Origin of the sequence: Pseudomonas sp. NPDC087029 (assembly GCF_044745345.1) — a bacterium.
GTDB classification, from domain to species: domain Bacteria; phylum Pseudomonadota; class Gammaproteobacteria; order Pseudomonadales; family Pseudomonadaceae; genus Aquipseudomonas; species Aquipseudomonas faucium.
In genome coordinates, this window is record NZ_JBIVAB010000010.1 from 56167 (window position 1) to 169262 (window position 113096).

The window sequence follows — 113096 nt, forward strand, 5'->3', positions numbered from 1 at the left end:
GTTTCGGCCTGGTGCATATCCCGGTCTCGCTCAACACGGCCGTGCGCACCGAGCGGGTCGATTTCGACTGGCTCGACAAGCGCAGCATGGAGCCGGTGGGCTACAAGCGCATCAACAAGGTCACCGGCAAGGACATCGACAAGGACAACGTGGTCAAGGGCGTCGAGTTCGAGAAGGGCCGCTACGTGGTCATCAGCGAAGACGAGATCCGCAAGGCGCGGCCCGAGGCCACGCAGACCATCGACATCTTCTCTTTCGTCGCCGCCAGCGAAATCCCGCTGCAGCATTTCGACACCCCGTACTACCTCAGCCCCGACCGGCGCGGCGGCAAGGTCTATGCGCTGCTGCGCGAAACCCTGGAAAGCACCGGCAAGGTGGCCCTGGCCACGGTGGTGCTGCACACCCGCCAGCACCTGGCGCTGCTGCGCCCGCTGGACGAGGCGCTGGTGATGATCACCCTGCGCTGGCCCGAGGAAGTGCGCGGCGTGGAGTCGCTGGAGCTGGACAAGAGCGTGACCGACACCAAGGTCGACAAGCGCGAGCTGGACATGGCCAAGCGCCTGGTCGAGGACATGAGTGGGCCGTGGGCGCCAGACCAGTACCACGACGCGTTCCGCCAGACCATCATGGACCTGGTCGAAGAGAAGGCCAGCAAGGGCAAGATCAGCGTGGTCGACAAAGGCGAGGGCGCGAGCGAGAAGAGCGCCGACATCATCGACCTCACCGAGCTGCTCAAGCGCAGCCTCGGCGGCAAGGGCACGAAGAAGGCGCCGGCAGAGAAAAAGCCGGCCAAGCGCCCGCGTAAAGCTTCGTGAATTACTGCAACGTAGCCTCCAGGCTCGCCAGGTAATCGCCGAACCCCTCCCGCGCGCGGCTATCACGGCGGCTGCTGGTCGCCACGCTGTGGCGCGCCGTCCACACGATCTGCGCGCCACTGGCCTCCAGGTCATGGACCAGTTGCACATCCTCGTGCGCGGCCAGCGGCCGAAACCCTCCCACACGCTCGTAGGCCCGTGCGCACACGCCCAGGTTGGCCCCATGGATATGCCGGTGCCCCTCGCACATCTGGTAACCGCTGAGGTAGCGCTTGCGCAGCGCCGCCCGTTGCCAGGGCTGCCAGCGGGCAACATGCACCGTGCCGCAGACCACCTCGGCGGTGCAGGCCAGCTGTGACAGCAACCAGTGCGGCGGCACCTGGCTGTCGGCATCGGTACAGGCCAGCCAGCTGGCCCCGCGCTCGAGCATCAGCGCCGCGCCGAGCCGGCGCGCCATGCCGACGCAGCCGGCTTCCACCGCCAGCGTGTGCACCCCGTGCTGGCGCGCGACGGCGGCGCTGCCATCGCTGCAGCGGTCCAGCACCACCAACACCTCGACCCGCTGGCCGGCCTGTTCGGCCACCGCCACGGCCGCTGCCATGGCCTTCAGGCAACGGCCCAGGCGCCGGGCTTCGTTGTGCGCCGGTATGACCACGGCAATCATGGGCAAGTCTCTTGCAAATCGACCACGCTGGGCTGGCACGACCAGTACTCCAGCAGAAAGTCCGCTTCTTCATGGCGCAACAGCGGATACAGCGGCAGGTGCCTGGCCAGCAGGCGATGCACCGCCCGGCCATCCTGCGGGCAGCCCTCGATGGGGTGGCGCCAGTGGCAGGCGAGGATGGCGCCGTCGGGGGTGAGGCTTGCCACCGATTGCTCGATCACCTGCAGCCAGTCGGTCGGGTTCAGGTAATAGCCGACTTCGCTGAGCACGATCAGGTCGAACTGCCCACCCGGCCAGTCGCCCGGCAGGCGCCCCTGGCTGACCGAGGCCTGGGGCAGCTCGGCCAGCCGCTGGCGGGCCAGGCGCACTGCGGTGGGGTCCAGGTCCTGGCACAGCAGCTCGGCGCAGCGCTCGGCGAGCACGGCGCTCTGCTCACCGTTGGCGCAGGCCGGCTCGAACACCCGTTGGTACTGCTGGCGCGGCAGGCACGCCAGCAGCAGGTCGCGCTTGCGCCGCTCGTACCAGCGCGTGCGAAAGGCCCAGGGGTCCTCGTTGTGGGCATAAAGGTCGGCAAAATAGTGCGCATCGAGGCTCATGACCTTTGTTCTCCTAGAGAAAGACCAGTTCGAACGGCTGCAGCAGGCACTCCAGCAGGTGGGCCGGCAGCACCGCAGGGCGCCCTTGGTCCGGTTCGAGCTGGCTGTGGTGCGCGGCCAGGGCCTGGCGCTTGCGCGCCAGGCGCGCTTCGTCGAGGGCGATGCGGTGCGCGCGAGGCCAGGGCAGGCGCGGGTCGTCGGGCTGCGCCCAGTGCCAGGCCCAGACCGGCACCTCGACCAGCTGCACCTTGCGCGCCTGGGCCGCCTGCGCTGCAGCGCGGCCAAGGGCTTCATGGTCACAATGGCCATCGCCGCGCCAGGTGGTCATCAGCAGGTCATCGGGGCGCAGCAGCTGGTTCAGGTGGTTGACCAGGAAGGCTTCGTCGCGCGGCAAGGCGCCGTCTTTGAGGTGCAGGCGCCGCCAGTCCAGCTGGTTGAGGTCAAGGTCCAGCTGCTGCAGGGCATGCCGGCTTTCCAGCGGCCGCTGGCGACGCAGGCGGTGTTCGGTCCAGGTGGGCGAATCGGGGTGGCTGCCTTCGCCGTCGGTGGCGGAAATCAGCAGCAAGTCCTGCTCGCGGCCCTGCAACCCGGCCAAGAGGCCGCCGGCCATGAGGATCTCGTCGTCCGGGTGCGGCGCCAGCAGCACCAGGCGCCGGCCCGGCGGGCACAGCTGATCGGGGTTGACCCAACTGGCCCGGGCCAGGTGCGCCGATTGCTGCCAGTCGGCCCAGGGCGTGCCGCTGCTCGCTTGAATCAGGTTCTCGCTCATAACTGCCAGGCTCCTGCCGGCACCTGGGCCAGCTGTTGTCCAAGGGCGGCCAGGTCACGTTCGGCGTGGCTCTGGCGCAGGTACACCGGCAAGTCGGCGCTCAACCGGGCGAAGTGGCTGCTGCGGCAGAACGGCGTGGCGCCCAGGGCGCGGCCCACGTGGCGAATCACCTGCTCGACCGCCTGTTCGACCTGGGCACGCACGCGGCGCACCGCGAAACTGGCATCGGCGCCGGGGTTGCGGTCGATCCACGCCGCGCACTCGCGCAGCGCTGCGCGGGCGCCGCACAACGCCGCGTCGACTGCGCCCAGGTGGGCCTGGGCATGCGGGTCGGGGCGCGGCTTGCGGCATTGCTCGCGCAGGTAATCGGCCAGGGCTTCGGCGGCGCCATACCAGCAGGCGGCAATGCCCGCGCCGCCATGCCAGAAGCCTGGGCGCGACAGGTATTGCCCGGGCTGGCCAACGGCGATGCCGGGCGCGTCGTCGAACGCGATCTCGACGCTGGTGGTGGTGGCCATGCCCACCGCCTGCCAGTGGTCCACCTGCAGGTGCTGGCGGGCATGGGCCAGCTCGATGGCGACCAGTTGCGGCTGGTCGTCATCGGCCCAGGCGGTGATCAGCGCCCGGTCGATCTGCAGGGCGCCGGAACACCAGGCCTTGCGCCCGGCCAGGCGCACCTGGTTGCCGTCGCGGGCGACGATGCGGGCGCGGGCATCGGGCGGCTCGGCGGCCCACACGCCCCACACGCCATCGCCCACCCGGTGCGCGGCGCCGCATTCGGCGAGGATCGCCAGGGCATCGGTGTGGCCTTCGTACAGTTTCGCCAGGGCCAGGTCGCAGCCGGCGATCCGCGCCAGGGTCTGCCAGCGCTGCAGGGTATGGCCCTGGCCCGGCAGCGGCAGCACGTCCAGGTGTTCGGCCAGCAGCGCCTGCATCAGCGCGGCCAGCTGGGTGTCGAGGTTCAGGGCCTGGGGGCGCTCGCTGAAGGTGCGCAACAGGCTGTCGAGGGTGTTCAAGTCGAAATCCTGAATGATGCTCATGCCATCCCCATCTGCTTGCGCATGCGCGCGGTGATCGATTGGCGGGTCTTGCCCAGGGCCGCCCAGGGGTCCTCCAGGTCGGCCAGGCGCTCGGCCAGGTTGCCGATGTGCCATTGGTTGGCGCCCTTGAGCTGGGCCAGCTCCTCGCGCCAGATCGGCACCGACACCGGCAGCCCCTCGCGGGCGCGCAACGAATAGGCACACGCGGTGGTGGCGCCCTGGCCGTTGCGCAGGTAGTCGATGAAGATCCGCCCGACCCGGTTTTTCGAGCCGGACACGGCGCTGAGGCGGTCGGGGAACAGCTTGGCCAGGTAGTCGACGATGGCGTGGCTGAAGTCCTTGACCGCGTCCCAGCTGTCGCGCCGGGTCAGCGGCACCACCAGGTGCATGCCCTTGCCGCCGCTGGTCTTGAGAAACACCTTCAGGCCCAGCTCGTCGAGCAGGGTCAGGGTCAGTTGGGTGGCTTCGAGCATGGCCTTCCAGGGCAGCGCCGGGTCCGGGTCGAGGTCGAGGACGAAGCGGTCGGGCTTGTCGAAGTCCTTGTCGGTGGCGTTCCAGGTGTGCAGTTCGAGCATGTTCATCTGCACGGCGCCGAGCAGGGTGTCGGCGCGGTTGATGACCATCGCCGCCTGGCCGGCTTCAGCCTTGTCGTAGGTGAGCACGTTGGGGATATGCAACTGGCCGGCGTTCTTCTGAAAGAACAGCTCGCCGGCCAGGCCCTCCGGCGCCCGCACCAGGGCCACCGGGCGGTGCTTGAGGTGCGGCAGGATCCACGGCGCTACCTGGGCGTAGTACTCGGCCACATCTCGCTTGGTGCTGCCGGAGGTGGCGTCGATCACCCGGTCGGGGTGGGTCAGGCGCAGCGTGCCCAGGGGCTCCTCGTGCGCTTGGCTTTTTTTGGCAACCTTGTTGCTGGGCATCGGGCGCTCCAGGTCGATGGCAGTGGCAGGCTTGTCGTCGCGCAGGCCATGGAACACCGCATGGCGCACCGAGCCATCGCGGGTCATCTGGGCATAGGCGACTTCGGCCAGCAGTGTCGGTTTCAGCCAGTGCACGCCCCGCGCCTCGGCGCCGGTCGGCGGGTTGGCCAGGGCCGGCTTGGCCGCCTGCAAGGGCTTGAGGCGGGCGTGGATGCTGTCCAGGGTCGCGGCGCTGAAGCCGCTGCCGACCTTGCCGGCGTAGCGCAATGTGCCGCTGTCCGGGTCATGCAGTGCCAGCAATAGCGCGCCGAAGCCGCTGCGGCTGCCCTTGGGGTCGGTGTAGCCGACGATCACGAACTCCTGGCGCTGCTTGCACTTGAGCTTGATCCAGTCGGCGCTGCGCTTGCCCAGGTACGGGCTGCCCAGGCGCTTGCCGATCAGGCCTTCGAGCTGCAGGCGGCAGGCGCTGTCGAGCAGCGATTCGACCGGCTGGTCGAAGTCGGCAGAAAACTGCAGTTCGTCGGCCGTGCTGGCTTCGAGCAGCTGGCGCAGGGTGTCGCGGCGGTCTTCCAGGGGCAGTGGGCGCAGGTCCTGGCCGCTCAGGTAGAGCAGGTCGAACAGGTAGTAGACGATCTGCTCGTCGTTGTCGGTGTCGAAGGCGTTCTGCAGGGCCTGGAAGTCGGAAACGCCGTGCTCGCCGTTGACCACCATTTCGCCATCGAGCCACGCAGAATCCAGGCCCAGCGTTCGCAAGGCGGCGACCTGGCGGGGCATCTTGGCGCTCCAGTCGTGGCCGTTGCGGGTGAACAGGCGCACATCGTCGCCGTCGATACGCGCCAGTATCCGGTAACCGTCGAACTTGACCTCGTATCGCCAGTCGCCACTGGGCGGTGAGTCGACCAGGGTGGCGAGCTCCGGCTGCAACGTGTCGGGCTGGGCGGCCCGTTTGCGCCTGGCAGGTGCCTTGGCGCTCTTGGCGGGGCGTTGCGACACCAGGGTGCGGTCACTGAGCACGCTGTCGGGTTGGGCCTCGACCACGCTGTACTCCTGCTCGCTGCGGGCCTCGCCATCGTTGGACTTGACCAGCATCCACTGCTCTTTCTTGCCGCCCAGGTGGGTGCGGAACAGGTTCCACACGCCATTGAGCTTCTCGCCCTGCAGGCGAAAGCGCAGCTTGCCCTTGGCGTAGGCGTCCCGGGCATTGCCCTCTGGCTCCCAGACGCCGCGGTCCCAGACGATCACATCGCCGGCGCCGTAATGGCCTTCGGGGATGTTGCCCTCGAAGCTTGCGTAGTCCAGCGGGTGGTCCTCCACGTGCACGGCCAGGCGCCGCACCTTGGGGTCCAGCGACGGGCCCTTGGGGAGGGCCCAGCTTTTCAGCGTGCCATCGAGTTCCAGGCGAAAGTCATAGTGCAGGTGGCTGGCGTCGTGCTTCTGGATGCAGAACTGCAAGGCATGGGCCTTGCCCCGCCCGCGCTTGCCACTGGGCTCGGGGGTGGCGTTGAAATCGCGCTTGCGCTGGTACTCCTGCAGGGGCTTGGCCATGGCGGGCTCCGGGACGGTACGCGGGTCTCTAGAAGTTGGGAGGCAGCAGGGCGCGGGCGAGTTCAAAATATCGCCGCTGGAAAAACTCTGAATCATTGCCCGCCGGGCGCAGTCGACCGCATGTAGCGAATGCACTTATCCACCTGATGGAGAACCGACATGGCCCGACCAGACGACCCCAAGCCTTACACCCCGCCCGAGATCGACGACACCGAGGACCGCATGGGCAGTGTCCACGAGCTGGACTTCGATGAGCGCAACGACGAACGCCAAGGCCGCGTAGGGGATGAGCGCCCGGCACGGGAGGTCGATGAGGAGTTTCCGCCGCGCCGGGTGGCCGAAAGCGGCATGACCGGTGGCGAGGCGCTGAGCGACAGCGCCCACGAGGACAACGTCACCTGGGACGACATGAGCCCGGACACCCTGATCGATGAAAGCGGCGCGCGCGACGCCGACGAGCCCGGGGGAGACGACGGCCCCGCCGACCAGATGCTGCGCCGGGTGGATGAGCGCGAGATCGGCGGCGGCATTGGCCTGGACGAAGCTGAACTGGCCCGCTCCGACCCCTTGGACGGCGAGCCATGGACCGATGATGTGGTGGACGACGACACGAGGAAATGACCATGAACGAGCAACGCTGCGCCTGTGAGCACTGTTCCTGCACGGTGGGCGAGAATGCCGTGATGCGCGAGGGTAAGGCCTATTGCTGCGAAGCCTGTGCTTCCGGGCACCGTGGCGGTGAGCCTTGCCGCATGGGGAATTGCACGTGTGCCAAGGCTGCACGGCCTGGCCAGAGCCAGTAGCGACCACTGCGGTGCATGGCCAGGGCTTCGCCCTGGTTCGCGGGGCAAGCCCGCTCCCACAACAAAAAGCACCGGCTGCGAGATTGTTGTGGGAGCGGGCTTGCCCCGCGAACCCCGGCAAAGCCGGTGCCAGGCTCAGTGCGTCTGCCAGATACCGTTATTGCGCTCGCAGTCGCTGCGCGCCTGCCCCAGGCTCGGGGTGTCGTAGTAATAGGTAATCACCCGCGCATCCTTGGACAACGCTGGCCGCGTCGACGGCTCGGCGCCGCCCACGGCTTTCGGATTGGCCAGCGCCTCCTGGGTCAACGGCGCGATGCAGCTGCCGACGCTGCCATCGGCGCAACGCGCCACCTTGTGCTTCTGGCTATTGAGCATCTCCTTGCTTTCATTGCTGCACGACCAGTTGATGGCCTCGGCCGGCATGTTGCTGAAGCTGTAGCAGGTATGCCCCTCCACAGGCTTGACGGCGTTGCTCGAAGAGCGGGTCGTCACGTCACAGGCCTCGGCCAGCACCTGGGTACTGACCAGGCTGCCCACCAGCACCACCCACACAAATGAACGCATGTGCCACCTCCCGGGCGTTTCGGCCCGTGTTCAGGTCTTGCGTAAAGTCGCTTTACTGCGTTGGCGCATGGTCCGTGCGCGTTTCTCCAGCACCAGGTACGTGACCACCGCCAGCAGCAGCGGGATCAGGTAGTACAGGGTGCGATAGCCCAGCAACGCCGCCACCAGGCTGCCCTGACCCAGCTGCCCATGCAGCAGCGCCAGGAACACCGCTTCGAGCACGCCCAGCCCGGCAGGAATGTGCGCAACCACCCCGGCCACGCAACTGATGAGCAAGATGCCGAGAATCGATGGGTAGAACAGCTCGCCCGGCAGCAGCCAGTGGATCAGCGCCGCCATCAAAGCCCAGTTGCTCGCGCCCAGCGCCACCTGGCACAGCGCCAGGCGCAGCGAGGGCAGGGTGATCTCGTGCTCGCGAACATGCCACGTACGTTTCTTGGCGAAGGCACAGGCCAGCAGGTAGCCCAGCGCGATCGCCAGCAAGGCGAAACCGATGATCTGCAGCCCGGTAACGCCCACCGCCCAGTTTTCCGGCAGCTTGACCAGGCGCAGGGCGAACACCGTGCCCGCCAGCAGCATGTAGCCCATCCAGTTGGTCAGCAGGCCCAGGGTGAGAATCCGGGTAATGGTCGCGTTATCCAGGCCCAGCCGGCCATACAGCCGGTAGCGCAAGGCCACGCCACCGACCCAGGTGGTGAAGTTCAAGTTGAAGGCATAGCAGACGAAGGCCACCGGCAGCACCTGCCGCGCAGGCAGCTGGTGCCCGGTGTAGGCGCGTGCCAGCAGGTCGTAGCTGGCGAAGGTCAGGTAGCTGCACAGCGCCAGGCCCAGCCCGATCAGCAAGGTGCTCGGCTTGTACGCCACCAGCGACTGGCGCACTTCGTGCCAGTCCAGGTTGCGCGCCAGGGTGTACAGCAGCACCGGAATCAGCACGATGAAGAGCACGGTCAGCAGGCGCTTGGCCCAGCGGTGCCAGCGTTTGTCAGCCATCAGGTATTGCCCTCGTGAAGGTCGCCCTGGGCCTGTACCTCAGGCTGCAGCGAGCGCAGCCGCTGGCGGTGCGCCGGGAACCAGCCGGCGATACGCGGGAAATGCCGGATGACGTGGAAGCACACGAAAATCAGCGGCGCCCGCCACCAGTAACCGCGCACCATGCGCTCCAGGGTCACGGCCTTGCACTGCTCGCTGGCCAGGGCGCTGAGGTGCTGGTGCAGGTGCTGGTTGAACGCCCGGTCACGGATCAGCAGGTTGGCCTCCAGGTTGAACGACAGGCTCAGCGGGTCGAGGTTGCTCGAACCCACGGTCGACCATTCATCGTCCACCAGCGCCACCTTGCCGTGCAGCGGCCGCTGGCAGTACTCGTGGATGTGCACGCCATCGCGCAGCAGGTAGTTGTACAACAGCCGCGACAGGGCGCGGACCCAGCGCATGTCTGGCTGGCCCTGCAAAATCAGCGTCACCTGCACCCCGCGGCGGGCGGCGTTGCGCAGTTCACGCAGCAGGCGGTAGCCGGGGAAGAAGTAGGCATTGGCGATGACGATGCGCTGGCGTGCAGCGCGCAGCGCCTGCAGGTAGCAGGCTTCGATGTCGGTGCGCCGGCGGGCGTTGTCGCGCTCCACCAGCACGGCACTGGCCGGCCCTGCGGCAGCCACTTGCGGGCGCACCTCGCTGGGTGGGTCGAGCACTGGCGCCATCAGCCTGCGGCTGGAGGCATGCACCTGGGCCACCACCGGCCCGCACACTTGCACCGCGTAGTCCTGCTTGGCCATCGGCCCGTAGTCGCCCAGGTGATCGGCGCTGTAGTTGATGCCGCCAATGAACGCCAGCTCGCCGTCGATGACCACGATCTTGCGGTGCAGGCGGCGGAACAGGTTGGTGCGCATGCCGGCCAGGCGCGGTTGCGGGTCGAAGGCGTGAAAGCGCACACCGGCTTCGGTCATGGCCGCGACGAAGGCGTCCGGCAAGTCCGCCGTGCCATAGCCATCGACCGCCATTTCCACCCGCACGCCACGCTGGGCCGCGTCGATCAGCACCTGCTTGAGCTGCTGGCCGACCTTGTCGTCGAAGATGATGAAGGTTTCCAGGAGGATTTCCTCGCGTGCCTGGGCCATGGCCTCGAACACACGGGGGTAGTAGTCCTCGCCATTGACCAGCAGCTCAACGCTGTTGCCTTGTGTCCAGGGTCTGTTCACAGGCTGATCTCCGCGGCCAGGGGGGCGTGGTCGGAAAGGTGCGACCAGGGGTATTTGGCCAGCACCTGGGCCTTGCTCGGCAGGGCATTGCGCAGGTAGATGCGGTCCAGGCGCAGCAGCGGCAGGCGCGCCGGGAAGCTGCGCGCGGGGCTGCCGTAACGCTCGCCGAAGGCTTCGACCAGGCGCTGGCCGAGCACGGCATCGGCTTTCAGGCGCCAGTCGTTGAAGTCGCCCGCGACGATCACCGGCGCCTTGGCCGGCAGGCTGTCGAGCAGGTCGAGCAGCAGCTGCACCTGGCGTTGCCGGTGCGCTTCGCGCAGCCCCAGATGCACGCACACCGCATGCACCTGGTCGTGGCCGGGCACCTCCAGGCGGCAATGCAACAGCCCGCGCTCCTCGTTGCCGTGGATCGAGACATCGAGGTTGCGGTGCTCGACGATGGGGAATTTCGACAGCAGCGCGTTGCCGTGGTCGCCATGGGGGTAGACCGCGTTGCGGCCATAGGCGAACTGCGGCCACATGCTGTCGGCGAGAAATTCGTACTGCGGCGTCTGCGGCCATTCGGGGTGGCGCTGGGCATGCTGCTGGTGGCTGCCATGCACCTCCTGCAGGAACACCAGGTCGGCGCCGCTGGCGCGCACCGCTTCGCGCAGCTCCGGCAGGATGAAGCGCCGGTTGAACGGGGTGAAACCCTTGTGCACGTTGATCGTCAGCACGTTCAGGCGGTGCACCGTGGTCAGCCGGTCGGCCAGGCTGTCGGGGGCGGGCAGGGTGTCGTTCACAGGGCCACCTCCGGCTCGACACCCGGTTCGGTCAGCAGCGGGCCGTCCAGCGACAGTTTGTCCAGCAGGCGCCTGGCGTCGTAGGGCGCATGCACCTTCTGGTCATTGTCGAAATAGCAGTAGATGTCACGCGATGCGCGGCGCCGTGGCGGGCGCGCCAGTACCAGCTGGGCATCGTCCGGCTGGCCGCCGTGGCTCCAGCGCTGGATGCGCTGCTGCCAGCGGCGCAGGGCACGGGCGGTGTAGCCGCTGCTGTAGAGCTCGACGTCGCCGTGCAGGCGCAGGTAGACGAAATCGGCGGTGAGGTCTTCGACATAGGGCCATTTGCCGGCGCTGTCCGCCACCACCAGCGCCACCTTGTGCTTGCGCAGCAGCTTGATGAAGGCCTCGCAGAGGAAGCTCTCGTTACGGATTTCCACGGCATGGCGCAGGCGCGCATTGCCGCGCCCCAGGTTGCTGATGTTGCCGCGCAGGCGCTCGGCACAGGCCCGGGCACAGGCGCGTGCTGCTTCATGGTCCTGGGGCAGGCGTTCGAGGAAGTGGCTGAAACGGGCTTCATCGAACTTCATGTTCGGTGGGAACTGCCAGAGGATCGGCCCCAGCTTCTTGCCCAGCTGCAACGGCCCCGAGGCGAAGAAGTTGGCCAGCGGCTCGTCGATGTCCTTGAGCCTGCGCACATGGGTGATGTAGCGCGGCGCCTTGACCGCGAAGACGAAGCCGTCCGGGGTGTCGTCACGCCAGTGCTGGTAGCGCTCTGGCGTCTGCAGGCTGTAGAACGAGCCATTGATCTCGATGCTGTTCACCGCCCGCGAGGCGAACGCCAGCTCGCTGTGCTGGGGCAGGCCTTTGGGGTAGAAATCGTTGCGCCAGGGGCCATAACGCCATCCGGAAATACCGATGCGGATCTCGCTCACACTGCCGTCCTCGCTGCCAGGTGTCCTTTGAACTGCGACCGGGTGGGCAAGGCCAGGGTTCAGCGCGGTTGACCAGTGGCGCAGCGGCGAGGGCAAGGGAACTTTGCCGCAGCGCGCCTCTCCACCGAAGGACGAACTGGTGAGGACCGGTGGCATGAAATTCGACCGTTTCGCCCAATGGCTGGCCAACTGGACAGGGCGCCCGCTGTCCTTCGCTGTCGCCTTGTTGCTGATCCTGGTGTGGGGCCTGAGCGGGCCGCTGTTCCACTTCAACGACACCTGGCAACTGGTGATCAATACCTCGACCACGATCATCACCTTCCTGATGGTGTTCCTCATCCAGAACACCCAGAACCGCGACAACGACGAGCTGCACATCAAGATTGACGAGCTGCTGCGCACCACCCGCCGCGCGCACAAGGCGCTGCTCGACCTCGAAGACATGGACCCGGCGCAGCTGCGTGCCCTGCGCAAGCAGTACCAGCTGATGGGCGAGCGCGGCGACGACGATGCGGGTGCGCAAGAACAGGACGACCCACGCGAGGCCAGGAAATGACCCGCCCAACCCGGAGGCAAGCATGGCCAGACACATCATTCACTTCACCGGCCCGATCAACTCATCCACCTGCGGCAACCTGATCAACACCTGCGCCAAGGCGTTGCAGCAGGGCGCCGAGCTGTTGCAGCTGAACATCGCCACCATGGGCGGGGAGTGCAGCTACGGCTTCACCCTGTACAACTTCCTGCGCACCCTGCCGGTGCCGCTGCACACCCATAACCTGGGCACTGTCGAGTCGATGGGCAACATCCTGTTCCTGGCCGGCGAGCACCGTACCGCCTGTGCCTACAGCAAGTTCCTGTTCCACCCGTTCCACTGGACCTTGCACGGCTCGGTGGACCATGCGCGCATGGCCGAATATGCCATGAGCCTGGACTATGACCTGCGCCTGTACGCGCAGATCGTCGCCGAGCGCACCCAGGGCAGCAGCGAGGTGCTGGACGTGGCCCGTTACCTGATGGCCTACCCGCGCATTCTCGGGCCGCAGGAGGCGCTGGCTAGCGGCATGATCCATGCCATCGACGAAATGCCCATCGAGGCCGAGATGGCCCAGTGGAGCGTGCATGCCTAAGGCGCAAAGCCTGCGCGCAAGCAATTGCCGAAGCGGCGTTTGGTGCCGCCGGTCAGTCGGCGCCAATCCGATTGAGCAGAGGGGGCGATGGGCGGCTCGCAAGTAGGGCATGGTCAAAGTTCATGCGTCCCACCCATCCAGCGCAAGGAGATACCCGATGGCTCGTGACCCACAGCGAACCGGACAACGTGGCGGTACCAAGGAAACCAACCCCGGCAACTTCGCCAATGACCGCGAACGGGCGGCGCGTGCCGGCCACAAGGGCGGCCAGGCGTCGGGCGGCAACTTCGCCAACGACCGCGAGCGGGCCGCCGAGGCAGGCCGCAAAGGTGGCCAGAACAGCCACGGTGGCGGGCGTCAGCCGCAATGACCGGCACCCAGGCGAGGCCCGCGGGCCTCGCCTGCTGATTTTGTTCGACAATTTTTTGAATCTTTCGCCACGGGCGTCACTCAATGAAGAGTCATCCATGGAGAACAGGAGGGCCCCGTGATGCCTAATCCCGCGCTGTACATCATCGACTACCAACTGCACGGCGAACCGCGCAGTTTCATCATTCGCCTGGACCGCCTCGACAATGCCGAGGCCTGGCATTGGGCGAGCTGTGATGCGGGGATCGGCATCATTCCCAAGTTCGGGCGGGAGAAGATCAAGAAGGTCAGCCGGCCCATGGCCGAGCGCTACGGCATCACGGCCGTGAGTTGGCGGGTCTCGGGGGAGAGGCCCGCTTCCAGCACTCAAGCCCCGGATTCGGGGTCGCTGGCCGGCACGCCAGGCTGATGCGGGTCGTCGTCGGCGACACTGGGGTCGGCATCCGGGTCGTCGGCGCGGTCGTTGCGTTTTTCCGGGTCCAGTTCGGGCCAGTCATCCTGGGCGTTGCCGCCGCCCATTCTGAATAAAGCGTTCATGGCTATCTCCCTTGGTGGTTGATGCTCGTTGGAGTGCGGGGGGGCCATGGACGATCGGTTTTTGTGGGGGCTTCACCGACCGATGGTAGTGGGCCTCAGGGGTTTGGCGGGCGAATTGCAGCGATCATGAGATCGAGCGCCGCCCGCGCGGCGCATCGCGGATAAATCCGCTCCTACATTTGTTGCAACGTGCCACGGTCTGTCAGGCCATGGTTGTCCGCCTTTGGTGCCCGCCGAGAAATCGTGTCGTGCCACCCAGGCTTACAACCATGGCCTGTAGGAGCGGATTTATCCGCGATGCGCCGCGCGGGCGGCGCTCGATCTCACACCCACCAAACCTCTCTCTACGGGCCCCTCACCCCTGACGCTTGAGCACCAAGGTCAGGATGTCATAACTGGCCACCAGCTCACCCAGCTGGTTGGTCACCTCCACATCCCAAGCCACCACCCCTTGCGGTTGCCCCAGCGGGCTGGTCTTGCCCTGGTCGATCTTGCGCTTGCAGGTCAGGCGCGCCTGAATGGTGTCGCCAATGCCCACCGGGTTGATGAAGCGCAAGGTGTCGAGCCCATAGTTGGCCAGCACCGGCCCCTCACCTGGCGACACGAACAACCCGGCGGCCGCCGACAGCACGAAGTAGCCGTGGGCGATGCGCTTGCCGAACTGCGACGCCTTGGCCGCGATTTCGTCGAAGTGCATGTAGAAGTGGTCGCCCGACAGGCAGCCGAAGTTGACCAGGTCGGCTTCGGTCACTGTGCGCCGGTGAGTCAGCAGCGACTCGCCGATGCGCAGCTCCTCGAAGTAGCGACGGAACGGGTGCACCTCGGTCTCGATTACCTCGGCGCCACGCACGTACTCGCCGGTAACGGCGCTGAGCATGCTCGGCGAGCCCTGCACGGCGGCGCGTTGCAGGTAATGCTTCACCGCGCGCAGGCCGCCCAGCTCTTCGCCACCGCCCGCACGGCCCGGGCCGCCATGCTTGAGCTGCGGCAGCGGCGAGCCGTGGCCGGTGGACTCCTTGGCCGCTTCGCTGTCCAGCACCAGCAGGCGGCCGTGCCAGGCCGCGGCCACCGGGATGGCCTTGGCGGCAACCGCGCGGTCGGCGGTGACCAGCGAGGCCACCAGGCTGCCTTTGCCGCGTGCGGCCAGGGCCAGGGCTTCATCGAGGTCGTCATAGGCCATCAGCGTGCTGACCGGGCCGAACGCTTCGATATCGTGGGCGCCGCCTTCGGCATGCGGGTCGCGGGCCTGCAGCAGGGTCGGGGCGAAGAACGCGCCTTCGGCCACGCCCTCGCCACGCGGGGCAAAGCCGTCGCTGGCGCCGAAAATCTGCTCGCAGCTCTGCAGCAGGCTGCGCACGCGCTCGCCAACGTCGCGCTGCTGGTCATGGGAGGCCAGCGCGCCCATGCGCACGCCTTCGACGGACGGGTCGCCCACCACCACCTTGCTCAAGCGCTCACGCAGGCGCGTGGCAACGGCATCCAGGTGCTTGGCCGGGACGATGGCGCGGCGGATGGCGGTGCATTTCTGCCCGGCCTTGGTGGTCATTTCGCGCACCACTTCCTTGATGTACAGCTCGAACTCTTCGCTGTCCGGGGTCACGTCCGGGCCGAGGATGGCGCAGTTCAGCGAGTCGGCTTCGGCGGTGAACGGTACCGAGTTGCGAATCAGGTTGGGCGTGACGCGCAGCTTGGCCGCAGTGTCGGCGGAACCGGTGAAGGTCACCACGTCCTGGCCCTGCAGGCGGTCGAGCAGGTCGCCGGTGCTGCCGATCACCAGCTGCAGGCTGCCCTCTGGCAGCAGGCCCGAGGCATTCATCAGGCGCACCACGGCTTCGGTCAGGTAGCTGGTCGAGGTCGCCGGCTTGACGATGCACGGCATGCCGGCCAGGAAGGTCGGGGCGAACTTCTCCAGCATGCCCCAGATCGGGAAGTTGAAGGCATTGATGTGCACGGCCACGCCGGCGCGCGGCACCAGGATGTGGCTGCCGGCGAAGTGGCCTTGCTTGCCCAGCGGCATTGCCGGGCCTTCGTGCACCAGGTTGCCCGAGGGCAGCTCGCGGCTGCCGATGCCCGCGTAGGAGAACAAGGTGGCGTTGCCGCCTTCGATGTCGATCCAGCTGTCGGCGCGGGTGGCGCCGCTGTGGTGCGACAGCGCGTAGAGCTGCTCCTTGCGCTCGGCCAGGTACAGGGCCAGGGCCTTGAGGCGCGCGGCACGCTGCTGGAAGTCCATTGCCATCAATGCCGCAAGGCCTTGCACGCGGGCGAACGCCACTGCTTCGGCGAAGTCTGGGCGCTCTTCGTGGCTGTAGGCCAGGACATCGCCATTCAAGGCGCTGCGCAGGGCCTGGGCGCCGTGCTGGCCGATCCAGCGGCCGGCGATGAAGCTCTGCAGGGTTGGGGCGTCAGACATGCTGTTCTCCAGTGCTGTTCTCAAAAGGGGTAGGGCGCTGTTACCACAGCGCCAGGGTGTAGCCGATGATCAGGCGGTTTTCGTCCACGGCATTGGTCAGGCCATTGCCGGAACGGAAGGTGACGTTGCGCCAGCGCAGGCTCACGTCCTTGAACGGGCCGCTCTGGATGACGTAGGTCAGGTCGGTGTCGCGTTCGCGCTCGCGGCCGTTGCTGACCGTGGCGGTTTCGGCGTGGCGCCCGTCGGTGTAGCGGGTCATGAAGCTCAGGCCAGGGATGCCCAGGGCCACGAAGTCGTAGTCGTAGCGCAGTTGCCAGGAGTCGAGCCCGGCGCGGGTGAAGGTGTTGTAGGTCACCAGGTTGACGGTGAACGGGTCGCCGCCATTGACGAACGGGAAGGCGCTGTCACCGGACATCTGCTGCCAGGTGGCGGTGAACTTGTGGGCCTTCACGCCGAGGGTGAACATGGCGTTGAAGTTGCGGTTGTCGATGTTGCCGGCGCGTTCGGCGCCGTCGTCGCGGCTGTCGAAGTAGCGCAGGTCGCTGCGCAGGCTCAGGCCTTCACCCAGGGGGCGGGTGTCGACCAGGCCGACGAACTGCTGGCGGTAGATGTCTTCGAGCTTGGCGTAGTAGTAGCTGACGCTGGTCTGCGGGGTGAGCGCGTAGCTGCCGCCGGCAAAGTCCAGGTGGTCGCTGCTGGCGGCGCCGTAGCCCATGTCGTCGCGCCCGGACGAATCGCGCAGGTTGACCTTGCTCAGGCGCCCGGCGTTGACCGTGAGGTTGCCCAGCTCCTGGCTGGTCAGCTGGCCGCCCTGGAAGGTCGAGGCCAACAGGCGCGTGTCGTTGTACATCACCACCGGCAGCATCGGCTGCAAGGTGCCCAGGCGCAGGGTGCTCTTGGACACCCGCAGCTTGCCGGTCAGGCCCAGTTCGCTGTAGTCGTCCACCGGCTCATGGCTGTTCGGGCCGAATGGCAGCAAGCCGGTGTTGCGCCGGTCGCGGCTGGAGTCGAGCTTGATGCCGAGCTGGCCCATGGCATCCAGGCCAACGCCCACCGGGCCTTCGGTGAAACCGGACTCGACACGGGCGGTAAAGCCCTGGGCCCATTCTTCGGCCTTGGCCTGGGGCGCGTTGCTCTGGCGGAAGTCGCGGTTGATGTAGTGGTTGCGCAGGTCCAGGCGTGCGTGGCTGTCGCCGATGAAGTCGGCCGACGCCGGCAGAGGCAGGGCCAAGGTCGCCATCCAGGCAGCGGATTTGAGCTGTATGCGGTTCATTGTTGTTATACCCGACATGGTCAATGTTCAGTGCTTGCTGGCGCCGGCAGCGCCGATCCCGGTCATGGAGCGGATGAACTGGGCCAGGTAGCGGCCGCGCTCCTGATGGGCGCGCTCGGAGCCGTCGGTGACCGAGAACACCCAGGCGCCGAGGAACGCCAGGCTCATGGAGAACAGGGCAGGGTTGCTGTAGGGGAACAGCGCCTGTTCGTGGTGCAGCACGTTGACCCACACCGCCGGGCCCAGCACCACCAGCACGATCGCCGAGGCAAGCCCAGCCATGCTGCCGCACACCGCGCCTCGGGTGGTCAGGCCCTTCCAGAACATCGAGAGCAGCAGCACCGGGAAGTTGACCGAGGCCGCCACCGCCAGCACCAGGCCGGAAAGGAAGGCGATGTTCTGCGACTCGAACACCAGGCCCAGCACCACCGCGAGCATGCCGATCACCAACGTGGCGATGCGCGACACGCGCATTTCTTCCTGCTCGCTGGCCTGGCCCTTGCGGATCACGCAGGCATACAGGTCGTGGGACACCGCCGAAGCGCCGGACAGCGCCAGGCCCGCGACCACGGCCAGGATGGTGGCGAACGCCACGGCGGAGATGAAGCCCAGGAACAGGTTGCCGCCCACGGCCTGCGCCAGGTGCACCGCAACCATGTTGCCGCCGCCGATGATCGCGCCGCTGGCGTCGCGGTAGGCAGGCTCGGTGCCGACCATGACGATGGCGCCGAAGCCGATCACGATCAGCAGCAGGTAGAAGTAGCCGATGAAGCCGGTGGCATAGAACACGCTCTTGCGCGCTTCCTTGGCATCGCTGACGGTGAAGAAGCGCATCAGGATATGCGGCAGGCCGGCAGTGCCGAACATCATGCCCAACCCCAGGGAAATCGCATCCACCGGGTTCGACAGCAGGCCGCCCGGGGCCATGATCGCCTGGCCCTTGGCGTGCACGGCCACGGCGTTGGCGAACATCGCCTCGGTGCTGAAGCCAAAGTGCTTGAGCACCATGAAGGCCATGAAGCTGGTGCCCGAGAGCAGCATCACGGCCTTGATGATCTGCACCCAGGTGGTGGCCAGCATGCCGCCGAAGGTCACGTAGGCGACCATCAGCACGCCCACCAGCATCACCGCGTACAGGTAGCTGATGCCGAACAGCAGTTCGATCAGCTTGCCGGCGCCGACCATCTGCGCCACCAGGTACATCAGCGCCACGGCCAGGGTGCCGAACGCCGAGCTCAGGCGCACCGGGGTTTGCGCCAGGCGGTAGGAGACCACGTCGGCGAAGGTGTACTTGCCCAGGTTGCGCAGCCGCTCGGCGATCAGAAACAGGATGATCGGCCAGCCGGCCAGCACGCCCAGGGCATACAGCAGGCCGTCGTAGCCGTTCATGAACATCATCGCGGAAATGCCCAAAAACGACGCCGCGCTGATCATGTCGCCGGCGATCGCCAGGCCGTTCTGCATGCCGGTCAGGCCGCCGCCTGCGGTGTAGAAGTCGCTGGCCGAGCGGGTGCGCAGGGCCGCCCAGCGGGTCACCAGCAAGGTGAAGCAGACGAACACCATGAACATCGAGATGGCAGTCCAGTTCATTGCGCGCACTCCTGCTTGACCTTGTCGTTGAGCGGGTCGAGCACATTGTTGGCGCGATGGACGTAGATGCCGGTGAGGGCGAACGACACCAGCACCATGAGCACCCCGACCAGCATGCCGACGGTGGTCACCCCGCCGCTCAGGGATTGGCCCAGGGTGCTGGGCGAGAAGGCCACCAGCAGGACGAAGCCGTAGTAGATCGCCAGCATGGCCAGGGTCAGGCCGCCGTTGAGGCGGCGTTTGCGCCGCACCAGGTGCTGGAAGTCGGGGTGATTGCTGATGCTTTCGATGTGTTCGGGGGTCATGGCAAGCGATCTCTGGTTTTGTAGTTGTTTTTTGAGGTCACGCGGATGTTGCGGTGTTGCTGATGGCCCTATCGCCGGCAAGCCGGCTCCCACAGGGGTTGGGGCTATCTGTGAGAGCCAGCTCCCACAGGGGTTGGGTCTATCTGTGGGAGCCGGCTTGCCGGCGATGCAGGCGACTCGGTTTCAGAGCTGGTCGAAATCGAGAACGACCTTGTCGCTCACCGGGTAGGTCTGGCACGACAGCACATACCCGGCCGCCACTTCGTAGTCTTCCAGTGCATGGTTGCTGTCCATCTCCACCTCGCCTTCGATCACCCGGCACTTGCAGGTCGAGCACACGCCGGCCTTGCACGAATAGGGCAGCTCGGCGCCGATGGCATTGCCGGCGTCCAGCACGTTCTGGGTATTGCGCGGCAAATCGAAGCTCAGCGCCCGGCCATCGCTGATCACGGTGACCTGGCTCAGCGCCGAGTCCACCTGGCGCGCTGCCTCGCGCGCCTCGCGGCGGGCTTCGCTGCCGGCGGCGGCGAACAGCTCGAAGTGGATGCGCGCCTTGTCCATGCCGTTGGCCTGCAGGCTGTCGCGCACGGTTTCGGTCATCGCCTGCGGGCCGCAGATGAACGCCGCGTCGAGGCTGGCCACGTCCATCCAGCGGGAGAACAGCTGGCCGCACTTGTCGGCATCGATGCGGCCGTTGTAGAGGTCGACGTCCTGCTGCTCGCGGCTGAACACGAAGATCAGGTTCAGGCGCTCGAGGTAGCGGTTTTTCAGGTCTTCGAGCGTGTCGCGGAACAACGCACCGGAGCTTGAGCGGTTGCCGTACAGCAAGGTGAAGCGGCTGTGCGGCTCGCTGGCCAAGGTGGTGGCGATGATCGACAGGATCGGCGTGATGCCGCTGCCGGCCGCCACGCCCAGGTAGTTGCCCTGGCGCGCCGGCTCCAGCGGCACGTTGAAGCTGCCGCTCGGTGGCATCACCTCCAGCTGCTGGCCGGCCTTGAGCACGTCGTTGGCGAACGCCGAGAAGCGCCCGCCGGGCACGCGCTTGACCGCCACGCGCAGCTCGCCGTCCTGCACGGCGCTGCAGATCGAGTAGGAGCGGCGCACCTCTTCATCGCCCAGCTGGGTGCGCATCACCAGGTGCTGGCCCTGGGTGAAGCGAAACGCCTGCTCCAGGTGCGCCGGCACCTCGAAGGCAATCGATACCGCGTCACGGGTTTCGGGACGCACTTGCTTGATGGTCAGGCTGTGAAACTGGCTCATGGTGTTCTCCACGGCTCAAATGCATTTGAAATAGTCGAACGGCTCCAGGCACTCGCGGCAGCGATACAGCGCCTTGCAGGCCGTGGAGCCGAACTGGCTGAGCAGTTCGGTGTTGGCGCTTGCGCACTGCGGGCAGCACACCTGCGGCGCCTCGCCGAGCAGGCTGCGCTTGCTGGCGCTGCCTTGCGGCGGGGCGATGCCATAGGCGCGCAGGCGCTCGCGGCCTAGCGCGCTGATCCAGTCGGTGCTCCAGGCCGGGGTCAGCCGGCGTTCCAGGTCTGGCGCGGCGAACCCGGCCTGCTCCAGCGCCTGGCGGATATCGCCCTCGATCACCTCGGTGGCGGGGCAACCGGAGTAGGTCGGGGTGACCACCAGGTGCAGGTGCCCGGCGCGCCAGTCGAGGTCGCGCACGATGCCCAGGTCGACCACGCTGACCACCGGCACTTCCGGGTCCATGACCTCGCCCAGCACCGCCCAGGCGCGGGCCAGGTCGTCGCCACGGGCCGCCCGGGCACCGCGGTCACCGGCAATCAGCTCACCAGGTTGCATCGGGGTAGGCCCTTGGCAGGAACTGCATTTCGGCCAGCAACAGGCCCAGGTGCTCGGTGTGCAGGCCTTGCCGACCACTGAGGTAGAAGTGGCTGGCAGCCTTGGGCAGCGGCAGCTCGACCGTGGCGAACAGGCTGCTCACCTGTTGCAGCCAGGCGGCGCCGACGGCGGCCGGGTCGGCGGCGATGCCGGCTTGGGCCAGGGCCACTTCGCTGTCGCTGCCCGCAGTCAGCTCCACGGTGAAGCGCCACAGGGCCGGGACCGCATCGAGCATGCGCCGGCGGCTTTCGTCGGTGCCGCCAGCCAGGCGCTGCACCCACTCGCCGGAGCGGCGCAGGTGGTAGGTGACTTCCTTGAGCGCCTTGGCGGCGATGCCGGCGATGCGTTCATCGCTGGAGCCGGCCAGGCGTTGCAGCACGGCATGGTGCCAGGCGTCGTAGAAGAACTGCTTGGCCATGGTCACGGCGAAATCGCCGTTGGGCTGCTCGACCAGCAACAGGTTGCGAAACGCCCGCTCGTCACGGCGAAACGCCAGGGCGTCGGCGTCGCGGCCGTCGTCGAGCAGTTCGGCGGCGTAGTCCAGCCAGTTGCGGGCCTGGCCGACCAGGTCCAGGCCGACGTTCATCAGGGCCAGTTCTTCTTCCAGGGCCGGTGCGTGGCCGCACCACTCGCACAGGCGCTGGCCCTGGATCAGGGCGCTGTCGCCGAGCAGCAGCAGGTAGGGGATGAGAGCTTGCTTGTGCATGGCCAACCTCACATGTGCCCGACTTCGTCGGGCAGTTCATAGAAGCTGGCGTGGCGGTAGACCTTGTCGTCCGAAGGGGCGAACAGCGGGTCTTTCTCGTCAGGCGAGGAGGCGGTGATCAGTGCCGAGGGCACCACCCACAGGCTCACGCCTTCGCTGCGCCGGGTGTACAGCTCGCGGGCGTTCTCGATGGCCATGGCGGCGTCGGCGGCATGCACGCTGCCGACATGCTTGTGGTTCAGGCCGTGCTTGCTGCGCACGAACACTTCGTAGAGGGTCCAGACAGACATCTTCAATCTCCGCATCAATCGCCGCTCAGGCGGCGTTCTTGTTCTGTTGCTTGCGTGCGTAGGCCACGGCCGCTTCACGCACCCAGGCGCCATCCTCGATGGCCTTGCGGCGGGTGGCGACGCGTTCCTGGTTGCACGGGCCATTGCCCTTGATCACTTCGTAGAACTCTTCCCACTGGATGTCGCCGAAGTCGTAGTGGCCGCGGGCTTCGTTCCATTTCAGGTGGGGGTCGGGGGCGGTGCAGCCGAGCAGTTCGAGTTGCGGCACGGTCTGGTCGATGAAGCGCTGGCGCAGTTCGTCGTTGGTCTGGCGCTTGATCTTCCAGGCCATGGACTGGGCGCTGTTGGGCGAATGCTCATCGCTTGGGCCGAACATCATCAGCGCCGGCCACCAGAGGCGGTCGATGGCGTCCTGGACCATGTCCTTCTGCGCCTGGGTGCCCTCGCGCATCATGGTCAGCAGCAGCTCGTAGCCCTGGCGCTGGTGGAAGCTCTCTTCCTTGCAGATGCGGATCATGGCGCGGGAGTAGGGGCCGTAGGAGGTGCGCTGGAGCACCACCTGGTTGACGATGGCGGCGCCATCGACCAGCCAGCCCACCGCGCCCATGTCGGCCCAGCTCAGGGTCGGGTAGTTGAAGATGCTCGAGTACTTGGCCTTGCCGCTGTGCAGCTTGGCGATCTCTTCGTCGCGGTCGGCGCCGAGGGTTTCCATGGCGCTGTACAGGTACAGGCCGTGGCCGGCTTCGTCCTGGATCTTGGCCATCAGCTGCAGCTTGCGCTTGAGGCTGGGGGCGCGGGTGACCCAGTTGCCTTCCGGGAGCATGCCGACGATTTCCGAGTGGGCGTGCTGGGAGATCTGCCGGATCAGGGTCTGGCGGTAGGCCTCGGGCATCCAGTTCTTGGCTTCGATCTTGATTTCGGCGTCGATCTTTTCCTGGAAGTGGCGCTCTTCGGGCGACATCTCTTCCAGCGACTTGACGCGCTTGACTCCGGTTTCCACTAGCTGTGCGTACATGTTCCGACTCCTGCTAAGGCATGAGTCATTTGTAAGCGATACAAAACATAACGTCAAACTGTTTTATGTGTATCGAATGTAATTTGTGTATCGCTTTGCTGGGCAGGGGCTGCTGTGCAGCCCAATCGCTGGCAAGCCAGCTCCTACACAGAGGGCGGCGCCTGGTCCTGTGGGAGTTGGCTTGCCAGCGATTGGGGCGCAAGGCGCCCCCGGCTTTTTCAGGTAAAAAAAAGCCCCGGACTAAGCCGGGGCCACAAAAGGCAGCTGATGAATCAGCTGGCCAACCGTTTGTCGAACACATGGCACGCCTTGCCCTCGGAGCGCTTGAGCGTCCCGCAGGGCTGCAGCCGCACCTGGGTGCTGATGCCGATGTAGGTCTTGATCTGCTTGGTCAATTCAGCGGCAATGAGCTTGCGCTGCGCCTCATCCAGGCTTTGGCATTCACCGCGCAACTCCACGTGCACCTCAACGCTGTCGAGGTTGCCATTGCGATACAGATGAATCTCATAAAGCTCGGAAAGCTGTTTTATTTTCAGCACCTGCTCTTCGATCTGCGTGGGGAACACGTTGACCCCGCGAATGATCAGCATGTCGTCGCTGCGCCCGGTGATCTTGCCGATGCGCCGCATCGGCCGCGCCGTGCCCGGCAACAGGCGGGTCAGGTCGCGAGTGCGGTAGCGCACCATCGGCAGCGCCTCCTTGCTCAGCGAGGTGAACACCAGCTCGCCGAGCTGGCCGTCGGGCAGCACCGCGCCGCTGACCGGGTCGATGATCTCGGGGTAGAAGTGGTCTTCCCAGATGGTCGGGCCGTCCTTGGTCTCGATGCACTCCATGGCCACGCCCGGGCCCATGATTTCCGACAGGCCGTAGATGTCCAGGGCGTTGATGCCCAGGCGCTGTTCGATGGAGCGGCGCAACTCGTCGGTCCACGGCTCGGCGCCGAAGATGCCCAGGCGCAGCTTGAGGTCATTGGGGTCGATGCCCTGGCGTTCGATCTCGTCGGCCAGGTTGAGCATGTACGAAGGGGTGACCATGATGATGTCGGGCTGGAAGTCGCGAATCAGCTGCACCTGCTTCTCGGTCTGGCCGCCCGACATGGGGATCACCGTGCAACCCAGGCGCTCGGCGCCGTAGTGGGCGCCCAGGCCGCCCGTGAACAGGCCGTAGCCGTAGGACACGTGCACCTTGTCGCCCTTGCGCCCGCCGGCGGCGCGGATCGAGCGGGCGACCACGTTGGCCCAGGTGTCGATGTCGTTCTGCGTGTAGCCGACCACGGTCGGCTTGCCGGTGGTGCCGCTGGAGGCGTGCAGGCGCACCACCTCCTGCTGGGGCACGGCGAACATGCCGTAGGGGTAGTTGTCGCGCAAATCGTTCTTGCCGGTGAAGGGGAACTTCGCCAGGTCGTCGAGGGTTTTCAGGTCATCGGGGTGGGCGCCGCATTCGTCGAAACGCTTGCGGTACAGCGGCACCTTGTCGTAAGCGTGCGCAAGGCTCCAGCGCAGGCGCTCCAGCTGGTGCTGGCGCAGCGCGTCGACGCTGGCGGTTTCCATCGGGTCCAGCAGGGCACGATCGGCTTCGTGGTACATGTTCATGGCATCACTCGAATTGTTCTTGTAGACCGGCGCCTGGCGTGCAAGCAGCAGGGCCGTGAGTGTCATGGACGCAGCATAACCGGCGGCGTCGCGTTCAGTAACAAGCCATTGGTCAGAGACGCTCGATGACCATGGCGATGCCTTGGCCCACGCCGATGCACATGGTGCACAGGGCGTAGCGTCCGGCAGTTTCTTCCAGCTCGTGCAGGGCGGTGGTGACCAGCCGCGCGCCGCTCATGCCCAGTGGGTGGCCGAGGGCGATGGCGCCGCCGTTGGGGTTGACCCGTGGGTCGTCGTCCTGCAGCCCCAGTTCGCGCAGCACCGCCAGGCCCTGGGCGGCAAAGGCCTCGTTGAGCTCGATCACATCCATGTCGGCCAGCGACAGGCCGGTCAGGGCCAGCACCTTGCGGGTCGCCGGCACCGGGCCGATGCCCATGATGCGCGGCTCGACCCCGGCCACCGCCATGCCGACGATCCGCCCACGCGGCTTGAGGCCATGGCGGCGCGCCGCTTCACTGCTGGCCAGCAGCAGGGCGCAGGCGCCGTCGTTGACGCCCGAGGCATTGCCGGCGGTGACGCTGCCGCCCTGGCGGAACGGCGTGCCGAGCTTGGCCAGTTGCTCAAGCGTAGTGTCGGCGCGCGGGTGTTCATCCTGCGCCACCTGCAAGGCCGGGCCTTTGCGCTGGGCAATGGTCACCGGCACGATTTCCCGCGCCAGGCGGCCACGCGCCTGGGCGGCGGCGGCCTTGTGCTGGCTGCGCAGGGCGAAGGCATCCTGGTCGGCGCGGGAAATGCCGAACTGGGCGGCGACGTTTTCTGCCGTTTCCGGCATCGAGTCGATGCCATGCCCGGCCTGCATCAAGGGGTTGACGAAACGCCAGCCGATGGTGGTGTCGAACAGCTCGGCGCTGCGCCCGAAAGCCTGTTCCGACTTGCCCATGACGAACGGCGCCCGCGACATCGACTCGACGCCGCCGGCCAGCATCAGGCCGGCCTCGCCACAGCGCAGGGCGCGGGCGGCATTGCCGATGGCGTCCATGCCCGAGCCGCACAGGCGGTTGAGCGTGGTGCCCGGCACGCTGATCGGCAGCCCGGCCAGCAGCGCGGCCATGCGCGCGACGTTGCGGTTGTCTTCGCCGGCCTGGTTGGCGCAGCCGAGGATCACATCGTCGATGGCTTGCCAGTCCAGCTCCGGGTGGCGCTCGAGCAATGCCTTGATCGGTACCGCGGCCAGGTCGTCGGCGCGCACCTGGCTCAGGGCGCCGCCGTAGCGGCCGATGGGCGTGCGCACGGCGTCGATGATCAGCGCCTCGGACAGGGTGTGTTCACTCATCTTGGGTCTCCTGCGCAAGCACCGTGCCGCGCACTTTGTAGGATTTGCCATGGAACAGGGCGACCAGTTCGCCGCGCTGGTTTTCGATGCGCACGTCATACAGCCCGGTACGCCCCTTGCGCGCCTGCTCGCTGGCCGTGGCCGTCAGCAGGTCGCCGCGCAGCGCCGGGGCGACGTAGTCGATGCTGCAGCCCAGGGCGACGGTGGCTTCGTCGTAGCTGTTGCAGGCAAACGCGAACGCCGAGTCGGCCAGGGCGAACAAAAAGCCGCCGTGGCAGGTGCCGTGGCCCTGGATCATGTCGGCGCGCACCGGCATCCGCAGGCACGCGCGGCCGGCGCCGGCATCGATGAGGCTGATGCCCAGCGCCTGGGAGGCCTGGTCGCGGGAGAACATGGCATCGGCGCAGGCCTGGGCCAGTTGGTCGGGGGTGCGGTGCAGGTCAGTCATGCAGGCGAGCTCCTTGGGCCGCTTGGCGGCGCAGCAGCAGGGAAGGGCGGTAGCGGCTTTCGCCGTAGCTGCGTTGCAGGTTGTCGAGCACGCGCAGGGTGTAGCCCAGGCCGATCTGCTCGGCCCAGGCCAGCGGGCCGCGCGGGTAATTGACCCCGGCGCGCATGGCCAGGTCGATGTCGGCGGCGCTGCCGACGCCTTGCAGCACGGCGTCGGCCGCTTCGTTGGCGAGCATGGCCACGGTGCGCAGCACCACCAGGCCAGGCAGGTCGGCCAGTGCCGATACCTGCAGGCCGGCGCGCTGCAGCAAGGCCACCGCCTGATCGCGGGCCTCCACGCAGGTATCGGCAGACCAGCTGATGGCGATGCGTGTGGCGCTGCGGTAATCCAGGGCCAGGTCGACCAGCACCAGGTTGCGCAGGCCGTCTTCACGGGCGCGCTGGCTGGCCAGGCGGCCATCGGACAGCGCCAGGGTCGCTTCGCCGACCTGGATCAGGCCATGGCCATCACGCTGGCTGACGCCAAGCCCGCTGTCGCGCAAGCGCTCGATGAGCGGCTGCATGACGCCCAGGTCGCCTTCGACCACGCAGTGCTCGACAGTCAGCGCGCTGTGCAGCACTGCCGGCTGCGGCCGTTGCGCGCCCTCGGCGTAGCGGTAGAAGCCCTGGCCACTTTTGCGCCCGAGGCGGCCAGCGTCGACCAGCTCTTTTTGCACCAGCGAGGGCTGGAAGCGGAAGTCGCCATAAAAGGCATCGAACACCGAGCAGGTAACGGCGTAGTTGACGTCATGGCCAATCAGGTCGGTCAGCTCGAACGCGCCCATGCGAAAACCGCCGGCGTCGCGCAGCAGCGCATCCAGGGTGGCGCAGTCCGCCGCGCCTTCCTGCAGCAGGCGCAGGCTTTCAGCGTAGAACGGGCGGGCCACGCGGTTGACGATGAAGCCGGGGGTGGAGCGGGTGTACACCGGCTGCTTGCCCCAGGCCTTGGCGGTTTCATACAGGGTGGCGGCAATCGCGGGCTCGGTGGCCAGGCCGCAGACCACTTCCACCAGGGCCATCAATGGCGCCGGGTTGAAGAAGTGCATGCCGATCACCTGCCCAGGCCGCTGCAGGCCAGCGGCGAGGCTGGTGATGGACAGCGACGAGGTGTTGCTGGCGAGGATGCAGTCCGGCGCGCACAGCGCTTCGAGCTGACGCAGTAGCCCTTGCTTGACCTGCAGGTTCTCGACGATGGCCTCGATCACCAGGCGCGCATCGGCCAGGGCCTCGATCGCCTCCACCGGCTGCAGGCGGGCCACGATGGCGTGGCGGGCCTCGGCCTGCAGCTTGCCTTTTTCCACCAGGCGCCCGAGTTGCTGGTCGATGCCGGCCACGGCCTGGGCCGCCGCGCCGGGGCGGTTGTCGTAGAGCTTGACCGGGTGCCCGGCCTGGGCCGCGACCTGGGCGATGCCGGCGCCCATGGCACCGGCGCCGATGACCGCCACCAGGGCGTCAGTGTGCAGTGCGTGCATGCTCAACGCCCCTTGAATGCCGGTGTGCGCTTGGTCATGAAGGCGCTCACGCCTTCACGGTAGTCCTCGCTGCGCCCGGCCAGGCGCTGCAGGTCGCGCTCCAGCTCCAGCTGCTGGTCGAAGCTGTTGTCGAAGCTGGCATTGAGGCTGCGCTTGATCAGCGCCAGGCCGTAGGTCGGCTGGCTGGCCAGGTGGCGCGCCAGGGTCATGGCCTCGTCGCGCAGGGCGGCATCGTCGACCACGCGGTGGATCAGCCCCCAACGCTCGGCCTGCTCGGCGCTCAGGCGCTCGCCGAGCATGGCCAGCGCCTTGGCCCGGGCCATGCCCACCAGGCGGGGCAGCAGCCAGGTGCCGCCAGAATCCGGCACCAGGCCGATCTTGCAGAACGCCTGGATGAAGCTGGCCGAACGTGCTGCCAGCACCAGGTCGCAGGCCAGCGGCAGGTTGGCCCCGGCGCCTGCGGCCACGCCGTTGACGGCGCAGATGACCGGCAGCGGCAGCTCGCGCAGGGTGCGCACCAGCGGGTTGTAGAAGCGCTCGATGGACTCGCCCAGGTCAGGCATTTCGGCCCCTGGCGCCACATTGCGGTCGGACAGGTCCTGGCCTGCACAGAAGCCGCGGCCTTCGCCGGTCAGCAGCAGCACCCGGGCCTGGCCGCTCTGGCGCACTTGCTTGAGGGCTTCGCGCACCTCCAGGTGCATCGCGGTGTTGAAGCTGTTCAGCTGCTCTGGCCGGTTCAGCGAGAGGAGGGCAACGCCATCCTCGATGGAAAACAGAATGTGCTGGAAAGTCATCTCGGACTCGCTCCGTCTGGCAAGGGAAAGGGCAGGTCAACGGCCTTCGAACTGGGCCGGGCGTTTTTCCTGGAAGGCGCGGATGCCCTCGTTGCGGTCGGCGGTGCCGGCCAGCAGGGTGAAGGCATGGCGCTCGAAGCGCAGGCCGCTGGCAAGGTCGGTGTCGCCGGCCTTGAGCAGCGCTTCCTTGGCCAGGCGTACCGCCAGCGGCGCCTTGGCGGCGATGCTGCGGGCCACTTGCATGGCGCGCTCCACGGTCAGTTCGGGCTGGGTGAGTTCGCTGACCAGGCCGGCCTGCAGGGCATGCCCGGCGGTAATGGCTTCGCCGGTCAGCACCATCTGCATGGCCAGCGGCTTGCCCACGGCGCGCAGCAGGCGCTGGGTGCCGCCGGCACCGGGGATGATGCCCAGGTTGATTTCCGGCTGGCCGAAACGGGCGTCGACGCCGGCGATGACGATGTCGGCGCACATCACCAGCTCGCAGCCACCGCCCAGGGCGTAGCCGTTGACGGCGGCGACCAGGGGTTTGCTGAAGCCTGCGATGCGTTGCCAGTGGCCGACGCGGGGGTCGTTGAGGATGCCGACCAGGTCGCGTTTGGCCATCTCGCCGATGTCGGCGCCGGCGGCAAAGGCCTTGCGGCTGCCGGTGATGACCACGGCGCGGGTCTGCTCGTCACGGTCGGCGGCCTCCAGCTCGCTGGCCAGTTCCGCCAGCAGTTCGGTGCACAAGGCATTGAGCGCTTCGGGCCGTTGCAGGGTGACCAGGCGCACGCCGTGTTCAGGCGCTTGCACGTGGAGATAACGCGGCATGTGGGGGTCCTCGGGCTGCTCGCACGGCGCATCGCGTGGCCGGCGTTTATTGGAATTGTCTGCAGGGGCGACGGCAGGCCGTGCCCAGGTGGAGCCAGTATAAGCACCATGTGATACATGAATGCAATAGCAACACATAGTTCGTGTATCTTATAATCGATTACCTGAAAGGCGCACCTTCTCTGAATACCCCGCATTTGGCAGGCTAGATAGGGTTTGACGAAAAACACATTTACGATACAAGATCAGCAAACGTTGCGAATCATTTCAGGATAAACGCCATGCCTTGCTACCGCCTCGATGGCCTGACCCCAGTGGTCGACCCCACTGCCTATGTCCACCCCAGCGCCGTGCTGATCGGCGACGTGATCGTCGGCCCGCACTGCTACGTGGGGCCGCTGGCCTCGCTGCGGGGTGATTTCGGCCGGATCGTGCTGGAAGAGGGCGCCAACCTGCAGGACACCTGCGTGATGCATGGCTTCCCCGGCGGCGACACGGTGATCGAGCGCAACGGCCATGTCGGCCATGGCGCAGTGCTGCACGGTTGCCGGGTAGGCGAGGACGCGCTGATCGGGATGAACGCCGTGGTAATGGACGGCGCCCATGTCGCGCCGCGCTGCATCGTCGCCGCCACGGCATTCGTCAAGGCCGGCTTCAGCTGCGCCGAACAGAGCCTGGTGATGGGCGCGCCGGCGCAGGTCAAGCGCCCGCTGAGCGACGAGGAATTGGCCTGGAAACAGCGCGGCACCGCCGAGTATCAGCGGCTGACCCAGCGCTGCATGGCCAGCCTGGTCGAGTGCCCGCCGCTGACCGAGGCCGAGGCGCAGCGCCCGCGCATGGGCGACGATGGTTTGCGCCCCAAAGGCGAGGCGGGCGCATGAACCTGCCCGCGCGCCATGGCCAGGCAGGCCGCCGCACAGGTATAGTCGGTGCTTTCTCCGCGCACAGTTCCTCCATGAGCAACCTCGCCCCGCTGAATACCTTGATCACCCGCTTCCAGGAGCAGACCCCGATTCGCGCCAGTTCGCTGATCATCACCCTCTACGGGGATGCCATCGAACCCCATGGCGGCACGGTCTGGCTGGGTAGCCTGATCAACCTGCTGGAGCCGATCGGCATCAATGAACGGCTGATCCGCACCTCGATCTTCCGCCTGACCAAGGAAGGCTGGCTGACCGCCGAAAAAGTCGGCCGGCGCAGCTACTACAGCCTCACCGGCACTGGCCGGCGGCGCTTCGAAAAAGCCTTCAAGCGGGTCTACAGCCCAAGCCAGCCGGCCTGGGATGGCGCCTGGACCCTGGTGCTGCTGTCGCAGCTCGAAGCCGGCAAGCGCAAGGCCGTGCGCGAAGAGCTGGAATGGCAGGGTTTCGGCGTGATGGCGCCCAACGTGCTGGGCTGCCCGCGGGCTGACCGCAGCGACCTGGCGGCAACCTTGCGCGAGCTGGAGGCGAGCGACGACAGCATCGTGTTCGAAACCCACACCCAGGAAGTGCTGGCCTCCAAGGCCCTGCGTGCGCAGGTGCGGGAGAGTTGGCGCATCGATGAACTGGGGCAGCAGTACAGCGAGTTCATCCAGCTGTTCCGGCCGCTGTGGCAGAGCCTGAAGGAGCAGCCCGAGCTCGATGCCCAGGACTGCTTCCTGGCGCGCACCTTGCTCATCCATGAATACCGCCGGTTGCTGCTGCGCGACCCGCAGTTGCCCGACGAGTTGTTGCCGGGCGACTGGGAAGGCAGGGCCGCACGCCAGCTGTGCCGCAACCTGTATCGGCTGATCTTCGCCAAGGCCGAAGACTGGCTGAACACCGCGCTGGAAACCGCGGACGGCCCGCTGCCGGATGTGAACGAGAGCTTCTACAAGCGCTTTGGCGGCCTGGCCTGAGCCACCCTCAAGCAACGCCCGCCTGGCTGAACGGCATCTGCAACGGGCGTTGCTCACCCAGCAACCAATCGCAATAGCGCGCAACGCCTTGCTCGACGGTCGCCATGCCAGCCGCGAAGCCCACGCTGCGCAGGCGCTGCAGGTCGGCGCAGGTGTAGCACTGGTACTTGCCGCGCAAGTGCTCGGGAAACGCCGAATATTCCAGCACGCCTTCGCGCAAGGCCGCCTGCAGCGTCAACGGCGGCAGGCCTTCTTGCCCGCGCAGGCGGTTGATGACCGCCAGGGCAACGTCATTGAAAGGCTGGGCGCGGCCGCTGCCGACGTTGAAGATGCCGCTGAGCTGCGGGTGGTCGAGGAAGAACAGGTTGACCTTGACCACATCGTCCACTGACACGAAGTCGCGCAGGTGGCCGCCGCTCGGGTAGTCGCCATACTGGCCGAACAGGCTGACCTTGCCATGGGCCTGGTACTGGTTGAAGCAGTGCAGCGCGACCGAGGCCATGGCGCCCTTGTGCTGCTCGCGTGGCCCGTAGACGTTGAAGTAGCGCAACCCGACGACCTGGCTGCGGGCTGCGGGCAGGTGCCGGCGCACATATTGATCGAAGAGGAACTTGGAGTAGCCGTAGACGTTCAGCGGCTGCTCATGTTCGCGCTGCTCGCGAAACACCTGGCCTGCGCCGTACACGGCTGCCGAGGAGGCGTACAGCATCGGCACCTGTTGAGCTTGGGCGGCGCTGAACAGGTCACAGCTGTAGCGGTAGTTGTTTTCCATCATGAAGCGGCCGTCGCCTTCGACGGTGCTGGAGCAGGCGCCCTGGTGCAGCACGGCGCGTACCTTGCCGAACTGGCCTTGGCGCAGGCGCTCGATGAAGTCGTGCTTGTCCAGGTAGTCGGCGATGTCGCAGTCGGCGAGGTTGCGAAATTTGTCGCCATCGGTGAGGTCATCGACGGCGATGATCCGGGTTTCGTGGCGCTGGTTGAGCGCCTTGACCAGATTGCTGCCGATGAAACCGGCGGCGCCGGTCACGATAATGGTCATGCCTAGTCCCCCAGTGAGGGTGCGAAGTGGTCAGTCTGGGGGAGGAGGGGTGCAGCGGTATTAATCTGGATCAATGTTCGCGCCGGGCGTGTCGTCATCCCACTGTCATGTATTGAAATTTATTATTTCAATTTCTTAACACTCGGTTTCTACCCACATGGCAGACCGCATGATGCTGGGCCCGGTCCATGGGCATTCGGAAGCGGATCTCTATGGACTGCTGTATGGTTTCGCCTTCTGCCCGGGTCAGGCCGCGCGGGAAATCGACTCGGCCGAGGCCTTGCAGCGCCTGCTGGAGCCGGCAGACAACGATGAGTTCATGTGGCTGCACCTGAACCTTGCCCATGCTGCGTGCGAGCGCTGGATGAGGAGCCACCTGGACCTGCCCGAGAGCTTTTTCGAGACCCTGCGCGAAGGTTCTCGCTCCACCCGCATCGAACATACCGACGGCGCCTTGCTGGCCGTGGTCAACGACATCGTCTTCAACTTCGGCCTGGTGTCGTCGGACGTCTCGACCTTATGGGCCTGCGCACGCCGCCGGCTGCTGGTCAGCGTGCGGCTGCAGCCGCTGCACTCGGTGGACAAGCTGCGGCTTTCGGTGAAGCAGGGCGAATGCTTCGGCTCCACGGTCGAGCTGCTTGCGCACCTGCTGGGTGACCAAGGTGACCTGCTGACCCAGGTGGTGCGGGAAACCACGATGAAAGTGGACGGCATCGAAGACCAGTTGCTGTCGCTGCGCCTGAGCGACAACCGCGCCGAATTGAGCAGCCTGCGCCGCGTGCTGGTGCGCCTGCAGCGGCTGCTGGCGTTGGAGCCGGGGTCCTTGCTGCGCTTGCTCAACCGCCCGCCGGACTGGTTGCGCGAACAGGACCTGCGGCAATTGCGAGCGGCCACTGAAGAGTTTGCGGTGATCATCAGCGACCTGACGTCGCTGGTGGAGCGTATAAAGCTGCTGCAGGAGGAGATCGCTGCCAAGCTCACCGAGCAGAACAACCGCACCTTGTTCACGCTTACGGTAGTGACGGTGCTGGCATTGCCGATCAACATCATCGCCGGCTTCTTTGGCATGAACGTGGGCGGCATTCCCTTGGCCGACGACCCGCATGGGTTTTGGGTGCTGGTGGCGTTGGTGGCGACCTTTACGGTGCTGGTTGGGCGTTGGGCGTTTCGCAAGCGGGATGATTATTGAAGCCAGGCGAGGGCAGGCGGAGGATAGCTGGGAAGGCGCTCATTATAACTACACTAAATGAATATTTAGTGTAGTTATAATTTTGGCTTATATATGAGTCAGGGGAGGCGGCGCGCCAGCCACACCGTCAGGCCGCCAGAATCCGGGTCTTCTGCGATGTGGTCCAGCACCTCGAACCCGTGCTCATGCAGCCTGGCCCGGTATTCCTGCGGGTCCAGGCTGGCGTGGTACAGCGTTTCTCCCTGGAACTCACCCAATGCCTCGCCATGTGACGGGCCGCTGGTGAACATCAGCAACGCACCTGGCGCCGCATGGCGCTGGAAAACCGCGAACATCTGGCGTTGGTCATCAGGCTTGAGGTGGAAAAAACTGTTCCAGGCCAGGATGCCGGCAAACTGGCGCGCCAGGTCCAGCGTGCGCATGTCGGCCTGTAGCCAGTGCTGGTTGGGAAATTGTGCGGTGCACAGCGCGATCATCTGCGTTGAGGAATCCACGCCAACGACCGACAGGCCAGATTCGATCAGAAAACGCGCCACGGGCTGGCCAGAGCCACAGCCTAGATCCAGGACGGTAGCCGTCGGCTGCAGCAACGCGTGGAAGCGTTCGATCCATTTGCGTTCGATGAGGCGATTGCCGCGCAGGTCATTCCAGGTGGACGCGTTGCGGTCGTAGAGATCGATGATCTGATCGGCGGATGGGTGATGCGGCATGCTGACGTCCTTGAATCGGGAAAAGCCATTCTAGAGGGGATCGTGTGTGCTGCAATGTAGCTTGGGTGTGGCCCGTGTGGAATATGTTAAGGTGCGCATAATGCATATTATGTTAAATGAAAGGCAATGTTATGGATGTTCATCAACCTCACTGATTAGATAAAACCGGATTCCAACGTCCACTCTCTCAACGGGCCATATCCTTCGCGTTCATGGCGCATCCTTGAATGAGATGGTTGCCGATGAAGCTGATTCAGTTGCGTGCGATCCGAGCGTTCAACACCTATGCGAAAAGCCGAGACCTAGATATCGATGAGGCCATCTTTGCCCGCCACTTTGAAGCGATTCTGGCTTTGTTGGAACGTTACGCCCTCTGGCTCCAAAGCGGCCGTCAAGCCCACAACCTGGTCGCCCCAATCGACACCGCTGCAACGGCACCGTTTCCGCTGCTCGATCCGCGTAGCCGCGACCAATACCTGCGACTGCTCAAGCTATACCTGTTCTAGTGTGTCATCCGTTACATCCCGCGTGCTCGTCAAACCTCACTGGCATTCGCCACACATTTGCCGACCGCTTTTTGGCCTATCTTGTAGAGCAGCGTGGACATGGCCTGGAACGGGTCACAGACGGACACCGACGAGTCCGCGGCTGGTCTGAGGCCTCGACGATGCCACGCCGTTATGCAAGTCGTTATCTAGCCGAGTCAGCCAACCGCCACAATACCCAGCGTGCCTCGGCAGCCTGGAGCCGACTTGAAAGTTAAGGAGTTTCGCCGTGACCTAGTCAGCCGATCAAGAACACGGTTCACCCTCCTCCTCTTTTCCGGCCTAAGTGTTCGAAGGCTCGCTCAGGTTGCGATTTGAACTCGCACTGATGACCAGTCTCGCTACGTCAATACTCGATCATGCGTCTAACCGTGGTATGACGGCGGCCTTGCAATGAAAATCTATTGGACTGCGCTTATATTTAGCTCAGAACTCATGGCAATTAGGGATTCTCCGATCAAATCAGCACAGGCCGCTCGACCTGTGCTGAAATAGCCCTCCGTTCAGCCGCCCCAATAAGCCTTACCCATGAGTCATATGAGCTTTTCCGATTTCGAGTACGCCGATAGTTTGTCCTGAGCCTCTACCTCACCTGGCTTTTCACAGTTAACGTCCTTCGTTAGTTCCTTTTGCGCGAACTGTCATGCGATCATTCATAGAACACGTAAAACGATGACGATTTCGACGCTCAGGAAGCACATTGCAGCCGCTAAGACAGCCAAAGCGTTTTAGTTACTAGAAAGCACTTGGCCTGCGAGATATTGAGCCCCCAGCCCCCAGAGGCCACCAACCGACATGAAATGTTTCCACGTGTCGTACTGCATCATTGAGATAATCTCCAGCCCGACACCAAACAAAAAAATCGTCGACAACCAGAATGGCCAAGCTTTCGCGCAGGTCTCAACAAGTATCATAAAGTCGGCACGTTCCAGGAACTCGTCAACACGACGCCGGTACTCACCACCGCGCAGAAAAGCGAGAGCAACCACGACCGCAACAATCGTGAGTGCTACACTAGGAGAGATAAAGGATTTGGCAGTACCGGCGAGCGTCATCGTAAAAGATCCGATAACGGCCAGCGTAGCCATGTACGCATTTGCCGTTTGATAGATTGATTTACCTAGGATGGGGTCGATTCGCTTGTCCATAGGACTCCTATAGCGAGAATGGGTGTACATCGATGATAATGCCCTGCGCAAGGAATGCACGCAATAAAACCCTCTCGGAATTCAGTCACACATCCCACTACTGCTCTACGCCTTTGACCTGGCGGCGTTCGCTCAAAGAGTCAATGAGGTTTCTCTTCCGGTCAGCGTGTACCGCTGCTCGTGCAGACTGGAACTGCGGTGCCGTTGCCCATGCTTGTCCCGTTCATGTACGTTCCACTCAAATTGCGATACCGCGCGTACAAAGCTGCTGAATGGTTGTACCCTCTAGCTCCAAAGCGGCCGTCAAGCCGACAACCTGATCGCCCGAATCGGCACCGTTGCAACGACACCTTTTCCAGTGCTTGATCCGCCTACCCATGACCAATACCTGTGATTGCTCAAGCTATGCCTGTCTTTGAGTGTTAACTATTACATCCTGAGTGCTCGTCAAACCTCAACCTCCGTGGCTAATATTGAAGACAAAATATAGGAACGGCTCCCACTTCGGACGAGCGATCTTTCCACAGATTCACAACGGAAGGTTAAATCGTCGAGGTCAAGCTAAGGCAGAAGCATTAATAGTTCGTCAGGTATTCGAGGCGAGCTAGGTACGCCCGTCACCCAAAACCCTTCATACTGTTTTCTAAGAGCGAGTAAAAGGTATCATGCGAGACTGGATTCAACGCAAATACAAAGAAACATCCGCACCTAACCTCTATTATGTTTTCTCCGTTACGATTTTTTTGCTGGGAATGGTGTTCTCTCGCCTGCTCGGCTCTATTGCAATGGACATTGCTATAATAATTGGATCGGCCGGGGTTATAGGCGGTTTCGTTTCGTGGTGTATGCCAGCGGTACACTGGATCAGTGCTGCATGGGAAAGTACGCTGGGAAAAATCGCCGTGGCCCTTCTTCACTTTGTAGTCTTTCTGGTCGCCACGGTGATGGCTCGATCGCTTGTTTCCGAATCGTTAGGTTTACCACCACAAAGCTTTGACGTAACAGTCGGTTTTCTCATCGTCGCACTCTACATCCCGGCATTGATGGCAGTTGCGTCGATAGCGCTCTTTTTCTTTGCGATCGTTATGAGCGTAGTCGGATTTATTCAGGTGATGGCTCTTAATTTTATACAGATGCTCACCCCCGTTCTGGAGATGGTTGGCCTAAAAAATCAAATCCCCAGACCCAGCACATCTGCAATGCTTCATTCGTTTGGTTCGATGATGATAGTGGTAGTGCTAGTGAGCGGCAGCTCATACATGTCGAGCGAGCATCGTTCATGGGTACATACAGCGGTAAAAGCACTAGCAGTTTTAAGTGATTTTCATCTGGCAGTTAATTATCCGGGAGGAGAAAACCGTACGCGAATTCATCCTTTAGAGAACGGATTTGTAGCCTTTGCCAAAGTTGAAGATGACCGCAGCATCTCTATTCACATTCGAACGCAGGAAGACGAAATCGGGTCGCATCAGATCGGCACCTCGATTCCTTCCATCAAACAGATGACTAGCCCTTTGATTGAGAGCTTACGTTGAGCAACGTCGATTTGACGTAGAACAGCATGGCCCGAAAGTCCGAGTGCGATAAAGATGGGTGGCCGTCATGCCATCAGAAGATCATTCCAGGTTCATTGATCTCAAGAGGTGGTTGCTCGAAAAAAATCACAGGCTGGGTGTAGACGACCATCCCTAGAAATCCACCTTCCCCCGCCCCGCCTTAACCGTACTCCGCCTGGCTTTCCCTTCAAGCCGCCGAGTCTTCGAACCAAGCGTCGGCTTGGTCGGCCGGCGTTTCTTCTCGGTCTTGCCAGCATTGATGATCAACTCAGCAAGTCGCGCCAACGCATCAGCACGGTTCTGCTCCTGAGTCCGATACTGCTGCCCCTTGATAATCAACACACCATCACTGGTGATGCGACTGTCACGCAACGCCAGCAGCCGCTCCTTGTAAAAATCGGGCAACGATGAAGCCGGAATGTCAAAGCGCAAATGCACAGCGCTGGACACCTTGTTGACGTTCTGCCCACCCGCGCCTTGGGCACGAATGTAGGTCAGTTCAATTTCAGCATCCGGCAGATGCACGTTGTTGGAGATGGTCAGCATGGCACGGCCCTTGTCATTGCCCCGATTATCACAGCCTCAGCCCACCCGTGCACCTGAATCTCGGAAACTTGCGGAAATACAGACAACGCAAGCCTCGGTACGCGCTGAGCTATCATGCCCGGCTATTTTTTGCTGGCTCCAAGGAACCGTGATGAACCGACTTATAGTGCCTGCTGCCATCTTCATCAGCGTCATGTTCGTAGGCAAGGTTTTCGAGCATCTGGGCGTCGAAGGCAACGTAAAATTCGGATTGCTTTGCTTGATAGCAATCGTTGTCCAGGTGGTGGTAACGCGTCACCTGAGGTCGCGAGCGACTTAACCGAAATAGCGCCCCTCCATCCGCTCAACCAGAAAGTCGATAAACACCCTCACCCGCTGCGGCAACTGCCGCCCGGGCCCGATAAACACCGCATGCAAAATATCCTCCTCGCCACTTTCATACCCCTCCAGCAACGGCACCAACCGCCCCGCCTCGATATCCGCCCCCACATGGAAATTGGCCAGGCGCGCCACCCCGGCGCCGCCCAGGGCCAACTGGCGCATGCTCTCCCCGTCCTGCAGCAGCAAATTGCCCTGGGGCTCCACCTCGATGCGCTCACCATCAGCCCCGCGATACACCCACGCCTGCGAGTGCCGGTGAAAACCAAAGGCCAATCGATTGTGCCCAAGCAGGTCCTGGGGCGTGCGCGGTGTGCCCTTGCGTGCCAGATACTCGGGTGAAGCCACCGTCAACAGCCGGCTGCGGCCCAGGTGCCGCTGCACCAGCCGCGAGGCTTTCAGCGGGCCGGAGCGGATGGCGACGTCGGCGCGCCGCTCGAGCAGGTCGACCACCGTGTCGGTCAGCTCGATGTTCAAGGTGATCTGCGGGTAGGCCTCGAGAAACGCCGGCACCAGGGGCACCAAGCAGTGCAGGCCGAACGGCAGGTTGCTGTTGATGTGGATGATGCCGCTGGGGCAAGCGGCATTGGCCACGTCGCGCTCGGCGTTGTCGATCTGCTCGAGAATGCGCAGGCTTTCGACATGGAAGCGCTCGCCCTCGGCGGTCAGTTCCAGGCGCCGGGTCGAGCGCAGCAGCAGGCGCGCGCCCAGGCGCTGTTCCAGGCGTGCGATCAGCTTGCTCACCGCCGACGGCGTCATGTCCAGGCGCCGCGCAGCCTCCGAGAAAGTGCCGCAAGCGACCACTTCGGCGAACACTTCCATCTCGCCAGAGCGGTTGATGTCTTTAGCGCGTGTTTGCATGACTTGAATTCACAGCTGGTTGGAATTGCACAAGTCTACATCACAAACCAAACGGCTCGTATCGTGTGCTGCATCATTCAACCTTGCGAGCATTCGTTCATGACTACCCCCTCCTCCACACGCATTCACCCCGGGGTGTACGTGCTGGCCCTGACCGCCTTCGCCATTGGCGTGGCCGAGTTCATCGTGGTCGGCATTCTTCCGGCCATCTCCAGCGACCTGGGCGTGACCCTGGCCACCGCGGGCGGCCTGGTCGGCCTGTACGCCCTGGCATTGGCAGTGTTCACCCCGTTCATCGTGCTGCTGCTCGGGCGCCTGCCGCGCAAGCCGGTGCTGGCGGGCCTGGTGGCGATCTTTCTCGCCGGTAACCTGCTCTCGGCGCTGTCCAGTGACTACACCACGCTGTTGATCGGCCGGCTGATCACCGCCGTCGCCCATGGCAGCTTCTTCGCCATCGGCGCAACGGTCGCGGCCAGCCTGGCGCCCAAGGGCCAGGCCAGCAAAGCGATCGCCATCATGTTCGCCGGGCTCACCCTGGCCATGGTCATCGGCGTGCCACTTGGCAGCTTCCTGGGCAACGCCATGGGCTGGCGCCTGCCGTTCTACGCGGTGGCGGCGCTCAGCGCGCTGGCCTTGCTGGCCACGCTCGCCTGGCTGCCGGCGCTGAAAACCGCCGAGGCCGGCAGCATCCGCACCCAGCTCGCGGCGCTCGGCCACCCGGCGATCTGGTCGATGATGCTGGTGACCATCCTGGGCTTTGGCGCAAGCTTTGCGGCGTTCACCTTCATCACGCCGATCCTCACCGATATCACCGGCTTCTCCTCGGCCACGGCCAGCAGCTTGCTGGTGGTGTTCGGCATCGCCACGCTGATCGGCAACCTCGCCGGTGGCCGCCTGGCCGACCGCCTTGGCTGGCAACGTGCGCTGCGGGTGCTGTTCGTGTTGCTGGCGGCGGTGCTGGTGTTGCTGGGCTTCTCGCTGTCGTCGCCGGTTGCGATGGTGGTGCTGCTGTTCGTCTGGGGCGTGTTGGCCTTTGGCATGACCCCAGGCTTCCAGGCCGGCATGCTCGACACCGCCGGGCGCTACACCCCCAAGGCGGTGGACTTTGCCTCGGGGCTGAACATCTCGGCCTTCAACCTGGGCATCACCTTGGGTGAATCCGCCGGCAGCTACCTGGTGACCCACGGCCAACTGGCCCTCACCCCGTGGGCGGGTGTGGTTGCGGCGGTGCTGGTGCACCTGCCGCTGGCCTGGTTGGCCTGGCGCGGCAAACGCGCTGCCAGCGGTGCTGACAATCAGGCAGGCGCCCAGGCATAAACGGGGCATCCGCAGGGCCTGGGCTTAGCGCCCCGGCCCTGGCGGGCTCAGGCTGGAGTGTGCGACTTGCGCTCCAGCCACTCGAGCATCAGCTCGCCCCAGGCGATATCCGCCTGCAGCGCCGCCTTGGCCTTGGCCGAATCACGCTTGCGCAAGGCCTCGAGCACTTCGAAATGCTTGTGCTTGGCGCTGGCCAGCTCCGCCTTGGGCACTTCGGAGTGGAAGGTGCTGAGCAACGGCCCCATCATCACCCACATGTTTTCCAGGGTCTTGAAGATCACCGGCATGCGCGCAGCGGCAATCAGGCCGAAATGAAACTCACGGTTAAGCAGCGAAGCCTGTTTGTAATCGACGCTGACTGCCGCCTGAAACGCCGCCTGCACCTGCTCCAGGTGCTCAAGCTCGGCAGTGGAAATACGCTCGGCGGCCATACCCGCCGCCTCGCCTTCGAGCAGGTGGCGGATCAGCTGGATCTCGCGCAATTGGCTGACGGTCAGCTCAGGCACATAGATCGACGTCGCCGCCTTCATGTCCAGGGCGTGGTCGCTGACCAGGCGGAAAATCGCCTCGCGCACCGGGGTGATCGACACCCCGAACTCCTCGGCCAAGGCACTGATGCGCAGGCGGTCACCCGGTTGGTACTGGCCGTCCATCAATGCCGTGCGGATGATGCTGTAGACCCGCTCGCTCAGGTTGCCTTTATCCAGGGGCTTGTGAACTGTCACGCTACTTCTCTCTTGTCTGCTGGAGGGGCCGCCGCCAGCTGCCGGTGCTGGCAGCGCTGGGCTAGGTTGCGAAAACGCATGATACATCATCGTTCAGCAGCTGCCAGCTCGCCAACTCCCTGTCGGCACCCGGCTCAGCGCCCCCAGGCGCGAGGCGAAAAACCCTACGAACGAAAACGTTGAATTCAAGGCACAACACTTTTGCTGAAGACGCCATGTAAAAACGATGATATATGATGCATTAATAACTGCCTGCACCCCTCCCTCACCGCATAAAAGGAAGCAGCCCATGCCCATCACCGGCACCACCCGAGTCGTGGTCCACCTGACCTACCCCGCCAAGCACTTGCGCACGCCGTCCTTGTTCAACCCGTTGCTCGAGCGCCTGGGCCATGACGGCGTGCTGGTGCCCTGGGAGGTGGCACCGGCCAACCTGGCCTGTGCCTGGCAAGGCCTGCGTGTGATCGAGAACCTGGCCGGGGTGATCGTCACCGTGCCGCACAAGCTCGAGGTCGCGCACCTGTGCGATGAACTGCAAGGCACGGCGCAGCTGCTCAACGTGTGCAACGTCGCCCGCCGCTTGCCCGATGGGCGTTTCAGCGGGCGCATGTTCGACGGCGAGGGGTTTGTCCGGGGCCTTGAGAACCAGGGCCATGGCCTGGCCGGCAAGCGCGTGTTGCTGCTCGGCGCCGGTGGCGCCGCCACAGGCATTGCCCATGCCCTGCTGGCCGAGCCGCTGGCGCAGTTGGTGATCAGCAATCGCTCCGCGGCCAAGGCCGAGGCACTGGCCAGCCAGCTGCGAAGCCTGGTGCCTGGGCGCCAGGTGGCGGCGGGCCCGGCTGACGGCCGTGGCTTCGATGTGGTGATCAACGCCACCGCCCTGGGGCTGAAGGCGGGTGACCCGTTGCCCCTGCCAGTGGAAACCCTCGCTCCGGGCACGCTGGTTGCCGAGGTGGTGATGAACCCCGATCTCACCGCACTGCTCGAGGCCGCGCAGGCGCGCGGCTGCCAGATTCACAAGGGCGTGCACATGCTGACCGGGCAAGTGCAATTGCTGGCAGATTTCCTGTTCGGCCACTGAAGCCTCTTGCCTGCACAACCCCACCTTCAACGACGGAGAAGCACATGAGCAAGATCGCAATCATCACCGGAGGCGGCTCAGGCATCGGCCTGGCCACTGCCCAGCGCCTGCTTGCCGACGGCTACCAGGTGCATACCCTGGGCCTGGGCGAGCCGGAGCAACGCATCGAAGGCATCCACTATCAAGACTTGGATGTGACCAACGACGCGGCGGTCAACGATTACTTCAGCCGCTTCGAACGCATCGATGCCTTGGTCAACGCCGCCGGCGTCATCGACCACAACCGTGAATGGCAACTGGAAGGTTTCACCCGCGTGCTCGACGTCAACCTCACCGCGGTCATGCGCATCAGCAATGCCGCCCTGCCCGCCCTCAAGCAGGCGCAGGGCGCGGTGGTCAACTTCGCCTCGATGTGGGGCATCTTCGGCTCGGCCAAGACCCCGGCCTATGCCGCGAGCAAGGCGGCCATCGCTGAACTGACCCGCTGCCAGGCCGTGGCCTGGGCCGCTGACGGCGTGCGCTCGAACGCCGTGGCGCCTGGCTGGATTCTGACCCAGCTATCGCGCCGCGCCTATGAAGACCCCAGCCGCTCGGCCAGCATCCTGTCTCGCATTCCGATGCAGGCCTGGGGCCAACCTGAGGACGTGGCCAACGCCATCGCCTTCCTGGTCTCGGCCAACGCCCGCTACATCACCGGCACCACCCTGGCGGTCGATGGCGGCTACTCGATCGCCTGATCCAGCATTGAACTGAGCCGTTTTGGCAGCGCAAGGCGCTTGACGGCCAAAACGCATGATATATGATGCATCACAAATGACGCAGACCCTCGAGGCCTCGCATAACAACAACAAGCAGTCATAAAGAGGTGCCGTATGAACCTGGTATTCGGATCGCCCGGGCGCTATGTGCAAGGCCCGGATGTACTCGATGAAGCTGGCCAGTACCTGGCCCATTGCGGGCGCAGCGCCGTCGTGGTCATCGACAGCTTCGTCATCGGCCTGGTCAAGGCGCGCCTGGACGCCACCTGCGCCTGCGCCGACGTGCAACTGCACTACATCACCTTCGATGGCGAGATCACCGCGCAGGGCATCGCCGCCCTGCGCCAGTCGGCCGCGCGCTATGCCTTCGACATGGTCCTGGCAGTCGGTGGCGGCAAGTCGATCGACGCCGGCAAGGCCCTGGCCCACGCCACCGGCGCAGCGCTGGTCAGCCTGCCCACCGTGGCCTCCAACGATGCACCCACTTCAAAGAACTTCGTCGTCTACGACGAGCACCACCAACTCAGCGAAGTCGGCCACCTGCTCTGCAGCCCACGCTACGTGCTGGTCGATACCCGCCTGATTGCCCAAGCCCCGCGCCCGTTTCTGCTGGCGGGCATCGCCGATGCCCTGACCAAGAAGTTCGAAGCCGAGCAATGCCTGAAGGCCGGCGGCGTCAACATGTTCGGCGCCCGCCCTTCGTTGGCCGGGGTGGCCCTGGCCCGTGAATGCTACGAGGTGCTGCGCACCCACGCTGAAGCCGGCCTGGCGCTGGCAGGGAGCGGCGAGGTCGACGACTCGTTCGAACGCCTGATCGAGGCGGTGCTGCTGATGAGTGGCCTGGGCTTCGAGAGTGGCGGGCTGTCGATCGCCCACGCGATGACCCGCGGCCTGTCGAAAGTCCCCGGTGCGCGAGACCAGGTGCACGGCTGGCAGGTCGCCTACGGCCTGCTGGTGCAACTGGTGCTCGAAGACCGCGAAGCGGCGTTCATGGCCGAGCTGCTGGCCTTCTACCGACGTATCGGCCTGCCCTGCAACCTGGCCGGGCTGGGCGTCGAGGTGTGCGACCAGGCCACCCTGCTCAAGGTCGCCGAACCCACCCTGCAAGCGCCCCATGCGCGCAACTTCGTACGCGCCAACGGCCAACCCCTTACCTGCGATGAACTGATCGAGGCCATGCGCGCGCTCGAATCGCTCACCCGCTGATTCCCCGGCAACACCCACCCTGCGATGCCTGCATTTGGAGGTAGAGATGGCTACACCCCGTAAAACCCTCGAGGCCTGGAAAGCCAGCGATTTCGTGCCCAGCGCCGAGACCGTCGCCCACCTGCGCGACCGGGCGAAATTCGTCCGCCTGGAAACCATCCGCCTGATCGAGATCGCCAAGACCGGCCACTACACCTCGGTGTTCTCCGCGGCCGAACTGTTCTCGGCGCTTTACTACGACGTGATGAACCTGCGCCCGCAAGAACCTGCCTGGGCCGGCCGCGACCGCTTCCTGATGGGCAAGGGCCACGCGGCGGTCGGCCAGTTCCCGATCCTTGCCGACCTGGGGATCTTCCCCAAGGCGTGGCTGGATGACTACACCCGCCTGGGCAGCCCACTGGGCGACCACCCGGACATGCGCAAGGTGCCCGGCATCGACTTCTCGTCCGGCTCCATCGGCCATGCCCTTTCCGGTGGCCTGGGCATGTGCCTGGCGCAGCGTTTCACCGGCCACGAATATGACGTCTTCGTCATGCTCGGCGACGGCGAAATGCAGGAAGGCCAGGTCTGGGAAGCGGCCATGAGCGCCGCCCACCACAAGGCCGGCCGGCTGATCGCGATCGTCGATCGCAACGGCTTCCAGCTCGACGGCAGCGTCGACGATGTCATTGGCGTCGAGCCGCTGGACGAGAAATGGCGCGCCTTCGGCTGGGAAGTGCACGTAATCGACGGCCATGACATTACCGAGGTGACCACCACCCTGCGCAAGGTCAAGGCCGACCAGAGCCGTGACAAACCGGTGTGCATCATCGCCAAGACCGTCAAGGGCAAAGGGGTTTCCTACATGGAAACCGAGCCGGGCTGGCACCTGGGTTACCTGGACCCTGAAGACGCCAAGCGCGCCATCGCCGAAATCGAAGCCAAGGAGATCTGAACCATGAGCGCCCCCCTGTCCCCCAACTCCTGGCAATACCGTGGCCTGAACGCCATGAACCCGGGGCTTTCCTACCTCTCCGATGCGCTGATCGAGCTGACCCGCGAGGGCTATCCGGTGATGGCCGGCTCCGCCGACCTGCAGTACTCAAACGGGCTGAACAAGTTCGCCACGGCCTTCCCGGACCGGTACATCCAGTTCGGTATCTCCGAGCAGAACATGGTCACCGCCGCCGCCGGCCTGGCCACCTGCGGGGTGATGCCGTTCGTGGCGACCTTCGCCTCGTTCCTGGGCCTGTTGTGCTGTGAACAGATCCGCATGGACGTGGCCTATTCGGCGCAACCGGTGCGCCTGATCGGCCACCACACCGGGATCTCGCTGGGCTTTTACGGCACCTCTCACCACGCCACCGAAGACATCGCCACCATGCGCTCGATTGCCGACCTGGCGGTGGTCTCGCCCTCCGACGGGCCACAGCTGGTGGCCGCGATCAAGGCCTCGGCCACCTATGACAAGCCGGTGTACTTCCGTATCGGCCGCGGTCGCGACCCGGTCATCTACGAGCACGGCGCCAGCTTCGAATTCGGCAAGGCCACCGAGCTCTTGCAAGGCGAGGAGCTGACCATCATTGCCTGTGGCATCACCGTGCACCCGGCCCTGGCCGCTGCGCGCAAGCTCAATGCCCAGGGCCGTTCGATCGGTGTGATCGACATGGCCTCGATCAAGCCGATCGACCGCGAGGCGATCCTCCAGGCCGCCGCGCGCAGCAGGCGAATGATGACGGTCGAGGAGCACAACGTGCTGGGCGGCCTGGGCGCTGCCGTGGCCGAGGTGCTGGCCGACGAAGGGGTCGGCATCAAGCTCAAGCGCCATGGCATCTATGACGAATACAGCCTGATCGCCCCCCCGACCCACCTTTACCAGCACTACAAGCTCGACGCCGCGGGTATCGAGGAGGTGGCGCTCGCGCACCTGGCAAGCTGACCTGTGCCGCTGCACGGGCAGCGCCAGCCCCGGCGCTGCCCGCCCCTTTCGCTCGGAGCCAATAATGAACAATATGACCGAGACCCTGCCCGGCAGCGTGGCCCAGGCCACCCCAGGCGCCGTCAACCTGCGCCGCAAATCGCTGCTCGCCACTGGCGTCGGCAACCTGCTGGAGTGGTTCGACTGGACCCTCTACACCGTCGCCTCGGTGTACATCGCCGCCGCCCTGTTCGACAAGAGCAACCCCACCTCGGCGCTGCTGGCCACCCTGGCCGTGTTCGCCGCAGGCTTTTTGCTGCGCCCCCTGGGCGGCATCGTCTTTGGCATCCTCGCCGACCGCCTCGGCCGGCGAGCCGTGCTGCTCAGCACCATGCTGCTGATGGCCGGCGCCAGCCTGCTGATCGCCTTCATCCCGTCCTATGAAGCCATCGGCAGCTGGGCCTCGGCCCTGCTGCTGGGCGCACGGCTGATACAGGGCTTCGCCCACGGTGGCGAGACCACCACGTCCTACGCCTACATCGCCGAAATCGCCCCGCCGAAACGCCGCGGGCTATGGTCGAGCACGGTGTTCTTCGCGGTCGGCAGCGGCTCGTTGCTGGCGACCTTCTACATGGCCCTGCTGACATCGATGCTCAGCGTCGAACAGATGCAGCAATGGGGCTGGCGTATCCCGTTCGCCACCGGCGGCGTGCTGGCCGTGGTCGCCCTGTGGCTGCGGCGCAACATGATGGAGAGCGAGCACAGCCCGAGCGCCAGCGACCACGCGCTGCAGGTACCTTGGAGCCGAGGCCAGGTGTTGCAACATGGCGTGCGCTTGTTCCTGTATGAAGCCGGCGCCACCTTGACCTACTACACCTGGGTGACCTCGGCGTCGATCTACGCCATGACCGTCAAGGGCATGGACCCGCACAGTGCGTTCATGATGAGTTGCATCGCCCAGGTCATCTACCTGGCCTTCCTGCCGCTGTGTGGCTGGCTGTCGGACCACTGGGGGCGCAAGCTCTGCGCGCTGATTTCGCTGCTGGGCATTGCCGCGACGCTGTTCCCGCTGTGGGGCATGATCTCCAGCGAGCCGTGGACCCTGATGGTGGCGCAGACCGCCGGGTTGATGCTGGTGGCCTTCATCACCGGCTGCAAGCCGGCGTCGATCTCCGAGCAGATTCCCACGCGCTACCGCACACGGATGTTCGGTGTGTGCATTTCGCTGGGCGTGGCGGTGTTTGGTGGCACAGCCTCGTACCTGACCACCTGGTTGTACTCCGAGCAGATCGGCTGGATGTTCAACGTCTACCTGATTGTGGTGGCCGTGGTTGCCAGTGGTGTGGTGCTGATGTGGAAGAACAACCACGGGGTGCCGATCGACCAGGTTTGAGCCAGCCTGCGCACTCGTGCCCTGGAGGCAAAAGTGATTGTCTCCAGGGCGGCTGTTTCCCTGCAGCGGCGCTGCCGAGAATGGCCCATCGCCCTTTACCGGAGAAGGACCTTTGCATGTCTAACACCTACCAAGCCTGGGGCTGGACCCCAGGCGCCGGCCTCGATGGCCTGCAACTGCTGCGCAAACCCCTGGCGCAACCCGGCCCCGGCGAAGTGCTGGTGGCCAACCGCGCCATCGCCCTCAACCCGGTGGACTGGAAGATCTGCGAATGGGGCCACCCCGACTGGCATGCAGGCACGGTGCCTGGCGTGGACGGTGTCGGCGTCGTCGCGGCGGTCGGCGCTGGGGTGCAGATCCCGCTGGGCACTCGCGTCGCTTACCACCAGTCGCTGTCGCGCGATGGCAGCTTCGCCGAGTACTGCCTGGTGGATGCCTACCTGCTGATGCAGTTGCCAGCCACGATCGACGAGGGCGTCGCGGCCGCCGTGCCCTGCCCGGCCATCACCGCCTGGCAGGCGCTGGCCAAGGTGCCCCAGGGGGCGTCGAGCGATGTGCTGGTGATTGGCGCCGGTGGCGCGGTGGGGTTTTACCTGGCGCAGCTGGCCGTGCAGCGCGGTTTGCGGGTCTGGGCCACCGCCGGCGCCCGGCACCGTGCCGGGCTCAAGGCGCTGGGCGTGATCGAGGTGTTCGACTACCACGACGCCCAGTGGCAAACCCAGTTGCAAGCTGCCTTGGGCGAGCGGCCCCTGCACGCCTTGTTCGACACGGTCAGCGGCGCCCATGCCGCCAGCCTTGCCCACCTGCTCGGCTACAACGGCCACCTGGTGTGCATCCAGGACCGCCAGGAAACAGCGCCATTGCCCGCTTTCAGCAGCGCGATTTCGCTGCATGAAGTCGCCCTGAACAGCATTCACGCCCATGGCCGCCCGCTCGATCACCGGGCATTGCGAGCCGAGGCGCAGCGGTTGCTGCAGCTGGTCGCCGATGGCCAGCTGCTGACCCCGGCGCGCCTGGAGTTTGCGTTCGAAGCGCTGCCACAGGCGTTGCGCCAACTGAAGGAAGCCAGCACGCCAGGCAAGTGGGTGACGCGGCTGGCCTAACCTGCCCCCATCGCCGGCCCCTGTAGGAGCCGGCTTGCCGGCGATAGGGCCCGCAAGCCAAACCATTCAACATTGGTAGTAGTACGAATGATAAAGCTTCTCTTTATAAATTGTTACAATTTATATAGGATCTGCCTCCCCATCCCGCCGTAGACGCTTCTCAATGCCTTGCGCCACCCCTTCCCGCTCGCTATTGACCTCTTGCCTGCTCACCACCTCGCTGGTCGCCACCGCCCAAGCTGCCGAGCCCGTATCCGCAGCCCCGGTGCTGGCACTGCCTTCCACGACCGTGGAAGCAGACCGCGAAGCGCAGTTGCAGACGCAGGAACTGCCCTCCTACAAGCTCACCGCACCGTTGATCGACACCCCCCGCTCGATCACCGTGATCCCGCAGGAAGTCATCAAGTCCAGCGGCGCGACGACCTTCACCGATGCCTTACGCACGGTACCGGGCATCACCTTCCTCGGCGGTGACGCTGCCGCCAACCCATCGGCCGATCGCCCGGTGATTCGCGGCTTCGAATCGCGCAACTCGATCTTCGTCGACGGCATGCGCGACACCGGTGTGCAGAACCGCGAAACCTTCGATGTCGAGCGCATCAGCATCATCAAGGGCCCCGACTCGGTGTATGCCGGCCGCGGCGCGGTCGGCGGCAGCGTCGACATCGAAACCAAGGCGCCCAAGGCGCAGGACTTCCTCGACGCCAGCGTCGGCATGGGCACCGACGCCTACAAACGCACCACGCTGGACGTCAACCGGGTGATCGACCAGAGCACCGCGTTCCGCCTCAACGTCATGGGGCACTACGCCGACCAGCCAGGCCGCACCGACGTGTTCAGCAAGCGCTGGGGCGTGGCGCCGTCGATCAGCTTCGGCCTGGGCGGCCCGACCACCGTCACTTTGGGCTACTACCACCTGTCCAGCCACGACATGCCGGACTTCAGCGTGCCGTTTCGCTCCACCGGCGGCACCCCTGCCTCGGAGTTCAAGCGCAAGGACTTCTACGGCCTGAACGACCGCGATTACCGCCGTGGGCAAACCGACAGCGGCCAGGTGCGCATCGAGCACGAACTCGATGACGACTGGAAGGTGCGCAACACCACCAGCTACGGGCGCTCGACCCTCGACTACATCGCCACCAACCCTCAGTTCCTCAAGGGTTCCAACGATGTCATCCAGCTGCAGGCGAAAAGCGGCAAGTACGCCACCAACACCCTGGCCAACCAGACCGAACTGACCGGCTCGCACACCTTGTTCGGCCTGGACAGCAAGCTCACCACCGGCATCGAGCTGAGCCACGAGAAGAGCCTGTACGAGGGTTACCTGGTCACCGACAGCACCGGCAGCAACATCCGCGGTGGCGGCTCGTGCGCCGTGGCTGGCAACTGCACCACCATCGGTGGCTGGGACCCGGACATGGACTGGACCGGCAGTGCCACGCTCAACGGCGACAGCTTCCCCGGCAAGCCGATCTACACCACCACCAACATGGCCTCGGCCTACGCCTTCGACAGCCTGGCGCTGTCGGAAAAGTGGCTGCTCAACACCGGTGTGCGCCTGGACTACTACAACACCCGGGTGGACCAGAGCGGCGCGCAGAACCTGCAGAACATCGCCAACCTGTTCAGCTACCAGGTGGGCCTGGTGTACAAGCCCATCGACAACCTGAGCCTGTACACCTCCTACGGCACCTCGGCCAACCCGCCGGGCGCCAACGGCGGTACGGGCGGCGGCAACGATCAGCTGACCGCGAACAACGACGACCTCTCGCCCGAGCGCAGCCGCAACATCGAAGTGGGCGCCAAGTGGGACGTGCTGGACGGGCGCCTGTCGCTGACCTCGGCAATCTTCCAGACCGACAAGACCAACGCCCGCGTCAGCGATGGCCTGGGCGGCATCGAGAACGCCGGCTCCCAGCGCGTGCGCGGGGTGGAGCTGGGCGTGGCGGGCGAGCTGACCCCGCAATGGCGCGTGTTCGGCGGCTACTCCTACCTCAACGCAGTGACCACCGATGCCGGCGATGCCAATGAATCGGCCTCGGGCCTGCCGATGGTCATGGTGCCCAAGCACAACCTGACCCTCTGGACCTACTACGACGTGACCCCGAAGTGGACGGTCGGCACCGGGGTGAAGGCCTCCAGCCTGATCTATGCCTCGGTCAGCGACACCACGCGCAAGTGGACCCCGGGCTACGCCGAAGTCGATGCCATGGCCTCCTACAAGTTCTCCAAGTCGCTGGACGTGCAGCTGAACCTGAAGAACCTGTTCGATCGCCAGTACTTCGCCTCGGCCTACCCCATCTACGCGACCTGGGCCGAAGGCCGCTCGGCGCAGGTGACGTTCAACTTCCACTATTGAGTGGCAGCCCATTCCCAGGCCGGACGATGCCTGGGAATGGGGTTGCAGCGCCAGGCTCAGCGTGAGCTGCGTTGCGACCAGAGGCAGCCCATCGCCGCCAAGGCCAGCGCCAGCGCAGCGGCGGCATACACCCAGAGCGCAGGGGCACGGGCAAGCAGCAGGCCGGCGAGCACCGGGCCAAGCCCGGCGCCGATGTCGCGCCACACCGCATTGCCCGCCAGCGCCTGGATCCGCCCCTCGGGGTTGCGCCGCGCCACCAGGGTGACCACCAGCGGCAGTTGCAGCGCGCGCAGCACCAGCACCAGCGCTGCGCCAACAATCAGCCAGTCGCTGCCGAACATCAGCAAGGCCAGCGAGGTGGCCAGCGACAACACCACCAGCATGCGCAGCGCGCCGAAACGGTCGGCCAGGCGCCCACCGAACGGGCTGAACAGCATCTCGCTGAGGTAGCGCACCGCCATCAGCACACCCGCCACCAGCACCCCGCTACTGCCCAGCTGCGTCTGCGCATAGAGCGACAGGCCGAAGATGAACAGCCCATCGAGCGCCACCCCCTCGACGAACGACCAAGTGGCGATGCTGTCTGGCAGGCGCAGGCGGCGGCCCTTGGCGCCGGCCATTTCATGCCCCTTGGCCGGCAAGGCGCGGGCAGCCCACACCCCGCACAGGCAGCTGAGGCACAGCACCAGGAAGATGCTGCGCGGCCCGAAGCTCTGGGCCATCACCGCGCCCAGCGGCAAGGCCAGCATCGGCCCGATCGAAATGATTGCCCGGGAACGCCCGGCGCGCCGCGCAGCGCCCTGGGCATCGGCGGTGGCGAGGGTTTGCGTGCTGAGGTTGAAGGTGGCGAAGCACAGGCCCCAGACCAGGCGCAGCACCAGCAGCGCGGCAAACCCGCTCAAGGTCGCGTAGCCCAGCGCGCAGATGGCCGCAGCCGCAGCCGCGAGGCTGCACATGGCGCGATCGCCATGGCGGGCGTAGCGGCGCACCACCCAACCGTAACCGACGATCCGTACCAGCCGGTTGGCCGCCAGCAGCACACCGGCCTGGGCCAGGCTCACGCCAAAGTCGGCCGCATACATCGGCAACAGCAGGTACAGCAGCACATCACTGGGCAGGCACAGGCTCAGGGCCAGGCCCGCGTTGCGCGAATCTCGGTCGACGCGGTGCGTTTGCACCGGCACGGCAGCGCACGACATGGCGGCCTCGGCAAGACGAAAGGGGGTCGCAGCATAACCCAGGATCGGGCCCTGGAAACACGCTCAGCGGCGCATCAAGGCAGGCCAAGGATTTCGCCAACCACCTGCCTCGTCGCCGCTTCGAGGGTCCCTTCATTGCGGCACAGCACCCAGCCATGCTCGGCAACCGCCCGCTCGAACGCCTCGGTCGCGGCCACCTGTTCTTCGAGCCTGAACATCACCGTACTGCTCAAGCCCCGCCGCCGGGCCGCGGCCCTGGCCCAGGAGATTTCGGGGGCGGTCACCACGCCGACATGCAGGTCGGGCACCTGCACGTGGTGCGCCAGGTTCAATTGCAGGATCTCGGCAAACGGCACGATGCGGCGAAAGGCGGCTTCGGAGGGGTACCAGCGGTCGATGAGGATGATGCTACCGGCGGGCTGCTTGGGCAGCACGTGCTGGGAAATCCACTGGCGGCTCTGGGCGAAGCGCTCGCACACCTGCAGCTCCAGCTCGCGGGAGGGGTTGCGCACCAGGGCGTTGACCAGCGCCATGGTCTGCCCCCTGAACGGGTCGCTCTTGCTCTCGCTCAAGCGGATCACTTTGCGGCCATGGGCCCTCAGCGCTTGGGTAACGGCTTCCAGCAGCGTGGTCTTGCCGGCCCCTTTGGGGCCATCGAAAGAAACGAACAGCGAACGGGTCATGGTTCAGGCAACGCGTGGGGGGGTGCATGGGCGCCGAGGCGCCCATGGCGGTTGTCAGCGATATTTGTCCAGGTGGGTTTCCGGGCCGTCTTTGGCCACCGCTTGCGCCTTGCCAAAGCTTTCCATCAGGCATTTATATTCCGGGCACACATGGTCAGCCAGGATTTCAGCGAAGCGCGAGCCCTCTGGCCGGTTCCAAGTCTGCATCAATTCGGCGACGATGGCGAAGGTGTCTGTAGGAATCGCGCCAGCTTGTACCACGCGCGCGATGGTGGTGTCGGTGGCAAGCTTGCTCCAGTTACCCGAAGCGTCCACCACGCAGTAGGCCTTGTAGCCCGCCTGTACCGCACTGACCGCCGGGAAGGCCATGCACACGCTGGTCAGCGTGCCGGCGATGATCAGCGTCTTGCGCCCGGTCTTTTCAACCTCCTGTACGAACAGCGGGTTGTCCCAGGTATTGATCTGCCCCGTGCGCGGTACATACACCGCGTGAGGGGCGTATTGATGAATCTCGGGTATCAACGGCCCGTTGGGGCCATCGGGCACGGAGGCGGTGGTGATCACCGGGATGTTCAACAGCGTCGCGGTCTTGGCGATCGCGATCACGTAGTTGCGAAGGTCAGGGATAGGCAGATCACGAACGGTGTTGAACAAGCCGCTCTGGTGGTCGATGAGAAGGATGACCGCATCGTTTGGGTCCAGCATGCCATTGAGGGTAGCCATGGTGTTTCCTCATAGGTCTGTGAGTGACGCTGCATGCCCCGCTGCTGTCCTGAGGCTCATCAAGGGTAGACCACAGGTTCACTCAAGGCTCAGGGCGTTGCCCCGCCCGTCAGGTTGCCGGGCCGCAGTTCGTGCACCAGATCGATCAAGGCACGCAATCGGGCCGGCACGAAGCGATGCCCCGAGTAATACAGCCGCAGCCCGGCAAACGCCGGGCACCACGGCTGGAGCAGCGGCACCAGCGCGCCGCTGTGCAGCTCCTGCTGGATGAACCACTCGGAAATGAAGCCCACCCCCAGCCCCATCAGCACGGCCTGCTTGATCGCCAGCAGCTCGTTGAAGGCAAAACGCACCGGCAGCTCCATCTGCAGCTTCTGGCCGTCGCGCTCCAGCTCCCAGTGGTAGATGCCGCCATGGGACATGCGCATGCCGATGCTCTGGTGCCCGAGCAGGTCTTGCGGTTGGCTGGGCGTGCCGTGCTGGGCGAGGTACGCCGGGGAGGCCACCACCAGCATGCGGATGTCGGCCGACAGCGGTACGGCAATCATGTCCTGGGGCACCGACTCGGCCAGGCGGATACCGGCGTCGTAACCTTCGGCCACCACGTCGATCAGGCGTGGCTCGCTGACGATGTCGATGCGCACTTGCGGGTAGCGCCGGGCGTACTCGCCGAACAGCGGCTCCAGCAGCAGATAGGCCGCGGCCTGGGGCGCATTGATGCGCAGGGTGCCGCGCGGCTCGTCGGGGCTGGCACCGGCCTCCTCCCCTGCACGGGTGATTTCCGCCAGCGCCGGCGCAATGCGCTCCACGTAGCGCTGGCCGGCATCGGTGAGGGCGACGCTGCGCGTGGAGCGGTTGAACAAGCGCACTTTCAGGCGCGCCTCAAGGCCCGCAACCGCGCTGCTGACCGCCGTGGTGGACATGCCCAGCTCCTGGGCGGCGCCGCGAAAGCTGCTGCGGCGGGCGACCGCGAGCACGGCCTCGAGCTCGGTAATGCCTGTTCTGTGCATGGGTTGCCTTGGGGATTGTCCCGAAAATCCGGATGAGTCATACCCTAAAGGGTGGCTTATCGGAACAATAAACCATTCCTAGACTTCTCTCCTACCCGCTCGCAGCCGCCGAGCCCATTGCAAAGAGAAGCCATCATGCAGCGCATCGAACACCTCTACATCAACGGCCAGTTCGTCACCCCGCACGGCGAGGAATGGTTCAACCTGCACAACCCGAGCACCGAGGCGGTCATCGGCCAGGTTCGCCTGGGCGACGAGCAGGACGCCCAGCGCGCCATCGCCGCGGCCAAAGCAGCCTTCCCCGCCTGGTCACGCACCACTCGCGAACAGCGCATCGCCGCCCTGCGCCGCATGCACCAGGCCGTGGCGGCACGCGAAGAAGAGCTGATGGAAGCGATCACCCTGGAATATGGCGCGCCCTTGGTACGCGGGCGCTGGATGGCGACCTACCCTGCCGATGTGATTGCCCAGGCGATCGATGCACTGCAGGCCTTCACCTTCGAAGAACAAGCCGGCATCGCCCGGGTCATCCACACGCCGGTGGGTGTCGCCGGCCTGATCACCCCCTGGAACAGCAACGCGGGCTTTATCTGCAACAAGCTGGCGACCGCGCTGGCGGCAGGCTGCACTGCGGTCATCAAACCCAGCGAGATGAGCGCGATGCAGACGCAGATCATCGCCACTGCATTGCACGAGGCGGGCCTGCCCCCAGGCGTGTTCAATATCGTCAACGGCCGCGGCGACGTGGTTGGCGAAGCTATCGCCCGGCATCCCGATATCGCCAAGATTTCCTTCACCGGCTCTTCCGCTGTCGGCCGGCACCTGGTTACAGCCGGCGCCGAAACCATGAAGCGCGTTACCCTCGAGCTTGGCGGCAAGTCGCCCACCGTGGTGCTCGACGATGCCGACTTCCAGGCCATCATGCCGCTGGTGCTGCAAGCGGGCTTTCTCAACAGCGGCCAAGCCTGCATTGCCGGCACCCGCATCCTGGTACCGCGTGCCCGGCTCAGCGAGTTCGAGCAGGTCGCCAAGCAGGCGCTAGGCCATATCCGCAGCGGTGACCCTCGCAGCGCCGACACCGACATCGGCCCCATGGTCAGCCAGAAGCAGTGGGAACGGGTGCAGCACTACATTCGCCTGGGCCAGGAAGAAGGTGCGACCTTGCTGGCAGGTGGCGAGGGCCGCCCTGAAGGCCTGGAGGCCGGCTGGTTCGTGAAGCCGACCCTGTTCACCCAGGCCAACAACCAGATGCGCATCGCCCGCGAGGAAATTTTCGGCCCGGTGCTGACCATCATTCCCTACGAAGATGAAGCCGATGCCCTGCAGATCGCCAACGACACCCTGTATGGCCTGAGCGCCCTGGTGCTGGGCAGCTCAACCGAGCGCTGCCTGCGCATCGCCCGCCAGATCGACTCAGGACGGGTATTGATCAACACCCTGGCCCACGAGCCAAGCGCGCCGTTTGGCGGGTTCAAGCATTCGGGGCTGGGCCGCGAGATGGGCAAGTGGGGCATCAGTGCCTATCTCGAGCCCAAGACGCTGCTCATGCACGGCGACGACGGGCATCGAGGCTGAAGCGGCCGGCACCGAACGCGGCGACCTGCAGCAGGCCGCCGGCCATGGCGAGGTTCTTGAAGAAGTGGATGAACTGGTTCTGGTCGCCCAGTTGGTGATGGAACGCCAATGCGGTGGCCACGCTGAAGGCGGCCAGTACCCACGCCACGCTTCGGGTGCGGTAGCCGGCGAGCAAGGCCAGGCCGCCGACGACTTCGACGACGATGGCCACCACCAGCGCCAGCGCCGGGAATGGCAAGCCTGCCGAGCCGATGTAGCCGACCATCATCGCTGGCGCTGCGAGCTTGGACAGGCCGGACAGTATGAAGATCGCACTCATCAGCGCACGGCCGACCAGCGCGGCAGTGTCGCTGCCAACGGCGGTGCGAGTCAGTTCAGGGGTGGTTTGAGCAGGCGTGATTGCAGACTGGGACATGAGGCATTTTCCATCAGGGTTGGGCGCATCCACTGTGGAGCGCCGCGATGGAAAAAAGTCTGACACCGGGCCTAGCATCTGAATAGCCGACTAATTTCGACGATTACGTTCTAGAATCTAGAAATGTTTGCCTAGCCCCCCACCCAGGACCTTCGCATGATTTCTGATCCAGGCACCCCGACGCTCGACCAACTGCGGGTGTTTCTCACCGTGGTCGAGGTGGGCAGCTTTGCTGCGGCTGCGCGCAAGTTGAGCCGCGCCACCTCGGTGGTCAGCTACTCGATCGCCAACCTTGAAATGCAGCTGGGTGTCCAGTTGTTCGACCGGCAGACCACGCGCAAGCCGCAGTTGACCGAAGCCGGGCGAACGGTGCTGGCTGAAGCCCGTGCCATCGCCAATGGCATCAATGGCTTACGGGCGAAAGTTAAGGGGTTGCTTCAGGGGCTGGAAGCAGAGCTTCATGTGGTGCTCGATGTCATGCTCCCAGCCGAGCGCGTGGTCGATGCGCTGAAATCGTTCCAGGCGCACTTCCCCACGGTTTCCCTGCACCTGCATATGGAAGCCCTGGGCGCCGTGACCCAGCTGGTGCTCAATCGCGGCGCCAGCATTGGCGTCAGCGGCCCTTTGGAAGGCCCCATGGATGGCATCGAGCGCATCGCCGTCGGTAGCGTCGAGCTGATACCCGTGGCGGCGCCCAATCACCCATTGGCCCAAGCCGGGTCGAACCCACCGGGCGCCGGGCGCGAGCATGTTCAACTGGTGCTGTCGGACCGTTCGCCGCTCACCGAAGGCAAGGACTTCGCCGTCATCGGCACGCGCACGTGGCGCCTGGCCGACCTGGGCGCCAAGCACATGCTGCTCAAGGAAGGGGTGGGCTGGGGCAACATGCCGTTGCCGATGGTGCGCGATGACCTGGAGACAGGCCGGCTGGTGCGCCTGGCACTGCCGGACTGCGAAATCGGCACCTACCCCTTTGATGCCATCTACCGCACCGATACCCCGCCCGGCCCTGCTGCGCAGTGGCTGATCGACCATTTGCGCGAGGGCGCCGTGTAGCCCCTCCACTGTTGCAAATTTTCGAACATCAGCCTCGATTTTATTCGGCTATTGCGATACCTGGGCCTGTGCCAGAGTTGATCACCCCCCATTACCCGCCTCTGGCATCGAGTAAACGGCTATGAACAACGCTGCGGATCTACTTCGCCAACACTTCGAAACATTCGTCGATCACCCTGCGCGGTGGAAGGCACTGATTGCCGATGACCTGGTCTGGGAGCTTCCCTACGCACCCAGCCTGGGGCACCCCGAGCGGCTGGTCGGCCGTGAGCAGGTGCTGAACCACGTCGGCTGGTTCATCCAGGCAGTGGAGAACTTCCGCTTCCAGGACTTGCGCATTCATGCCTTCGCCGACCCCAGCATGGCCGTCGCCGAGGTCAAGGCAGAAGGGCTGATCCGCGCGACCGGCAGAATCTATCGCCAGCAATACGTGCTGTTCTGCCGCGTCGAACACGGCAGCATCGCGCACCTGCGCGAGTACTTCGACCCGGTTCGTGCTGCCTACTCACTGGACGAGCCGCTGGCGTGGCCGTCGCAAGGGTAGTCATGTACCCTTGCCCCGCACCCTTCAATCGCTGCGGAAATCGCCCTTGTCCCCCACCCCCTTGACCCCCCGCGAGGCCTACCAGGTACTGCGCGACATCGCCCTGGGCATCCGCAGCATGCGCCGCGTCAGCGAGCAACCCTGGGATTCGGGCCAGATCACGGTGGAGGTCGAGGGTTGGCTGCTCACCCTGTGCAGCGCTGGTGGCGCGCTGGACCATTGCGCCAGCTGCCAGGCACCGGATGGCAGGGCCTATGTCTTGGGCTCCGGGCAAAGGTTCGGCACCCACCCGGTCGAATTGATGAGCACCTGGGAGCTCAAGCAGGTGCAAACGATGCTCGCAGCCCTCTAGGCCTCGGCCGCCTCTACCCGCCGCGCATCCCGCCTTACCGCCTGGGGCGGCACGCCGAAGCCGCGCATGAACACCTCGCGCATGTGCCGGCGGTCGCGGAACCCGGTTTCCCTGGCCACCACATCCAGGCTGTGGCGGCTCTGCTCGATCATCACCCGCGCCGCCTCCAGGCGCAGGCTTTCCACGGCCTTGGCCGGTGATTGCCCGGTTTCGGCGGTGAACACCCGGGTGAATTGCCGGGGGCTCAGGTGCACCACCTCGGCAAGCTCCTCGACACTGAGCGGGCGGCCCAGGTGCTTGCGGGCGTAGTCCAGGGCGTTGTGGATGCGGTCCGACTTCGGCGCCAGCGTGAGCAGTTCGGAATGCTGGGACTGCCCGCCGGAACGGCGCTGGTGCATGACCAGCCGGTGCGCCACCGCGCGCGCCATTTCCGCGCCCAGGTCCTTTTCCACCATGCCCAGTGCCATGTCCAATGCGGCGGTCATGCCGGCGGAGGTCCACACCGGCCCGTCGACGATGAAGATCCGGTCTGGCTCCACTTCGACTTGCGGGTGCAGGTCGGCGAACGCCTTGGCATAGGCCCAGTGGGTGGTCGCCCGGCGCCCGTCGAGGACACCGGCCTGGGCCAGCACGAAGGTGCCGGTGCACAGGCCCGCGGTGCGGCGCGCGCCGGCCACGAAACTGCGCACACCGGCCAGCACCGCTTCGCCGGGCGGCGTCAGCGGGGTCAAGGTGCCGGTGATCATCCAGGTGTCAGCCAGCCCTGGCGCCCCCAGCGCCAGGGTGTCCATGTGCATGCCCAGCGACGAGCGCACCAGGCCGCCGCCGACGGAGAAGTTGTGGATGCTGTAGACCGCTTCGCCGGCCACGATATTGGCGAACTCGAAAACGGACTGTGTCGCCAGGGACATGACCTGGAAGCCTTCGGTAATCAGGTAGCCGACGCGGTGCATGGCGTGCTCCTCATGGGATGTCCCGAAATACTACCTTATGCGTCATTCAAGACATAGCGCGCTTTCTGCATCATGGCTGCACACCCAACCGCAACGGAGCAGGACCATGACTCACGCATTCAAAGGCACCGCGCTGATCACCGGCGCATCCACCGGCATCGGTTCGCTGTATGCCGAAGGCCTGGCCCGCCGGGGCTATGACCTGGTGCTGGTGGCGCGCAACCGCGAGCGGCTGAACGCGCTGGCCAGCCGGCTGACCGAGCAAACCCGGCAGAACGTCGAAGTGTTGCCGGCCGACCTTGCCAACGCCGCCGACCTGGCCCGGGTCGAGGGCAAACTGCGCGAGGATGCCAGCATCACCTTGCTGGTCAACAACGCGGGTGTCGGCACCCACACCCCACTGCTCGACAGCGACGTCGAGCGCATGGCCGAGATGATCAGCCTCAACATCACCGCCCTCACCCGCCTCACCTACGCCGCCATGCCAGGCTTCGTCGCCCGCAGGCAAGGCGCGGTGATCAACATCTCGTCGGTGGTCAGCCTCGCGCCGGAGCTGCTCAATGGCGTGTACGGCGGCAGCAAGGCCTACGTCACCGCCTTCACCCACTCGCTGCACAAGGAGTTCGCCGGCCAGGGCATCCAGGTCCAGGCCGTGCTCCCCGGTGCCACCGCCACCGACTTCTGGGCGATCGGCGGCTTGCCGGTCAGCAACCTCGACCCTGGCATCGTGATGTCGGCCCAGGACCTGGTCGACGGCGCCCTGCAGGACTTCGAAAACGGCGTGCTGATCTCCATCCCGTCGCTGCACGACCTGCAGGCATTCGAGCAGTACGAGGCCAGCCGCAAGGCCTTGCTCGGCCAGCTTTCCAGCAACCAGCTGGCGTCGCGCTACAGTCACTGACCGCGCAGAAATCGAGTGGAGTACAAATGTACTCCGCTCGCTAATCTGGCCATTATTGCGCCCGCCGGGCCCCATGCGGGCCAAGCCGTTCGGCCAGGTAGTCGAGCAGCGCCTTGACCTTCGGCAACCCTTCGCGGCTCTTGAGCCAGACCAGGTTCATGGGCAGGCCATCGGTGGCCAGCGCGGGCAGTACCTCGACGAGCTCGCCGCGTTCCAGGTACGGCTGCACCAGCCAGGTGGGCAGTTGCCCGATGCCGTGGCCGGCCAGGATCGCCGAAACCTCCCCTTCACCATCGCCAACCGCAATGCGTGATGGCATCACCCGCCGCTCCATCTCGCCGGGCTGGCGGCCCTTGAAATACCAGGGGCTCACCAGGCCGGCGGCATCCAGGTAACCGATGCAGTGGTGGTGTTCCAGGTCTCGCTCGGCCACAGGCTCGCCATGCGCCTGCAGGTAGCCCGGGGAGGCACAGAAGATCAGGCGCTGCGCGCCGAAATAGCGGTGCCCCAGCGTGGCCGGCCAGGCATCGTTGCCACCGATGCGCACGACAATGTCGACGCCGTCGTGGACCGGGTCGATGAAGCGATCGGAAAAGGAAATGTGCGGCTGCAGCAGCGGGTGCTGATGGACGAAATCCCAGATCAGCGGCAGCACATGCTGGCGCCCGAAGGATGCGGGCAGGTCGATGCGCACCCGGCCGTGGGGCTCGTGGCTTTCGTTGACGATGGCCAGCTCCACCTCTTCCAGGTCGGCGAGCACCGCCGTGCAGGTGCGATAGAACGTGGTGCCGGCCTCGGTCAGCGCCAGCTGGCGGGTGGTACGCCGAAACAGCCGCGCACCGATGCGTTTTTCCAGCCGGGCAATGCCCTTGCTCACCGCCGAGCTGGTCAGCCCCAGGCGCTCGGCAGCGGCCGTGAAGCTGCCCACGTCCGCCACCGTGACGAACACGTCGATGCCCTTCAGGCGCTCAGAGGAATACATGGCGCGCCGCCTCATTCGTGAATTCTGTTCCGTTCACCTGGTAATAATCTCCGTAAATCACCGGTAATTTCTCAAATATCCTAGGGGAAATGTTCGGCGCAGCACAGCCTGCGATTCACACCTCACGGAGGCGCTCAATGAGCCTGTTCGACCCCTACACACTTGGCGATCAAACCCTCGGCAACCGTTTCGTCATGGCGCCGATGACGCGCTCGCGTTCACCGCAAGACATCCCCACCGTCGAGACGGCGCTCTACTACGCCCAGCGGGCAACGGCTGGCCTGATCATCTCGGAAGGCACGCCGATCTCCCGTGAAGGCCAGGGTTACCTGTTCAACCCAGGCATCTACACCCCCGAGCAGATCGCCGGCTGGCGCTTGGTCACCGACTCGGTGCACAGCGTCGGCGGCAAGATCTTCGCGCAGCTGTGGCACGTCGGCCGCGTCTCGCACACCTCGATCCAGGCAGGCGGCGCAGCGCCGGTCAGCGCCAGCAGCAAGGTGGCCGCGGGCGCTTTCGCCTTCGGCTACGACGAACAAGGCGCGGCAGGCTTCCTGCAGACTTCGGTGCCACGCCAGCTCGCCACCAACGAGGTGGCGCGGGTGGTCCGCGACTTTGCCCAGGCAGCGGCCAATGCCATCGAAGCCGGTTTTGACGGCGTCGAGATCCACGGCGCCAATGGCTACCTGATCGAGCAGTTCCTCAACCCGCAGGTCAACGACCGCACCGACCACTATGGCCCGCAAAGCCTGGAAAACCGCCTGCGCTTCGTGTTCGAGGTGGTCGATGCGGTGAGTGCGCGCATTGGCAAGGCGCGGGTGGGCATTCGCATCTCGCCTTACGGCCAGCTGATGGACATGCCGCTGTACCCGCAGATCGACGAGACCTACGGCGCGCTATGCGCAGGCCTGGGCCAGCGCGGCATCGCCTACGTGCACGTGATGGACCAGACGCATTTCTTCCTGCGCTCGGAAACCGCCCTAGCCCGTGAACAGGCGTTGAACGCGCTGCTGCGCAATTGCCGCCAGGCACTAGGCTCGACCACCTTGATCCTGGCCGGCGACCTGACCGTCGAGCGTGCCCAGGCCCTGGTGGCAAGCGGCCTGATCGACCTGCCGGCGTTCGGCCAGCCGTTCATCGCCAACCCCGACCTGGTCGCGCGCTTCAGGAACGGTTGGCCGCTGACCCAGCCCAACCGCGATACCTACTATGGCGGCGGTATCGAAGGTTACCTCGACTACCCGCCGTACACCGCTTAAGCCACGCAGAAGCCGCCCGTGAGCCGGGCGGCTTTTTCACTTCTGCCCGAGCGCCACGATCGACACGCCCGAGGCCACGAAGGTCGCGCCCGCGCCCACATTCAGCCCTTTCACCAACCTTGGGCGCTCACGCAACGAGCGGGTAAGCGCGGTGGCAAACACCCCCATCAGGGCAAAGCCAACGGCGGTCAGCACCGCGAACCACAGCCCGTACACCAGCATCTGCACGGTCACCGAGCCGCGTTGCGGGTCGACGAACTGCGGGATGAACGCAAGCACGAAAAGGCCTGGCTTGGGGTTGAGCGCCGCCGAAAGAAAGCCGGTCAGGAAGATGCTCGGCAGCGACTGGCGCGCGACCGGCTCGAAATTGAACAGGTTGCGGCTGCGCAGCACCTTGATGCCCAGCCACAGCAGGTAGCCCGCGCCAATCAGCTTGACCACCCAGAACGCCACCGCCGAGGTCTGCATCAGCAAGGTCAGGCCAAGCGCAGCTGCAGTTACGTGAAAGAGAATGCCAACGCCCGACGACAGCCCCGAGGCAATCGCCGCAGCCTTGCCCTGGCTCAGGCCACGGCCGATGGCGAGCAGGTTGTCCGGCCCCGGGGACATGACCAGCAGCAGGCAGGCCAGGGTGTACGCAAGCCAGGTATCGAGTGGGAACATCAGCGTTGCTCCTTGCTATCAGGGGGTATCCAACCCTTGGGAGCCCACACGATAGAGGGTAATTCGGCCTCCCGACAAGCCAGCGCCGAGGGTCTGTTCGCTACCGAACAGACCGCCCGGGCGGCCCACGTCAGACTGGACGCTGACCGGCTACTCCTCGGTACCCCAGGCTCCTGATGAACAACCCTTGGCTTCGCGCACTCGCCTTCGTCAAACGCCTCCCAGGGCTTGCCCGCCGCTGGCGCTCGCCGCGCCACCGGTTCAGCTACGAAAGCCTGCTGCGCTCGGGGTTGTACAACGCCCGGCAGATGGCCGAACACGGTACCTTGCTGGCCAGCCAGCACCGCCTGAGCCAGCTCCCCGCCGACGATGCGCTGCTCGGCCGCCTGGCCGACAACGAACGCATGCTCGCCAGCAGCTGCGCCGCCCTCGCCGCCGCCCTGCCCGGCTCACGCCCGGCGTTGCCTGCGGCGCAGTGGCTGCTGGACAACTTCTACCTGGTCGAAACCCACATCCGCATCGCCAAGCGCCACCTGCCCAGCGACTACAGCCTGCAGCTGCCGCGCCTGGACAGCGGCCCCTCGACCGGCCTGCCGCGGGTCTATGACATCGCCCTGGAAACCATCTCCCACGGCGATGGCCGCTTCGATGCCGAGAGCCTGAGCCGGTTCGTCGAGGCCTATCAGCAAACCGCCACGCTGACCCTCGGCGAGCTGTGGGCGATCCCGATCATGCTGCGCCTGGCGCTGATCGAAAACCTGCGGCGTGTGGCGGCGCGGGTCATGGCCAACTGGGCCGACCGCGACCAGGCCAATACCTGGGCCGACCGCCTGGGCGAAACCGCCGAGCGCGATGCCAAGAGCGTGGTGCTGGTGGTGGCCGACATGGCCCGCTCGGACCCACCGATGACCGCCGCCTTCGTCGCCGAACTGGCCAGGCGCCTGCAAGGCCACAGCGCCACCCTGACCCAGCCGCTGGCCTGGGTCGAGCAGGTGCTCGCCGAGTCGGCGCTGAGCATCGAGCGCTATGTGCAGCTCGATGCTCAGCAACAGGCCATCGACCAGGTGTCGATCAGCAACAGCATCGGCAGCCTGCGGCTGCTCTCGACCATCGACTGGCGGCTGTTCGTCGAGCACCTGAGCCACGTGGAGCAGGCCCTTTGCCGCGACCCGGCCGCAGTCTACCCGGCCATGGATTTTGCCAGCCGCGACCATTACCGGCACATCGTCGAGCGCCTGGCACGCTACAGCGCCTTCAGCGAAGAGGCCGTGGCGCAGGTCGCCATCGAGCTCGCGCAGGCAGCGGCTGCGCCGGCTGGGGAGGCGGCCGAGCACGTCGGCTACTACCTGGCCGGCGCCGGCCTGCCCGCGCTGGAGCGCAGGCTGCAGGCGCGGGTCGGCCTTGGCGAGCGTTGGCAGCGCCTGCTGCACCGCGCACCGCTGGCCTTTTACCTGGTGCCGGTGGTGCTGCTGTCGTGCCTGCTGGCCTGGGGGTTCGTGCGGGCCATCGACCTCGCCGGCTGGCCGCTGTGGGTGACCGCGGCCATGGCCGTACCGCTGCTGCTGTGCACCAGCCGCCTGGCCATCGGCCTGGTGAACTGGCTGGTGACCCTGACCGTGAAGCCGGCCTTCCTGCCGCGCCTGGACTACACCACCGGCATCCCGGCCGAGGCCTGCACGCTGGTGGTGGTACCGACCCTGCTGGCGACCGCCGAGGATGTCGAGGAGCTGGTCGAAGGCCTGGAGGTGCGCTTTCTGGCCAACCGCGACGCGCACCTGCACTTCGCCCTGCTCAGCGATTTCATGGATGCCCAAGCGCAAACCTGCCCCGGCGACCTGGCGCTGCTCGACCAGGCCAGCGAAGGCATCCGCGCGCTGAACCTCAAGTACGGCGGCCGCTTCCTGCTGCTGCACCGGCCTCGGCTGTGGAACGCCAGCGAAGGCGTGTGGATGGGCCTGGAGCGCAAGCGCGGCAAGCTCGCCGCGCTCAATGCCCTGCTGCGTGGGCGCGGCGGCGATTGCTTCATGCGCATCGTCGGCGACCTGCAGGCGCTCGGGCAAGTGCGCTATGTGATCACCCTGGACACCGACACCCAGCTGCCGCACGGGGTGGCGCAGAAACTGGTCGGCGCCCTGCAGCACCCGTTGAACCGTGCGCGTTTCGACCCGCACACAGGGCGTATCTGCGCAGGCTACGCGATCCTGCAGCCGCGGGTAGGCATCAGCCTGCCGAGCGTGGCGCGCTCGACCTACGCCCGCCTGTACGGCAGCGATGCCGGGGTCGACCCCTATACCCAGGCCGTTTCCGACGTTTACCAGGACCTGTTTCTCAGCGGCTCTTTCATCGGCAAGGGCATCTATGCGGTGGACGCCTTCGAGCGCGCCCTGGACGGGCGCTTCGCCGACAATCGCGTGCTCAGCCACGACCTGATCGAAGGCTGCTACGCCCACGCCGGCCTGCTCAGCGACGTGCAGTTGTTCGAAGCTTACCCGGCGCGCTACAGCGCCGATATCAAGCGCCGCCACCGCTGGGTCCGCGGCGACTGGCAATTGCTGCCGTGGCTGCTGCCCGGCAGCGGCCAGGCACACGGGGCGCTCAGCGCCCTGTCGCGCTGGAAGATCTTCGACAACCTGCGCCGCAGCCTGGAGCCGGCAGCGCTGCTGGCGGCGCTGCTGTGGGGCTGGCTGGCCAGCGCCACGCCGCTGGCCTGGACAGTGGCGCTGCTCGGCTTGCTGCTGACACGCCCGCTGCTGGACAGCCTGCTCGAATTGCTCGGCAAGACCACCGATGTGCCGTTTGGCCAACACCTGCGCGCGGCCCTGCGCACCTCGGGCACCTTCTTCGTGCGGGCCGGGCTGTCGCTGGCGTGGCTGCCGTTCGAGGCCGGCAACAGCCTGGACGCCATCCTGCGCACGCTGTGGCGGCTGCTGGTGAGCAAGCGCCGCCTGCTGCAATGGAACCCTTCGCGCGAAGATGAACGCAGCAGCGCCGACAGCCTGCCGGCGGTGTACCGCCAGCAGTGGCTGCAGCCGGCCCTGGCCCTGCTGCTGGCCGCGGCCTTGCTGGCCAAGCCCGCCGTGCTGTTGCTGGCCTCGCCGATTCTCACCCTGTGGCTGCTGGGCCCGGCGCTGGCCTGGTGGCTCAGCCGGCCACACGGGCGCGCAGCGTTCGCGCCGTCCACGGCAGACCTGCGCTTCCTGCACCGCCTGGCCCGCAGCAACTGGGCGTTCTTCGACAACCAGGTCGGCCCGGCGGACCACTGGCTGGTGCCCGACAACCTGCAAGAGCCGCCCTTCGCCAGCATCGCCCACCGCACCTCGCCGACCAACCTTGGCATGGCGCTGCTCTCGCACCTGGCCGCCCACGACTTCGGCTACCTCAGCGCCGGCCGCCTGTTCGAGCGCCTGGCGCAGATGCTCGACAGCATGGCCAGCCTGGAGCGCTACAAGGGCCACTTCTACAACTGGTACGACACCCAGACGCTCAAGCCCCTGGCGCCGCTGTACATCTCGGCGGTGGACAGCGGCAACCTCTGCGCGCTGCTGCTGACCTTGCGCCCAGGCCTTCTGGAGATGGCCGAAACGCCGCTGCTGGACTCACGTATAACCCAAGGCCTGCTGGATACACTGGACACCTTGCTCGAGGCGTTCGCCAGCGCCGAACGCGACCCTGGCGCGCTGAGCGCCCTGCGCGATCAGCTGCAACAGGCCCACGGGCAACCGCAGGACCTGCCCGCCACCCTGCTGCAAGTGGGTGAACAGCTACAAGGCCTGCCCCCCTCGCCTGATGCTGGCGATGACTGCACGTTCTGGCTGCAAGCCCTGCAGGCCCAGTGCCTGGACCTCAGCACCGAACTGCAGGGCTTGCAGCTGCCGCCCAGCAACGACCCGGTGCCGGCAACCGGCCAGACCTGGCAACAGCTGGCCCAACTGCAGACCGACCAGTGGCCCCCCGCCGAACGCCTGGCCGCAAGCAATGTGCGCGCACTCGCCCGCCAGCGCATCGCCCAGGCCCAGGCACTGGCCAAGCGCATCACGGCCCTGGCCGCCATGGATTTCCGCTTTCTCTACGACCCGCACCGCGACCTCTTCGCCATCGGCTACAACGCCGACGAACACCGCCTGGACGCGGCCTTCTACGACCTGCTGGCCTCGGAAATGCGCCTGACCAACTTCGTCGTCATCGCCCAGGGCCAGGTGCCGCAGGACAGCTGGTTCGCCCTGGGCCGGCTGCTCACCAGCAATGCCGGGGTGCCGGTGCTGCTGTCCTGGTCCGGCTCGATGTTCGAGTACCTGATGCCGCTGCTGGTGATGCCCAGCTACGAGGGCACCCTGCTCGACCAGACCTGCCAGGCTGCGGTCAGCCGGCAGATCGAGCATGGCAACCTGCTGGGCCTGCCCTGGGGCGTCTCGGAGTCGGCCTACAACGTGCTCGATGCGCACTTCAACTACCAGTACCGGGCCTTTGGCGTGCCGGGCCTTGGGCTCAAGCGTGGCCTGGGCGAGGAGCGCGTGGTCGCGCCCTACGCCAGCGCCCTGGCCTTGATGGTGGCGCCCGCCGCCGCCTGCCGTAACCTGCAGCGCCTGGCCGGCCTCGGCCTGGCCGGGCGCTATGGGCTGTACGAAGCCGTGGACTACAGCGAGGCGCGGCTGCCGCCGGGGCAAACCAGCGTGGTCATCCGCTCGTTCATGGCCCACCACCAGGGCATGAGTTTTCTTGCCCTCACCGCCTTGCTGCTGAACCGGCCCATGCAGCGGCGCTTTGCCTCGGCGCCGCCGTTCCAGGCCAGCATGTTGCTGTTGCAGGAACGCGTGCCGAAAACCGCCGCCCCCTACCTGCACACGCTGCAGGCCCCGGCGCCGGAGGCCGGGCAGCGCGCCAGCGAAACCCGGCTGCGGGTGTTCAGCGAAGCGCACCGGCGCCACCCGGCCGTGCAGCTGCTTTCCAACGGCCGCTACCACGTCATGCTCAACCACCTGGGCAGCGGCTACAGCCAGCGCGGCGACATGGCAGTCACCCGCTGGCGCGAAGACGCCAGCCACGACGAGCTTGGCAACTTCTGCTACCTGCGCGACGTCACCAGCGGCGCCTACTGGTCCACCAGCTTTCAGCCGACCCGGCACCGGGCTGCGCACCAGGAGGCGATCTTCAGCGACGGCAAGGCCGAATTCCGCATCCGCGAGCGCAATTTCGACTGCCACACCGAAATTGCCGTGTCCCCGGAAGACGACATCGAACTGCGCCGCCTGCACCTGACCAACCATGGCGACCAGCCCCGTACCCTGGAGCTGACCAGCTACGCCGAAGTGGTGCTGGCCCAGGCCATGAGCGACGCGCTGCACCCGGCCTTCAGCAAACTGTTCGTGCAGACCGAGCTGCTGCGCCCGCTGCAGGCGATTCTCTGCACCCGCCGGCCGCGCTCGCTGCAGGAGGCCACGCCCTGGCTGTGCCATGTGCTGGCGGTGCATGGCGCCGATATCGACGCGCTGTCCTATGAAACCGACCGCGCCCGATTCATCGGCCGTGGCCGCACGCTGGCGGCGCCGGCGGCACTGGCACGGGACTGCGAAGCGCTGCCCGGCAGTGCCGGCGCGGTGCTCGACCCGATCGTGGCGATCCGCTGCCGCATTACCCTGGCACCCGGCCAGGCCGCCACCGTCGACCTGGTCACCGGGGTCGCCGACAGCCGCGATGCCTGCCTGCTGCTGATCGCCAAGTACCGCGACCGCCACCTGGCCGACCGAGTGTTCGACCTGGCCTGGCCGCACAGCCAGGTGCTGTTGCGCCAGCTCAACGGCTCGTTGTCCGATGCCCGGCTGTTCGAGCAGATGGCCGCCTCGGTGATCTACCCCAATGCGTCCCTGCGCGCCGACCCTGGGCTGCTGGCACGCAACCGGCGCAACCAGTCCGGGTTGTGGGGCCAGGGGCTGTCGGGCGACTTGCCGATCGTGCTGGTGCAGATCGGCGATGCGGCCAACATCCAGTTGGTCCGGCAACTGGTGCTGGCCCACGCCTACTGGCGCCAGAAAGGCCTGGCGCTGGACCTGGTGATCTGGAACGAAGACCAGGCCGGCTACCGCCAGCAGCTGCAGGAGCTGATCATGGGCATCGTCGCCTCGGGCAGCGAAGCGCCGCTGCTCGACCGCCCCGGTGGCATCTTCGTGCGGCCTGCGCAGCAGTTGTCCGAAGAAGACCGCATCCTCACCCTGTCGGTCGCCCGGCTGGTGCTCAACGACAGCCGCGGGACCCTCACCGAGCAGTTGCGCCAGCACCGCGCGCCCCCGGCACCGGCGCCCTTCGAGGCCACCCCCGTGCCTGCCGGCCCCGCGCCCGTGCGCCAGGCGCCGGCGCCCCCGGCGCCGCTGCTGCTGGCCAATGCCTACGGCGGCTTCAGCGCCGACGGGCGCGAGTACGTCATCCCCCTGGTCGCGGGCAAACCGCCACCGGCGCCGTGGGTCAACGTGCTGGCCAACGCGCAATTCGGCAGCGTGGTGTCGGAGGCCGGCAGTGCCTACAGCTGGTACCAGAACGCCCACGAGTACCGCCTGACGCCCTGGCACAACGACCCGGTCTGCGACCCCAGCGGCGAGGCCTTGTACCTTCGCGACGAGGACAGCGGCCAGTACTGGTCGGCCACCGCGCAGCCCTGCCCGGGCCCCGGCCAGTACCGCACCCGGCATGGCTTTGGCTACAGCGTGTTCGAGTATGCCGACCACGACCTGCACAGCGAGCTGTGGGTGCACGTGGCGCTGGAGGCCCCGGTCAAGTTCTGCCGGCTCAAGCTGCACAACCGCTCGGCACGAACCCGGCGCTTGAGCGTGACCTGCTTTGCCGAATGGGTACTGGGCGACCTGCGCAGCAAGACCGCCCAGCATGTGGTCAGCGAGGTGGACCCGGTAAGCGGCGCGCTGTTCGCCCGTAACCGCTATGCCGTCGAATTCTCCCGGCACGTGGCCTTTGTCGATTGCGACCCGCCCCCCACCGGCCACACCTGTGACCGCAGCGAGTTCATCGGCCGCATCGGCGACAGCCAGGCACCCGCCGGCCTGCGCCAGGCGCGGCTGTCGGGGCGCACCGGCGCCGGCCTGGACCCTTGCGCGGCGCTGCAGGTCAGCCTGCTGCTGGAGCCCGGTGCCAGCCAGGAGGTGGTGTTCCGCCTGGGCGCGGCGGCGGACGGCCAGGCCGCCAGCCAGTGCGTGCTCGCCCACCGCGGCCTGCAGGCGGCCATGGATGCGTTCGAGCAGGTCCAGGCCTACTGGCAGCGCACCCTGGGCAGCGTGCGCATCGAAACCCCCGAACCCTCGCTGGATGTGCTGGCCAACGGCTGGTTGCTGTACCAGGTGATCGCCTGCCGGTTCTGGGCGCGCAGCGGCTTCTACCAATCCGGGGGCGCGATCGGTTTTCGTGACCAGTTGCAGGACAGCATGGCCATGCTCCACGCCGCCCCGGAACTGGCGCGACAGCACCTGCAGACCTGCGCCGCGCATCAATATGTCGAAGGCGATGTGCAGCACTGGTGGCACCCGCCGCTGCAGCGCGGGGTGCGCACACGCTGCTCCGACGACCTGCTGTGGCTGCCGCTGGCGGCCAGCCGCTACGTGGAACTGACCGGCGACACCACGGTGCTGGATGAACCGGTCGGCTACCTGGAAGGCCGCGCGCTGAATGCCGGCGAAGAGTCCTATTACGACCTGCCCGGCCATTCGCCGCAGGTCGAAAGCCTCTACCAGCATTGCCAGCGCGCCCTTGGCCACGCCTTGCAGTGCGGGGTGCACGGCCTGCCGCTGATCGGCAGCGGCGACTGGAACGACGGCATGAACCGGGTCGGTGAACAAGGGCGCGGCGAAAGCGTGTGGCTGGGCTTCTTCGGCCATGAAGTGCTGCGGGCCTTCGCCGGCCTGGCCCTGGGCCACGGCGACAGCGCCTTCGCGCTGCGCTGCACGACCCAGGCCGCCGCCCTTGCGCAGCAGCTCGAACGCCACGCCTGGGATGGCGGCTGGTACCGCCGCGCGTGGTTCGACGATGGCCAGGTGCTGGGCTCGGCAAGCAACCAGGAGTGCCGCATCGACTCCCTGGCGCAGAGCTGGGCGGTGCTGTCGGGGGTCGCTGGCGGCGAGCGTGCGCGCACCGCCATGGCAGCGCTGGACCAGCACCTGGTGCGGCGCACCACCGGTATCGTCAAACTGCTCGACCCGCCCTTCGACCAAGGCACGCTGGACCCGGGCTACATCAAGGGCTACCTGCCAGGGGTGCGGGAAAACGGCGGGCAGTACACCCACGCGGCGATCTGGGCGTGCATGGCCTATGCCCGCCTGGGCGATGGCGAGCGGGCCTGGGAACTGCTGCGCATGATCAACCCGGTGCGCCAGGGCTACAGCGGGCTGATCGACACCTACAAGGTCGAGCCCTACGTCATGGCCGCCGACGTCTACGCCATCGCCCCCCACGCCGGGCGCGGCGGCTGGAGCTGGTACACAGGGTCCGCCGGCTGGATGTACCGCCTGATCGTCGAGAGCCTGCTGGGCCTGGAGCGCCGCGGCGACACCCTGCGCCTGAACCCGCTGCTGCCCGAAGGCTGGCCGGGCTGCGTGCTGCACTACCGCTACGGCAACACCCACTACCGCATCGAGGTGCGCAACAGCGCCCACCCCGGCCAGACCCTGAGCCTGGACGGCCAGTTGCTCGAACAGGCCACGCTGCAGCTCAAGGACGACGGCAAGCTGCACCAGGTGCTCGCCCAATGCCAGCGCAGCCCTTCGCTGCTGGGCTAACCTTGTTGCGTCAGCCGCCGCCTTCGATGGTCCGCCCATGCCCGCGCCGTACACTCCCCAGCAGAACCACCTGCTGGCTGCCCTGTCCAGCGAGACGTTCAGCCGCCTGCAGCCGCACCTGCAGCGGGTGACCTTGCCGCTGGGCAAGGCCATCTACGAATCGGGCGATACCCTGCGCCATGTGTTTTTCCCGCTCGATGCCATCGTCTCGCTGCTGTACGTGATGGAAAACGGCGCCTCTGCCGAGATCTCGGTCGTCGGCAACGAAGGGCTGGTGGGCATTGCGGTGTTCATGGGGGGCGAGAGCACGCCAAGCCGGGCCATCGTGCAGAGCGCCGGGCACGCCTACCGGCTGCCGGGGCAGCGGCTCAAGGACGAGTTCAATCGCCATGGCGAGTTGATGATGCTGATGCTGCGCTACACCCAGGCCTTGATTACCCAGATGGCGCAGACGGCGGTGTGCAACCGGCACCATTCGATCGACCAGCAACTGTGCCGCTGGTTGCTGCTGTCGCTGGACCGCTTGCCGGGCGATCGGCTGTGCATGACCCAGGAGCTGATCGCCAACATGCTGGGGGTGCGCCGCGAAGGGGTGACCGACGCCGCCGGCAAGCTGCAGCGCCTGGGCGTGATCGAGTACAGCCGGGGCAACATCAGGGTACTGGACCGTGCCCGGCTGGAGCAGCTCAGTTGCGAGTGCTATGCAGTGGTGAAGAAGGAAACCGAACGGTTGCTGCCGTACTTGCCGGGCACAGGCTCCGAAGATTGAGCCGCAGGCCCGTTCACGGCTTCATCTTTTGCCACGGTTGATAACTGTAGCGCTCGGCTTCCGATGCCCTGGACGGGTCGGGGTGGCCGGAGCCGCGTTCGCTTTCCTTGAGCACTGACTGGTCGACGTAGTCATCCGGGTCGAGCGGTTTGGCGCCTTGGTCCTGCTCGCCCTCCTCCTCGCTTTCGTCATCGTCCTGCCCGCTTGGCCAATCGTCGTCGTCATCGGCGGCTGCAGGGCCTGGAAGGTCGATATCGCTGAAGCTTTTGCCAATGGTCATACGCACCTCTCGATGCTCAGAAGGCCTGAGCTTCTTCGAGTGTGCGCCTTGCCTGCCCAGAGAAGGTTTATATCGGACCGCCGGGGCTTATTGATTAACGCCAATAAGACCAGTGGCGCAGCGGCTTTCATGCATGTCACTTGCATAATGAAAGTCACAGTGAAATAGTGAAGCCATCCGCCTCCGACAGCGCAAGGTCACCCGCCATGAAAAAAGCCAGCTTCCAACCCATGCCCTGCCCGGTCGCCCGTGCGCTGGAGCACATCGGCGATGGCTGGAGCCTGTTGATCCTGCGCGATGCGTTCTATGGCCTGCGCCGTTTCGACGAGTTCCAGCACAGCCTGGGCATCGCCAGCAACACGCTCACCCGCCGGCTCAACGACTTGATCGCGAGCGGCCTGCTGGCACGCCAGCCCTACCAACACAACCCGCCACGCTTCCAATACCTGCTCACCGAGGCCGGACGCGACCTGCGCCCGGTGATCCTGACCTTGATGGCCTGGGGCGCCAAGCATGCCGAAGGCTCGCTGAAGGTTTACCTGGCCGACGAGCACACCGGCGAACCGGTGGCCCTGGCGCTGATGGACAGCAACACCGGCAAGCCCATCACCGTGCAGGACCACCGCGTGCGCATCTCGCCCGACGCCGACCCGCTGACCCACTGGCGCGCCGAAACCGGCCAGGCCTACCGCCAGGGAAACACCCTGGTAAGCCCCTTCCCCAACCAAGCCTCTTCAGAGGGCTGACCGCATGAACGCTCACGTTGGCACGGCACCCGAACCGCTCGGCGATACCGCCATCGTTACCCCCAGGCGCATCAGCGCAAAGGCCGCTTTGCGTATGGCGGCATTGGCGCTCGCGGTGCTGGCTGGTGCGGGTTATGCAAGCCACTGGTGGGCCACCGGCCGCTTCATCGAAGACACCGACGATGCCTACGTGGGCGCCGACGTCACCGTGATCAGCGCCAAGGTGCCGGGCTACATCACCGAGGTGGCGGTGCTCGACAACCAGTTCGTCAAGGCCGGCGACCTGCTGGCGCGCATCGATGTGCGCGACTACCAGGCGGCCCTGGACAAGGCGGACGGTGCAGTGGCCGCGCAGGTTGCCCAGCTGGCCAACCTGGATGCCGTCGAGCAGCTTCAGCACGCCGTGATCAGCCAGGCCAAAGCCCAGATCGACGCGCGCGGTGCCGAGGCGCAACTGGCCCTGAACGACAAGGTGCGCTACCAGAACCTGGTCAGCAGCCAGGCGGTGTCGGTGCAGAGTGCCCAGCGCGTCGAAGCAACCTGGAAGACCGCCCAGGCCGACCGCGTGCACGCCGAAGCAGGCTTGCTGGCGGCGCGCCAGCAGCTGGCGGTGATCGACACCCAGCGCGAACAGGCCCGCGCAGCATTGGCCCAGGCTCAAGCGGACCGCGAGCAGGCGCGCCTCAATATCAGCTACACCGAGCTGCGCGCGCCGGTGGACGGCTACGTGGGCAACCGCCGGGCCAAGACCGGCGCCTATGCCCCGGCCGGCAGCCAGTTGATCTCGGTGGTGCCTGCCCATGGATTGTGGGTGGATGCCAACTTCAAGGAAGACCAGTTGGCGCACATGCAAATAGGCCAGGCCGTCAATGTCAGCGCCGACATCCTGCCCGGGCGCGTTTTCCACGGGCGCGTCGAAAGCATCGCGCCTGCCACCGGCGCCCAGTTCAGCGTGCTGCCGCCGGAGAACGCCACGGGCAACTTCACCAAGATCGTCCAGCGCGTGCCGGTGCGGGTGCGCCTGGAGGGCAGCGACGCCGATTTCGGAGCTCTGCGCCCAGGCCTTTCGGTGGTTGCCGAGATCGACACCAAGGCCCGGCCGTGAGCAGCGAACTGCCGCCCCTCACCCCGGCGCAGAAGGTGGCGGCCTTTGCCTGCATGTGCGTGGGCATGTTCATTGCCTTGATCGATATCCAGATCGTCTCGGCCTCGCTCAAGGACATCGGCGGCGGCCTGTCTGCCGGCGCGGACGACACGGCCTGGGTGCAAACGGCCTACCTGATCGCCGAGATCATCGTCATCCCGCTCTCGGGCTGGCTGTCGCGGGTGATGAGCACGCGCTGGCTGTTCGCCGCTTCGGCGGCTGGCTTCACCCTCACCAGTCTGCTCTGCGCGCTGGCCTGGAACATCCAGAGCATGATCGCCTTTCGCGCCCTGCAGGGCTTTCTTGGCGGCTCGATGATCCCCTTGGTGTTCACCACCGCGTTCATCTACTTCAGCGGCAAGCAGCGAGTGATCGCCGCCTCGGTCATCGGCGCCATCGCCTCGCTGGCACCCACGCTCGGCCCGGCCGTGGGCGGCTGGATCACCGATGTCGCCTCTTGGCACTGGCTGTTCTACATCAATCTGGTGCCGGGCATTTTCGTCACCGTCGCGGTGCCGCTGCTGGTCAAGGTCGACCGGCCCAACCTGGCGCTGCTCAAGGGCGCCGACTACCTGGGCATGGGCCTGATGGCGCTATTTCTCGGCTGCCTGGAGTACACCCTGGAAGAAGGCCCGCGCTGGAACTGGTTCAGCGACACCACCATCACCACCACGGCGTGGCTGGCCGGAGCCTGCGGCGTGCTGTTCATCTGGCGCAGCCTGGTGATCGCCGAACCTGTCGTCGACCTGCGCGCCCTGGGCGATCGCAACTTTGCCCTGGGCTGCCTGTTTTCCTTCATCACCGGCATCGGCATCTTCGCCACCATCTACCTCACCCCGCTGTTTCTTGGACGGGTGCGCGGCTATGGCGCGCTGGATATCGGCCTGGCGGTGTTTTCCACCGGGGTCTTCCAGCTGTTGGCCATCCCGGTATACGCGTTTCTCGCCAACCGCGTCGACCTGCGCTGGATCCTGATGTTCGGCCTGGCGCTGTTCGGCCTGTCCATGTGGGATTTCTCGCCCATCACCCATGACTGGGGCGCCAGGGAGCTGCTGTTGCCCCAGGCAATCCGTGGCTTTGCCCAGCAGATGGCGGTGCCGCCGACGGTGACCTTGACCTTGGGCGCGCTTTCTCCCGCCCGCCTCAAGCTCGCCTCAGGCTTGTTCAACCTGATGCGCAACCTGGGTGGAGCGCTGGGCATCGCCGCCTGCGCGACGATCCTCAACGACCGCACCAACCTGCATTTCCAGCGCCTGGCCGAGCATTTGAACGTGCGAAACGAAACCATGAACGGCTGGCTCGAACAATGGAGCAGCAACGCCCAGCTGCTGGGCCAGAACAGCCTCGACGCCAGCCAGAGCGCGCTGCAGCGGCTGTGGGCGCTGACCTTTCGCGAAGCGCAGACCCTGACCTACGCCGACGCCTTCCTGGTGATCATGCTGTGCTTCATCTTCGCCACCTTGCTGGTGCCCTTGATGCGCAAGGTCCAGCCCCCGGCGCAACCGTCCGCCGACGCGCACTGAGCTACACAGCGATACATTCGGCACCTGTAGCGGACATATCCCGGATAACTGCGGCTGCCACCCTGGCGGCCCATCCATTGATAGCGCCGAGGTACCCATGTCCGCATTCCCCGTGAACCCGCTCAAGCTGACTTTCGAACGACTCGACCGCGCCGCCGCCTGGGGCTGGGACATCCCCTTGCGGCTGTTTCTGGCCTGGGAGTTCTTCGAATCGGGCCTGGAGAAGTGGCGTGGGGAGAACTGGTTCGAACAGATCCACGCCAACTTCCCCTTCCCCTTCAACCACTTTTCCGCCGGGTTCGACTGGCAGGTGTCGATGTGGGCCGAGCTGATCGCCCCGCTGCTCCTGCTGCTGGGCCTGGGTACCCGGCTGGCGAGCGCTGCGCTGATCGTCGTGACCCTGGTCGCCATCGCCGCCGTGCACTGGCCCGCGCAGTGGTCGACGCTGGCGCAACTGGCCCAGGGCTACTCGATCAGCGACCACGGCTTTGGCAACTACAAGCTGCCGCTGATCTACCTGGTGGCATTGCTGCCGTTGTTGCTCAAGGGCGCAGGCGGCTTGAGCGTGGATGCGCTGTCGGTGAACTTCTGGCCCAAGAAGCCGTACAGCAGGTAACCGATGGCCAGCACCAGGGTGCCGCCCATCACCGCCTCCAGGCCGCAGGCGTGCAAGGCGTACAGCGAGTAGCCCACGGCCACCAGCAGCACCACCATGTTGCGGGTGTAGACTGCGGGGCCGACCCCGGCCTTGTGCATGATCACCAGCAAGCCGGTCAGCGCCGTGATGTAGGGGATGAGGTTGGTCACCGCCGCCAGGCTGACCAGCCTGCCGAACTGGGCGGCGGCATCGGGGGAAATGGTCGACAGCGCCATCACCGTTTGCAGCAAGGCGCACACGGTCATGCCGATCACCGGAGCGTTCATCGCATTGACCTTGCCGAACAGCTTGAGGAACAGGTCCTGGTCGGCGGTCATCTTGGCGGTTTGCGCCAGGGTGAACTGCCAGCCCAGCAGCGAGCCGACACAGGCCATCACCGCCAGGGCCATGACCACGCTGCCCACCCCCGGGCCGAACAGGCTGCCGTAGACCAGCGCGAACGGCGCCGAGGACTTGGCCAGCTCGGCATTGGGGATGATGCCCTGGATCACCGTGGTCGACAGCACGTACACCACCGCCGCCCCCAGCGTGCCGAACAGGCAGGCCAGCGGCACGTTGCGCCGGGGGTTTTCCACGGCATCGGTGGCCTGGGCGGCCGACTCCATGCCCAGAAACGCCCACAGGGTCAGCGGGATGGCCTTGCTGATGGCCTCGGAGATCGGCAGTTGGTTGGGGTTCCAGGCGGCCATGAGCACCTCGGGCCTGAACCAGTACCAGCCGAAGATACTCAGCCCCGCCACCGGAATGATCACCCCCCACACGGTGAACGCGCCGATCTTGCCGGTGATTTTCGGCCCGCCGAAATTGGCGATGGTGGTCAGCCAGATCAACCCGATGGTGCCCACGCACAGTGGTATCGCCCCGCTGCCCAGCCAGGGCACGAAGGCGGTCATGTAGCCCACCGCGGAAATGGCCACGGCCACGTTGGCGATGGCCAGGGAAAGAAAGTACAAGTAGGAGCAGAGGAAGAAGCCCGACTTCGCATGGGCCTCCTCGGTGTAGGCCGACAAGCCGCCCGAGCGGGTGCAGAACACCCCGCACTGGGCCAGGCAGTAGGCGATGGCCATCGAGCCGATGGCGGTGAACACCCAGCTCAGCAGCGAAACGGCGCCCAGCTGCGCCATGTTGGTGGGCAGCAGGATGATCCCCGAGCCCATCATGTTCACCGTCACCAGCGTGGTGAGCCCGACCAGGCTCATTTTCTTGCTTGCATCCGCCATCACAAACTCCTTGTGCTCACAGGGTTCTGGAATTGCGCCTGGCGGTGTGCTGCAACGGGTCAGGAGCGACTGCCGTATTGGGTATAGATCATTTTGTCGGCTTATCGATGCCGTGAACGGTGCTTTCGGCGCTGCGCCGCAGTCAGAGCTGATAGAACGGCAACCCACCGACGCGCAGGAGGTTCACCATGCCCCGTGGAGACAAAGGCAAGTACACCGACAAGCAGAAACGCAAGGCCGAGCACATCGAGCAAGGCTACGAGGCCAAGGGCGTGAGCAAGGACGAAGCCGAGGCGCGGGCCTGGGCGACGGTCAACAAGCAATCGGGCGGCGGCGAGCGTAAGGGCGGCTCGGGCCAGGCCAAGAGCCCCGCCGCCAAGGCCAAGGCGCGCGAATCGTCTGCGCGCCGCGCGGTGGCGACCAAGCACGGCGTGCCGCGGCCTGGGCACAGCTTGCAGGACATGACCAAGCAGGAGCTGCTGGCGCGGGCGCGCAGCCTGAACATCGCGGGCCGTTCACGCATGCGCAAGGCGCAGTTGATCGAGGCCGTAAGCAAGGCGGCAGCGTGACCGCCGGCAAACCAGCTCCCACCCAAAACCCTGTGGGAGCCGGCTTGCCGGCGATAGGGCCATAACAGGCAAACGCTAGACGACCGCCAGCATGCTCTGCGCATCGCTCACTTCAAGCTTGCCTGGCGCATCCACGGCAAGGTGTTTCACCACCAGGTCATCGGCCAGCAAGGCATAACGCTGGGAGCGCCGCCCCATGCCCCGGGCCGAGGCGTCCTGGGCCAGGCCCAGGGCGTCGGTGAGCTCGGCATTGCCATCGGAGATCATGCTGACCGGGCCTTGTTCGGCGAAGGTCTTGCCCCAGGCGTGCATGACGAAGGCATCGTTCACCGCCACACAGATGATTTCGTCGACGCCTGCAGCCGCCAGCGCCTGCGCCATGGCCAGGTAGCCGGGGACATGGCGCTCCGAGCAGGTCGGGGTGAAGGCGCCGGGCAGGCCGAAGATCAGCACCTTTTTGCCGGCGCAGCGTTCGCGCAGGGAAAACGCCTGCGGGCCCAGCGGGCAACTGCCTTGGCCATCGCTGTACTGGTAGAGGGTCACATCGGGCAGTGCGTCGCCGATCTTGATCATTGCGTCTCCTGATTGCTGAGCTGTATGTAGGGTGGCGGGATGGTACACCGGCGCGGGTGTTACGGGCGTTACGTTGCGTACCACTGTCTTATGGTATGCCGCATACCATTCGTAACATTCACCGGTCTATGCCATCCCCCCCCTCCCCTGTGGGAGCCGGCTTGCCGGCGATGAGGCCGGTGCAGACTAACCTGAATCTGCCGCCTGTTCGGGCCCTATCGCCGGCAAGCCGCCTCCCACAGGAGAGAGGGGCTGGCCTGGTTATTGCTTTTGCATGCCCGAACCCCACGAGCATGAACGCATGTCCATCCACCTTCCTGGCTTTACACACGACGCTGCACCGTGCGCCATGAAAGGCTACCTGCGCCGTGCCACCGCCCCCTCCCAGGTTCACCTGAAACGGCCGCGCGCCTGCGTGGCCGCCAAGCAGAACGGTTTCTGGCAGATAGTCGCCTAGGTCCTTCCCCGAGCATGCTCGCCCATGGCAGTGGCCGCTCGCCGGCCGCTGCCTCCCTCTGCCGCACAGCCCCTGCGGCGCCTGCATGGCGCTGCGCGGGCCGTTGCACCCGGAAGAAACCTGATGACCCAGCAGACCGCCCTACTCATCATCGACCTGCAAAAGGAAGATGGCTTCAGCCTCGAACGCTTCGACTCCGTGATCGAGCACACCGCCGCGTTGATCGACGCGGCGCGCAAGCTGAACATCCCGCTGTTCTACACCCGCCATGTCAACGACGCCCACGGCCACGACCTGCTGCACGGTGAACCGCTTGACGCAGAGGGCCGCCCCGCCACGTACTGCGCCGGCACCCAGGCAGTGGAGATCGTCGATGCCCTGGCGCCGCAAGCCGGCGACGTGGTGATCGACAAGCACCGCTACAGCGCCTTCCACGGCACGCGGCTGGTGCAGATGCTGCACCGGCGCGGCATCCACCACCTGATCGTGACGGGTGTGCTGACCGACGTCTGCGTACTCACCAGCCTGTTCGACGCCTACCAGCACGACTTCCAGCTGACCCTGGTCACCGACGCCTGCACCGCCACCACCCAGGCCGCCCATTATTCGGCGCTGTTCATGCTCTCCAACTGGATCTACGGGCTCGACCTGATCAGCACCCAGCAGCTGCTCAGACGCTTGCACAACCTGCCGGCCACCTCGCTGCGCACCACCGAGCCCGACCACCTGGCCTTCCAGCCCGATGCTTTCGTCGAGGCCATCGCGCGCCTCGAAAGCCGCCTCGTCGCCGAACGTTGATTGGAGAAACCGTCATGAAAGTTGAAAACAGAAGCATCGACTACATCCCCGAAAACGAACGCCACGGCGAGCCACGTTCACTGTTCTTCGTCTGGTTCGGCGCCAACGCCAACATCACCACGGTGGCGGCCGGGGTGCTGCCGGTAAGCCTGGGCCTGAACCTGTTCTGGAGCGTGCTGGCGATCGTGCTGGGCTCGTTGATCGGCGCGGTGTTCATGGCCTCGCACTCGGCCCAGGGGCCGCGCCTGGGCATCCCGCAGATGATCCAGAGCCGGGCGCAGTTCGGCGTATACGGGGCCATCGTGCCGCTGCTGTTCGTGATGCTCATCTACCTGGGCTTCTTCGTCAGCAACACCCTGCTGGCGGCCCAGGCGGTGGCCGCCGCCAGCCCGTTCGGCAATGGCGTCAACATCGTGCTGCTGGGGCTGGCCTGCTTTCTGGTGGCGTTGTTCGGCTACAACCTGATCCACCGCTTCCAGAAGGTGCTGTCGCTGGCCTCCATCGGCGTATTCGGCATCGCCACGGTGCTTGCCCTGGCGCTGCCGACGGCGCCCGGGCAGTGGGCGCTGCAGGGCTTCGATGGCGTGGCCTTCCTGGCCTCGGTGAGCATCGCGGTGACCTGGCAGCTGTCCTACGCCCCCTACGTGGCGGACTATTCGCGCTACCTGCCCACCCGCACCAGCACCCGCCAGGTGTTCTGGTACAGCTACCTGGGCACGGTGCTCGGCGGCAGCTGGATGATGGTGCTGGGCGCCTTGCTGGCCAAGGGCATGGCCGGGTTCAGCGACAACGTCGGCCTGAACCTGGTCGGGTTTCTTGGCGGCAGCACGCTGTTGACCTTCGCCTTCGTGCTCTACGGCCAGGTGGCCATCAACGTGTTCAACCTGTACGGCGCGTTCATGTCCACCGTGACCGTGATCGAGCCGTTTGCCGCGCTCAAGGTCACCCCGCGCGTGCGCGCCGGCTTCATGCTGGTGATCTGCGCGGCGGCCACCGGGCTGTGCACCCTGGCCCAGGATGACTTCTTGCAGTTCTTCCTCAACTTCATCTTCTTCATGAGCTACTTCCTGATCCCGTGGACGGCGATCAACCTGGTCGACTACTACGCCTTGCGCAAAGGCGAGTACCGGATAGCCGACATCTTCGCGCCCAGCGGCATCTATGGGCGGGTCAATGGCATTGCGGTCGCGGTGTTCCTGGCCACCATCGTGCTGGAGGTGCCGTTCATGAGCACGTCGCTGTATGTCGGGCCGGTGGCGCGCAGCCTGCAGGGCATCGACCTGGCCTGGGCGGTCGGCCTGCTGTTCCCGGCCCTGGCCTACTACGCCCTGATGAGCCGGCGCAACCCCCTGGCCTCGGCACCGGCCAAAGGCTGAACGGCCTGGCCAGAGCCCTCGCGCAGCGCCTGCCCTGCGCGCGGGCCCAAGGTGACGAAGGCAGGCACGCCAGCTAGACTCCGAGACTGAACATGAATGTAACTACTTCGTTTACCTGAAAATGTTCGGCGGTCACACAGGCAGCCGGTCTTTGGGAAACCGGCAGGAACCTATGACTGTGCTACCTCAGGTCAACTTGACCAACTGTGACCGCGAACCCATCCAGATTCCTGGCAGCATCCAGCCGCACGGCTGCCTCTTGGCCTGCAACGCCTCGGCCAGCATCATCCTGCGCCATTCGGCCAACAGCCAGGCCATGCTCGGCGTCGCCAGCGAGCTCAATGGCCAGCGCCTGGAGGCAGTGATCGGCAGCGAAGCCGCACACACCCTGCGCAACTCGCTGGCACGGGTCAAGGAGGCCTCGCGCCCGGCGCTGTCGTTCGGCGTGGTGGTCGCCTCGGGCCAGGCGTTCGACGTGTCGGCGCACATCTACAAAGGCACGGTCATCCTCGAGTTCGAGCCCTCCGGCGCGAGCATCGCCGAGCCGGTGGAGCTGGTGCGCACGGTGATCGCCCAGCTGCGCGAGATCGAGCGCTCGGACAAGCTGATCCAGGACACGGCCCGGCGCGTGCGCGCCCTGCTCGGCTATGACCGGGTGATGATCTACCAGCTTGGCCCCGACGGCGCCGGCAAGGTGGTGGCTGAGGCCAGGCGCAGTGGCCTGGAAAGCTTCCTGGGGCAGTACTTCCCGGCCTCGGACATCCCCCAGCAGGCCCGTGCGCTGTACCTGCGCAACCCGGTACGGATCATTTCCGATGCGCGCTTCAAGACCGTGCCCATCGTGCCGGTCCTGGACCTCTCCGGCGAGCCGCTGGACCTCTCCTACGCGCACCTGCGCAGCGTCTCGCCGATCCACTGCGAGTACCTGAGCAACATGGGCGTGGGCGCCTCGATGTCCATTTCGGTGATCGTCGACGGGGCCCTGTGGGGCCTGATTGCCTGCCACCATTACGCACCGCGCAGCCTGGCCATGGGCCAACGGGTGGCGGCGGAAATGTTCGGCGAATTTTTCTCCCTGCACCTGCAGACCCTGCGCGCCAGGCACACCCTGCAAGCCGCCGCGCATGCACGCCAGGTGCTCGACAACCTGCTGCGCGACGCCCACCGCGCCGACGACATCGAGGCGCTGCTGCGCTCGCGCCTGGCCGACTTCAAGGCCCTGATCCCTTGCGATGGCATCGGCATGGCGCTGCAGGGGCGCTGGTCGGCCGACGGCCTGACCCCGCCCAAGGCGGCGATCCCCGGCCTGCTGAGTTTTGCCGAAAGTGTCGCCGAGGGGCGCACCTGGGCCTCCAACAGCCTGTCGATGGCCCACCCCGCGGCCCAGGGCTACGCCGTCGAGGTGTCGGGCGTGCTGATCGTGCCGATGTCCCAGCACCCCAGGGACTACCTCATGCTGTTTCGCAAGGAGCTGGTAGAAACCCTGGACTGGGCGGGCGACCCCAACAAGACCTACGAAAGCGGCCCGCTGGGCGAACGCCTGACGCCGCGCAAGAGCTTTGCCGTGTGGAAGCAGACCGTGCACCAGCACGCCTTGCCCTGGAGCGAACAGGACCGCCAGTTTGGCGAAGCGATCCGCGCCGCGATCGTCGAAGTGGTCCTGCACAACAGCGAGCTGCTGGCCGACGAGCGCTCCAAGGCCGACGTGCGCCAGCGCATGCTCAACGAGGAGCTCAACCACCGGGTCAAGAACATCCTCTCGCTGATCGGCGCGCTGGTGGCCCACCCGGCCTCGGAGAACCAGAGCCTGAACAACTACGTGGCCACCCTCAAGGGCCGCATCCAGGCATTGTCGCTGGCCCACGACCAGGTCGTGCGCGGTGACGGCGGCGGGCGCTTCGCCACCTTGCTCGAAGCCGAACTGTCACCCTACCGCACCTCGGCCGAGGCCCTGGAGCTGCACGGCCCGGCCTTGCTCGTCGATGCCCGGGCCTACTCGGTACTGGCCCTGGTGCTGCACGAGCTGGCCACCAACGCCGCCAAGTACGGCGCGCTGTCGGGTGCCGGCGGCCGGCTGTCGGTGACCTGGGCGGTGGATGCCGGCGGCGCTTGCGAAATCATCTGGTGCGAGCGCGGCGGCCCCAGCGTGCGCCCGCCAAGCCGCAGCGGCTTTGGCTCGGTGCTGATCGAGCGCAGCATCCCCTTCGACCTGGGCGGCAGCAGCACCGTGGAGTACCGGCCGGAGGGCCTGTATGGCGTGTTCAAGATCCCGGCCAGGCACCTGACCCTGGTCGAGGACTTCAGCCACGACAACCCGACCGTCGCCGTCCCCGCCGCGCTGCCCGACTGCGCCGCGCTGGTGGATGCCTGCGTGCTGATTCTCGAAGACCAGCTGGTGATCGCCGTGGGCCTGGAGCAGATTCTGGCCGATGCGCAGATCGACGACGTCATCACCGCCAGCTCCGAAGCCGAGGCGCTGAAGCTGTTGACCAGCCATGAGCCGGATGTGGCGATCCTGGACATCAACCTGAGCACCGGCACCTCCATCGCCGTGGCCGACGCACTGACGCGCCTGGGCATACCGTTCCTGTTCGCCACCGGGTATGGCGACAGCGTCAGCATTCCTGCGCACCTCAAGCATGTGCCGGTGGTGCGCAAGCCTTACGACGCAGCCTCGATCCTGTCCAACCTGGAGAGCCTGCTGGGCTAGCGAATCGGCAAGCAGCTCACATCTACCTGTGGGAGCAACTGTGTTCTTCAAGGCATTTGCTCCCCCCAAAGGGTGATTTCTGCCACCCCCGGAGTGTGGGAGCATTCTCCAGCCCCACCCCTGACCCGTCCCTGATCGAACTCCCAAGACCAGTAGCGAGCCCGCTCGCCTACTGCGGCGTCCTGCATTCCATTTCAGGAGTTAGCAATGCATACAACAACAAATACAGACTCTGCCCCTGCCCATCACCCTGCGTCGCAACCGGCCGCTTCAGGCCGCTTCAGAAAGTCCATGAGCATGACCGCGCTGGTGCTGTTCGGCCTGGCGTACATGGTGCCCCTGGCAGTCTTCACCACTTACGGGCTGGTCACCCAGATGACCAAGGGCCACCTGCCCACCGCCTACATGCTGACCCTCGCCGCCATGCTGCTGACCGCCTACAGCTACGGGCGCATGGTCCAGGCCCACCCCTACTCCGGCTCCGTCTACACCTACACGCGCAAGGCCTTTGGCAGCCACTTCGGCTTCATCGCCGGCTGGACCCTGCTGCTCGACTACATCTTCCTGCCGCTGCTCAGCTACCTGCTGATCGGCATCTACATGTCCGAATACTTCCCCGCCGTGCATGCCTGGGTGTGGGTGCTGGGCTCGATTGCCCTGGTCACCTTCCTCAACCTGATCGGCATCGAATCGATCACCCGGGTCAACTGGTTGCTGGTGGTGGCGCAGCTGGTGTTCATCGTGGTGTTCGTCGCCTTGTCGGTGCGCAACCTGAGCGAGCAGGCGGCGCCGGTGTCGCTGCTGGCACCGTTCCACCACGAGGGTTTCAGCGTGCCGCTGGTGATGGCCGGTGCCGCGGTGCTGTGCCTGTCGTTCCTGGGTTTTGATGCGGTGTCGACCATGGCCGAGGAAACCAGCAACCCGACCAAGCGCATCCCCCAGGCGATCATGGCGGTGTCGGTGATCGGCGGGCTGCTGTTCCTGCTGGTGTCGTACTTCGCCCAGCAGGTGTTCCCCGAGTGGGCCAGCTTCGCCGACCCGGACTCGGCCTCGGTGGACGTGATGCGCCGGGTTGGCGGCGAGCTGCTGGTGACCGGCTTTACCGCCACCTACGTGGCCGGTTGCTTCGCCTCGGCGATGGTGTCCCAGGCCAGCGTTTCGCGGGTGCTGTTCGCCATGGGGCGTGACGGTGCGCTGCCACGGGTGTTCGGCCGCCTGGTGACGAAAAAGCGCGTGCCGGCCACGGCGATCATGCTGGTCAGCACGCTGTCGCTGGTCGCCTTGTTCATCACCCTGGACACGGTCGCCAACATGATCAGCTTCGGTGCGCTGTTCGCGTTCTCGGCGGTCAACCTGGCAGTGGTCAAGCACTACCTGCTCGACCAGAAGCTGCGCGGTGCGCGCAATTACCTGCTGTACGGCGCCATCCCGGCCCTGGGGTTCCTCAGCACGCTGTGGCTGTGGACCAGCTTGTCGAGCATGTCGTTCACCATCGGCCTGTGCTGGCTGGGCGTGGGCTTCATCTGCCTGATGGGGCTGACCAAGGCGTTTCGCGTGAGCCTGCCGGAGTTGCAGATGGCGGATTGATCCGCGCTGGGCATCAATCGATGCGAACAATGCAATTCTCTAATCAATGGCCCTGTAGCACCCTCGTCCGCCTATAAGAACCGTGCGCCGTCCCAGCGGCGCACGTCACAAAAGCGGTATGGAGTACAGGCAATGACAGCAGCAACCGCCTCCGGGCGCTCCCGCGCCGGCGCAATCTTCCGGGTCACGTCGGGCAACTTCCTCGAGCAGTTCGACTTCTTCCTCTTCGGTTTCTACGCCACGCAGATTGCCGCGGTGTTCTTCCCTGCCAGCAGTGAATTCGCGTCCCTGATGATGACCTTCGCCGTGTTCGGCGCAGGCTTCTTGATGCGCCCGCTGGGCGCCGTGGTGCTGGGTGCCTACATCGACGAGGTGGGCCGGCGCAAAGGCCTGATCGTGACCCTGTCGATCATGGCCAGCGGCACGATCCTCATCGTGCTGGTGCCCGGCTACGAATCCATCGGCCTGCTCGCCCCGGCCCTGGTGCTGCTCGGGCGGCTGCTGCAGGGCTTTTCGGCCGGCGCGGAGCTGGGCGGTGTGTCGGTGTACCTGGCGGAAATCGCCACGCCCGGCAACAAGGGCTTCTTCACCAGCTGGCAGTCGGGCAGCCAGCAGGTGGCGATCATCGTCGCCGCGGCCCTGGGCTACGCCCTGAACCAGTGGATGCCAGCGGCGATGATCGCCGACTGGGGCTGGCGCATTCCGTTCTTCGTCGGCTGCCTGATCGTGCCGTTCATCTTCCTGCTGCGGCGCAACCTGCAGGAGTCCGAGGAATACGCCGCGCGCAAGCACCGCCCGGCCATGGCCGAGGTGCTGCGCACCCTGCTGCAGCACTGGGCGACGGTGCTGGCCGGCATGCTGATGGTGGCGCTGACCACCACCGCGTTCTACCTGATCACCGTGTATGCACCCACCTTCGGCAAGACGGTGCTGCACCTGAGCACCGCCGATGCGCTGCTGGTGACCTTGCTGGTGGGGGTGTCGAACTTCATCTGGCTGCCGCTGGGCGGCGCGCTGTCCGACCGCATCGGGCGCCGGCCGGTGCTGATCGCCATGACCCTGCTGACCCTGGCCAGCGCCTACCCTGCGCTGACGTTCCTGGTCAATGCGCCAAGCTTCATGCACATGCTGCTGGTGCTGCTGTGGCTGTCGTTCATCTATGGCCTGTACAACGGCGCGATGATCCCTGCGCTCACCGAAATCATGCCGGTCGAGGTGCGGGTGGCGGGCTTCTCCCTGGCCTACAGCCTGGCCACGGCGGTGTTCGGCGGTTTCACCCCGGCGATTTCGACCTTCCTGATCCAGTACACCGCCGACAAGGCCGCCCCCGGCTACTGGATGAGCTTTGCCGCGCTCTGCGCGCTGGCTGCGACGCTGTTCCTCTACCGCAAGTCGCGCGGCCAACTGCAACCGGCAGTGGCCTGAAGGAGCATGAGCATGCGCACACTGCTGCACAGCCTTGCCCTGCTCGCCTGCGCAAGCCTCGCCGGCACCGCCCATGCCGAGCAACTGCGGGTGATGACCTCCGGCGGGTTCACCGCGGCCTACCAGGCACTGGGCCCGAAGTTCGCGGCCGCCACCGGCAACACCCTCGACACAGCCCTGGGCCCGTCGATGGGCCAGGCGCCGGAGGCGATCCCCAATCGGCTGGCCCGTGGCGAGAAGGCCGACGTGGTGATCATGGTCGGCTACGCGCTCGATGAGCTGATCCGCCAGGGCAAGGTCGACCCGGCCTCACGGGTGGAGCTGGCCGATTCGCGCATCGGCATGGTGGTGCGCGCTGGCGAAGCCAAGCCGGATATCGCCAGCGTGGAGGCCTTGAAGAACACCCTGCTGGCCGCCCAGTCGGTGGCCTACTCGGACAGCGCCAGCGGCCTGTACGTGCAGAACCAGCTGTTCAAGCGGCTGGGCATCGAGCAACAGCTCGCGCCCAAGGCCAGCATGGTTGTGAAGACCCCGGTGGCCATGGAGGTTGCCAAGGGCAGTTACCAGGTTGGCTTGCAGCAGGTCAGCGAGCTGTTGCCGGTGCCGGGGGTGAGCTTCGTCGGCAAGCTGCCGGAGGCCGTGCAGTCGGTCACGCGCTTTGCCGCAGGCATCCCGGTCAATGCCGACCACCCGCAACAGGCCAGGGCACTGCTCGCCTACCTGGCCGCGCCTGCGGCCCAGCAGGCCGTGCAGGCCACCGGGCTGGACTCGGTCAGCCGCTGACCTCGACCTTCATGTCCACCACCAGGCGCTCCAGCGCCAATGCCGCCGGGGTCAGGGTACGGCCCCGGCGCTTGATCAGGCCGACACTGCGCAGCACCTGGGGCTCAACCAGGGCCACCGAGGTGAGGATCGGGTGGTCGGCCGCCGGCATCGCCATCGCCGGCACCGCCGCCACGCCCAGCCCGGCCTCGACCAGGCCGATCATGGTGGTGACATGGCGGGTTTCGCAGATGCTCTGGCGCTGGGGCACGATGCCGCCCAGCGCTTGGTCGAGCAGGAAGCGGTTGCCGGAGGTCTTGCCCAGGGAAATGTAGGCCTGCTGGTAGAACGCCTGCCAGCTGACGCTGCTGCGCCCGGCCAGCGGGTGATCGCGCCGGCATGCCAGCACATAGTGCTCCTGCACCAGGGGCTCGAAGTCGACATCGGCCTCCTGGGTGCCCATGAAGCTCAGGCCGAAATCCGCCTCGCCATCGACCACCGCGCTCAGCACCTCGTGGGCGCTGGCATCGAGCACCTTGACCTTGATCCGCGGGAATTGCTGGTGGTAGTGGGCGATGACCCGCGGCATGAAGTAGTACGCCGCCGACGGCACACAGGCCACCGTGACCTGGCCGAGCCGCGTCGAGGCCACTTCGCTGATGCCCAGGAGGGCGTTGTCCAGGTCGTCGAGCAAGCGCTCGACGCTGGGCATGAAGCCGCGCCCGGCCTGGGTCAGGCTGACCTTGCGCGTGGTGCGCTCGAACAAGCGCACGCCCAGGGCGTCTTCGAGCTTGTCGATGCGCCGGCTCAGCGCCGGCTGCGAGATGCGCACCGCCTCGGCGGCCTTGCGAAAGCTGCCTTGCTCGACCACTGCACGGAAGGCCTGCAGGTCGTTGAGGTCGAAGTTGATGGCCATGGGCGCGCACTCGGAAACCGGCGGATTGATGCATGCATTTTATGAGCGTCGGCAATTAATGCAAAATGTTACAGCGCGCAGGCATGTCGTCTATCATCGCGCGTTGAACGTTTCAGCCAGTTTCAGTAAGGATCCCGATGTCTGTTCAGCAATTACCCCCGCTCGCCGCCAGCAAAGGCGCAGTGGGCAAGATGGAAGCGGCCATGGCCTTGGGCAGCTTTGCCATTGGCACCGGCGAGTTCGCGATCATGGGCCTGATGCCCGATATCGCCGGCAACCTGCAGTTGAGCGAGCCGCAGGTGGGCCATGCCATCAGCGCCTATGCACTGGGCGTGGTGGTGGGGGCGCCCGCGCTGGCGATCCTCGGCGCCAAGCTGCTGCGCAAGCACCTGCTGTTGCTGCTGATGGCGCTGTACGCCATCGGCAACCTGGCCACGGCCTTTGCGCCGTCCTTTGCCGGGCTGGTGGCCTTTCGCTTCATCAGCGGCCTGCCCCACGGGGCGTACTTCGGCATTGCCGCGGTGGTGGCCTCGAGCATGGTGCCGAGCAACCAGCGCGCGGGCGCCGTGGCGCGGGTGATGATGGGGCTGACCCTGGCGATGCTGCTGGGCAACCCGATCGCCACCTTCCTTGGGCAGTTCTTCGGCTGGCGCTCGGCGTTCGTGCTGGTGGGGGCGATCGCCCTGTGCACCATTGCCCTGGTGTGGCGCTATGTCCCGCAACCCCACGATGAACCCCGCAGCGACCCGCGCAAGGAGCTGCAGGCCTTCCGCCTGCCCCAGGTGTGGATGGCGCTGGGCATTGCGTCCATCGGCTTTGCCGGCATGTTCTGCGTGTTCAGCTACCTGGCGCCGACCATGCTGCAGGTGACCCAGGTGGCGCCGCAGTGGATCCCGTTCGGCCTGGCGGCGTTCGGCGTGGGCGGCATCATCGGCAACGTTGCCGGGGGCAAGCTGTTCGACCGTTACCAGTTCCGCGCGGTGGGCATGGTGCTGGTATGGTCGATGGTGGTGCTGCTGTTCTTCACCTTCGCGGCCCAGGCGCTGTGGAGCCTGCTGCTGGGGATCGGGCTGGTCGGCACCATGATTGCGCTGGCGGCGCCGTTGCAGATCCGTTTGATGGACATTGCCCATGAGGCGCCGAGCCTGGCGGCGGCGTCCAACCATGCGGCGTTCAACCTGGCCAATGCGCTGGGGCCGTGGTTTGGAGGCATGGCCATCAGTGCCGAGCTGGGGTGGACCAGCACCGGGTACATTGGCGCGGCGGCGGCGCTGGTGGGCTTGGGCATCTACCTGGTGGCGCGGCGGATGAAAGGCGGGCATTGAGGGGAAGAGTCGGGGGCATGCCTTGGGTTTTGCGGGGTATTTGAGATCGAGCGCCGCCCGCGCGGCGCATCGCGGATGAATCCGCTCCTACATTTGTTGCAACGTACCTATGCCTGGTAGGCCATGGTTGCCAGCCTTGGTGGCACGACGCGATTTCTCGGTGGGCGCCAAAAGCGGACAACCATGGCCTGACAGACCGTGGCACGTTGCAACAAATGTAGGAGCGGATTCATCCGCGATGCGCCGCGCGGGCGGCGCTCGATTTATGCCGCAACACAACCCTCAAGCCGTGCCCCCCCGCTCAATACCCCGTCATCTCCAGATACCCCCGCCCCGCCTCACTCCCCTTCACCCGCACCGGCCCCTCCCAATACGCGAACCGCGTGTTCATCCAGGCCTTGGGCTCAAGCGCCTCGACCTCGACATCCACCCGCTGCGACGGCACCTGCACCCGCCAGCGCGTGGGCACCTGCTTGCCATTGGCCTGTCGCGCCCAGGCCAGCGGCGTGAGCTCGATCTGCGCGCCCTGCAACGCCTGCGAGTGCCCCTGGGCATCGACCCAGGTCCCGGCGCGATAGGCTTGGCCCTTGTCCTCACGCACCTGGAACAGCATCAGCTTGGCGCCGCCCTGCAGATGCAAGGAGAACCAGTCCCAGCCCCGCTGCCCGGCCGCCAAGGGCTGGCTGCTCCACTCGCGGTCGAGCCAGGCCTGGCCGGTCACGGCAATGCGCTGCCCTGCGCGTTCAACCTCGCCAGTCACCTGGTAGAACGGCTGGCTGTAGTAGTACGACGCCTGGCCCTTGCCGGATTTTTCGCTGTAGCCCTGCAGGCCATGCAGCACCAGCGGTTTGTCGCTGGCCAACTGCAGGTCGTAGGCAAAGCCCTGCCCACGTGCACGCATGCGCAAACGCTCGATGCCTGGCGCCCCTTGCAGTGACCAGTCATCGATCCAGGCCTGAAACGGCGCGGCCGTCACCCCCGCCTGGCCCACCCCGCCCCGGGCCAGGGTTTCGGCGACCTGGTGGCCGCCTGGCCCGGTCAGCGCCGCATGGCCCATCCACAGGTTCGGGCTGTGCCAGTCGTGGGTTTCCGGCCCCGGGCGCAGGGCCGAGCGGAACAGCGTCCATTGCGCGCCCCAGGCACGGCCCTGGGCATCTTCGAGGTTGGCGGTGACGTACCACCACTCGATGCGATAGCCATCATGGGCGCCGTGGTCGCGGGGGAACACCAGCGGCACGCCGGGCGTTACCTGGCTGAATGCCCCCGCCTCGCTGCCAAGGCCGGCATAGCCCTTGGCCGCCGGTGCAGGCGCGTCGCACCCGGCCAGCAGCAGGCAGGCCAGCAGCAGCCAGGTTTCACACTTCATCGGAGAACTGCCGGAGCAATTGCCGGGGCTGGCATCGCGCCAGTTGCCACAACGGCCAGGCACTGGCGAGCAGGCTGGTGAGCATGCCCAGCGCCGCCAGTTGCAGCAGTTGCCCGGGGAACACCTGCCACGGCAAGCGCCAGCCGAATGCCTGCACGTTCACCACCGCCACCAGGCACCAGGCCAGCAGCAGGCCCAAGGGCAGCGCCAGGAGCACGGTGAAGGCGCTGAGCAGCAGCGCCTGGCCCAGGCACAGCCAGCCCAGCCAGCGGCGCGGCACACCCAGCGCCCACAAGGGCGCCAGTTGCCCGAGGCGGCGCTGGCCGAGGGTGAGCTGGCTGATGAACAGCGCCACCGCTGCCACGCCGAGGGTTAGGCTGTTCAGGGCGGCGGTGACGGCGAAGGTGCGGCTGAAGATCGCCGTCGACCAGGCCTTTAGCTGGGCCTGCTCGACGATTTGGTCGTCCTCCAGGGCAAAGCGTTGCTGCAGCTGCTGCTCCAGCGCGGCCACCCGCCCCGGTTGCGCCAGCACGCTCAGGCCGGCCAGGCTGGCGGCCGGGGCATGGGCACGCAGCCAGTCGGCGTTGACCAGTACATGGCCCTTGGGGTTGCCGTAGTCGGCGTAGATGCCCACCAGCGTCATGGCCTGCGGCGGCTCGCCGGGCAACGTCACGCGCTCGCCCAGGGCCAGGCCCAGGCGCCGCACCAGTTGCTCGCTGAGCATGGCGCCCTGGCCCGAGGCGAGCTGCGCCCAGGCATCCGGCGTGCTGGCCAGCAACGGCCAGTGGCGTGCGTAGAACGGATGGTCGACCACCCCTTGCACCTGCACCGGCCAGTGCTGCAGCTGCCACTCCACCCGCCAGCTCGGCAGCACGGCGCTGACGGCGGGGTTGTCGCGCAACTGGGCGTAGAGCTGTTGCGCCTGCTCGCTGTCCCGTGGCGTGACATACAAATCCGCCGCCAGGCGCTGGTCGAGCCAGCCGATGAAGGTGCGGCGAAAGCCCTCGGTCATCCCGCCCACCCCGACGCTGGCAGCCAATGCCAGCAACAACGCCATCAACGCCAGGCTCAGGGCCGGCAGCTGTTGCCGGCTGTCGGCCACGAACCACTGGGCCAGGGGCGCCCGCGCCAAGCGCGCAGCACCGGCGAGCAGCAGTGCCAGCAGCCCGGGCAACAACAGCGCCGCCCCCAGCAGCAAGGTGGCAAGCAAGGCGAACGCGTAGGGCAAGCTGTTGCCGAAATAGCCGCAGCCCAGGGCTGCAAGCAGCAACACGCCGGCCGCCAGGGCCTGGCGCCGCAGCCACGGCAGTTGTGCCAGGCGCCAGGCCTGCGGCTGGGCCAGCCCCAACAGCGGCAGGCGCGCCGCGCGCAGCAGGCTGTCGAAGCCGGCCAGCAGCGCCCCCAGCAGGCTCACGGCCATACCCGCCAGCCACCAGTGCCAGGGCAGATGCAGTTGCCCCGCCACCTCGGCGCCGTACAGCCCCCGCAGGCTGGAGGCGAAGTCGGGCAGCAGCGAGGCGGCGATCAGGTAGCCGGCGAACACACCCACCAAGCCCCCCAGCAGCGCGAACAACCCCAGTTCCACGGCCAGGGCCGTGAGCAGCGTGCGCAGGCTGACGCCACAGGCCCGCAGGGTACGCATCAGCCCGCGCCGTTGCTCCAGGGCCAGGCCGATGGCCGCATGGGCGATGAACAGGCCGACCACAAAGGCCAGCAGGCCCAGCGCCGTGAGGTTGAGGTGAAAGCTGTCGGTCAGGCGCTGCAGGTCGGCATCGTCGCTGGCCGGCTGCAGCCTCAGGCTGGCCGCAAGCTGCGCAGGCAAAGGCTGCTCGCGCTCAGTGATGAGCCGCGACAGTTGGCCCGGCGCCTTGAGCAGCGCCTGCGCCTGGCCGATGTCCACCACCAGCACCCCCGGCGCAAGGTTTGCGCTCAGCGCCAGGGGCGGCAGCAACTGCCCCTCTGCCGTGCGCACGTGCTCGCCCACCGTGCGCCCCAGTTGGCGCAAGGTATCCGGGCCGACCAGGGTTTGCCCGGGTGGGCCGATGAAGGCTTGCAGGTCGAACGCTTGGGCTTGCGCGCCGGCCACGGCCATGCCCGGCAGCAGGCTGAGCGGCTCGATGCCCAGCACCCTGAGCGACTGCCCGGCATCGACCTGCAAGCGCCCTTCGAGCACGGGCGTCACCTGCCAGCCTTGCCTGCGCAGCTGCACGTACAGCGCCTGGTCGAAGCGCTGCCCGCTGCGCGCCAGCAGTTGCGGGTAGGCCGGCCCGGCCAGCAGCGCGCGGGCCTGGGCGTAATCGTTGCGGGCCTGGCTGTTGAGCGCCTGCACCCCGGCCCACAGCGCCGTGGCCAGGCACAACCCGGTGAAGATGCTGATGCCCTGCAGGCGGTGGCGCCACCAATGGCTGCACAGCGCCTGCAGGGCCAGGCCGAGGCTGTTCATGCCGCCTGCACCCGGCCCTGGTGCAGCACGCAGCGCTGCTGCAGGCGTGCGGCCAGGCGCTGGCTGTGGGTGACCATCAACAGGGTGCTGGCGGCTTCCTCGACCAGTTGCAGCAACAGCGCCAGCACCTCGTCGCCGTTGTGCTCATCGAGGCTGCCGGTGGGCTCGTCGGCGAGCAGCAGCGCAGGCCGGCCGGCCAGTGCACGGCCGATGGCCAGGCGCTGCTGCTGGCCGCCGGACAACTGCTCGGGGTAGCGCTGCAGCAGCTCGGCAAGCCCCAGCCGCTGTGCCAGGTGCGCGGCCCAGGCCGGGTCGTGGCGCCCGGCCAGGCGGGCCTGGAAGGCCAGGTTGGCGGCCACGTCGAGGCTGCTGATGAGGTTGTATTGCTGGAACACCAGGCCGATGCCCTCGCGCCGCCAGCGGGCCAGGGCAGACTCATCGCGCGGGTCGAGGGCTTGGCCGTCGATCAGGATGCGCCCGCCGTCGGCGCGGTCGAGGCCGGCGACCAGGTGCAGCAAGGTGCTCTTGCCGCTGCCGGACTCGCCCATCAGCGCCAGGCTGCTGCCGCGGGCCAGGGACAGGTCGACGCCACGCAGCACAGGCAGGGTGCCTTGGGCGGTGGTGAAGGACTTTTGCAGGTGTTCGACGACCAGCATGGGTGGGGCCTTTGGTGCTTGTCTGGGGTTTTGAGTGGGGAGTGAGATCGAGCGCCGCCCGCGCGGCGCATCGCGGATGAATCCGCTCCTACATTTGTTGCAACGAGCCTATGCCTGAAAGGCCATGGTTGCCAGCCTTGGTGGCACGACGCGATTTCTCGACGGGCGCCAAAAGCGGACAACCATGGCCTGACAGACCGTGGCACGTTGCAATAGATGTAGGAGCGGATTCATCCGCGATGCGCCGCGCGGGCGGCGCTCGATCTCACCCCCCCCCAAAAACCCAAGGCATGCCCCCCCTAATTCACCACCGCCCGCTGCACATCCCCCACCGCCTGCGCCAGGCTGTTCAGGTGCAGGCTGAGCACCCGCTCCACCGGTGCCTGGTCCAGCGGCCAATGCAAGGCGATACTCCCCGCCAGGCGCCCCTCCACCCGCACCGGCAGCGCAATCGCCCGGATCAGGAACGGCAAGCGCACCGGATACTCCCAGAACCCCTCGGTGCGCTGCCCGAAACCCTTGTGCGCATCGGCCTCGATATCCCGCAAGAGCCCCTCATCCCCTACCCGCTCATGGGCCGCCAGCCGCTGCACCTCATCCACCGCCAGCTCCTTCAGGCACGCCCGGCCCATGGCCGAGTGAAACAGGCTGGCGTGGTGCCCGACGATCTGGCAGTTGTTCGGGTAGCGCTTGCGCAGCACCTGGGGAATGGCGCTTTCCATCACCTCCAGGCGCTCGCCGTCAAAGCACGAAAGGTCCGCCACCAACCCCGTGCGCTCGCTCAACTCCAGCAGCAGCGGCGCTGCGCTTTCCACCAGGTGGCTCTTGAAACGCTGCTGGCGGTCGCCGAACAGGCGCCGCGCACACAGGCGGTAGCGCCGGTCGCTCAGGCCACGGTAGACCCAGCCCTGCTCCTGCAAGGTGGCGAGCATGCGCGACACCGTGGCCTTGGGCAGCGTGGTCAGGTAGTGCAGCTCTTCGAGCCCCAGCGCCTGGTGCTCGCCCAGCAGCTCGACGATGGCCAGCGCCCGCTCCACCGAGCGCACGCCACCGCCGTCAGAGGCTGTACCGATGTGAGTGCCCATGAAGTTGACCTCCGTGTCTGTGCGTGGATGGTCATCATGCCCAGCAAGATACGGGCCTGGCCAGGGCCTTCAGCGCGCTTGCAGGCCGCTTGGCGGGCAACGCTCGACCCAGCGGGTCAGCTGTTCATGGGCATAGGCCAGCTGCAGCACGGCCTGGTCGGCCTGGGCCGGGCCGATGATCTGCAGGCCCATGGGCAGGCCGGCGGCATTGAAGCCCACCGGCACGCTCATGCTCGGCAAGCCGGCCAGGGTGGCGCCGATCACCACCTCCATCCAGCGGTGGTAGGTGTCCATCGCCCGCCCGCCAACCACCTGCGGCCACGGCACGGCTGCGTCGAAAGGAAACACCTGGGCCGCTGGCAACAGCAAAAAATCGTAACGCTCGAACAAGCTGGCCAATGCCTGGTACCAGGCACTGCGGTCGACTGACGCCTGGTACAGGTCCTGCGCGCCCAACCTCAGGCCGCCTTCCACTTCCCATTGCGCCTCGGGCTTGAGCAAGGCGCGCCTGGCCGGGTCGGCATAGGCGGCGCCCAGGTTGCCGTGCACCAGGAAGTGGCGGTGGGTGAGCCAGCAGCGCCACAAGCGCGCCGGCTCGAAGGCGGGCTGGCAGGCCTCGACCTCGCAGCCCAGCTCGGCAAAATCCGCCAGCGCCGCTTCGCACAGCGCCATGACCCCATCGTCCATCGCCAGGTAGCCGTCATAGTCGCCCAGCCAGCCCAGCCGCGCGCCCTTGAAGCTGCGCGACAACTGCGCCGCAAAATCGATGGTGCCGGCGTTGATCGACAACGGCACACGCGGGTCGTGCCCGGCTTGCACGGTCAGCAACCGCGCCACATCCTGCACGCTGCGCCCCATCGGGCCTTCAGTGGCCAACTGCTGGACGAACAGCTCCGGCGTCGGCCCGAACGGCACCCGGCCTTGCGAGGGGCGCAGGCCGTAGACGTTGTTGAACGCCGCCGGGTTGCGCAGCGAGCCCATCATGTCGCTGCCGTCGGCCACCGGCAGCAGGCGCATGGCCAGCGCCGCCGCCGCCCCGCCGCTGCTGCCGCCGGCCACGCGGCTGTGGTCATAGGCATTGGTGGTGGTGCCGAACAGCGTGTTGTAGCTCTGCGAGCCCAGGCCGAACTCCGGCACGTTGCTCTTGCCGACGATGATCGCCCCGCTCGCGCGCATCCGCGCCACGCTGATCGCATCCTCGCTCGGCACCTGCTCGGCGAACAGGGGCGAGCCCAGGGTGGTGCGCAGCCCGGCGGTGGCGGCCAGGTCCTTGATCGCCTGGGGCATGCCGTGCATCCAGCCGCGTGACTGGCCGCGCGCCAATTCGCGGTCGCGCTCGTCGGCCTCGGCCAGCACCGCCTCGGCATCACGCAACGACACCAGCGCATTGACCTTGGGGTTGAACCGCTCGATCTGCGCCAGGTACGCCTGCATCACCTCACGGCAGGAATACTGGCGGGCATGGATCGCCTGGGACAGCGCCTCGGCGTCGAGGCTGACGATCGGGTCGATGGCTAACGCGTTCACGGTTTCACTCCAAGGTTGTAGGCAACGGGTTTGGCGGCGCGCGGCGCCTCTTTCAGGCAGTAGGTGCCCAGCAGGGTCAGCAGGCAGGCGAACAGCACGTAGAACGACGGCGCCACCGGCGTGCCCAGCACCTTGCTCAGCCAGGTGACGATCAGCGGCGCAAAGCCGCCGAACACCATCACCGCCACGTTGTAGGCCACCGACACGCCGGTGGAGCGCACCGCCACCGGAAACTGCTCGGCCAGCGCGGTCGGCGCCGGGCCGAAGAAGCCGCCGATGGCCGTGCACAGCAGCAGCTGCATCACCAGCAGGCGCTCGATCGACGGCGCCGCCGCCACCCACACGTACAGCGGGTAGACCATCACGAAAAACGCCAGGGTAAAGGCCATCAGCACCGGCCGCCGGCCGAGCCGGTCCGACAGCGCGCCGGCCAGCGGGATGACCACGGTCATCAGGCCCACGGCGAGCATCTGCACCAGCAGCACCTGGTCCAGCGGCAGGCCGAGGTTCTTGTGGGCGAAGGTCGGCATGTTCACCAGCACCACGTAGAACGACACCGTCGCGCCACAGGCCAGGCCCATCGACACCAGCAGGCTGCGCCGATGCTCACGCAGCACCTGCAGCAGCCCGGGCGCCTCGCCCTTGGCCTGCTTGCGCGCTTCGAGAAACTCCTCGGGCTCTTCCATGTGCTTGCGAATCCACAGCCCCACCGGCCCGATCAGCAAGCCGAGCACGAACGGAATCCGCCAGCCCCAGCTGTCCAAAGCCTCGGGCGTGCACAGGTGGGTCACCAGCGCGACCATCGCCGCCCCCGAGAACACCGCCAGGCATTGCCCCACCAGCTGCCACGAGCCATACAGCCCCTTGCGATGGGCCGGCGCACTCTCCACCAGAAACGCCGTGGCGCTGGCGTACTCGCCGCCGGTGGCAAAGCCCTGCAGCATGCGCGCCACCACGATCAGCAGCGGCGCGCCCATGCCGATGGCCAGGTAGCTGGGGGCGAAGGCGATCATCGCGATGGACACGGTCATCAGCCGAATGATCAGCTGCATCGCCGCCTTGCGCCCCTTGCGGTCGGCATACACGCCCAGCAGCACGCCGCCTACCGGGCGCATGAAAAAGCCCACGCCGAAGGTGGCCAGGGCCATCAGCAGCGAAGCGTATTCGTCGTCGGAGGGGAAGAACTGGCGGGCGATGATGCTCGCCAGGAAGCCGTACACGATGAAGTCGTACCACTCCAGGGCATTGCCGATGACGGCCGCGACCACTTGCCGGGTACGCGACGCGCCTGTATTGGAAATCTGCATGCGGAACACTCCATTTCGGTTGGCCAGCAACGTTCAAGTGATCGCCCAGGCGCGGTCGCGCCCAGGTTCCAGCGGCAGTGGTCAATACAGGAAGGTCAGGCCGGCGCGAGCCAGCGTTCCGCCAACGCGCCCCAGTAGGCCGCGCCGGTCAGCAGGATGTCGTCGTTGAAGTCGTAGGCGGGGTTGTGCACCATCGGCCGTTTTTCACCGTTGCCGATGAACAGGTAAGCGCCCGGGCAGCGCTGCAGCATCCAGGCGAAGTCCTCGCTGCCCATCAGCTTGCGGGTGTTGCCATCCACCGCCTCGGCGCCGAGCAGCTCGACCCCGACCTGGGTGGCAAAGGCGTTTTCCGCAGCATGGTTGACCAGCACCGGGTACGCCGGGCGGTGCTCGATGGTGCTGGTGCAGCCAAAGCTCTCGGCCTGCTGGGTGATGATCGCCCGCACCCGCTCCAGCGTCTGCGCCCGCACCTTGGCATCCAGCGCGCGCAGGCTCAGGCGCAGCAGCGCTTGCTGTGGAATGACGTTGGCCGCCTCCCCCGCCTGCAGCGCCCCGACCGTCACCACCGCGGCCTCCTGGGCATCGATATTGCGCGCCACCACCGTCTGCAGCGCCATCACCACACTGGCCGCCGCCACCAGCGGGTCGACCGTCAGGTGCGGCATCGAGCCATGCCCGCCGACGCCGTCGATGGTCACCGTGAGCAAGTCCTGCGACGCCATCATCGGCCCCTCGCGAAAGCCCAGGTGCCCCGCCGGCAGCCCCGGCATGTTGTGCATGCCGAACAGCGCATCGCAGGGGAAGCGCTCCAGCAAGCCATCGGCCAGCATCGCCTCTGCCCCGCCCTGGCCCTCCTCGGCCGGCTGGAAGATCAGCGTCAGCGTGCCATCGAACTGCCGCGTCGCCGCCAGGTAGCGCGCCGCGCCCAGCAGCATGGTGGTGTGCCCGTCATGGCCGCAGGCGTGCATGCAGCCCTGGTGGCGGCTGCTGTATGGGGCGCCGGTGGCCTCGATGATCGGCAGTGCGTCCATGTCGGCGCGCAGGCCCAGCTTGCGTGGGCTGCTGCCATTGCGCAGCACACCGACCACACCGGTCTTGCCGATGCCGGTGTGCACTTCATAGCCCCACTGCTGCAGCAAGGACGCGACCAGGGCTGAGGTGCGGCTTTCTTCGAAACCGAGTTCGGGGTGGGCGTGGATATCGTGGCGGATGGCGTGCAGGTCGCTGGCCACGTCATTGAGCCAGGCCAGGATGTGCTGATGCTGCGACATGGGGAATCTCCTCGCGCGGGTGGGTCCCGTTTTTTGTTGTTCGCTTGAGATCACGACGGGGAAAAGGCAGGTCGTGGGTGGGGACAGATAAGCGCGAGTGGGGGTGGGAGCACAATGGAATGTGGTTCCACGTGGTGGAACTGCGTTGTAGAGGGAAGGGTTTCATAGTCTTTGGTGGCGGATTGATCCGCGGTCCAGGGTGAAGCACTACTCATGTGCGGGGTTGTTTTCATCGCGGATAAATCCGCTCCTACAAGGCCTCTGGCGCGCCGTATTCCGTCGCATTGCCATCATTTAATGGCCAATTGCCCAGCCGAAAACACACCCGTTCATCGGGCAAAAAATGCGACGCGATTCACTTTTTCAAAAATAATTTTGAGGTGAATCCAGCGCTCACTCTTCCCGCGCAAAACCCACTCCCTCCGGGGCCAATCGCCTATTTTCCGCGCCCTCAACCATCAATCGATAGCAATGCGACACCATTGCACCCGTTCACAAAACAAGGAAAAAATCGCCGCCGTCGCTGGAACTTCTCCTACGACGAGCTGCCCTACACGACATTACTGGCAACACGATATTCATGTGCCAGCACCGCGATTTCAGGTCGGTGCGCAAGGCGCAACATGGACGAACAGCAAGCTTCATGGACGATGCACCAATGACCCAGACATTCGATGTCGAAGCACTGATCAGGCTGCGTGGCCAGACGCGGGCTATTTCCGATGCGCTCAAGGCGCAGGCGTCGGATTACCTCGCCACCGTGGCCCCGCTGATCCGTCCGCAAACGCTGTTCGGCGAATACCTGCAGGGCGCGCAACGCAGCAGCGGGCGCGAAACCCAGGGCCACTTCCAGTCGCTTATCGAACTCTACGAGCGCATCGGCTCGGCCTCCCCTTTCCAGCTGGTGAGCGAGCTGGACGTGCCGCTCAACCTCATCAGCACCACCCCCGAATTGTTCCCCCTCGAATACGACAAGGTGCTGGCCCAGAGCGGCCAGGTCATCCGTATCACCAGCCCGGTGCGCTGGGTGGTGGGCTTCCAGGGCTTCGAGCTGGCGCGCTTTCGCAGCGTCATCAACGACCCCAATCGCAGCAGCGCCGAGCTGTACCGCTTCGTGGTGCACTACCTGGTGCTGTTCTACTGCCTGAGCAAGTCGCCCGGCCTTGGCCGGCTGTTCGAAGGCCTGCGCTTCGGCCTGAGCTTCGAGCGCCTCAAGGGCCTGGGCGACCTGCCGTTCTGCGTCATCAGCGCGCCGGTGCGTTCGGAGCTTCCGGACGATTCGGTCATCCGCAGCAGCACGCAGATTGCCGGCAACACCAGCTTCGAAGAGCTGGTGGGCCGCGACAACATCCTGGAAATGAACGACGAAATCCGTCAGCGCCTGCTGCTGACGATCGAAGGACTGTAACGCGCGGCCCGCTACCGGGCCGCGCCAAGTTTCGCAGCGAATTGCTCGCATTGGAGATCACGATGGCGAAGAAGGAAAGTACCCAGCACAAACTCGACCGCGTTCGCGCGCCGCGGGTCCACATCACCTACGACGTGGACATCGGCGATGCGATCGAGAAAAAGGAACTGCCCTTCGTCGTCGGCGTGCTGGGGGATTTCTCCGGCAACCCGCTGGAGCCCTTGCCCAAGCTCAAGGACCGCAAGTTCGTGTTCATCGACCGCGACAACTTCAACGGCGTGCTCAAGGGCATCAAGCCGCGCCTGACCTACCGCGTCGACAACACCCTGGCCAAGAACGGCACCCAACTGGGCGTGGAGCTGAACTTCAACAGCATGGAAGACTTCGAGCCGCAGAACGTGGTCAAGCAGGTCGAGCCGCTGCGCAAGCTGCTGGAAGTGCGCAACAAGCTGGCTGACCTGCGCAACAAGATGGGCGGCAACGACAAGCTCGAAGAGCTGCTGATGGACGTGCTGCAGAACACCGAGAAGCTGAAAACCCTGGGCAAGGAATTCGGTCGCGAGGCCGCCGTCCCCGCCGCCGACGGCAACGAGTAAGCAGGAGCCAGACGATGACCGACAAACAAGCACTGCCGCAGCAGGACACCGACCTGGTCGAAGTCGAGCACTTCGCCCCGCAGGCCTCGCTGCTCGACAGCATCATTTCCGAAAGCCGCGTGGCCCGCTCGGAAACCGAACGCAGCCGCACCCGCGACCTGATCGGTGAACTGGTCGGCCAGGTACTGGAAGGCGAACTGACGCCGAGCAAGGACCTGATCGCGGTACTGGATGCACGCATCGCCGAAATCGACGCGATGCTCTCCGAGCAGATGAACGAGATCATGCACGCCCGCGAGTTCCAGCAGTTGGAGGCTTCGTGGCGCGGCCTGAAGTACCAGGTCGACCAGACCGAAACCAGCACCACGCTGAAGATCCACCTGCTCAACGCCTCGAAGAAAGACCTGGTGCGCGATCTGAAGGCTGCCAGCGAATTCGACCAGAGCGCGCTGTTCAAGAAAATCTACGAAGAGGAATACGGCACCTTTGGCGGCGCGCCATTCGGCATGCTGCTGGGCGACTACGAGTTCACCCGCAGCCCCGAAGACATGTACCTGCTCGAAGAAATCTCGCACGTCGCCGCCGCTGCCCACGCACCGTTCATTTCGGCTGCCTCGCCCGAGCTGTTCGGCTGGGACTCGTTCACCGACATGTCCGGCCCGCGCGACCTGGCGAAGATCTTCGACACCGTCGAGTACGCCAAGTGGAAGTCGTTCCGCGCCTCGGAAGACTCGCGCTACGTCGGCCTGACCTTGCCCCATGTGCTTGGCCGCCTGCCCTACGGCCCGGATACCGTGCCGGTGGACGAATTCAATTTCGTCGAAAGCGTCGACGGCCGCGACCACAACAAGTACCTGTGGATGAACGCCGCCTACGCCCTGGGCACGCGCGTCACCGACGCCTTCTCGCGCTACGGCTGGTGCGTGGCGATTCGTGGCGTGGAAGGCGGAGGCCTGGTCGAAGGGCTGCCGACCCACACCTTCAAGACCGACGACGGCGAAGTCGCGCTTAAGTGCCCGACTGAAATCGCTATCACCGACCGCCGCGAAAAAGAGCTGTCGGACCTGGGCTTCATCCCCCTGGTGCACTGCAAGGGCACCGACTACGCCGCGTTCTTCGGCACCCAGTCAGCACAGAAGCAGAAGCAGTACAACACCGACATTGCCAACGCCAACGCACGCCTGTCGGCGCAGCTGCAGTACATCTTCGCCACTTCGCGCATCGCCCACTACATGAAGGCGATCATGCGCGACAAGATCGGCAGCTTTGCCTCGCGCAAGGACGTCGAGTCGTTCCTCAACGAATGGCTGGCTGACTACGTGCTGCTCGACGACACCGCGGGCCAGGAGGCCAAGGCCAAGTTCCCGCTGCGCGAAGCCAGTGTCGAGGTCGTGGAAGTGCCCGGCAAGCCGGGTGCCTACAAGGCCGTGGCGTTCCTGCGCCCGCACTACCAGCTCGACGAACTGACCGCCTCGCTGCGCCTGGTCGCCGAACTTCCGCAATCCACCCGTAGCTGATCGAACCCAGGCCAGGAAGGCGCAGTTCACCCATGAGCCGTCACTACCAATTGGTACCCACGCTGCTCGATCGCTTGCTCGATGATGTACCGCATCAGGCAAGCGAGGCGGTGTCCGGGCGCCTGTGCTCTTTGGCCGATTACAAGGCCAGCCTGATCCGCGACCTCGAGGTGCTGGTCAATACCCGCCAGTGCCTGGTCGCCGAGCGCCTGGGCAGCCATCCGCAACTGGCCGGCAGCATCCTTGAGTACGGCATGCCCGACTTCACCAGCAAGGGCGTGCTCAACCCCGAGGACCGGCGGTTGATCCAGGCGCAGCTGGAACGCGCCATCAGCGTGGGCGACAAACGCTTTCGCGCGGTGCGCGTGCAATTGATGAACCAGCAAGTGGGCCACCGCATGCTGACCTTCCGGGTCGATGCGGTGCTGCACCTGCAGGACGCCACGCGCCAGGTGTCCTTCGATGCGGTACTCCAGGTCAATACCCAAGAATACAAAGTGCAGAACCTCAACTGATGCTCGACGATCTGCTGCCCTACTACGAAAAGGAACTCTCGCACCTGCGCTACCTCGGGCAGGAATTTGCGCGCGAGTACCCGAAAATCGCCTCGCGCCTGCTGATCGAAGGGGACAACTGCGAAGACCCGCACACCGAGCGCCTGATCGAAGCGTTTTCGTTCCTTTCGGCACGGATTCATAAAAAGCTCGATGACGAGTTTCCGGAAATCGTCGAAGCCTTCCTCGAAGTTCTCTACCCGCATTACCTGCGCCCTACCCCGGCGTTGTCGATCGCCGAGTTCTGCGCCGGCAACCGGGCGGCGTTGACCGGCTGCCATACCATCGAGCGCCACAGCGAAATCGCTTCGCGCGTTGTCGACGGTGTCGCCTGCCGGTTCCGCACCTGCTACCCGGTACAACTGTGGCCCATCGCGGTCCAGGATGCCGCGTTCGTCGAACTCGAACGCTCGGTGTTCAACGGCCACAGCGCCGACCTGGTCGCCCACCTGAAAATCGCCCTGGCGGCGACCACTGACCAGCACTTCGGCCAGCTGGACATCCACTCGCTGCGGTTCTTCCTCGACGGCGAAAGCACGTTGATGCTGCAACTGTACGAACTGTTGTTCAACAACCTGGCCAAGGCCACCCTGAGCTTCACCGAGAATGGCCAGCGCCGCGAGATCGGCCTGCCCGCCGATGCCCTGCAGGCCGTGGGTTTCGAAGCCGCCGATGGCCTGGTCGACTACTCGTCGCGCTCGTTCGCCGGCTACCGCCTGCTGCATGACTACTTCACCTTCCCCGACAAGTTCATGTTCTTCGACATCGGCGGGCTCAAGCGCAGCCTGGCCGGGCGTGACCTGCGCACGCTGGAGATCAACTTCTACTTCGCCCACTTCGAGCTGGGCGAGCGCCTGGTACGCCTGGCGCAGAACATCGGCCGCAACAACTTCAAGCTCGGCTGCACGCCGATCATCAACCTGTTCAAGCATCAGGCCGAGCCGATCAAGCTGACCCACGCGCTGCCCGAATATCCGGTGACCCCGGACGTGCGCCTGCAAGGCAACGCCGAAGTGGTGTCGATCGACCGCGTGCTGCGGGTGCGCAAGCTGGCTGGCAAAGACACGGTCAGCGCCTGCAACCCATTCTTCGAACCGCGCGGTGAGCTGGGCCCGGATGCCTGCTACTGGATCGGCCGCCGGCAACCGTCACGGCGCGGCAGCCAGGGCGGCACCGACATGCTGATCCGCGTGGTCGACCGCGAGCTGGACCTGATCGACACCAGCAACGACACCCTGAGCATCGCCCTGACCTGCAGCAACCGCGACTTGCCGCAACTGCTCAGCTACGGCGGCAACCAGAGCGACTTCAGCCTCGACCAGGACGGCGTGGTCGACAGCATCCGCATGCTGCGCAAACCCACCGCCACGGCCCGCGTGCCCCTGGGCGAAGGCCTGATCTGGCGGCTGGTCTCGCACCTGTCGCTGAACCACCTGTCGCTGGTGGCCAATGGCAAGGAGGTGCTGCAGGAAATGCTCAGCCTCTACGACTACCGGCGCACATCGGCCGTGCGCAAGCAGATCAGCGGCATCCTGTCGATCAAGAGCGAACCGGTGGTGGCGCGCATCGGCCACCCGCGGCCGAATTTCGTGCGCGGCGTGGGCATCACCCTGGAACTGGACGAAAGCCAGTACATCGGCAGCGGCGTGTTCCTGTTCGGCAAGATCCTCGATCACTTCTTCAGCCAGTACTGCACCGTCAACAGCTTCACCCAACTCACCCTGCGTACCCGTCAGCGGGAAAAGAGAATCGTACAATGGCCAGCCAGAACCGGCGATCAACCCCTGGTCTGATCGACCAGGCACGCGCGGAGCCCTACCGGTTCGAATTCTTCCAACTGGTACGGCTGCTGCGCCTGCACTACAGCCGTGCCGGGCGTATCGACCCGGAAACCCGGCCGCATGAAGACCCGCTGCGTTTTCGCTCGCAACTGTCGCTGAACTTCCCGGTCAGCGAAGTCAGCGAACTGAAGTTCGAGCGCGCCGAGCGCAGCAACATCAACGGCCAGCCGCTGTCCGAGGTGCAGGTGACCTTCATGGGCCTGGTGGGCCCGTCGGGCGTGCTGCCGCGGCCCTACACCGAGCTGCTGATGAACCGTCACATCCAGTACCGCGACGATGCCGCGCACGCGTTCCTGGACCTGTTCTCCCACCGCATGGTCGCGCTGTTCTACCAGGCCTGGCAGAAGTACCGGTTCCACATCGAGCATGAGCGCAACGGCGCCTCGGACTTCGAACGCTACCTGCTCAACCTGGTGGGCTTCGGCGAGCAAGGCCAGAAGCGCAAGTTCGGCGAAGCCGGCGCGGGGTTGCGCCACGAGCTGTACAGCCATTTCGCCGGGTTGTTCACCCAGCGCCCGCGCAACCCGCAGAACCTGCAGGCGATGCTGTGCTTCTACTTCGGCCTGACGTTCACCGTAACTCAGTTCGCCGGGCGCTGGCTGCAACTGGCGCCCGAGCAGTGCACGCGCCTGGGCCGGCAGAACGCCCAGCTGGGCCAGAGCAGCGTCGCCGGCAACCGCGTCTGGGACTACCAGTCGTGCGTGCGTATCGAGATCGGCCCGCTGGAGCTGGCCGATTACCAGCGCTTGCTGCCGGGCACCGATACCTACCGCAAGCTGGTCGAGCTGGTGCGCTTCTACCTCGGCCCGAGCCTTGATTTCGAACTGGCACCGCAACTCAAGCCCGAAGCCGTACCGGTTGCCCGCCTGGGCCGCCAAGGCGGCGTGGCGCTGGGCTGGATGGGCTGGCTGAAGCGGCCCGGCAGCCAGGCCAAGCCTGTGCGCTGCGGCATTTTTAGTATTCCTTTTGATGGGGTCTCGCTGTGAATCTCAAGTCCTTGTTTGCCAAGCTCAACGACACCTGCCGCAGCGCCACCGAGAGCGCCGCCGCGCTGTGCCTTGCCGAGCGTCACTACGAAGTGGACATCGAGCACGTGCTGTTGCAACTGCTCGAAGGCGACGACAACGACCTGCGCCCGCTGCTGCGTCATTACGATGTGGTGGTCGAGCGCCTGCAATCGCAGCTGGCCCAGGCACTGGAAGGGTTCAAGACTGGCAACACCCGCACCCCCGCCCTGTCGCCGCACATCACCCAGCTGATCGAACGCGCCTGGGTGCTGGCCTCGATCGAATACGCCAGCCAACAGATCCGCAGCGGCTACCTGCTGCTGGCCCTGCTCAATGACCCCGACCTGCGCCGGCTGGTGCTGGCCAGCGCGGCCGAACTGGAAAAGGTCAACGTCGACGACCTGCGCGCCAACCTGGCCGAGCTGATCAGCGCCAGTGGTGAAGCCCAGCAGGCCACGCCGCTGGCCGCCGCCGGCAGCGCAGCGCCCGCCCGGGCCGCGGGGTCGGGCAAGACCCCGGCGCTGGACCAGTACACCGTCGACCTGACCCGCAGTGCCCGCGAAGGCCGGATCGACCCGGTGCTGGGCCGCGAAGCCGAAGTTCGGCAGATGGTCGATATCCTCACCCGCCGCCGGCAGAACAACCCGATCCTCACCGGCGAAGCCGGCGTCGGCAAAACTGCCGTGGTCGAGGGCCTGGCCCTGCGTATCGCCCAGGGCGATGTGCCGGCGCCACTCAAGGGCGTCGCCATCCACACCCTGGACCTGGGCCTGCTGCAGGCCGGTGCCGGGATCAAGGGTGAGTTCGAGAACCGCCTGAAATCGGTGATCGAGGAGACCAAGCGCAGCGTCCACCCGATCATCCTGTTCATCGACGAAGCCCACACGCTGATCGGCTCCGGTGGCCAGGCCGGACAGAACGATGCGGCCAACCTGCTCAAGCCAGCTTTGGCGCGCGGCGAATTGCGCACCATCGCCGCCACCACCTGGGCCGAATACAAGAAGTACTTCGAAAAAGACGCCGCCCTCGCCCGCCGCTTCCAGGTGGTCAAGGTTGAGGAGCCAGACGAACAGCAGGCTATCTATATGCTGCGCGGGCTGCTCGACAAGATGCAGGCGCACCACCGCGTGGCGGTGATGGACGATGCCCTGGTGCAGGCGGTGCGCCTGTCCAGCCGCTACATCACCGGCCGGCAGCTGCCGGACAAGGCTGTCAGCGTGCTCGACACCGCCTGCGCCAGGGTTGCCCTGGGCCAGAGCGCGCAACCGGGGCGTCTTGAAGACTGCCTGCGCCTGGTCGGCCACCTCCAGGCGGAAATCACCCTGCTGCAGCAGGAGCAACGCCAAGGCAGCGACCACCAGCGCCGGCTCGAGCAACTGCACGAACAACTCGCTCAGGCCAGCGAGCGCCAGCAGCGGCTGAACCTGCAGTGGCAGCGCGAGCTGGAACTGGTGCGCCAGATCCACGCCCTGGGCGAGGCCAGTGACACCGACAACCGCACCGAACTGGCCGCACTGCGCAACCAGTTGGCCGATGTCCAGGGCGAGGAGCCGCTGGTCCACGCCCTGGTCGATGGCGCCACCATCGGTGAAGTGATCGCCGGTTGGACCGGCATCCCGCTGGGCAAGATGCTGCGCGACGAAATCGACACCGTGCAGCGCCTGCCCGCGCTGATGGCCGAGCGCGTGCTCGGCCAGGACCACGCCCTGCACGAGATCGGCAAGCGCATCAAGATTTCCCGGGCGCGCATGGAAGACCCGAACAAGCCGATCGGCGTGTTCCTGCTGCTCGGCCCCAGCGGCGTGGGCAAGACCGAGACCGCCCTGGCCCTGGCCGACACCCTCTACGGCGGCGAGCGCAACGTGATCACCATCAACATGTCCGAGTACCAGGAGGCCCACACCGTCTCCAGCCTCAAGGGTTCGCCACCCGGCTACGTCGGCTACGGCGAAGGCGGCGTGCTGACCGAAGCGGTGCGCCGCAAGCCTTACAGCGTGGTGCTGCTCGACGAGGTGGAAAAGGCCCACCCCGACGTGCTCGAACTGTTCTTCCAGGTGTTCGACAAGGGCGTGCTGGACGACGGCGAAGGGCGCGAGATCAACTTCCGCAACACGGTGATCATCCTTACCTCCAACGTCGGCACCGAGCACATCATGCGCACCTGCCTGGGGGCCGTACAGGCCCCAGCCCCGGCGCAACTGGTCGAGGACCTGCGCGAGCAGCTCAATGCCGTGTTCAAGCCGGCATTCCTCGGCCGCCTGAGCATCGTCCCCTACTACCCGGTGCAGGACGCCATTCTCGAACGCATCGTCGGCCTGAAGCTTGCGCGTATCCGCCAACGCTTCGAGCACAACCACCAGGCCCAGCTGCACTTTGGCCCGGCGCTGGTGCCGGCGATTGCCGCGCGCTGCACCGAAGTCGACAGCGGTGCACGCAACATCGACAACATCCTCTCGGGCAGCCTCATGCCGGAGCTGGCCGAGCATGTACTGGCGCGCATGGCCGAGGACCAGCCGATCAACAGCCTGCGCATCGACCTGGATGAGGCCGGTGGTTTCACCTACAGCCTGGCGTAAGGGATACACACGTTGACGCAGGGACCATCGGCAGCACGGGTGCTGCCAGAGCGAATCATCAGGAGCAGGGCAATGGGCAGGTTACTGGGTGTATTGATCGTGGCATCGGCGCTGAGCGCCTGCGGCATCACCGACCGGGTCGGCAAGCGAGTCGACGACACGTGGGCTGGCGACATGCTGTTCAGCAGCGACGAGCAGGTGATCCTCACCATCGACGGTGGCAACCAGCTGAACCCGGACGCTGCCGGCACGCCGCTGTCGGTGGTCACCCGGATCTACCAGCTCACCAGCCTGGAGCGCTTCGTCAGCAGCGATGCCGACACCTTGCAGCAGCACCCGGAGCAGGCGCTGGGCAATACCCTGCTCGACAGCCGTGAGCGGGTGGTGCTGCCCGGCATCGGCGACATCCAGCGCTGGCCCTTGAACAAACAGGCACGCTACGTGGCCGTGGCCGCCTTCTTCCGCGACGAAAGCGGTGGCCGCTGGAAGATGGCCTTCAACGCCGACGCCTTCCGCAAGGACGGCATCTTCTTCTCCTCCAGTGGCGGCCGCATCCTGCTCGACCACAACGCCATCACCGCCGAGCGCGGCCAGGACGTGCTGGAGCTGCCCAACCAGCAGGCCGTGGCCACTTTGCAGCCGGCGCAACCGCAGCCCACCGTGGCCCAGCAGCTGCAGGCCAAGGCGCTGGACTCCGCGCAGCAGGCGGCCGAACAGGCCGCCGACCAATCCATGAAGAAATCGATGAACAACCTGTTCGACTCAGCACTGGAAGGTATCCATGAGTAAGAAAAGCCGTGTGATGTGGTCGGAGGGCATGTTCCTCCTGCCCCAGCACTTCCAGTACCAGGACGAGTTCCACCAGCACCAGCTGGCCCAGGCAAGCCTGCGCAGCTCGCCGTTCCACTGGGGCGTGCAAGCCCTGGAAGTCGACGAGCAGGCCCTGAGCGGCGGCATCCTGCAGCTCAAGCGCCTGCACCTGGTGTTCCCTGACGGCTCGGTGTTCGATGCCCCGCAGCACGACCCGCTGCCCGCCGCCCGCGACCTCAAGGACGTGATGCAGGGCTCGGGCCTGAAGGTGTATGCCGCCCTCAAGCTGGCAGAACCCTACAGCGCCAACTACCTCGAGGAAGGTGCCGAACGCCAGGGCGCACGCCGCTACCGCAAGGCCTTCGATACCCTGCCCGACCTCAACGAAGGCGACCTGGAGAACGAGATCACCAGCCTGCGCCTGAACGTGGTGCTGCTGGTCGATGGCGATGCCCTGGACGGCTACAGCTATTGCCCGCTGCTGCACCTGCAGCGCAACAACCTCAACGCCTTCAGCGTCGACAGCCAGTTCGTCCACCCCGCCTTGCACCTGGGCGCCCACGACACCTTGCTGACCATCGCCCAGCGCCTGCTGGCGCTGCTGCAGAGCAAGAGCGAAACGTTGTCCGGGCGGCGCCGCGAGCGCGCCGACCAGATCGCCGAGTTCGGCTCCAGCGACGTCAGCCTGTTCTGGCTGCTGTACACCGTCAACCGCGCCTACCCGGGCCTTGCCCACTTGCTGCAGCACCCGCGGCTGCACCCGGAGCAGTTGTACCGCTTCCTCGCCGAGCTGGCCGGTAGCCTGCTGACCTTCTCGCTCAACGCCCGCCTGGATGACATTGCGCCCTACGACCACCACGATCCGGCCGCCTCGATGCTCAAGCTCGACCGGCTGGTGCGCGAGCTGCTCAACAGCGTGGTGCCCAACCAGTACATCCCGATTGCGCTGGACCAGACGCGCCCGTCGTACTACGTCGGCCGCCTCAACGACCCGCGCCTGGCCGATGCCGACTTCTACATCTCGGTGCACGCCGACATGCCCGGCGCCCAGGTGCTGGAACTGGTACCGCGGGCGTTCAAGGTCGGCTCGCCGGAAGACATCGAAGTGGTGGTCAACACCGCCATGCCCGGCGCCACGCTCAACCACTGCGTGCGCACGCCCAATGCCATCCCGGTGCGCCTGGACAACCAGTACTTCGCGATCGAACCGCATGGCCGCGTGTATGAACGCATGATGGGCGCCAACGCCATCGCCTTCTACGTGCCCAGTGCCTTCAAGAACCTCAAGCTCGAACTGATGGCGGTGCTCAAATGACTGTTGCCGTGATGCCAGGCGGCGTGACCGCCGTCGAACAACCCTCGACCCTCAAGGACCTGGTCAAGGACTTCCTGACCATGGCGCTGATGATTCGCCGGGGCAACAAGGTAGTCGACGTCAAGCGCCTGCGCGCCAGTGTCGATGAGTTCTTCCCGGCGCTGGAGCGCGATGCGCGGCGTGCCAACTACAGCGTCGAGCAGGTCAAGGACGCCCAGTACGCGCTGTGCGCGTTTCTCGACGAGAGCGTGCTCAATGCCGGGCCCAGCGAGATCCGCAACCAGATCGAGATCAACCCGCTGCAGTTCCAGTACTTCGGCGTGCACCTGGCCGGCCAGGGCTTCTTCGACAAGCTCGACAGCCTGCGCAGCGACGTCAAGCGCAACCTCGATGTGCTCGAGGTGTACCACCTGTGCCTGGCCCTGGGCTTCGAGGGCAAGTACAGCCTGGAGCAGAAAGACCAGCTGCGCTACATCGCCAACACCCTGGGCCAGGACATCGCCCGCCACCGTGCGCCACGCAAGGCACTCGCCGCGCAGTGGGCGCTGCCCGACCAGGTCTCGCAGATGCTGCGCTACGAAGTGCCGCTGTGGCTTTACCTGGTGCTGGTGGCACTTGTCTGCGGCGCCGTGTACCTGA

100 protein-coding genes and 2 pseudogenes (2 of these 102 only partly in view) are annotated in these 113096 nt (G+C 65.9%); 51 read left to right on the forward strand and 51 right to left on the reverse strand.

Going from position 1 to position 113096, the window contains the following annotated elements:
• On the forward strand, positions 1-815 hold the 3' portion of the coding sequence (locus ACIPG5_RS16990; RefSeq protein ID WP_286914685.1) for a Ku protein. It extends 31 nt beyond the left edge of the window; the window shows 815 of its 846 coding nt (coding positions 32-846); the start codon falls outside the window, past its left edge; the stop codon is at positions 813-815.
• A gap of 1 nt (position 816) precedes the next feature.
• Here the strand turns inward: ACIPG5_RS16990 and ACIPG5_RS16995 are convergent, their stop codons facing one another.
• Genes ACIPG5_RS16995 through ligD form a run of 5 tightly spaced genes read right to left on the reverse strand, consistent with a single transcriptional unit; the run spans position 817 to position 6349 of the window.
• Positions 817-1479: a glycosyltransferase family 2 protein gene (locus ACIPG5_RS16995; protein ID WP_176511136.1), complete on the reverse strand. Its 663-nt coding sequence runs from the start codon at positions 1477-1479 to the stop codon at positions 817-819.
• Entirely contained in the window at positions 1476-2075 is a 600-nt protein-coding gene (locus ACIPG5_RS17000; RefSeq protein ID WP_176511137.1) for a bifunctional 2-polyprenyl-6-hydroxyphenol methylase/3-demethylubiquinol 3-O-methyltransferase UbiG, read from the reverse strand. Before ACIPG5_RS17000 ends, ACIPG5_RS16995 begins: the two co-directional genes overlap by 4 nt.
• 13 nt (positions 2076-2088) lie before the next feature.
• Complete coding sequence (locus ACIPG5_RS17005; RefSeq protein WP_401376490.1) at positions 2089-2844, reverse strand: PIG-L deacetylase family protein; 756 nt, start codon at positions 2842-2844, stop codon at positions 2089-2091.
• On the reverse strand, positions 2841-3884 hold the full coding sequence (locus ACIPG5_RS17010) for an acyl-CoA dehydrogenase (RefSeq protein ID WP_401376493.1): 1044 nt from the start codon (positions 3882-3884) through the stop codon (positions 2841-2843). The genes ACIPG5_RS17005 and ACIPG5_RS17010 overlap by 4 nt, the downstream gene beginning before the upstream one ends.
• On the reverse strand, positions 3881-6349 hold the full coding sequence (ligD, locus tag ACIPG5_RS17015; protein WP_401376496.1) for a DNA ligase D: 2469 nt from the start codon (positions 6347-6349) through the stop codon (positions 3881-3883). Before ligD ends, ACIPG5_RS17010 begins: the two co-directional genes overlap by 4 nt.
• Before the next feature lie 159 nt (positions 6350-6508).
• On the opposite strand from ligD, the gene ACIPG5_RS17020 reads away from it, so the two are divergent.
• The gene (locus ACIPG5_RS17020) at positions 6509-6970 is read left to right on the forward strand and encodes a phosphotransferase system, HPr-related protein (protein ID WP_236235881.1); all 462 of its coding nucleotides are present in this window, start codon (positions 6509-6511) and stop codon (positions 6968-6970) included.
• Positions 6971-6972: 2 nt separating this feature from the next.
• Complete coding sequence (locus ACIPG5_RS17025; protein ID WP_314613871.1) at positions 6973-7152, forward strand: metallothionein; 180 nt, start codon at positions 6973-6975, stop codon at positions 7150-7152.
• Between the two features lie 135 nt (positions 7153-7287).
• Here ACIPG5_RS17025 and ACIPG5_RS17030 read toward each other — a convergent pair whose 3' ends face one another.
• Genes ACIPG5_RS17030 through ACIPG5_RS17050 form a run of 5 tightly spaced genes read right to left on the reverse strand, consistent with a single transcriptional unit; the run spans position 7288 to position 11604 of the window.
• The gene (locus ACIPG5_RS17030; protein ID WP_176511143.1) at positions 7288-7716 is read right to left on the reverse strand and encodes a hypothetical protein; all 429 of its coding nucleotides are present in this window, start codon (positions 7714-7716) and stop codon (positions 7288-7290) included.
• 30 nt (positions 7717-7746) lie between these two features.
• Positions 7747-8706: a lysylphosphatidylglycerol synthase domain-containing protein gene (locus tag ACIPG5_RS17035; protein ID WP_401376500.1), complete on the reverse strand. Its 960-nt coding sequence runs from the start codon at positions 8704-8706 to the stop codon at positions 7747-7749.
• Entirely contained in the window at positions 8706-9908 is a 1203-nt protein-coding gene (gene clsB / locus ACIPG5_RS17040; RefSeq protein WP_401376502.1) for a cardiolipin synthase ClsB, read from the reverse strand. The genes ACIPG5_RS17035 and clsB overlap by 1 nt, the downstream gene beginning before the upstream one ends.
• Complete coding sequence (locus tag ACIPG5_RS17045; RefSeq protein WP_401376505.1) at positions 9905-10690, reverse strand: endonuclease/exonuclease/phosphatase family protein; 786 nt, start codon at positions 10688-10690, stop codon at positions 9905-9907. The genes clsB and ACIPG5_RS17045 overlap by 4 nt, the downstream gene beginning before the upstream one ends.
• Complete coding sequence (locus ACIPG5_RS17050) at positions 10687-11604, reverse strand: DUF72 domain-containing protein (RefSeq protein ID WP_286914700.1); 918 nt, start codon at positions 11602-11604, stop codon at positions 10687-10689. Before ACIPG5_RS17050 ends, ACIPG5_RS17045 begins: the two co-directional genes overlap by 4 nt.
• Before the next feature lie 154 nt (positions 11605-11758).
• Between ACIPG5_RS17050 and ACIPG5_RS17055 the strand changes: the two genes are divergently transcribed.
• The 4 genes and pseudogenes from ACIPG5_RS17055 (at position 11759) to ACIPG5_RS17070 (ending at position 13512) form a co-directional block, all read left to right on the forward strand.
• Positions 11759-12160 carry a low affinity iron permease family protein gene (locus tag ACIPG5_RS17055; RefSeq protein WP_236235875.1) on the forward strand — a complete coding sequence of 134 codons (402 nt, stop codon included), beginning with the start codon at positions 11759-11761 and terminating at the stop codon, positions 12158-12160.
• 22 nt (positions 12161-12182) lie between these two features.
• Entirely contained in the window at positions 12183-12734 is a 552-nt protein-coding gene (locus tag ACIPG5_RS17060; RefSeq protein ID WP_176511149.1) for an ATP-dependent Clp protease proteolytic subunit, read from the forward strand.
• Positions 12735-12894: 160 nt separating this feature from the next.
• Positions 12895-13104, forward strand: a pseudogene (locus ACIPG5_RS17065) (general stress protein); the annotation flags it as partial.
• Between the two features lie 120 nt (positions 13105-13224).
• Entirely contained in the window at positions 13225-13512 is a 288-nt protein-coding gene (locus ACIPG5_RS17070; protein ID WP_176511286.1) for a DUF6555 family protein, read from the forward strand.
• On the opposite strand, the gene ACIPG5_RS17075 is transcribed toward ACIPG5_RS17070, so the two are convergent.
• From ACIPG5_RS17075 to paaF, 16 genes and pseudogenes are all read right to left on the reverse strand, one after another.
• A complete protein-coding gene (locus ACIPG5_RS17075; protein WP_176511151.1) occupies positions 13470-13640 on the reverse strand; it encodes a hypothetical protein in 171 nt (56 codons plus the stop codon). The two genes, ACIPG5_RS17070 and ACIPG5_RS17075, sit on opposite strands and share 43 nt — an antisense overlap.
• Positions 13641-13995: 355 nt before the next feature.
• Entirely contained in the window at positions 13996-16050 is a 2055-nt protein-coding gene (paaZ, locus tag ACIPG5_RS17080; RefSeq protein WP_176511152.1) for a phenylacetic acid degradation bifunctional protein PaaZ, read from the reverse strand.
• 40 nt (positions 16051-16090) lie between these two features.
• Positions 16091-17323 carry an OprD family porin gene (locus ACIPG5_RS17085; protein ID WP_176511153.1) on the reverse strand — a complete coding sequence of 411 codons (1233 nt, stop codon included), beginning with the start codon at positions 17321-17323 and terminating at the stop codon, positions 16091-16093.
• A gap of 27 nt (positions 17324-17350) precedes the next feature.
• A pseudogene (locus tag ACIPG5_RS17090) lies at positions 17351-18919 on the reverse strand (cation acetate symporter); the annotation flags it as partial.
• A complete protein-coding gene (locus ACIPG5_RS17095) occupies positions 18910-19218 on the reverse strand; it encodes a DUF485 domain-containing protein (RefSeq protein ID WP_176511155.1) in 309 nt (102 codons plus the stop codon). The pseudogene ACIPG5_RS17090 and the gene ACIPG5_RS17095, both read right to left, overlap by 10 nt.
• 183 nt (positions 19219-19401) lie before the next feature.
• Positions 19402-20478: a 1,2-phenylacetyl-CoA epoxidase subunit PaaE gene (gene paaE / locus ACIPG5_RS17100; RefSeq protein ID WP_176511156.1), complete on the reverse strand. Its 1077-nt coding sequence runs from the start codon at positions 20476-20478 to the stop codon at positions 19402-19404.
• A 15-nt stretch (positions 20479-20493) separates the two neighbouring features.
• Positions 20494-21027, reverse strand: a complete 534-nt coding sequence (gene paaD / locus ACIPG5_RS17105) for a 1,2-phenylacetyl-CoA epoxidase subunit PaaD (RefSeq protein ID WP_176511157.1) — start codon at positions 21025-21027, stop codon at positions 20494-20496.
• Complete coding sequence (paaC, locus tag ACIPG5_RS17110) at positions 21014-21772, reverse strand: 1,2-phenylacetyl-CoA epoxidase subunit PaaC (RefSeq protein ID WP_401376512.1); 759 nt, start codon at positions 21770-21772, stop codon at positions 21014-21016. Before paaC ends, paaD begins: the two co-directional genes overlap by 14 nt.
• Before the next feature lie 8 nt (positions 21773-21780).
• Positions 21781-22062, reverse strand: coding sequence for a 1,2-phenylacetyl-CoA epoxidase subunit PaaB (paaB, locus tag ACIPG5_RS17115; protein ID WP_004374528.1), 282 nt, complete (start codon positions 22060-22062; stop codon positions 21781-21783).
• Positions 22063-22087: 25 nt separating this feature from the next.
• Positions 22088-23077, reverse strand: a complete 990-nt coding sequence (gene paaA, locus ACIPG5_RS17120; protein WP_401376515.1) for a 1,2-phenylacetyl-CoA epoxidase subunit PaaA — start codon at positions 23075-23077, stop codon at positions 22088-22090.
• Between the two features lie 272 nt (positions 23078-23349).
• Positions 23350-24669: a phenylacetate--CoA ligase PaaK gene (gene paaK / locus ACIPG5_RS17125; protein ID WP_176511287.1), complete on the reverse strand. Its 1320-nt coding sequence runs from the start codon at positions 24667-24669 to the stop codon at positions 23350-23352.
• Positions 24670-24781: 112 nt separating this feature from the next.
• Complete coding sequence (gene pcaF, locus ACIPG5_RS17130) at positions 24782-26002, reverse strand: 3-oxoadipyl-CoA thiolase (RefSeq protein ID WP_401376518.1); 1221 nt, start codon at positions 26000-26002, stop codon at positions 24782-24784.
• A complete protein-coding gene (gene paaI, locus ACIPG5_RS17135) occupies positions 25995-26450 on the reverse strand; it encodes a hydroxyphenylacetyl-CoA thioesterase PaaI (protein ID WP_176511161.1) in 456 nt (151 codons plus the stop codon). Before paaI ends, pcaF begins: the two co-directional genes overlap by 8 nt.
• Positions 26443-27960 carry a 3-hydroxyacyl-CoA dehydrogenase PaaH gene (gene paaH / locus ACIPG5_RS17140; protein ID WP_401376521.1) on the reverse strand — a complete coding sequence of 506 codons (1518 nt, stop codon included), beginning with the start codon at positions 27958-27960 and terminating at the stop codon, positions 26443-26445. Before paaH ends, paaI begins: the two co-directional genes overlap by 8 nt.
• 2 nt (positions 27961-27962) lie before the next feature.
• Entirely contained in the window at positions 27963-28754 is a 792-nt protein-coding gene (paaG, locus tag ACIPG5_RS17145; protein WP_176511163.1) for a 2-(1,2-epoxy-1,2-dihydrophenyl)acetyl-CoA isomerase PaaG, read from the reverse strand.
• Positions 28755-28790: 36 nt separating this feature from the next.
• Positions 28791-29564, reverse strand: coding sequence for a 2,3-dehydroadipyl-CoA hydratase PaaF (gene paaF / locus ACIPG5_RS17150; protein ID WP_401376524.1), 774 nt, complete (start codon positions 29562-29564; stop codon positions 28791-28793).
• 281 nt (positions 29565-29845) lie between these two features.
• On the opposite strand from paaF, the gene paaY reads away from it, so the two are divergent.
• Together paaY and paaX are read left to right on the forward strand one after the other, a co-directional pair.
• Positions 29846-30445, forward strand: coding sequence for a phenylacetic acid degradation protein PaaY (gene paaY / locus ACIPG5_RS17155; RefSeq protein WP_176511165.1), 600 nt, complete (start codon positions 29846-29848; stop codon positions 30443-30445).
• A 74-nt stretch (positions 30446-30519) separates the two neighbouring features.
• Positions 30520-31443: a phenylacetic acid degradation operon negative regulatory protein PaaX gene (gene paaX, locus ACIPG5_RS17160; protein WP_236235864.1), complete on the forward strand. Its 924-nt coding sequence runs from the start codon at positions 30520-30522 to the stop codon at positions 31441-31443.
• A 7-nt stretch (positions 31444-31450) separates the two neighbouring features.
• On the opposite strand, the gene rfaD is transcribed toward paaX, so the two are convergent.
• Positions 31451-32482 (reverse strand): ADP-glyceromanno-heptose 6-epimerase, encoded by a 1032-nt coding sequence (gene rfaD / locus ACIPG5_RS17165; RefSeq protein ID WP_401376528.1) that lies wholly within the window; start codon positions 32480-32482, stop codon positions 31451-31453.
• 172 nt (positions 32483-32654) lie between these two features.
• Between rfaD and ACIPG5_RS17170 the strand changes: the two genes are divergently transcribed.
• Entirely contained in the window at positions 32655-33671 is a 1017-nt protein-coding gene (locus tag ACIPG5_RS17170; RefSeq protein WP_236235949.1) for a transporter, read from the forward strand.
• A 98-nt stretch (positions 33672-33769) separates the two neighbouring features.
• Here ACIPG5_RS17170 and ACIPG5_RS17175 read toward each other — a convergent pair whose 3' ends face one another.
• Positions 33770-34381 (reverse strand): class I SAM-dependent DNA methyltransferase, encoded by a 612-nt coding sequence (locus ACIPG5_RS17175; RefSeq protein ID WP_401376530.1) that lies wholly within the window; start codon positions 34379-34381, stop codon positions 33770-33772.
• 242 nt (positions 34382-34623) lie between these two features.
• On the opposite strand from ACIPG5_RS17175, the gene ACIPG5_RS17180 reads away from it, so the two are divergent.
• A complete protein-coding gene (locus ACIPG5_RS17180; protein ID WP_401376533.1) occupies positions 34624-34887 on the forward strand; it encodes a hypothetical protein in 264 nt (87 codons plus the stop codon).
• A 767-nt stretch (positions 34888-35654) separates the two neighbouring features.
• On the opposite strand, the gene ACIPG5_RS17185 is transcribed toward ACIPG5_RS17180, so the two are convergent.
• Entirely contained in the window at positions 35655-36074 is a 420-nt protein-coding gene (locus ACIPG5_RS17185; protein ID WP_401376536.1) for a hypothetical protein, read from the reverse strand.
• Between the two features lie 665 nt (positions 36075-36739).
• Here ACIPG5_RS17185 and ACIPG5_RS17190 point away from each other — a divergent pair.
• Positions 36740-37609 carry a hypothetical protein gene (locus ACIPG5_RS17190; RefSeq protein WP_401376539.1) on the forward strand — a complete coding sequence of 290 codons (870 nt, stop codon included), beginning with the start codon at positions 36740-36742 and terminating at the stop codon, positions 37607-37609.
• Positions 37610-37762: 153 nt separating this feature from the next.
• Here ACIPG5_RS17190 and arfB read toward each other — a convergent pair whose 3' ends face one another.
• Complete coding sequence (arfB, locus tag ACIPG5_RS17195; protein WP_401376542.1) at positions 37763-38176, reverse strand: alternative ribosome rescue aminoacyl-tRNA hydrolase ArfB; 414 nt, start codon at positions 38174-38176, stop codon at positions 37763-37765.
• Positions 38177-38491: 315 nt separating this feature from the next.
• Positions 38492-39415, reverse strand: a complete 924-nt coding sequence (locus tag ACIPG5_RS17200) for a LysR family transcriptional regulator (RefSeq protein WP_401376544.1) — start codon at positions 39413-39415, stop codon at positions 38492-38494.
• Between the two features lie 99 nt (positions 39416-39514).
• Here ACIPG5_RS17200 and ACIPG5_RS17205 point away from each other — a divergent pair, with 99 nt between their 5' ends.
• A complete protein-coding gene (locus ACIPG5_RS17205) occupies positions 39515-40732 on the forward strand; it encodes an MFS transporter (RefSeq protein ID WP_314613823.1) in 1218 nt (405 codons plus the stop codon).
• A gap of 47 nt (positions 40733-40779) precedes the next feature.
• On the opposite strand, the gene ACIPG5_RS17210 is transcribed toward ACIPG5_RS17205, so the two are convergent.
• Positions 40780-41457, reverse strand: coding sequence for a GntR family transcriptional regulator (locus tag ACIPG5_RS17210; RefSeq protein ID WP_236235856.1), 678 nt, complete (start codon positions 41455-41457; stop codon positions 40780-40782).
• Between the two features lie 289 nt (positions 41458-41746).
• Between ACIPG5_RS17210 and ACIPG5_RS17215 the strand changes: the two genes are divergently transcribed.
• The 8 genes from ACIPG5_RS17215 (at position 41747) to ACIPG5_RS17250 (ending at position 51254) form a co-directional block, all read left to right on the forward strand.
• A complete protein-coding gene (locus ACIPG5_RS17215; protein ID WP_401376548.1) occupies positions 41747-42538 on the forward strand; it encodes a shikimate dehydrogenase family protein in 792 nt (263 codons plus the stop codon).
• A 44-nt stretch (positions 42539-42582) separates the two neighbouring features.
• Positions 42583-43275, forward strand: coding sequence for an SDR family NAD(P)-dependent oxidoreductase (locus tag ACIPG5_RS17220; protein WP_401376551.1), 693 nt, complete (start codon positions 42583-42585; stop codon positions 43273-43275).
• A 135-nt stretch (positions 43276-43410) separates the two neighbouring features.
• Positions 43411-44502 (forward strand): glycerol dehydrogenase, encoded by a 1092-nt coding sequence (locus ACIPG5_RS17225; protein ID WP_401376554.1) that lies wholly within the window; start codon positions 43411-43413, stop codon positions 44500-44502.
• A gap of 46 nt (positions 44503-44548) precedes the next feature.
• On the forward strand, positions 44549-45436 hold the full coding sequence (locus tag ACIPG5_RS17230) for a transketolase (protein WP_401376557.1): 888 nt from the start codon (positions 44549-44551) through the stop codon (positions 45434-45436).
• 3 nt (positions 45437-45439) lie between these two features.
• Entirely contained in the window at positions 45440-46420 is a 981-nt protein-coding gene (locus ACIPG5_RS17235; protein ID WP_314613805.1) for a transketolase C-terminal domain-containing protein, read from the forward strand.
• A gap of 64 nt (positions 46421-46484) precedes the next feature.
• Positions 46485-47792, forward strand: coding sequence for an MFS transporter (locus ACIPG5_RS17240; protein ID WP_236235850.1), 1308 nt, complete (start codon positions 46485-46487; stop codon positions 47790-47792).
• Between the two features lie 116 nt (positions 47793-47908).
• The gene (locus ACIPG5_RS17245) at positions 47909-48895 is read left to right on the forward strand and encodes an alcohol dehydrogenase catalytic domain-containing protein (protein ID WP_401376561.1); all 987 of its coding nucleotides are present in this window, start codon (positions 47909-47911) and stop codon (positions 48893-48895) included.
• Between the two features lie 163 nt (positions 48896-49058).
• Positions 49059-51254, forward strand: coding sequence for a TonB-dependent siderophore receptor (locus ACIPG5_RS17250; RefSeq protein ID WP_236235848.1), 2196 nt, complete (start codon positions 49059-49061; stop codon positions 51252-51254).
• A gap of 56 nt (positions 51255-51310) precedes the next feature.
• On the opposite strand, the gene ACIPG5_RS17255 is transcribed toward ACIPG5_RS17250, so the two are convergent.
• The 4 genes from ACIPG5_RS17255 to ACIPG5_RS17270 all read right to left on the reverse strand — a co-directional run bounded on the left by ACIPG5_RS17255 (position 51311) and on the right by ACIPG5_RS17270 (position 54869).
• Positions 51311-52453 (reverse strand): MFS transporter, encoded by a 1143-nt coding sequence (locus ACIPG5_RS17255; protein WP_401376564.1) that lies wholly within the window; start codon positions 52451-52453, stop codon positions 51311-51313.
• A gap of 74 nt (positions 52454-52527) precedes the next feature.
• A complete protein-coding gene (locus ACIPG5_RS17260; protein WP_176515509.1) occupies positions 52528-53136 on the reverse strand; it encodes a dTMP kinase in 609 nt (202 codons plus the stop codon).
• Positions 53137-53190: 54 nt separating this feature from the next.
• Complete coding sequence (locus tag ACIPG5_RS17265) at positions 53191-53859, reverse strand: isochorismatase family protein (RefSeq protein WP_176515511.1); 669 nt, start codon at positions 53857-53859, stop codon at positions 53191-53193.
• Between the two features lie 89 nt (positions 53860-53948).
• On the reverse strand, positions 53949-54869 hold the full coding sequence (locus ACIPG5_RS17270; RefSeq protein WP_401376568.1) for a LysR family transcriptional regulator: 921 nt from the start codon (positions 54867-54869) through the stop codon (positions 53949-53951).
• 135 nt (positions 54870-55004) lie between these two features.
• Between ACIPG5_RS17270 and ACIPG5_RS17275 the strand changes: the two genes are divergently transcribed.
• Entirely contained in the window at positions 55005-56444 is a 1440-nt protein-coding gene (locus ACIPG5_RS17275) for an aldehyde dehydrogenase family protein (protein ID WP_401376571.1), read from the forward strand.
• Here ACIPG5_RS17275 and ACIPG5_RS17280 read toward each other — a convergent pair.
• Entirely contained in the window at positions 56413-56859 is a 447-nt protein-coding gene (locus ACIPG5_RS17280; protein WP_314613794.1) for a DoxX family protein, read from the reverse strand. The two genes, ACIPG5_RS17275 and ACIPG5_RS17280, sit on opposite strands and share 32 nt — an antisense overlap.
• Before the next feature lie 156 nt (positions 56860-57015).
• Here ACIPG5_RS17280 and ACIPG5_RS17285 point away from each other — a divergent pair, with 156 nt between their 5' ends.
• The 3 genes from ACIPG5_RS17285 to ACIPG5_RS17295 all read left to right on the forward strand — a co-directional run bounded on the left by ACIPG5_RS17285 (position 57016) and on the right by ACIPG5_RS17295 (position 58811).
• Positions 57016-57915, forward strand: coding sequence for a LysR family transcriptional regulator (locus tag ACIPG5_RS17285; protein ID WP_286914749.1), 900 nt, complete (start codon positions 57016-57018; stop codon positions 57913-57915).
• A 121-nt stretch (positions 57916-58036) separates the two neighbouring features.
• Complete coding sequence (locus ACIPG5_RS17290; RefSeq protein WP_176515521.1) at positions 58037-58459, forward strand: nuclear transport factor 2 family protein; 423 nt, start codon at positions 58037-58039, stop codon at positions 58457-58459.
• A gap of 46 nt (positions 58460-58505) precedes the next feature.
• Positions 58506-58811 (forward strand): hypothetical protein, encoded by a 306-nt coding sequence (locus ACIPG5_RS17295; RefSeq protein WP_401376575.1) that lies wholly within the window; start codon positions 58506-58508, stop codon positions 58809-58811.
• On the opposite strand, the gene ACIPG5_RS17300 is transcribed toward ACIPG5_RS17295, so the two are convergent.
• Positions 58808-59764, reverse strand: coding sequence for a GlxA family transcriptional regulator (locus ACIPG5_RS17300; RefSeq protein WP_401376578.1), 957 nt, complete (start codon positions 59762-59764; stop codon positions 58808-58810). The genes ACIPG5_RS17295 and ACIPG5_RS17300 overlap by 4 nt on opposite strands.
• A gap of 106 nt (positions 59765-59870) precedes the next feature.
• Between ACIPG5_RS17300 and ACIPG5_RS17305 the strand changes: the two genes are divergently transcribed.
• Complete coding sequence (locus ACIPG5_RS17305; RefSeq protein ID WP_401376581.1) at positions 59871-60665, forward strand: SDR family NAD(P)-dependent oxidoreductase; 795 nt, start codon at positions 59871-59873, stop codon at positions 60663-60665.
• A gap of 52 nt (positions 60666-60717) precedes the next feature.
• On the opposite strand, the gene ACIPG5_RS17310 is transcribed toward ACIPG5_RS17305, so the two are convergent.
• Positions 60718-61647 (reverse strand): LysR family transcriptional regulator, encoded by a 930-nt coding sequence (locus ACIPG5_RS17310; RefSeq protein WP_401376584.1) that lies wholly within the window; start codon positions 61645-61647, stop codon positions 60718-60720.
• A 137-nt stretch (positions 61648-61784) separates the two neighbouring features.
• On the opposite strand from ACIPG5_RS17310, the gene ACIPG5_RS17315 reads away from it, so the two are divergent.
• Positions 61785-62906, forward strand: a complete 1122-nt coding sequence (locus ACIPG5_RS17315; RefSeq protein WP_401376587.1) for an alkene reductase — start codon at positions 61785-61787, stop codon at positions 62904-62906.
• 36 nt (positions 62907-62942) lie between these two features.
• Here ACIPG5_RS17315 and ACIPG5_RS17320 read toward each other — a convergent pair whose 3' ends face one another.
• Positions 62943-63569, reverse strand: coding sequence for a LysE family translocator (locus ACIPG5_RS17320; protein WP_176515527.1), 627 nt, complete (start codon positions 63567-63569; stop codon positions 62943-62945).
• Positions 63570-63745: 176 nt separating this feature from the next.
• Here ACIPG5_RS17320 and ACIPG5_RS17325 point away from each other — a divergent pair, with 176 nt between their 5' ends.
• Positions 63746-72340 (forward strand): GH36-type glycosyl hydrolase domain-containing protein, encoded by an 8595-nt coding sequence (locus ACIPG5_RS17325; protein ID WP_401376590.1) that lies wholly within the window; start codon positions 63746-63748, stop codon positions 72338-72340.
• 37 nt (positions 72341-72377) lie between these two features.
• Entirely contained in the window at positions 72378-73109 is a 732-nt protein-coding gene (locus tag ACIPG5_RS17330; RefSeq protein ID WP_176515531.1) for a Crp/Fnr family transcriptional regulator, read from the forward strand.
• Between the two features lie 13 nt (positions 73110-73122).
• Here the strand turns inward: ACIPG5_RS17330 and ACIPG5_RS17335 are convergent, their stop codons facing one another.
• Positions 73123-73389: a hypothetical protein gene (locus ACIPG5_RS17335; protein WP_236235835.1), complete on the reverse strand. Its 267-nt coding sequence runs from the start codon at positions 73387-73389 to the stop codon at positions 73123-73125.
• A gap of 206 nt (positions 73390-73595) precedes the next feature.
• On the opposite strand from ACIPG5_RS17335, the gene ACIPG5_RS17340 reads away from it, so the two are divergent.
• The 4 genes from ACIPG5_RS17340 to ACIPG5_RS17355 all read left to right on the forward strand — a co-directional run bounded on the left by ACIPG5_RS17340 (position 73596) and on the right by ACIPG5_RS17355 (position 77418).
• Complete coding sequence (locus ACIPG5_RS17340) at positions 73596-74135, forward strand: winged helix-turn-helix transcriptional regulator (protein ID WP_401376594.1); 540 nt, start codon at positions 73596-73598, stop codon at positions 74133-74135.
• A 94-nt stretch (positions 74136-74229) separates the two neighbouring features.
• Positions 74230-75240 carry an HlyD family secretion protein gene (locus tag ACIPG5_RS17345; protein ID WP_401376681.1) on the forward strand — a complete coding sequence of 337 codons (1011 nt, stop codon included), beginning with the start codon at positions 74230-74232 and terminating at the stop codon, positions 75238-75240.
• 53 nt (positions 75241-75293) lie between these two features.
• The gene (locus ACIPG5_RS17350; protein ID WP_401376684.1) at positions 75294-76802 is read left to right on the forward strand and encodes a DHA2 family efflux MFS transporter permease subunit; all 1509 of its coding nucleotides are present in this window, start codon (positions 75294-75296) and stop codon (positions 76800-76802) included.
• 97 nt (positions 76803-76899) lie between these two features.
• Entirely contained in the window at positions 76900-77418 is a 519-nt protein-coding gene (locus ACIPG5_RS17355) for a DoxX family protein (protein ID WP_401376597.1), read from the forward strand.
• Here the strand turns inward: ACIPG5_RS17355 and potE are convergent.
• On the reverse strand, positions 77316-78680 hold the full coding sequence (potE, locus tag ACIPG5_RS17360; protein ID WP_401376600.1) for a putrescine-ornithine antiporter: 1365 nt from the start codon (positions 78678-78680) through the stop codon (positions 77316-77318). The genes ACIPG5_RS17355 and potE overlap by 103 nt on opposite strands.
• Before the next feature lie 188 nt (positions 78681-78868).
• Between potE and ACIPG5_RS17365 the strand changes: the two genes are divergently transcribed.
• A complete protein-coding gene (locus ACIPG5_RS17365) occupies positions 78869-79249 on the forward strand; it encodes a Rho termination factor N-terminal domain-containing protein (RefSeq protein ID WP_176515538.1) in 381 nt (126 codons plus the stop codon).
• A gap of 75 nt (positions 79250-79324) precedes the next feature.
• On the opposite strand, the gene ACIPG5_RS17370 is transcribed toward ACIPG5_RS17365, so the two are convergent.
• Positions 79325-79822, reverse strand: coding sequence for a peroxiredoxin (locus tag ACIPG5_RS17370; RefSeq protein ID WP_176515540.1), 498 nt, complete (start codon positions 79820-79822; stop codon positions 79325-79327).
• A 580-nt stretch (positions 79823-80402) separates the two neighbouring features.
• On the opposite strand from ACIPG5_RS17370, the gene ACIPG5_RS17375 reads away from it, so the two are divergent.
• The 6 genes from ACIPG5_RS17375 to ACIPG5_RS17400 all read left to right on the forward strand — a co-directional run bounded on the left by ACIPG5_RS17375 (position 80403) and on the right by ACIPG5_RS17400 (position 88958).
• Complete coding sequence (locus ACIPG5_RS17375; protein ID WP_401376603.1) at positions 80403-81077, forward strand: isochorismatase family cysteine hydrolase; 675 nt, start codon at positions 80403-80405, stop codon at positions 81075-81077.
• Between the two features lie 14 nt (positions 81078-81091).
• Complete coding sequence (locus ACIPG5_RS17380; RefSeq protein WP_401376606.1) at positions 81092-82453, forward strand: purine-cytosine permease family protein; 1362 nt, start codon at positions 81092-81094, stop codon at positions 82451-82453.
• Between the two features lie 172 nt (positions 82454-82625).
• A complete protein-coding gene (locus ACIPG5_RS17385) occupies positions 82626-85163 on the forward strand; it encodes an HWE histidine kinase domain-containing protein (RefSeq protein WP_401376608.1) in 2538 nt (845 codons plus the stop codon).
• Positions 85164-85370: 207 nt separating this feature from the next.
• Positions 85371-86750 carry an APC family permease gene (locus ACIPG5_RS17390; protein WP_401376611.1) on the forward strand — a complete coding sequence of 460 codons (1380 nt, stop codon included), beginning with the start codon at positions 85371-85373 and terminating at the stop codon, positions 86748-86750.
• 132 nt (positions 86751-86882) lie between these two features.
• Complete coding sequence (locus ACIPG5_RS17395) at positions 86883-88175, forward strand: MFS transporter (protein WP_236235827.1); 1293 nt, start codon at positions 86883-86885, stop codon at positions 88173-88175.
• Positions 88176-88187: 12 nt separating this feature from the next.
• The gene (locus tag ACIPG5_RS17400) at positions 88188-88958 is read left to right on the forward strand and encodes a substrate-binding domain-containing protein (RefSeq protein WP_176515551.1); all 771 of its coding nucleotides are present in this window, start codon (positions 88188-88190) and stop codon (positions 88956-88958) included.
• Here the strand turns inward: ACIPG5_RS17400 and ACIPG5_RS17405 are convergent.
• Positions 88948-89853, reverse strand: a complete 906-nt coding sequence (locus ACIPG5_RS17405; protein ID WP_176515552.1) for a LysR family transcriptional regulator — start codon at positions 89851-89853, stop codon at positions 88948-88950. The two genes, ACIPG5_RS17400 and ACIPG5_RS17405, sit on opposite strands and share 11 nt — an antisense overlap.
• 137 nt (positions 89854-89990) lie before the next feature.
• Between ACIPG5_RS17405 and ACIPG5_RS17410 the strand changes: the two genes are divergently transcribed.
• Positions 89991-91178: an MFS transporter gene (locus tag ACIPG5_RS17410; RefSeq protein ID WP_401376616.1), complete on the forward strand. Its 1188-nt coding sequence runs from the start codon at positions 89991-89993 to the stop codon at positions 91176-91178.
• Positions 91179-91479: 301 nt separating this feature from the next.
• Here ACIPG5_RS17410 and ACIPG5_RS17415 read toward each other — a convergent pair whose 3' ends face one another.
• From ACIPG5_RS17415 to ACIPG5_RS17445, 7 genes are all read right to left on the reverse strand, one after another.
• Positions 91480-92544 (reverse strand): lipocalin-like domain-containing protein, encoded by a 1065-nt coding sequence (locus tag ACIPG5_RS17415; RefSeq protein ID WP_401376619.1) that lies wholly within the window; start codon positions 92542-92544, stop codon positions 91480-91482.
• Positions 92534-94987: an FtsX-like permease family protein gene (locus ACIPG5_RS17420; protein ID WP_401376621.1), complete on the reverse strand. Its 2454-nt coding sequence runs from the start codon at positions 94985-94987 to the stop codon at positions 92534-92536. The genes ACIPG5_RS17415 and ACIPG5_RS17420 overlap by 11 nt, the downstream gene beginning before the upstream one ends.
• Positions 94984-95643, reverse strand: a complete 660-nt coding sequence (locus tag ACIPG5_RS17425; RefSeq protein ID WP_286914776.1) for an ABC transporter ATP-binding protein — start codon at positions 95641-95643, stop codon at positions 94984-94986. The genes ACIPG5_RS17420 and ACIPG5_RS17425 overlap by 4 nt, the downstream gene beginning before the upstream one ends.
• A 299-nt stretch (positions 95644-95942) precedes the next feature.
• Positions 95943-96728, reverse strand: coding sequence for an IclR family transcriptional regulator (locus tag ACIPG5_RS17430; protein WP_401376624.1), 786 nt, complete (start codon positions 96726-96728; stop codon positions 95943-95945).
• 69 nt (positions 96729-96797) lie between these two features.
• Positions 96798-98255, reverse strand: a complete 1458-nt coding sequence (locus tag ACIPG5_RS17435; RefSeq protein WP_401376627.1) for an amidase — start codon at positions 98253-98255, stop codon at positions 96798-96800.
• Positions 98252-99562, reverse strand: coding sequence for a citrate-proton symporter (locus tag ACIPG5_RS17440; protein WP_176517274.1), 1311 nt, complete (start codon positions 99560-99562; stop codon positions 98252-98254). Before ACIPG5_RS17440 ends, ACIPG5_RS17435 begins: the two co-directional genes overlap by 4 nt.
• Before the next feature lie 95 nt (positions 99563-99657).
• Positions 99658-100833: a M20 aminoacylase family protein gene (locus tag ACIPG5_RS17445; RefSeq protein ID WP_401376630.1), complete on the reverse strand. Its 1176-nt coding sequence runs from the start codon at positions 100831-100833 to the stop codon at positions 99658-99660.
• 658 nt (positions 100834-101491) lie between these two features.
• On the opposite strand from ACIPG5_RS17445, the gene ACIPG5_RS17450 reads away from it, so the two are divergent.
• The 10 genes from ACIPG5_RS17450 to icmH form a co-directional block, all read left to right on the forward strand.
• Positions 101492-102241 (forward strand): hypothetical protein, encoded by a 750-nt coding sequence (locus ACIPG5_RS17450; RefSeq protein ID WP_401376633.1) that lies wholly within the window; start codon positions 101492-101494, stop codon positions 102239-102241.
• A 62-nt stretch (positions 102242-102303) separates the two neighbouring features.
• Positions 102304-102837 carry a type VI secretion system contractile sheath small subunit gene (gene tssB, locus ACIPG5_RS17455; RefSeq protein WP_176517277.1) on the forward strand — a complete coding sequence of 178 codons (534 nt, stop codon included), beginning with the start codon at positions 102304-102306 and terminating at the stop codon, positions 102835-102837.
• Between the two features lie 14 nt (positions 102838-102851).
• Positions 102852-104354, forward strand: a complete 1503-nt coding sequence (gene tssC / locus ACIPG5_RS17460) for a type VI secretion system contractile sheath large subunit (protein WP_176517278.1) — start codon at positions 102852-102854, stop codon at positions 104352-104354.
• 32 nt (positions 104355-104386) lie between these two features.
• Positions 104387-104869, forward strand: a complete 483-nt coding sequence (tssE, locus tag ACIPG5_RS17465) for a type VI secretion system baseplate subunit TssE (protein WP_176517279.1) — start codon at positions 104387-104389, stop codon at positions 104867-104869.
• Positions 104869-106701, forward strand: coding sequence for a type VI secretion system baseplate subunit TssF (gene tssF, locus ACIPG5_RS17470; RefSeq protein WP_176517280.1), 1833 nt, complete (start codon positions 104869-104871; stop codon positions 106699-106701). The genes tssE and tssF overlap by 1 nt, the downstream gene beginning before the upstream one ends.
• Positions 106665-107735 (forward strand): type VI secretion system baseplate subunit TssG, encoded by a 1071-nt coding sequence (tssG, locus tag ACIPG5_RS17475; RefSeq protein ID WP_176517281.1) that lies wholly within the window; start codon positions 106665-106667, stop codon positions 107733-107735. The genes tssF and tssG overlap by 37 nt, the downstream gene beginning before the upstream one ends.
• Complete coding sequence (gene tssH, locus ACIPG5_RS17480; protein WP_401376639.1) at positions 107732-110332, forward strand: type VI secretion system ATPase TssH; 2601 nt, start codon at positions 107732-107734, stop codon at positions 110330-110332. Before tssG ends, tssH begins: the two co-directional genes overlap by 4 nt.
• A 72-nt stretch (positions 110333-110404) precedes the next feature.
• On the forward strand, positions 110405-111121 hold the full coding sequence (gene tssJ, locus ACIPG5_RS17485; RefSeq protein WP_176517283.1) for a type VI secretion system lipoprotein TssJ: 717 nt from the start codon (positions 110405-110407) through the stop codon (positions 111119-111121).
• Entirely contained in the window at positions 111114-112457 is a 1344-nt protein-coding gene (tssK, locus tag ACIPG5_RS17490) for a type VI secretion system baseplate subunit TssK (protein WP_176517284.1), read from the forward strand. The genes tssJ and tssK overlap by 8 nt, the downstream gene beginning before the upstream one ends.
• Positions 112454-113096: the 5' portion of a type IVB secretion system protein IcmH/DotU gene (icmH, locus tag ACIPG5_RS17495; RefSeq protein ID WP_176517285.1), read on the forward strand. Its footprint extends 71 nt past the window's final position; 643 of the gene's 714 nt are visible here — the first part of the coding sequence; its start codon is at positions 112454-112456; its stop codon lies beyond the right edge, outside the window. Before tssK ends, icmH begins: the two co-directional genes overlap by 4 nt.

Excerpts from the sequence above, each read along its gene's own strand:
- ACIPG5_RS17325 (WP_401376590.1), top strand. The coding sequence starts at position 63,746 with ATGAACAACCCTTGGCTTCGCGCACTCGCCTTCGTCAAACGCCTCCCA.
- tssF (WP_176517280.1), top strand. The coding sequence starts at position 104,869 with ATGCTCGACGATCTGCTGCCCTACTACGAAAAGGAACTCTCGCACCTG.
- ACIPG5_RS17255 (WP_401376564.1), bottom strand. The coding sequence starts at position 52,453 with ATGTCGTGCGCTGCCGTGCCGGTGCAAACGCACCGCGTCGACCGAGAT.
- ACIPG5_RS17430 (WP_401376624.1), bottom strand. The coding sequence starts at position 96,728 with ATGGGCACTCACATCGGTACAGCCTCTGACGGCGGTGGCGTGCGCTCG.
- ACIPG5_RS17230 (WP_401376557.1), top strand. The coding sequence starts at position 44,549 with ATGGCTACACCCCGTAAAACCCTCGAGGCCTGGAAAGCCAGCGATTTC.
- ACIPG5_RS17365 (WP_176515538.1), top strand. The coding sequence starts at position 78,869 with ATGCCCCGTGGAGACAAAGGCAAGTACACCGACAAGCAGAAACGCAAG.
- potE (WP_401376600.1), bottom strand. The coding sequence starts at position 78,680 with ATGGCGGATGCAAGCAAGAAAATGAGCCTGGTCGGGCTCACCACGCTG.
- ACIPG5_RS17290 (WP_176515521.1), top strand. The coding sequence starts at position 58,037 with ATGAACAACGCTGCGGATCTACTTCGCCAACACTTCGAAACATTCGTC.
- ACIPG5_RS17240 (WP_236235850.1), top strand. The coding sequence starts at position 46,485 with ATGAACAATATGACCGAGACCCTGCCCGGCAGCGTGGCCCAGGCCACC.
- paaG (WP_176511163.1), bottom strand. The coding sequence starts at position 28,754 with ATGACTTTCCAGCACATTCTGTTTTCCATCGAGGATGGCGTTGCCCTC.
- ACIPG5_RS17305 (WP_401376581.1), top strand. The coding sequence starts at position 59,871 with ATGACTCACGCATTCAAAGGCACCGCGCTGATCACCGGCGCATCCACC.
- ACIPG5_RS17025 (WP_314613871.1), top strand. The coding sequence starts at position 6,973 with ATGAACGAGCAACGCTGCGCCTGTGAGCACTGTTCCTGCACGGTGGGC.
- ACIPG5_RS17410 (WP_401376616.1), top strand. The coding sequence starts at position 89,991 with ATGTCTGTTCAGCAATTACCCCCGCTCGCCGCCAGCAAAGGCGCAGTG.
- ACIPG5_RS17345 (WP_401376681.1), top strand. The coding sequence starts at position 74,230 with ATGGCGGCATTGGCGCTCGCGGTGCTGGCTGGTGCGGGTTATGCAAGC.
- paaC (WP_401376512.1), bottom strand. The coding sequence starts at position 21,772 with ATGCACAAGCAAGCTCTCATCCCCTACCTGCTGCTGCTCGGCGACAGC.
- ACIPG5_RS17400 (WP_176515551.1), top strand. The coding sequence starts at position 88,188 with ATGCGCACACTGCTGCACAGCCTTGCCCTGCTCGCCTGCGCAAGCCTC.
- ACIPG5_RS17225 (WP_401376554.1), top strand. The coding sequence starts at position 43,411 with ATGAACCTGGTATTCGGATCGCCCGGGCGCTATGTGCAAGGCCCGGAT.
- tssB (WP_176517277.1), top strand. The coding sequence starts at position 102,304 with ATGGCGAAGAAGGAAAGTACCCAGCACAAACTCGACCGCGTTCGCGCG.
- tssG (WP_176517281.1), top strand. The coding sequence starts at position 106,665 with ATGGCCAGCCAGAACCGGCGATCAACCCCTGGTCTGATCGACCAGGCA.
- ACIPG5_RS17445 (WP_401376630.1), bottom strand. The coding sequence starts at position 100,833 with ATGTCGCAGCATCAGCACATCCTGGCCTGGCTCAATGACGTGGCCAGC.
- tssE (WP_176517279.1), top strand. The coding sequence starts at position 104,387 with ATGAGCCGTCACTACCAATTGGTACCCACGCTGCTCGATCGCTTGCTC.
- ACIPG5_RS17320 (WP_176515527.1), bottom strand. The coding sequence starts at position 63,569 with ATGTTCCCACTCGATACCTGGCTTGCGTACACCCTGGCCTGCCTGCTG.
- ACIPG5_RS17010 (WP_401376493.1), bottom strand. The coding sequence starts at position 3,884 with ATGAGCATCATTCAGGATTTCGACTTGAACACCCTCGACAGCCTGTTG.
- paaY (WP_176511165.1), top strand. The coding sequence starts at position 29,846 with ATGCCTTGCTACCGCCTCGATGGCCTGACCCCAGTGGTCGACCCCACT.
- ACIPG5_RS17270 (WP_401376568.1), bottom strand. The coding sequence starts at position 54,869 with ATGCACAGAACAGGCATTACCGAGCTCGAGGCCGTGCTCGCGGTCGCC.
- ACIPG5_RS17070 (WP_176511286.1), top strand. The coding sequence starts at position 13,225 with ATGCCTAATCCCGCGCTGTACATCATCGACTACCAACTGCACGGCGAA.
- ACIPG5_RS17075 (WP_176511151.1), bottom strand. The coding sequence starts at position 13,640 with ATGAACGCTTTATTCAGAATGGGCGGCGGCAACGCCCAGGATGACTGG.
- ACIPG5_RS17300 (WP_401376578.1), bottom strand. The coding sequence starts at position 59,764 with ATGCACCGCGTCGGCTACCTGATTACCGAAGGCTTCCAGGTCATGTCC.
- paaF (WP_401376524.1), bottom strand. The coding sequence starts at position 29,564 with ATGCCGCGTTATCTCCACGTGCAAGCGCCTGAACACGGCGTGCGCCTG.
- ACIPG5_RS17450 (WP_401376633.1), top strand. The coding sequence starts at position 101,492 with ATGACCCAGACATTCGATGTCGAAGCACTGATCAGGCTGCGTGGCCAG.
- ACIPG5_RS17030 (WP_176511143.1), bottom strand. The coding sequence starts at position 7,716 with ATGCGTTCATTTGTGTGGGTGGTGCTGGTGGGCAGCCTGGTCAGTACC.
- paaK (WP_176511287.1), bottom strand. The coding sequence starts at position 24,669 with ATGAACATGTACCACGAAGCCGATCGTGCCCTGCTGGACCCGATGGAA.
- paaX (WP_236235864.1), top strand. The coding sequence starts at position 30,520 with ATGAGCAACCTCGCCCCGCTGAATACCTTGATCACCCGCTTCCAGGAG.
- ACIPG5_RS17285 (WP_286914749.1), top strand. The coding sequence starts at position 57,016 with ATGATTTCTGATCCAGGCACCCCGACGCTCGACCAACTGCGGGTGTTT.
- ACIPG5_RS17370 (WP_176515540.1), bottom strand. The coding sequence starts at position 79,822 with ATGATCAAGATCGGCGACGCACTGCCCGATGTGACCCTCTACCAGTAC.
- ligD (WP_401376496.1), bottom strand. The coding sequence starts at position 6,349 with ATGGCCAAGCCCCTGCAGGAGTACCAGCGCAAGCGCGATTTCAACGCC.
- ACIPG5_RS17315 (WP_401376587.1), top strand. The coding sequence starts at position 61,785 with ATGAGCCTGTTCGACCCCTACACACTTGGCGATCAAACCCTCGGCAAC.
- ACIPG5_RS17215 (WP_401376548.1), top strand. The coding sequence starts at position 41,747 with ATGCCCATCACCGGCACCACCCGAGTCGTGGTCCACCTGACCTACCCC.
- ACIPG5_RS16995 (WP_176511136.1), bottom strand. The coding sequence starts at position 1,479 with ATGATTGCCGTGGTCATACCGGCGCACAACGAAGCCCGGCGCCTGGGC.
- ACIPG5_RS17440 (WP_176517274.1), bottom strand. The coding sequence starts at position 99,562 with ATGCAGATTTCCAATACAGGCGCGTCGCGTACCCGGCAAGTGGTCGCG.
- ACIPG5_RS17190 (WP_401376539.1), top strand. The coding sequence starts at position 36,740 with ATGCGAGACTGGATTCAACGCAAATACAAAGAAACATCCGCACCTAAC.
- paaH (WP_401376521.1), bottom strand. The coding sequence starts at position 27,960 with ATGCACGCACTGCACACTGACGCCCTGGTGGCGGTCATCGGCGCCGGT.
- ACIPG5_RS17425 (WP_286914776.1), bottom strand. The coding sequence starts at position 95,643 with ATGCTGGTCGTCGAACACCTGCAAAAGTCCTTCACCACCGCCCAAGGC.
- ACIPG5_RS17235 (WP_314613805.1), top strand. The coding sequence starts at position 45,440 with ATGAGCGCCCCCCTGTCCCCCAACTCCTGGCAATACCGTGGCCTGAAC.
- ACIPG5_RS17085 (WP_176511153.1), bottom strand. The coding sequence starts at position 17,323 with ATGAACCGCATACAGCTCAAATCCGCTGCCTGGATGGCGACCTTGGCC.
- arfB (WP_401376542.1), bottom strand. The coding sequence starts at position 38,176 with ATGCTGACCATCTCCAACAACGTGCATCTGCCGGATGCTGAAATTGAA.
- ACIPG5_RS17280 (WP_314613794.1), bottom strand. The coding sequence starts at position 56,859 with ATGTCCCAGTCTGCAATCACGCCTGCTCAAACCACCCCTGAACTGACT.
- ACIPG5_RS17220 (WP_401376551.1), top strand. The coding sequence starts at position 42,583 with ATGAGCAAGATCGCAATCATCACCGGAGGCGGCTCAGGCATCGGCCTG.
- paaA (WP_401376515.1), bottom strand. The coding sequence starts at position 23,077 with ATGTACGCACAGCTAGTGGAAACCGGAGTCAAGCGCGTCAAGTCGCTG.
- ACIPG5_RS17095 (WP_176511155.1), bottom strand. The coding sequence starts at position 19,218 with ATGACCCCCGAACACATCGAAAGCATCAGCAATCACCCCGACTTCCAG.
- ACIPG5_RS17245 (WP_401376561.1), top strand. The coding sequence starts at position 47,909 with ATGTCTAACACCTACCAAGCCTGGGGCTGGACCCCAGGCGCCGGCCTC.
- ACIPG5_RS17350 (WP_401376684.1), top strand. The coding sequence starts at position 75,294 with ATGTGCGTGGGCATGTTCATTGCCTTGATCGATATCCAGATCGTCTCG.
- tssJ (WP_176517283.1), top strand. The coding sequence starts at position 110,405 with ATGGGCAGGTTACTGGGTGTATTGATCGTGGCATCGGCGCTGAGCGCC.
- ACIPG5_RS17330 (WP_176515531.1), top strand. The coding sequence starts at position 72,378 with ATGCCCGCGCCGTACACTCCCCAGCAGAACCACCTGCTGGCTGCCCTG.
- ACIPG5_RS17340 (WP_401376594.1), top strand. The coding sequence starts at position 73,596 with ATGAAAAAAGCCAGCTTCCAACCCATGCCCTGCCCGGTCGCCCGTGCG.
- ACIPG5_RS17310 (WP_401376584.1), bottom strand. The coding sequence starts at position 61,647 with ATGTATTCCTCTGAGCGCCTGAAGGGCATCGACGTGTTCGTCACGGTG.
- ACIPG5_RS17175 (WP_401376530.1), bottom strand. The coding sequence starts at position 34,381 with ATGCCGCATCACCCATCCGCCGATCAGATCATCGATCTCTACGACCGC.
- paaB (WP_004374528.1), bottom strand. The coding sequence starts at position 22,062 with ATGTCTGTCTGGACCCTCTACGAAGTGTTCGTGCGCAGCAAGCACGGC.
- ACIPG5_RS17355 (WP_401376597.1), top strand. The coding sequence starts at position 76,900 with ATGTCCGCATTCCCCGTGAACCCGCTCAAGCTGACTTTCGAACGACTC.
- paaZ (WP_176511152.1), bottom strand. The coding sequence starts at position 16,050 with ATGTCTGACGCCCCAACCCTGCAGAGCTTCATCGCCGGCCGCTGGATC.
- rfaD (WP_401376528.1), bottom strand. The coding sequence starts at position 32,482 with ATGACCATTATCGTGACCGGCGCCGCCGGTTTCATCGGCAGCAATCTG.
- ACIPG5_RS17405 (WP_176515552.1), bottom strand. The coding sequence starts at position 89,853 with ATGGCCATCAACTTCGACCTCAACGACCTGCAGGCCTTCCGTGCAGTG.
- ACIPG5_RS17200 (WP_401376544.1), bottom strand. The coding sequence starts at position 39,415 with ATGCAAACACGCGCTAAAGACATCAACCGCTCTGGCGAGATGGAAGTG.
- ACIPG5_RS17390 (WP_401376611.1), top strand. The coding sequence starts at position 85,371 with ATGCATACAACAACAAATACAGACTCTGCCCCTGCCCATCACCCTGCG.
- ACIPG5_RS17380 (WP_401376606.1), top strand. The coding sequence starts at position 81,092 with ATGAAAGTTGAAAACAGAAGCATCGACTACATCCCCGAAAACGAACGC.
- ACIPG5_RS17060 (WP_176511149.1), top strand. The coding sequence starts at position 12,183 with ATGGCCAGACACATCATTCACTTCACCGGCCCGATCAACTCATCCACC.
- ACIPG5_RS17000 (WP_176511137.1), bottom strand. The coding sequence starts at position 2,075 with ATGAGCCTCGATGCGCACTATTTTGCCGACCTTTATGCCCACAACGAG.
- paaD (WP_176511157.1), bottom strand. The coding sequence starts at position 21,027 with ATGCAACCTGGTGAGCTGATTGCCGGTGACCGCGGTGCCCGGGCGGCC.
- pcaF (WP_401376518.1), bottom strand. The coding sequence starts at position 26,002 with ATGAGTGAACACACCCTGTCCGAGGCGCTGATCATCGACGCCGTGCGC.
- ACIPG5_RS17415 (WP_401376619.1), bottom strand. The coding sequence starts at position 92,544 with ATGAAGTGTGAAACCTGGCTGCTGCTGGCCTGCCTGCTGCTGGCCGGG.
- ACIPG5_RS17275 (WP_401376571.1), top strand. The coding sequence starts at position 55,005 with ATGCAGCGCATCGAACACCTCTACATCAACGGCCAGTTCGTCACCCCG.
- ACIPG5_RS17180 (WP_401376533.1), top strand. The coding sequence starts at position 34,624 with ATGAAGCTGATTCAGTTGCGTGCGATCCGAGCGTTCAACACCTATGCG.
- ACIPG5_RS17375 (WP_401376603.1), top strand. The coding sequence starts at position 80,403 with ATGACCCAGCAGACCGCCCTACTCATCATCGACCTGCAAAAGGAAGAT.
- ACIPG5_RS17035 (WP_401376500.1), bottom strand. The coding sequence starts at position 8,706 with ATGGCTGACAAACGCTGGCACCGCTGGGCCAAGCGCCTGCTGACCGTG.
- ACIPG5_RS17420 (WP_401376621.1), bottom strand. The coding sequence starts at position 94,987 with ATGAACAGCCTCGGCCTGGCCCTGCAGGCGCTGTGCAGCCATTGGTGG.
- ACIPG5_RS17250 (WP_236235848.1), top strand. The coding sequence starts at position 49,059 with ATGCCTTGCGCCACCCCTTCCCGCTCGCTATTGACCTCTTGCCTGCTC.
- ACIPG5_RS17185 (WP_401376536.1), bottom strand. The coding sequence starts at position 36,074 with ATGGACAAGCGAATCGACCCCATCCTAGGTAAATCAATCTATCAAACG.
- ACIPG5_RS17055 (WP_236235875.1), top strand. The coding sequence starts at position 11,759 with ATGAAATTCGACCGTTTCGCCCAATGGCTGGCCAACTGGACAGGGCGC.
- paaE (WP_176511156.1), bottom strand. The coding sequence starts at position 20,478 with ATGAGCCAGTTTCACAGCCTGACCATCAAGCAAGTGCGTCCCGAAACC.
- ACIPG5_RS17260 (WP_176515509.1), bottom strand. The coding sequence starts at position 53,136 with ATGACCCGTTCGCTGTTCGTTTCTTTCGATGGCCCCAAAGGGGCCGGC.
- ACIPG5_RS17170 (WP_236235949.1), top strand. The coding sequence starts at position 32,655 with ATGCTGGGCCCGGTCCATGGGCATTCGGAAGCGGATCTCTATGGACTG.
- ACIPG5_RS17385 (WP_401376608.1), top strand. The coding sequence starts at position 82,626 with ATGACTGTGCTACCTCAGGTCAACTTGACCAACTGTGACCGCGAACCC.
- ACIPG5_RS17395 (WP_236235827.1), top strand. The coding sequence starts at position 86,883 with ATGACAGCAGCAACCGCCTCCGGGCGCTCCCGCGCCGGCGCAATCTTC.
- paaI (WP_176511161.1), bottom strand. The coding sequence starts at position 26,450 with ATGACTGACCTGCACCGCACCCCCGACCAACTGGCCCAGGCCTGCGCC.
- ACIPG5_RS17205 (WP_314613823.1), top strand. The coding sequence starts at position 39,515 with ATGACTACCCCCTCCTCCACACGCATTCACCCCGGGGTGTACGTGCTG.
- ACIPG5_RS17335 (WP_236235835.1), bottom strand. The coding sequence starts at position 73,389 with ATGACCATTGGCAAAAGCTTCAGCGATATCGACCTTCCAGGCCCTGCA.
- ACIPG5_RS17020 (WP_236235881.1), top strand. The coding sequence starts at position 6,509 with ATGGCCCGACCAGACGACCCCAAGCCTTACACCCCGCCCGAGATCGAC.
- tssK (WP_176517284.1), top strand. The coding sequence starts at position 111,114 with ATGAGTAAGAAAAGCCGTGTGATGTGGTCGGAGGGCATGTTCCTCCTG.
- ACIPG5_RS17005 (WP_401376490.1), bottom strand. The coding sequence starts at position 2,844 with ATGAGCGAGAACCTGATTCAAGCGAGCAGCGGCACGCCCTGGGCCGAC.
- ACIPG5_RS17265 (WP_176515511.1), bottom strand. The coding sequence starts at position 53,859 with ATGGCTACCCTCAATGGCATGCTGGACCCAAACGATGCGGTCATCCTT.
- tssC (WP_176517278.1), top strand. The coding sequence starts at position 102,852 with ATGACCGACAAACAAGCACTGCCGCAGCAGGACACCGACCTGGTCGAA.